The following is a 112,910-nucleotide window of genomic DNA, read 5'->3' as shown; positions in this document are numbered from 1 at the left end:
ACCGACCGTTACGGCGGGCGCGTGGTCTTCAGCCTGACCATGCTTGCAGCAGCCCTCGCTACCTTCCTCCTGACCTACGCCACCACCTATCCGCAATTCCTCCTCGCCGCCCTCGGCGTTGGCATTGCCGGCGGTTCGTTCGCGGTGGGCGTCGCCTATGTCTCGCGCTGGTACCCGCCGCAGAAGCAGGGCACGGCCCTGGGCATCTTCGGCGCCGGCAACGTGGGCGCTGCCGTCACCAAGTTCCTCGCCCCCTTCGTCCTCGTCGCCTATGGCTGGCAGATGGTAGCTCAGGTGTGGGCGGCGGCGCTGGTGGTGATGGCCATCGTGTTCTTCTTCACCACCAAGGACGATCCCGTGCTGGTGGAGCGTCGCCGCCTCGGCGTCCGGCCGAAGAGCGCGTGGCTGGAGCTTGAGCCGCTCAAGAATATCCAGGTCTGGCGCTTTGCCCTTTATTATTTCTTCGTGTTCGGCGCCTTCGTCGCGCTGGCCCTGTGGCTGCCCCAGTATCTGGTGAAGGTCTACGGCCTCAGCATCACGAGCGCCGGCATGATCGCCGCCGCCTTCTCGGTGCCGGCCAGCATCTTTCGCGCCTATGGCGGGCATCTCTCGGACGTCTACGGCGCCCGGCGGGTGATGTACTGGACCTTCCTGGTCTCGGTGGTGGCCACCTTCATCCTGTCCTATCCGCCCACCGATTATGTGGTGCAGGGCATCCATGGCCCCATCGCCTTCCACATGGAAATGGGCGTGGTGGGGTTCACCGTCGCGGTGTTCGTGCTCGGCTTCTTCATGGCCCTGGGCAAGGCGGCCGTCTACAAGCATATTCCGGTCTACTACCCCAACAACGTGGGCGCCGTGGGCGGCCTCGTGGGCATGATCGGCGGGCTCGGCGGCTTCATCCTGCCGCTCATGTTCGGCGTGCTCAACGATTTGACCGGTCTGTGGACCAGTTGCTTCATGCTGCTGTTCGTGCTCGCCGCCGGTTCGCTGGCATGGATGCACCTTGCCATCCGCCAGATGGAGAAGGAGGCCACCGGCGAGACGCTGGATAAGCTGCCCGAGCTGCCGGAAATGCAGGGCATGCAGCCTGCGGCCGCCGCGGTCCCCGCCGCCGTGCGCGGCGCCATCCTCACCGACTGGCGGCCGGAAGACCCCACCTTCTGGCAGAAGACCGGCCGGGCGATCGCGCGGCGCAACCTGTGGCTCTCCATCCCGGCGCTGCTGTTGTCCTTCGCGGTGTGGCAGGTGTGGTCGGTGGTGGTGGCCAAGCTGCCGCTGGTGGGCTTCCGCTTCACCACCGACCAATTGTTCTGGCTCGCCGCTTTGCCGGGGCTGACCGGAGCGACGCTGCGCATCTTCTATTCCTTCATGGTGCCCATCTTCGGCGGGCGCCTGTGGACGACGCTCACCACCTGGTCGCTGATCATCCCGGCGCTGGGCATCGGCTATGCGGTGCAGAATCCGGATACGCCCTATGTGGTTCTGCTGATCCTGGCGCTGTTGTGCGGCTTCGGCGGCGGCAACTTCGCCTCCTCCATGGCCAACATCTCCTTCTTCTTCCCGAAGGCGGAGAAGGGCAATGCGCTGGCGCTCAATGCCGGCCTCGGCAATCTCGGGGTCAGCGTGGTGCAGTTCGTGGTGCCCCTCGTCATCACCATGGGCATCTTCGGCGGCCTCGGCGGCGAACCGGCCATGGTGAAGGCGGCGGGCGGCACGGCCCCCATGTGGCTGCAGAATGCCGGCTTCATCTTCGTGCCGTTCATCATCTTGTCCGCCCTCGGGGCGTGGTTCGGCATGAACGACATCGCCTCCGCCAAGGCCTCGTTCCGCGAGCAGGCGGTGATCTTCCAGCGCAAGCACAACTGGATCATGTGCTGGCTCTACACCGGCACGTTCGGCTCCTTCATCGGCTATTCGGCGGGCTTTCCGCTGCTCACCAACATCCTTTTCCCGGAGGTAAACGCCCTCAAGTTCGCCTTCCTCGGCCCCCTGGTCGGTGCGCTGGCGCGCTCCGGCACGGGCTGGCTTGCGGACCGCTACGGCGGCGGGCGCGTCACCATCTATGTGTTCGTGCTGATGATGGCGGGCGTATCCGGCGTGCTGTGGTCCATCGGCATGCGCTCCGAGCCCTGGGCGTTCTGGGCCTTCTTCGGCTCCTTCCTGGTGCTGTTCTTCGCCACCGGGGTGGGCAACGCTTCCACCTTCCAGATGATCCCGGCCATCATGGCGAAGGAAATGGACCGGCTGATGCCGGGAGCCGACGCCGAGACGCGGCGCCGGCAGGCGGAGAAGGAGGCGGCGGCCATCACCGGCTTCACCTCCGCCATTGCCGCCTTCGGGGCCTTCTTCATCCCCAAGGGCTACGGCTCCTCCATCGCCCTTACCGGCTCGCCCGAGGCGGCGCTGTGGGCCTTCCTCATCTTCTACGTGAGCTGCCTCGTGCTCACATGGGCCGTCTACACCCGCAAGGGCGGTCTGCTCCATGACGTCGAGCGCGGGATCACCCCGCGCCCCACCCACCGTCCGGCCACGGCCGCGTAACGGGAGGCAGGAAGAACATGTCCCATTTCCTTGACCGTCTCACCTTCTTCCGCCGCGAAACGGAGACCTTCTCCGACGGCCACGGCATCGTCACCCACGAGGACCGCTCGTGGGAGGACGGCTACCGGAAGCGCTGGCAGCACGACAAGATCGTGCGCTCCACCCATGGCGTAAACTGCACCGGCTCCTGCTCGTGGAAGATCTACGTCAAGGGCGGCATCGTCACCTGGGAAACCCAGCAGACGGACTATCCCCGTACGCGGCCTGATCTGCCCAATCACGAGCCGCGCGGCTGCGCCCGCGGCGCCTCCTACAGCTGGTATCTCTATTCCGGCGCGCGGGTGAAGTATCCGATGATCCGCGGCCGGCTTCTGAAGCTGTGGCGCGCCGCGCGGGCAAAGCTTTCGCCTGTGGCGGCCTGGGCCTCCATCGTGGAGGATCCGCAGGCACGCGCCTCCTACACCTCCATCCGCGGCCATGGCGGCCTGGTGCGCGCCACCTGGGACGAGGTGAACGAGATCATCGCCGCCGCCAACGCCTATACCGTGCGCACCCACGGGCCGGACCGGGTGGTGGGCTTCTCGCCCATCCCGGCCATGTCCATGGTCTCCTATGCGGCGGGGGCACGCTATCTTTCGCTCATCGGCGGCGTGTGCCTGTCGTTCTACGACTGGTATTGCGACCTGCCGCCCGCCTCCCCCCAGACCTGGGGCGAGCAGACCGACGTGCCGGAAAGCGCCGACTGGTACAATGCCGGGTTCATCATCGTGTGGGGCTCCAACGTACCGCAGACCCGCACGCCGGACGCCCATTTCTACACCGAGGTGCGCTACAAGGGCACCAAGAGCGCCGTGGTCTCGCCCGATTATGCCGAAGCCACCAAGTTCGCCGACATCTGGCTGAACCCAAAGCAGGGCACGGACGCGGCGCTGGCTCTCGCCATGGGCCATGTGATCCTCAAGGAATATCACGTCGACCGGCAGGTGCCCTATTTCGACGACTACCTGCGGCGCTACTCGGATATGCCGTTCCTGGTCCGCCTAGTGGAGCAGAACGGGCATCTGGTGGCCGAGCGGATGCTGCGCGCGTCCGACCTGCCGGGAGCGCTGGGCGAGGCCAACAATCCTGAATGGAAGACGGTGGCGCTGGACGAGGCATCCGGCGATCTTGTCGCGCCGCTCGGCTCGATCGGCCACCGCTGGGGCGAGCAGGCGAAGTGGAACCTGGAGGAGAAGGACGGGAACGGCCGCGCCATTCGCCTGAAGCTGACGCTGGCCGACTGCGCCGACGAGATCGCGGCGGTGGACTTCCCCTATTTCGGCGGGCGCGCCACCGAGCATTTCGTCGCCACCCAGCACGGCGAGATCCTCACCCGCAACGTGCCGGTGCGTACTCTGGCGGCCGCGGACGGAAGCGAAATGAAGGTCGCCACCGTCTACGACCTGATGATGGCGAACTACGGCCTCGACCGCGGCTTCGGCGGCGATCACATCGCCACCTCCTATGACGACGATGTGCCCTTCACCCCCGCCTGGGCGGAGCGCATCACCGGGGTGAAGCGCGGGGCCATCGTCACCGTGGCGCGCGAGTTCGCCACCAATGCGGAAAAGACCAACGGCCGCTCCATGGTGATCATCGGCGCCGCCATGAACCATTGGTACCACATGGACATGAGCTACCGGGGGGTGATCAACCTCCTGGTGTTCTGCGGTTGCGTCGGCCAGTCCGGCGGCGGCTGGTCGCATTATGTGGGGCAGGAGAAGCTGCGCCCGCAGACCGGCTGGCAGCCCTTGGCCTTCGGCCTCGACTGGAGCCGCCCGCCACGCCAGCAGAACGCCACCTCCTTCTGGTACGCCCACACCGACCAGTGGCGCTACGAGACCCTGACCGCCGGCGAGATCCTCTCCCCCACCGCACCGGAGGGGGACTGGAACCAGACCTTCATCGACTACAATGTGAAGGCCGAGCGCATGGGCTGGCTGCCCTCCGCGCCCCAGCTCAAGCAGAACCCGCTGGACATCGCCCGCCAGGCGAAGGCGGCGGGCCGCGAGGTGAAGGATTATGTGGCCTCCGCGCTGAAGTCGGGCGAGCTGGAACTCTCCTGCCACGACCCGGACCATGAGGCGAACTGGCCGCGCAACCTGTTCATCTGGCGCTCCAACCTGCTCGGCTCCTCCGGCAAGGGGCACGAATACTTCCTGAAGCACCTGCTCGGTACCGAAAACGGCGTCATGGGCAAGGACCTCGGCGCGGAAGGCGCCGTGCGCACCAAGGAAGTCGTCTGGCATGAAGAGGCGCCGAAAGGAAAGCTCGATCTCCTGGTGACGCTGGACTTCCGCATGTCCACCACCTGCGTCTACTCGGACATCGTGCTGCCCACCGCCACCTGGTACGAGAAGAACGACCTCAACACCTCGGACATGCATCCCTTCATCCATCCGTTGTCCGCGGCGGTGGACCCGGCGTGGGAAGCCCGCTCCGACTGGGACATCTACAAGGGCATCGCGAAAGCCTTCTCGCAAGTCGCCCCCGAGGTGCTGGGCGTGGAGGAGGACACGGTCCTCACCCCCATCCTGCACGATACGGCGGGCGAGTTGGCGCAGGCCATGGACGTGAAGGACTGGAAGAAGGGCGAAGTGGAGCCCATTCCCGGCAAGACCATGCCGCAGGTCACCGTGGTGACGCGCGACTATCCTGCCACCTATGCCCGCTTCACCGCCCTCGGCCCGCTGATGGAGAGCATCGGCAACGGCGGCAAGGGTATCGGCTGGAAGACCGGACACGAGGTGGATGCGTTGCGCGCCCTCAACGGCGTGCATCGCGACGGCCCAGCTAAAGGCCTGCCGAAGATAGAGACTGACATCGACGCCACCGAGGTCATCCTCATGCTGGCGCCGGAGACCAATGGCGAGGTGGCGGTGAAGGCGTGGGATGCCCTCTCCAAGGCCACCGGGCGCGAGCATGCCCACCTGGCGCGGGCGAAGGAGGACGAGAAGATCCGCTTCCGCGATGTGCAGGCCCAGCCGCGCAAGATCATCTCCTCGCCCACCTGGTCGGGCATCGAGAGCGAGACGGTCTGTTACAGCGCCGGCTACACCAACGTGCACGAGCTGATCCCGTGGCGCACCCTCTCCGGCCGCCAGCAGCTCTACCAGGATCATCTCTGGATGCGCGCGTTCGGCGAGGGCCTCGTTACGTGGAAGCCGCCGGTGGACCTGAAGACCATCGTGGGTCACCGCGACGCGCGGCCCAACGGGCACAAGGAAATCGTGCTCAACTTCATCACCCCGCACCAGAAGTGGGGCATCCACTCCACCTACACCGACAACCTCCTGATGCTGACGCTGAACCGCGGCGGCCCGGTGGTGTGGGTGTCGGAGGATGACGCGCGCAGTGCCGGCATCGTGGACAACGACTGGGTGGAGGTGTTCAACGCCAATGGCGCGCTCACCGCCCGCGCGGTGGTCTCCCAGCGTGTCATGCCGGGCATGATGATGATGTACCACGCCCAGGAAAAGATCGTGAACACGCCCGGCTCCGAGCTCACCGGCAACCGCGGCGGCATCCACAACTCGGTGACCCGCACGGTGCTGAAGCCGACCCACATGATCGGCGGCTATGCCCAGCTGGCCTACGGCTTCAACTATTACGGCACCGTGGGATCAAACCGCGACGAGTTTGTCGTCATCCGCAAGATGAACAAGGTCGACTGGCTGGAAGAGCCCCTTTCGACCACCCCGGCGAAGGAGATGGCCCAATGAAGATCCGTGCCCAGATCGCCATGGTTCTCAACCTCGACAAGTGCATCGGGTGTCACACCTGCTCGGTCACCTGCAAGAATGTGTGGACCAGCCGCCAGGGCGTCGAATACGCCTGGTTCAACAATGTGGAGACCAAGCCCGGCGTCGGCTATCCCCGCGAGTGGGAGAACCAGAAGAAGTGGAACGGCGGCTGGCGCCGCAAGCAAAACGGCAAGATCGAGCCGAGGATGGGCGCGAAATGGCGCATCCTCGCCAACATCTTCGCCAATCCCGACCTGCCCGAGATCGATGACTACTACGAGCCCTTCACCTTCGATTATGAACACCTGCAGACGGCGAAGGAATCCAAGGCCTTCCCCACCGCCCGCCCGCGCTCGCTGATTTCAGGCGAGCGGATGGAAAAAATCGAATGGGGCCCGAACTGGGAGGAGATCCTCGGCGGCGAGTTCGAGAAGCGCAGGAAGGACGCGAATTTCGAGGGTATTCAGGCCGACATCTACGGCCAGTTCGAAAATACCTTCATGATGTACCTGCCGCGCCTGTGCGAGCATTGTCTCAATCCCACCTGCGCGGCGGCCTGCCCCTCCGGCGCCATCTACAAGAGGGAGGAGGACGGCATCGTCCTCATCGACCAGGATAAGTGTCGGGGCTGGCGCATGTGCGTGTCGGGCTGCCCCTACAAGAAGATCTATTACAACTGGTCTTCGGGAAAGTCGGAGAAGTGCATCTTCTGCTATCCGCGTATCGAGGCGGGCCAGCCTACCGTCTGCTCGGAGACCTGTGTCGGGCGCATCCGCTATCTCGGCGTGCTGCTCTATGATGCCGACCGCATCGAAGAAGCTGCCAGCGTCGAGGACGAGAAGAAGCTCTACCAGGCCCAACTCGACCTCTTCCTCGATCCCAAGGACCCCGCCGTGATCGTCCAGGCCCGCGCCGACGGCGTGCCCGACGCGTGGATCGAGGCGGCACGCCATTCGCCGATCTGGAAGATGGCCATGGAGTGGAAGGTGGCCTTCCCGCTCCATCCCGAATACCGCACTCTGCCCATGGTGTGGTACGTGCCGCCGCTCTCGCCCATCCAGAATGCCGCCGCGTCCGGCAAGATGGGGCTCGACGGCGAGATGCCGGACGTGCGCTCCCTGCGCATCCCGTTGAAGTATCTTGCGAACCTGCTCACGGCCGGCAATGAGGAGCCGGTCGCCCTGGCGCTGGAGCGCATGCTGGCCATGAGGGCCTATATGCGCGCCAAGACCGTGGACGGGCGCATCGACGAGGCCATTGCCACCAAGGTCGGCCTCACGGGTGCGGCCATCGACGACATGTACCAGGTGATGGCCATCGCCAATTACGAGGACCGCTTCGTCATCCCCACCGCGCACCGCGAATGGAGCGAGGACGCCTACGATCTGCGCGGGTCCTGCGGCTTCTCCTTCGGCAACGGCTGCTCCGGCGGCGACAGTGATCTCAACCTGTTCGGCAGTCCTTCCGCGAAGAAGGCCCGCACCCCGATGGAGGTGGAGTGATGGCGAGCGCGTCCCCGAACCTGAGCTTCAAGGCGCTGTCCGCCCTCCTCGCCTATCCCAGCGAGGACCTGGCGGCCGCCGCGCCGGCCATCGCCGACGTGCTCGCGCTGGAAGGCCTTGTGGCAGCGCCGGAGCGCGCTGCCCTTGCCCCCCTCATCGCGGAACTGGCGCAGGAGGACCTGTTCGCTCTGCAGGAAACCTATGTCGGTCTGTTTGACCGTACCCGGCGCCTGTCGCTGCATTTGTTCGAGCACGTGCACGGAGAAAGCCGCGATCGCGGGCAGGCCATGGTGGACCTCGCCGGCATCTATGAGAAGGGCGGGCTCGTGCTCATCGCCAACGAACTGCCGGACTATCTGCCCCTGTTCCTGGAGTTTCTCTCCACCCGGCCCCTGACCGAGGCGCGGGGGCTGATGGCCGACATCGCCCACATCCTCGCGAGCCTCGAGGAGCGGCTCACGTCGCGCGGCTCCGCCTATGCGGCCGTATTCGCCGCGCTGCGGACACTGGCGGCCGACGGGATGGTGGCCGCCCCATCCCCAGCACCTGCGGTGGATGAACCGGTGGACGACTTTGCCGCCCTCGACGCTGCCTGGGAGGAGACTGCGGTCACCTTTGGGCCCGGCGAGGGCATGGGCGCCTGCTCCGTGGATCGCTTCAGAACCCAGTTGCGTGCCGCCCAGCGCGACGCGCGCCACACCGTCGCTTGAGGGAGGGCGATCATGTCCGAGGCCATCAACGCCGCTCTGTTCGGCTGGTATCCTTATCTTTGCCTCACCGTGTTCCTGCTCGGCAGCCTGATCCGCTTCGACCGCGAGCAATACACCTGGAAGACCGGCTCGTCCCAATTGCTGCGCAAGCGGCAATTGCGCTGGGGCTCCAACCTGTTCCACGTGGGCATCCTGGTCATCTTCATCGGCCATGCTGGCGGCCTGCTCACCCCGATTTGGGTGTTCGATGCGCTGGGTGTGTCTCACAGCTTCAAGCAGGGGCTCGCCATCACAGCGGGCGGCATCGCCGGGGTGATGTGCTTTGTCGGCATCGCGCTTCTGGCTCACCGCCGGCTGTTCGATCCGCGCATCCGGGCGAATTCCAGCTTCGGCGACACCGCCATCCTGCTCCTTTTGTGGGTACAGCTGACGCTGGGGCTCTCCACGATCTTCATCTCGCTCCAGCACATGGACGGGCACGAGATGGTGAAGTTCATGAATTGGGCGCAGGGCATCCTCACCCTCCAGCCCTCGGCCGCCGCTTACGTGGCGGACGTCAGCCCCGTGTTCAAGGCGCATCTGGTGCTGGGCATGACCATCTTCCTGGTATTCCCCTTCACCCGCCTCGTGCACGTGTGGAGCGCGCCGGTCTGGTATCTCGGCCGCACCGGTTATCAGGTGGTGCGCACCCGCCTGCCGCGCCGCGCCGGGGTTCCCATGGCCGCGCGTGCGCCCATCGCCGCGGTGCGGCCGGCGGCCGCCCTTCCCGCCCGCAGCCCGGCGGAGTGAGCGCCATGACACAGGTTGCCGCCACCCGCGCCACGCGACCCGACGAAGTTTCGGTCAATGGCGTCATCATCTCCCGCGCCGAGATCGCGCGGGAGATCCAGAACCACCATGCCACCACGCCGGCGCAGGCCTGGCACGCCGCCGCCCGCGCTCTGGTGGTGCGCGAGCTGCTGCTGGCCGAGGCCGACCGCCTCGACATCGCCGCCCTGCCCGCCGCCCACCCGGACGGGTCGCGCGAGACCGACGAGGAGGCCACCATCCGTGCCCTGCTGGAGCAGGAAGTGAAGGTGCCGACGGCGGACACGACCACCTGCCGCCGCCATTTCGAGCGCCACCGCGCCAGCTTCCGCACCGACGACCTATTCGAGGTGGCGCACATCCTCATTCCCGCCGCCCCGGACGATGCCGGGGGCAGGGCCGAGGCGCGCGCGACGGCGCAGGCGCTGCTCGCGCAGATCCTTTCGGGCGAAGCCGCGTTCGAGGCGATGGCTCGCGCGCATTCCGCCTGCCCCTCCCGCGAGGTGGGCGGCAGCCTCGGCCAGATCGGTCGGGGGCAGACGGTGGCCGAGTTCGAGGCGGCGCTCGCGGCGCTGGCGCCCGGCATGGTGCATCCCGAGCCGGTGGAGACGCGCTACGGCTTCCACATCGTGCACCTCGCCCACCGCATCGACGGGCGCGATCTGCCGTTCGAGGCGGTCGAGCCGGTCATCGCCGGGCACCTGGAGCTGACCGCCTGGCACATCGCCGTGCGCCAGTACCTGAGCCTCCTGGTCGGGCGCGCGCAGATCCGCGGCGTCGCCATGGACGGGGCGGCCTCGCCCCTGGTGCAATAGGAGGCGCAGATGCTGCTCGGCACCCTCCTTAAGCAACTCCAGGACGGGCGGTTTGCCGAGGAGATCCTGTTCTCCCTCGGCGACGTGACCCTCGCGGCGCGGGCCGAGGCGGCCGGCGCCCCATTCGGTGAGGGCGCGGCGGACTATGCCGCCGCTGCCTGCGCCCGCTTCAGCAATGGGGCTTCGGACGAGGACTGGCTCGCCCTCATGACCGCGCTGGAAAAGGGCACGGACCCCGCTGCCACCTGTCTGAGGGCCATGATGGAGTGGGCCCTGAAGGCCGATGCGTCCGCCGCCGCGTCGCAGGAGGGCGGCTGCGGGTGCAGCGGCACCGGCGGGTGCGGCGACCACGCGAATGAGGCGCACCCGGGAGGCGCCGATGGAGCGCCCTGATCCCGCAAGCCGGGCGCGCAGCTTGTCCGGCGCCGTGCTCGACGAGTTGTTCGACAACAATCTCGCCTGGGCCCATGCCAAGAGCGCGCAGGACCCCACCTTCTTCCGTCGCCTCGCCGAGCAGCAGGCACCCCGATTCCTCTGGGTCGGCTGCTCCGACAGCCGGGTGCCGGCCAACGACGTGGTGGGCCTCGACCCGGGCGAGATCTTTGTTCACCGCAACATCGCCAACGTGATCCATTCCAGCGACATGAACATGCTGGCGGTGCTGGAATATGCAGTGGAAGTGCTGCGGGTGCGCCATGTCATCGTCTGCGGCCATTACGGCTGCGGCGGCGTGCGGCGCGCCCTTGAACATGCGGACGGCGCGGTGGACGGCGGCCTGGTGGACCACTGGCTTGCGCCCATCGTGGAACTTCACGCGCGCCACCGCCGGGCGCTCGATGCGCCGGGCCTCGCGGAAAGGCGGCTCGACCGCATGTGCGAGCTGAACGTGGAACTGCAGATCCGCCGCCTCGCCGCCACTCCCGTGCTGAAATCGGCCTGGACGCGCGGCCTGGACGTGACCGTCCACGGCTGGATCTACGGCATCGGCGACGGGCTGCTGCGCGACCTCGGCACCACCCTTTCGTCCTGCGCCGAGCTTGCCGCCTTGCGCCCCCTGGACACCCTGCTTGCGGCCCCGCAGGAACCCATGTCCGCCGCACGGCTCCACGCCATCGCCGCCTTCCTGGAGCTGGACGTGGCCGACCTGAACGCTGCTGAACTGCCGGCCTGCGGCGATGCCTGCACCTGCGGCGCCTTCCCCGCTGTCCCGGCGGTTCCGGCCGTCGCGCCGCGGCGCGCCCACGCGGCCTTTGGCGCGCCGGCGGGCATGGAGGAGATCTGAACATGCGTCCGTCCCCGGCTCCTTGCGCCATGGTCGACCTGCTCGGCCGCCGCATCACCTATCTGCGTCTGTCGGTGACCGACCGCTGCGACCTGCGTTGCGTCTATTGCATGGCGGAGGACATGACCTTCCTGCCGCGCGACCAGGTGCTCTCCATCGAGGAACTGGACCGCCTCGCCAGCGCCTTCATCGCCATGGGCGTCACCAAGCTGCGCATCACCGGCGGCGAACCGCTGGTCCGCAAGGGCATCATGGACCTGTTCCGCGCCCTGTCGCGCCATCTCTCCTGCGGCGCGCTGAAGGAGCTGACGCTCACCACCAACGGCACCCAGCTCTCCCGCCACGCCGACGCGCTCGCCCGCTGCGGCGTGAAGCGCCTCAACGTCTCCCTCGACACCCTCGATCCCGCCCGCTTCCGCGCCCTCACCCGCCGCGGCACGCTGGGGCAGGTGATGGACGGCATCCGCGCGGCGCGGGAGGCCGGACTGAAGGTGAAGCTCAATGCCGTCGCACTGGCCGCTCTCACCGAGCACGAGGTGTTCGACCTCATCGACTTCGCCCATGGCAACGGCATGGACCTCACCTTCATAGAGACCATGCCGCTGGGCGACGTGGGCGCCGACCGCATCGACCAGTATCTGCCGCTCGACCGGCTGCGGGCGCTGATCGAGACCCGCCTCGAACTCACGGACACGGCGGAGCGCACCGGCGGCCCGGCGCGCTACGCCCGGGTCGGGAGCACCGGTGGGCGCATCGGCTTCATCACGCCCATGAGCCATTCCTTCTGCGAGAGCTGCAACCGCGTGCGGGTGAGCGCCATGGGCGTGCTCTACACCTGCCTGGGGCAGGAGGATGCCTGCGACCTGAAGACACCGCTGCGCGCAAGCCCGGACGACGGCCCGCTGCACGCGGCCATAGCCGGGGCCATCCGCGCCAAGCCGCGGGGGCACGATTTCGTCATCGATCGCGGCGGCGCGCCCGCGCTCGCCCGCCACATGTCGGCATTGGGCGGTTGAGGCGGTCCCTCCATGGATGACACTATCCTTGTCCGGGCGCTGCACCTGCTGGCCATCGTCCACTGGATCGGCGGCGTGTCGTTCGTGACGCTTGTCATCCTGCCCCTGGCCCGCCGGGCGGGCACGGCCGGCGTGGACCTGTTCGAGCGCATCGAGCACCGCTTTGCCGCGCAGGTGCGCATCTCCATCCCAATGGCCGGCGCCACCGGCTTCTGGATGACCCATCGCCTCAACCTGTGGGACCGCTTCGCCGACCCCGCCTTCTGGTGGATGACCGCCATGGTGGCGGTCTGGACCCTCTTCATGGCGGTGGTGTTCGTGGTGGAGCCGCTCCTGGGCCGGCGCATCGCCGCCGCCGCCCACGCGGCGCCGGAAGTGCTGCTCGGGCGCGCGCTGAAGCTCCATCTGATCCTGCTGCTCGTGTCCGCGCTGACAATCCTCGGCGCAGGTGCCGGCGGGCATGGGTTGCTCTTCTTCTGATGTCAGAATCCGCGCACGGATGGACGACAGAGGGACGGGCTGGATGCTCTGACTTTGGACCGGCAGCCGTTCCTTGCCGTAAACGGGATACAAACGCTCTCGCACGGCGTGCAAGTCTATTGCCCGGACCGCGCTGAGGCGAGTGCTGTTGGAATCAGGTGGCTGCGGCTGTCACCGCACGCAATCGACATGGTCGCGGTAGGAGAGATTTTCCAGGATCGCCTCCAGGGCCGGGCAAGCGCAACCGACGCCATCGCGGCTCTTCAGGCCACGGCGTTGCCGGGTCCCCTCATCGACGGATATATACACGCAACGGCAGGGGCGGCGCCGATCCGAGCGCAGTGATGTCAGCGGATCGCCCCACACCGCGCCGACCTCACGCCCCGCTTGCTTCCAGTTCCGCGACCTTCTTCTTGAGCGCCTTCGTCTCTTCAAACCGGGCGCTCACATCGCGGATGGTGGCGGCCATGCCGATCACCTTCGCGCTCTGGTCCTTGATTAGGGCGATGGTGAACTCGATGGAGATGCGCCGGCCGTCGCGCCTCAGCCCGGGCACCGCAAGAAGATCGCCGGCTCCGTAGCGGCTCTGCCCGGAGGCCACGGTTTCCCGATATCCGTCCCAATGGCGCGCACGGAACGGCTCGGGAATGATGATGTCGAGCGACTGGCCGAGGGTCTCCTGCTCGGAGAAGCCAAAAATACGTTCCGCTCCGGGGTTCCAGAGCACGATTGCGCCCTGGGCGTCGGAAACGACCACGGCATCCGCTGCGCTGTCGATGAGCGTGTCACCGATTTGGGCGCGGGTGAAGCCGGCGGCGATCTGCGACATTCGACCGAGCGGCGCCTTAGCGGGGCTTGGCGGGGCGCCTTGTTCGCCACTGTCCTCCTCGAAGAGATCGTCCACCGGACCGAAGAACTCATAATGCAGCCGGTCCGGCGACACGCCGAGACGCGCAAGGCCGCCGACGAAGGTCTTCAGGAACGAGAGCGGCCCGCAGATGAAATAGTCGGCATCGCGCACCGGGGTGTGCGCCGCGACCCAGTTGATCGAGACCCGGCCCTCGATGTCGAAACGACCCTGTGCCGCGTCGTCAGGCCCCGGTTGGGTATAGAAGAAGGTCGCCACGATTGCGCCTGCCGCGGCGGTCTCGCGAACATGGGCGCCGAATGCGTGCTCCCCGCCGTTGCGGGCGCAATGGATGAAGTGCACCGGGACCTTGCATCCAGTGGCGGCCACCGCTTCGATCATCGCCACCATCGGAGTCTGTCCCACACCGGCGCTGAGCAGGACCATCGGACGCTTGGTTTCGGAGCCGAAAACAAAGCTCCCGCCCGGCGCGCCGACCTCGACTCGCGTTCCCGGCTCGGCATGGTCGTGCAGCCATCGGGAGACCATGCCTCCCGGCTCCCGCTTCACCGAGATGCGGTAGGAGCGGCCGTTCGGGGCGGACGAAATGGTGTAGTTGCGCTTCTGCCGTCCCACCGCAGGGATATCCACGAACAGCGAGAGGTGCTGTCCGGCCTCGTGCGGCAGGGGCGGGCCGCCGTCGAGCGGCCGGAGAACGAACGACGTGATGAGATCGCTCTCTCGGATACGGCGCTCGACCAAGAAGGCCCGCATCGTCGACGCCTCGCCGACGCTTGCGGAAGAAGCAGATTGTTCGGCCATGGAAGGGTCTCCAGAAATCGAGTATTTGATATACTGGATTTATGTGTCCGCATAGCGCCGATTGGACAACCCATGCGACTGACCCTTTATTCCGACTATGCGATGCGCGTGCTGCTGCACCTCGCGGCGTACCCCGACAGATCATGCTCGATCGCGGACATCGCGCAGCGCTACGCTATTTCCCACAACCATCTCATGAAGGTCCTCGCCGCCCTCGCAAAGGCGGGGTACGTGACGAGCGCTCGGGGGCGGCAGGGCGGCTACCGCCTCGCGCGAGATCCGTCGCTCATCAATGTGGGTGCGGTCGTTCGCCACACGGAAAGCGGAACCGAAGTCGTCGATTGCCGGAACTGCGTGCTGTGTGGCGCGTGCGGCCTGTCGTCGGCGTTGCACGAGGCCATGTCGGCGTTCTTTGCCGTGCTGGATCAATACAGCCTTTCCGACGTCGCAAACCGGAGCGGCGCCCTGAGCCGGCTGATCGCGCCGCTCGAACCGGGAGGCTCTCCGACTTCAGGCGAATAAGCCGCCGACGGCAGACGGCTCATTCAGCGATGGTTCTTCCCGCAGCACCGCAAACCGTCCGACTGCTTGAGATTTCGCAAATTGGAGGCCTGCAGGCGGGCTAGCCTGACAGGGCCTCTCCAGCAGACATTCGAGCCCGTCATGCAACTCCTGCTTCCCGACCCCATCGACGTTCGCGAGATTCCCGCCAGAATTCGGCATGTGACGATCCTGTCGATCCTGGACCAGCTGAAGCCGGGGGAGGCGGTGCGCATCGTCAACGGCCACGATCCACTGCCCCTGCGGCTCCAGATGGAGGCGGTCCATGGCGCAGCTTTCTCCTGGACCTATGTCGAGCAGGGACCAGACATCTGGCAGATCGAGATCGGCCGCGTGGGCGCTGCCAGCTCCGGCTCGGCCCCCGGGGACGCAGACGACCTGCCGCCCGGACCGTCCTGCACCTGCGGCAGCCATTGAGGCGGTCTTCGGGATCTTCGGGAGAAGGGCGCCATGCCGCTCGCCGCGCATTCCCACTGGACCATGACTTTCTTCGCTGTCGCGCTGGCTCTGCTGGCGCTCGCCGAAGGCCTGATGGTTGCGGGCATCGGCTATCCTGCCACGGATCTCGCGGCACCCGAGAGCCTGGCGGTGGTTCATCTTGTCGTCATCGGCTGGCTCAGCCTCGCCATGGCGGGCGCCTTGCTCCAGTTCGTGCCGGTGCTGGTCTCGCGGCCTCTCGCTTTTGCTCCCCTCGCGCTGCCGGTCCTCGTGAGCGTCGTCGTCGGCCTCGCTACTCTGGTTGCCGGCTTTTCCGTCCTGGCCGGCTGGACCGACTGGACGCTTGACCTGATGCCGGTGGCCGGGCTTCTCATCACCGCCGGCTTCACGGTGCTGGCCCTGATGCTGGCCGGGACCATGGGCGGGGCGGGGTTCGTGCAGCCCTTCGGCCGGTTCGTCGCGGTCGGGCTCGCGTCCCTGGTGGCGGCGCTCGCGAGCGGAACCGCCTTCGCAGCGATCTTCGCGGGGCGCGCCGAATGGCTCGCGGCCGCCGGCCTTCTGCCCGAAGGCACGCGATTCCATGCGCTGCTCGGGCTCGGCGGCTGGCTCGGGCTGACGGCCTTCGGCGTCGGCTATCGCCTGTTCGCCATGTTCCTGCTGTCGCCGGACCCGCCGCGCCGGCGCATGGCGGCCGTGCTGGCCTGCGGGGTCATCGCCTTGCTTGCCGCCGGCGCCGGCCTCGCCGCCCTCGGCGCCGGCCTCGATCCCGGCGACCTGGTGGAGGCAGCGGCCGTCGGCGCCCTGGCGCTGGCCGCCCTGCTGCACTGCGGCGACGTCGCCTTGCTCTACCGCGTGCGCCACCGCAAGGGACTGGAGATCAACATGCGCGCGAGCATCGGCGCCGTGGCGGCGCTGGGGATCGGCGCGGCGCTGCTGCCGCCGGCCGTGATCTTCGGCGCGAGCGAGCGCCTGGTGGCTGCGTTGGTCTTCCTGCTGGTGTTCGGCTGGCTTTCCGGCCTGACCCTGGCTCAATTGGTGAAGATCGCCTCGTTCATGACCTGGCTCGAGGCCTATGGCGGGCAGATCGGCCGGCGCAAGGTGCCGCAGGTGGGGACCCTCGTCGCCATGCCGCGAACCGGCATCTGGCTCGCCTTCCATTTCGCCGGGGTCGCAGCCGGCGCGCTCGCGCTCGCCTTCGGCGCTGCGGCCTGGTTCCGGCTCGCCATCCTGGCCTGTCTTGCCGGCACCGCGGGGCTCGCGGTCGAGTTCGTGCGCATCCGGCGCCTTTGTGAAATCGAGCCTTCGCTCCGGCCCCCGGACGATGCCCGTCCCCGCATCCTGCTTCCGCCGCGCCCTCCAGGGAGAACCGACAATGCCCCCCTCACAGCCCCCCGCCGGATCGACGGACAACCTTGAGCCGGAGGCGCGCGAACTGGACGTGCGGCCTTTGCTGAGGGCAGGCCAGGAGCCGTTCGAGATCATCATGGCCGCCGTGGATGCGCTGGCGCCGGGCCAGAGCCTGCGCCTCCTCGCCCCCTTCCGGCCGGTGCCGCTGTTCTCGGTCATGGCCCGGCTGGGATATGCGGCCGCCGACCGCGCGCTCGGCGACGGGGACTGGGAGGTGCTGTTCTCGCCCCATGCCGAAATCAGGACAGACGAGGCACTGGCCGCGGGCTCCAGCCCCGCCGCTGCCGCGTGGGCCGACCCGATCGAGGCGCTGGACCTGCGGGAACTCGATCCGCCAGAGCCGATGATCCGGATCCTGGAGGCCCTGGAGGACTTGCAGCCCGGCGACGTCCTGTTCGCGCTGCTGCCGCGCGAGCCGGTCTTTCTGTTCCCCGAACTGGCCAAGCGTGCCCATGAATGGGCTGGAAACTTCGAACCCCAGGGCGGGTCTTACCGCCTGCTGGTGCGCCGGGGCGGGAGCCCGCGGGCATGACCGCGCTCCTCGAGACGCGGGTGCGCGCGGCGCTGACGACGGTGATCGACCCCGAGATGGGCCTCAGTTTGATGGAGCTGGGCCTGATCTACGCCCTGGAGGTCTCGCCTGCCGGTTCCGTCCACGTCGTCATGACCACCACCACCCGCGGCTGCCCGCTCGCCGGCATATTGCGGGAAATGGTCGATGCGGCCGTCGCCGGGGTGGACGGTGTCACCGCTGTGGCGGTCAAACTCACCTACGAACCGGCCTGGACACCGGACATGATCCGCAGCGCGTGACCGGCCGGTTTCGCGGCGCGCGCCCTGCTCCGCGGGGCGCGCGCCGCCTGGGCGTTCGCCGCGCCTGTGCGGGGTTAAGCCGGCTTCGGCCGGGAGGGACAGAGCGGCGCGCCGCCTTGAATGCGCACGCAGATTGCGGTCTTATCCGCCAGCGCCTTCCGGCGTCCTGCTTCTTCCCGTGCGCAAGGATCACCAACGACGTGGGAATCGATCGCAGCATCCTGCGCGGCGTCCCGCTCTTTGCCGCCATGACCGACACGCAGCTCGACCGGCTGACCCAGCAGGCGAGCGTCCGGCGCGTCCCTCAGGGAGACGCCGTGTTCGAGCAGGGCGAGGCCGCACGATCCTTCTACCTGCTGCTGCACGGCCGCCTCAAGGTCACGCAGGTGACCCGCGACGGCCAGCAGATCATCGTCCGCGTGGTACATCCTGGCGATCTCTTCGGCTTCGCACGCGCCTTGAGCCGGCCGGATTACCCCGGCACGGCGAGCGCGGCGGTGGACAGTCTCGTCGCCGCCTGGCCGACGGAGTCCTGGGACCGCTTCGTGGAGGACAATCCGCATCTTGCTATGAACGCGATCCGCACCATCGGCCAGCGGCTGGACGAGGCGCACACCCGCATCCGCGAGATGTCCACCGAAGAGGTGGAGCGGCGCGTCGCCCATGCGGTGCTGCGCCTCGCCCAGCAGGCCGGTACGCGCGAGGTGGACGGCCTGCGGATCGACTTCCCCATCTCCCGCCGGGACATTGCGGAAATGACCGGGACCACGCTCCACACCGTCTCTCGCATCCTGAGCGCCTGGGAGGCGAAAGGCCTCGTGGAAGGCGGGAGGCAGAAGCTGCTGGTCCGCGACATGGCCGGCCTGGCACAACTTGCAGAAGGCCGGGAGGACTGAGCAGGCCGCGGGCGTGTCCGGCGCATCAGGCGCGGCGGGCCGTGCTTGGCGCCTTCTGGGCGACCTTGGGGCCCGTGAAGACGCCCCAATAGGCGATCGCGAAGCCGATGAAGCCGAACGACCAGCACAGGCCGGCCGCGTCCAGCAGCAGAGGTGGCCCGGCGTCGAAGGCGGATGCGATGCGTGCGAGGCTGCCGACGACGACGAGCAGGTAGCAGGCCTGCGTCGCCGGGCTCGCGATCAGCGGTCGCCCCGTATGGCCGAGGCTCGCCCGGGACATGACGGCGAGCGTCAGGGTGCCGAAGGCGCCCGCGGTCCAGGCATGGAGCCCGGCCCCCGCCGGCGCGAGTCCGAAGCTGGCCGCGGCGGAAAGCGCGAACCCCAGCGGCACGAAGAGGTAGGCGATGTGCAGGATTACCAGGAGGGGATTGCGCCAGGTTCGCTCGCCCGCCCAGCGCGAGAGGCGCAGCAGGTGCAGCACCGCGCAGCCGGCGAGCGCCAATCCGCTTGCGCGTGTATCCGGACGCACGACCCACAGCGTCAGCGCAAGGCCGGTCATCACCAGCACCGCCTTGTCGTAGGCGCCGAACGGAACGGGCAGGCGCCCGCCACGCTGGGCGAGCCAGTTGTTGGTGAAGCTCGGAATGACGCGGCCGCCGATCAACGCCACGAGCATGAGGATTGTGCCGATCGCGAGCCGCCGCGCATAGACCGCCTCGCCGGCCAGATGCGCCTCCACATGGAAGGCGATATTCGTCGCGCAGAGCAGGCAGAGAATGGTCACGACCTTGAGGTTGCGCCAGTTCCGGCTGGCGACGATCTCACGGATGGCCGCGCCCGCGAGCATGAGGAGGAAGAGTGCATCCGCCGCCATGGCCAGGTCCCATCCGATCCAGGCGGAGACTGAAACGGCGGCGCGCCCGAAAAGCCATGCCAGGACCAGCACGAGAAGCGGCGTGCCGAGGACGGGCAGCCGGCCGGTCCAGTTCGGAATGGCCGTGAGGAGGAATCCGCCGATGGCGGCGGCTTGGTAGCCGAACAGCATTTCATGGACGTGCCAGTCCACTGGAGCGAAAGCCGTGGGCACGCTGATTATGCCGGCGACGAAGGGAAGCCAGACCAGGATGGCCAGCCCCGCCTGGAGCGCGGCAAGCAGGAAGAAAGGACGAAATCCATAAGACAGGAACGGATGGCCTTGATAGGTCTTGAGACCGGGACGGGGCGCCATTTGCTTTCAGTCTCCGTGAAAGCGCGTCGTTCCGCGCCAGCCAGTCTCGCCAAGCAATCCGGCATGCTCTCCGCCGCTCGGGCTCGGCGGCGCGTGCCGTCTTCGCTGGTCTCATTGAAAGCCTAACGGGGCAGCGGCGCGTCCTGCGTGACAAAACGCAAGCTCGCTGAAGATTGAGGGTTTGCCCCGCACTGCATCTGTTTGCGTTGAAACAACGAACGCGACTGAAGATGGCGCTTTCATGAGCAAGCGATCAGCCACATGTCAACGACCGTCGTTGCGGTGCAATTCTTGAAGACAGGTTTCCGGGATGGACACGAAGGCGGGCTGAAGTGCGTTCAGAAGACTCTGGCTCGTCATGGTCTTCGGCCCAAGGTCGAGTACGAACTGACCCGGCTTGGCGTGAAGAAGCGCTTCCATGCGGATTTTGAGCAGGCCGAAGCTGAGGATCTCCTTGGGGGGATCATTCACGAGATCGGGGGGCATGGGGCCGGATGCTCGAGGCCCAATCGACTCCCGACCGATCAATGAGCGATTGATGAATGGTTTATATCTGTCACCTTTGTTCTGGGTCTTGAGGGAACGCAGATGGAACTTCTCGTTACATCACTGATTTTTTTGCTCGCGCACGCGATTTTGTCGTCGGCACGGGTGAGGCGGGCGCTTGTGGGGCAGATTGGCCTTGAGACCTACGAAATCTGTGCTTCGAGCATCTCCTTCGCTCTGTTCGCCGCCTTGATCGTCTCTCTGCAAGGTTCTCCTTTCGATGCACTGTGGTGATGAGCGTCGGCGTGTGGCAGAAGTTCTGATTCATCATTACACGTGGCCAACATCACCAGGATGGACCATGGTTACACCCAGGAATTTTACCAGCTTCAGGCCAGGTGGTATCGCGTGCGCCCCGGTGGGTGGCGCACGCGACGACGTGCCCTCCGCTTTTTCATCTGGCTCTGACTGAGATTTTCTAGCGCCTGCGGCTCCGACAAGGGGGCACATTGCCGGCAGCATCGAATGATACGCGGCGCGTGTCGGATGAAGCACGTGGGAGGCCAACCGGCTCGCGCCAGCGGTGGCTCCCCAGCTTCGAGAGGACGGACCCGCGGGCACTGCGGAAGTGTATGTTCGGCGATCTCCAGGCCTCTGGACGGCGGATCCTTGCGGAACGTTCAGGTCCGGCGTCGAAATCGGCGGTTGGAATGTAGCTGAACGTGAGCCGGTTTGCCGCGATTTGTCTCAGACGTCAGGCCTATGTGATCTGGAAATGACGCACTGCACCTAGCCCCGCCGCTCGCGCCAGCCGAGCCAGGCGAGGGCGAGGACCGCGAGGGCGAGCCATGGTAGCAGCACCGCGTTCATGATCTGCCAGCCCAGAAAGTGCAGCATGGCGCCGGCGCCGAGCGAGGTCGCCACCCCGACGATGAAGATCACGAGGTCGTTGGCCGCCTGCGCCCGCGCGCGCTCTTCCGGCGCGTAGCATCGCGTGAGCAGCGTGGTGCCGCCGATGAACAGGAAGTTCCAGCCCACGCCTAGCAGAACCAGCGCGGAGGCGAAGGCGAGGAATTGCGTGCCCGACAGGGCGATGAGAACATGACCCGCCAGCAGGAACGCCCCGGCCAGCATCACCTTGAGCACCCCGAAGCGGGAGATCAGCGCGCCGGTGAAGAAGGACGGCAGGAACATGCCCAGCACATGCAGCTGGATCACCGTCGCGGCGGCCGAAAGGTCGTGGTCATGGTGCAGCATGGCGAGCGGGGTCGCCGTCATGGCGAGGATCATCACGCCATAGCCCGTGGCCGCGCCGAACAGGGCCACGAGATAGCCGGGCTGCCGGATGATCACGCCCAGCGGTCGCCCGCCGCCCGATGCGCTCTGCGCGGGCCGCGGCACGTCCACGGCCTGCAGGAGACCCGCTGCCAGCAGCGAAACGACCGCGAGGATCAGGAACGAGCCGGCATATTCCGCCGACAGCAAGGGGCCGCCGAAGCGCCCGAGGATCGGTCCGGCGATGGCGGCCACCACCCCGCCCGCAAGAACGAAGGAGATGGCGCGGGGGCGAAAGGCGTCGGTGGCCACCTCCGCCGCGGCAAAGCGATAGAATTGCGCGAAGGCCTGGTAGGTGCCGACGAGGCCGGTCCCGAGGCAAAGCAGCGGCAGCGACGCATAGAAGATCCCGAGCGCCCCCAGGAGGCCCCCGAGGGTTCCCAGCACGGCGCCCGCCACGAAGCCGATCCTTCGCCCCACGCGGGCCATCCACAGGGATGCCGGGGCGATGCCGATCGCCGTTCCGAGGAACATGGCCGCGACCGGCAGCGTGGCGAGTTCCGGCGCGGGGGTGATGGCGGCGCCGGCAAGGCCCGCGACCGTCATCACCATGACCGATGCCGTCTGGAACAGCGCCTGGGCGGCGGAGAGCAGCGCGACCTGCCGGATCATACGGCTTCGCGGCATCGCCTGCGCAATGGCGGGTGCGGTCATCAGAACACCAAGACTTTGTCGGCCGAAACGGTGATGGCCGAGAGTTCATCCATGGTGCTGCGCCGGGTGCCGGGCGCCACATCGGTATCGGTGAGGCCCCGGGCGTCCATGCAGGTGCCGCACAGAAGCACCTCGCCCTTGCCGGCGAGGACCCGCTTCAGCATGCGCTCCGCATTGTAATAGCCGTCCGGCGTCTTCTGGCCCGCCTTCGCGGCGGCGACCGCATCCGCCATGAGGAACACGGTGACCCGGTTTCCCGCATCCTGCTTGAGGATGCCGGCGGCGACGCGCAGGCCGTTATAGACGCGCTCCGTGCCGTAGGGCGGATCGTTGAGAATGAACAGCGCATGCATGTCCGACTCCGCCGGTACCCCACGATGCCCTCGCGGCATGGGCAGGATAATTATACGTTCAAGTTATCGCTTGAATGATGTATCGTTACCATCATGTGCAAGTCAACGGATCCCAAACGCGCTCTGTTCGCCGAGCTGGCCACGGTGGCGCGCGCCCTCGGCCACGAGCACCGCGTGGAGTTGCTGGAGCACCTCGCCCAGGGCGAACGCAGCGTGGAGGCGCTGGCACGGCTGACCGGGCTCTCCATGGCCAATGCCTCGCAGCACCTGCAGCAGCTGCGTCGCGCGGGCCTGCTGGAGGCCCGCCGCGACGGCAAGTTCGTCCTCTACCGGCTGGCGGACGACGGGATCGTCCAGCTCATGTCGGTGCTGCGGCAGACTGCGGAACGCAACATCGCGACGGTCGGCGCTTTGCTTGCGCGTTATTTCGACGGGCGGGACGGGCTTGAGCCCATCGGCCGCGCCGACCTTGTGGAACGCGCGCAGGCGGGCCTCGTCACGGTGATCGACGTGCGACCTCGCGAGGAGTTCGACCTCGGCCACGTGCCCGGAGCCGTCAGCATTCCACTTGAGGAGCTGGACGCGCGTCTCGAGGAACTCGATCCGGCGGCAGAGATCATCGCCTACTGCCGCGGCGCCTATTGCCTGCTCGCAGTGGAGGCGGTCGTACGCCTGCGCGCCAAAGGCTTCTCGGCCCGCCGCATGGAAGACGGCATGCCGGAATGGCGCGCCGCGGGACTGCCGGTCGTGGCGGGCTGACGCGACGCCATCCCCCGAAGTCCAAACCAAAAAATGGGAGAAACGCCAATGTTCAAAATGCTATCGGGCGTGCTTGCCTCGGGGCTCCTCGCGGTCCTGCTCGCGACACCAGTAGCCGCCTTGGACCTTCCCGGCCCGCTGGTGTCGAGCGAATGGCTCGCAGCCCACCAGGACGAGGTCCTCGTCCTCGACGTGCGCAATGACGACACCAGCTACAAGGAAGGCGGCCACCTCATCGGCGCGGTGCCTCTCGACTTCCGCAAGGCCCGTGGCACCACCACCGAACGCGGCGTGGAAATCGCCGACATGAACCTGCCGCCCGAGGCGTTCTCGGCGCTCATGCGATCGGCCGGGGTGAACGACGATACGCCGCTCGTGCTCACCCACCGGGGGCGGGGACCGGACGATGCGGGTTATGCCGCCTACGTCTATTGGCAGCTCAAATATTATGGCCACGACAAGGTGGCCATCCTCGACGGCGGCACGACGAAATGGGTGGCCGAGAACCGCGAAGTGTGGGGCGAGGACGAGGCGGCGCAGACGGGGAATTTCAAGGCCCGGCCCGCGCGGCGTGAATTCCTCGCCGACACGGCCCAGATGGAGGCGCTCCAGACGCACAAGGATGCGGGCATCCTCGACGCCCGGTTCTTCAGCTTCTATGTGGGCCTGGAGAAGCGCCCGAACATCGCGAAGGCGGGCCACATTCCCGGCGCGACCCTCTTTCCCTTCGATGCGAACTTTGCCGCCAACGGCACCTATCGCCCGAAGGAGGAACTTGCCCGCGCCTATGCCGCCGTCGGCCTTGGCCCGCAGCAGGCGGTGGCGGCCTATTGCAACACGGCCCATGTCTCCGCCATCTCGTGGTTCGTGATGCACGAACTGCTCGGCTACCGGGACGTCATGCTCTATGACGGCTCCATGCTGGCCTGGAGCAAGCACGGCCTGCCGGTCGAGACGCAGCTCAGATAGACAGCCGGAAGAACAGCCCGCATGGGGGCGGAACTGCTTCAGGATTTCGACTCTGAATTGTTTGACATGGCAACGGGGGAGCGGCGGGATCTAGCATGGGCCTGCCGCCCTGGCTCAATCGCGGGTCCTGACGCGCGAGGCTGCGAAGGCAGTCAGTACAGTTCCAGCAAACTTTCCCGCGAGCGGAACTTGTCCGTGCGCTCGTCGCGCAGGGTCCTGCGAACAAGGCTACGGCAGTGCCCGGTGCGGCGCACGATCTCCTTGATCGCGATCCCGCCCTTCGCCAAGCGGAGGATGGTCCCGTTTGCATCTGCCCGACGAAGAAATCCCTCATAGTAACCTCTCGGCGGCCGTGAGCAGATCGGGGTCTATGGTTGCGGCTCCGATCGCGGCTCGCACCTGACGCTTGAACTGCGTACCGTCAGGTCTTGCGGCCGAGGGCGATGCCGCGCAGAGCGCGCTCCGTGGCCTCATAGGTGAGGCGGTCGCATCCATCACCGAGGAAGCGGGTGAAAAACTCCTAGCGGCGCAGCGTGGATTGTCGGTGAGCCGGGGTGATTGCTTACAACTTTAACGGTGCCGTATGCTCGTCGGACGTAGCATGGCTTGGTTGCACGTCGAAATCGCCTCGCGCTCGGCGAATTCGTCCGCAGCGCGACAGATTGCGTTCCTCGCGGCTCCCAGACCGAGCCAGGCAATGAGGTTCTCGTCCTCGGCGACCGCATTCCCGAGCGCGTTGAAGATCGTTGAGCTGATCGCCTGCTGCTGGGAGCGCAGGTGGTCCTCCAGGAGCTTGTGCCGGGTGATGTAGCCCGCGTTCACTCCTGGAATGGAGTGGTTCATCAGCATGCGGGCATCCAATTCGGAAACGCCCGCTGGGTTGGCGATCGTGCGAAATGTCTGACGCAGCTCGTTGCCCCACTTCGACAATGTGCTCCGCTCTTCCTTCTGCTCGGCAAGGTGCCCATCCGCACTATCTGCGGGGAAGATCCACTCCCGCGCCTCGAACGGATACATCAAGCGACCGAAGCGCATTGCCCGCAGCAGGCACCTGATCATTTGCCGCGATAGCGGGATATCGAAGGCGCGGTCAGCGCCTCCCTTGGGCCTGGGGACGTGCAGCACCCGCCGCCGCAGATCAAGGTGCGAGGGCTTGGCCTCCTTCAGCGCGGCAGGCCGGCATGCAGAGAGCAAAGTGAACAAGTGGAATTCTCGCCGGATGGGGTTGTCGATCGCGGCCAATTCGAGAAACCAGCCCTTCAGGTCCGCGAGGCCCATGCCGGTATCGCGGCGCTTCTCGCCATTCCAGTCGATGCTTCCAACTGGATTGTCGGGAGGCAACTCGCGGTTGGTTTTGCGGGCGTGATTATACACGGCCCGAAGCGTCCGCATGCTGCCATTGGCAATGTAAGGGCCGTTCTCCTCGGTGATCGCATCATGCTTCGCTGCCACCTTCGCCGGGTCATTGCCGAGCTCAATCAGCGGCGTTTCCAGCCACCCTGCGAAGATCCGCTCAATGTGATCGCGATAGCTCTCGATGGTGCGTTCGCTTCGGTTCTTGCGAACCATGGAGATCTTGTAGCGCTCCCAGGCCGCTCGAAGCGTAATGCCGACGATCTTGGGAGCCTCTGGAGTCTCGAGCGCGGCAGCTGTCGTTGCCTTGGCAATCCGACACTCGCCTCTGGGATGCTGCCCCCGGCTGATTTGCGCAAGATATTCCTTCGCCACCGCCCGCGCGGCTCGCGTCGACATCTCCGACGTGTCGCCGATTGCGACCCGGATGGTTGCCGCGCGCTTTCCCTCCTCCCTGAGGTCGCCCTGGATGGTGAAGGTCTTCTTGCGGGTACCAACGACGAGAAAGAACCCCTTCAGCTCGGTGTCTCGGACAATGTAGCGTCCATTCTCGGGCGGAGGGAGGCGCTCGATGGCCTTATCGTTGATCTGGAAACGCAGTTCGGCCATGGCGTAACCCTGAAGTTCTGAAACGGTTTTTGAAACGGTTTTGGCGGAGCGAAAGGTTTAGTGGCGCAGCCCCTCCAGAACACGCCAAGATGCGATTCTTGAATAATAATCAATATGTTAAATGATTGCAAGGAAAGTTAGAAGTGCAGGGGGATGCCATGGCGAAGCGTCATTTCTGAACTACGAATCTGGGGGTCGGGAGTTCGAATCTTCCCCGGCGCGCCACCTAAATCAATGATTTAGCCGAAATTCACCGTTTCAGTTTTTGGATCGGAAACGGTTTTGGCTTAAGGCTGCGATTGGGCCACATCGCCCGCGACCCTCACGAGGCGCTTCCCCCACATCCTCGGCTAAGGCTGCAACCGATAGCCTGCGCTTGTCCGAGGGTGGTCGGCGAACGCATCCCCGTGCCGACTTTGGGCGGAGCCAGTGGGGGACCCACAGCCTAGAGCATTTCCCCGTTTCACTGAATCGTGGAAATTCTATAAGTCATTGAATTTACGCGTTTTCTTTACGCGAACCGGTATCCACTTCGCTCGAGAACGCTCTAGCCATGTCTGCAAGCTGTCGGTGACCTCGTCAGGTGCAGTCCCGGCACGGTCCAGCGTAGGCGACCGCATGCTCGGTGATGCCATCGAGGGCCTCGATGTGGTGTGGCGGAAGCTCTCGGAAGATGGAATTCCCCGCCCACAGGATATGCCTGCTCATCCGCTGAGAGTGAGAGGCTGGACCGGATTTCCGTGACGGGTTGATGTCCGGGAGAGAGGCTTCCGGTGCCCGTCATGGAGTTTGGTCCTATGACCGCCAACGAGGTCTATTGCGCCGCCCGCTTGCAGGCCTCCAGGGAGGCGACGAGGTCCGCGAAGCGCTCGCCCTGCACCACCACATGGGCTTTGAGCAGGGCCGAGGCCGCATCGGCGTCGCCCGCCATGATCGCCTTCACGATGGCATCGTGCTCCTCGAACGACTTGCCGATGCGCGAGCGCACGCGCAGCTGCAGGCGGCGATACGGCCGCAGCCGGCGTTGCAGCCCCCGCGCCTGATCGATCAGGAACTGGTTCTGGCTGGCGTTGTAGATGGCGAAGTGGAAATCCTCGTTCAGCCGGAAATAGGCGTCCGGATCCTTGGCCTCGCAGGCCTGCCTGCAGGCTTCGTGGGCCGCGAGGATGGCCTGGTGCTCGGCTTCGGTCCCTCGGCGCGCGGCAAGGCGCGCGCACATGGCCTCAAGCTCGGCCATCACCTCGAACATCTCGCACAGCCGGTTGGCCGAGATCTCCGCGACCACCCATCCCTTGCGCTGGCGCTTCTCGATGAAGCCCGCCGCCCCGAGCTGGATCAGCGCCTCGCGCGCCGGCGTGCGTGAGACGTTGAAGGCGGCGGCAAGCTCAACCTCATCGAGCCGCGCACCGGGCCCGTAGGCGCCGGTGACGATCTGCTCCTCGACATCTTCCCGCAGCTGCTCCGAAAGGCTGCTGGGGTGCACCTGTCCGCTGTCCACGTGCGTCGAATCCCAAAAAAACGGCTTCTGCATAGATACACCTTGACACCAAATTCTCAATGACGTTCTCTGTATACAGAAATCGCATCATAAGAATGCGTAATAGAGTCATCGGCGTACCATAACTGCCCCGACAGGATTCGTGGGCCGGCGCCGAGACGCGGCAGGCTGTGATCGCCTGGCCGCAATGAAGGCAGAGGGAGGAACATCAATGGTCATTTTTGGAACCGCCTTGCTGGCGGCGTGCTACCTCGCGGGCATATGGGTAGGCGAGGCGATCGCGGTGCTCATCGGCGTCAAGGCCAATGTGGGCGGCGTCGGCATCGCCATGATCTTTCTCATCGCCGCCCAGCACCTTCTCAAGAAGAAGGGACTGTTCCCGGCCGAGACCGAGAAGGGCGTGACCTTCTGGGCGATGATGTACATCCCCGTGGTGGTGGCCATGGCCGCCACCCAGAACGTGGTCGTCGCCGTCAAGGGCGGCCCCATCGCCCTCCTCAGCGCGGTGGGTTCCTTCGTGCTGTGCTTCGGCGTGGTGGCGCTGATCAACCGCTCCATGCAGCGCCAAGCGCCGCAGGAAGAGGCCGACGCCGACGCCGGACTCTTCCCCGCCCCCGACGCCCTCAAGTCCCGGTAGGAGCGAGCCATGCTGCACATGCTGGAAAAGACCATCGCCGATAATCCGCTCATCACCGCCTTCGCCTTCGTCGGCGTGGTGATCTGGGTGTCGAACCAGCTCGGCCGCCACCTGACCGGCGGGCGCGTGGCGGGCTCCGCCATCGCGGTGCTCGGCGGGCTGGCGCTCGCCTATTGGGGCGGCGCCGTGACCGGCAAGGCCAAGGGCCTTGCGGACATCGCCACCTTCAGCGGCCTCGCCCTCATGGGCGGCGCCATGATGCGGGACTTCACCATCGTCGCCACCGCCAGCGAAGTGCATGTGGACGAGGCGAAGAAGGCCGGCTGGCTCGGCGTCGTCGCGTTGCTGCTCGGCACCCTGCTGCCCTTTGTCGTCGGCGTGCTGGTGGCCTGGTCGTTCGGCTACACCGACCCCATCGCGCTCACCACCATCGGCGCCGGGGCGGTCACCTACATCGTCGGGCCCGTCACCGGGGCGGCCATCGGCGCCTCGTCGGATGTCATGGCGCTGAGCATCGCCACCGGGGTGGTGAAAGCCATCATGGTGATGGTGTTCACCCCCGTGTTCGCCCGCTTCATGGGGCTGAAGACGCCGCAGTCAGCCATGGTGTTCGGCGGGCTCGCCGGCACGGTGAGCGGGGTCAGCGCCGGCCTTGCCGCCACCGACCGCAAGCTGGTGCCCTATGGCGCGCTGGTGGCCACCTTCCACACCGGCCTCGGCTGCCTCCTCGGCCCCTCCGTCCTCTACCTCGCCGTCAAGGCCATCACCTGGTGACCGGAATGCTGCAACAGACCGCGCCCGCACCCGCCCCGTCTTCCGCCCCCGCCGCGCGGGACTGGAACACGCAGGCCCGAAACCGGAAGGCGCGCCTCGAGCGTGCCGCCGCCCTCGCCCGCGGCAAGGTGGTCAAGAGCGCCGATGCGGCGGCGCTGCTGGAGGCCATCCTTGAGACCGGCGACCGCGTCTGCCTGGAGGGCAACAACCAGAAGCAGGCGGATTTCCTCGCCAAGGTGCTGGCGGGGCTCGACCCCGCCCGGGTGAACGGCCTGCACATGGTGCAGTCGGTGCTCGCCCTGCCGGAGCATCTCGACGTGTTCGAGAGCGGGGTCGCGTCCCGGCTGGACTTCTCCTTCTCCGGGCCGCAGGGCGCGCGGCTCGCCCGGCTGGTGTCGGGCGGGCAGATCGCCATCGGCGCGATCCACACCTATCTCGAACTGTTCAGCCGCTATTTCGTGGACCTTACCCCGCGCGTCAGCCTGGTCTGCGCCCAGGCGGCGGACCGCAACGGCAATCTCTATACCGGGCCCAACACCGAGGACACGCCGGTCATCGTGGAGGCCACCGCCTTCAAGCGCGGCATCGTCATCGCCCAGGTGAACGAGCTGGTGGACACCCTGCCGCGGGTGGACATTCCCGCCGACTGGGTCGATTTCGTCATCGCGAGCCCGAAGCCCCACTACATCGAGCCGCTGTTCACCCGCGATCCGGCGCAGATCTCCGACATCCAGGTGCTGATGGCCATGATGGCCATCAAGGGCATCTATGCGCCCTACGAGGTCAACCGGCTCAACCACGGCATCGGCTTCGACACCGCCGCCATCGAGCTGATCCTGCCCACCTATGCCGAAAGCCTCGGCCTCAAGGGCAAGATTTGCCGGCATTGGGCGCTGAACCCGCATCCGGCGCTGATCCCGGCCATCGAGGCGGGCTTCGTGCAATCGGTGCATTCGTTCGGCTCCGAGCTGGGCATGGAGGCCTATATCCGCGCCCGGCCCGACGTGTTCTTCACCGGCCCGGACGGCTCCATGCGCTCCAACCGGGCCATGTGCCAGGCGGCGGGCCATTATGCCTGCGATCTCTTCATCGGCTCGACCCTGCAGATCGACCTCGCCGGCAACAGCTCCACGGCGACGCTCGGGCGCATCGCCGGCTTCGGCGGCGCGCCCAACATGGGGGCGGATGCCCGCGGCCGGCGCCACGCCAGCCCCACCTGGCTCAAGGCGGGACGCGAGGCGCGGGCGGGGCGCAACCTGGTCCCGCGCGGGCAGAAGCTGGTGGTGCAGATGGTGGAGACCTATCGCGAGCACATGCAGCCGGCCTTCGTCGAGACGCTGGACGCTTTCGCCCTCGCCGAGAGCGCCGGCATGGACCTGCCGCCGGTGATGATCTACGGCGAGGATGTCACCCACATCCTCACCGAGGAGGGCATCGCCAACCTCCTGCTCTGCCGCACCGACGAGGAGCGCGAGCAGGCGATCCGCGGCGTGGCGGGCTACACCCCGGTGGGGCTCGGCCGCGACAGGCGCGCAGTGGAGAACCTGCGCGACCGCGGCATCATCCTCAGGCCCGAGGACCTCGGCATCGACAAGCGCAGCGCGACGCGCGACCTGCTCGCCGCACGCTCCATCAAGGACCTCGTGCGGGCGTCAGGCGGGCTCTACGACCCGCCCAAGCGCTTCCGCAACTGGTGAGGAGACACCCATGGAACGGCTGACCTTCACCTATGCCGGCGGACGGCCGGCAACGCGCAACGCAAAGGCCACGCTGGCCGGCGTCGTCGGCTCCGGCAATCTGGAAGTGCTGGTGGAACCGGTGGCGCAGGATGGCGCCATGACCATCGAGGTCACCACCGCCGCGGTGGGCTTCGGCCGCATCTGGCAGGCGGTGATGGACGATTTCTTCGCCCGGCACGGCCTTGGCGACCTGCGCATTTCCATCAATGACGTGGGCGCGACGCCGGCGGTGGTGTCGCTGCGGCTCGACCAGGCGATCGAGAGCTATCTGGGAGGCGGGCAATGACCAGCTATTACGAGGCGAGCGCCCGCGAGCGCGTCGCCGGCCTTCTGGACGCGGGCACGTTCGTCGAGATCCTGCCGCCGCAGGAGCGGGTCATGAGCCCCCATCTCCTGCAACTCGACACCCCCGCGGCCTTCGACGACGGCATCGTGGTGGGCGAGGGCCGTCTTGGTGGACGCCCCATTCTCGTGGCGGCCCAGGAGGGCGGCTTCATGGGCGGGGCGGTGGGGGAGGTGCATGGCGCCAAGCTCACCGGCCTGCTGGAGCGGGCGCTGGACACGCGGCCGGCCGGCGTGATCCTGCTGGTGGAATCCGGCGGCGTGCGCCTGCACGAGGCCAATGCCGGCCTCATCGCCGTGTCGGAGATCATGCGCGCGGTGCTCGCCTTGCGCGGCGCTGGCGTGCCGGTGATCCTGCTTGATGGTGGGCAGTTCGGCTGCTTCGGCGGCATGGGCATCGTCGCCCGGCTGTGCGACGCCGTCATCATGAGCGAGGAAGGCCGGCTCGGCCTGTCCGGCCCCGAGGTGATCGAGACCACCTGCGGGGTGGAGGAATTTGATTCCCGCGACCGCGCCTTGGTCTGGCGCACGGTGGGCGGCAAGCACCGCTACCTGCTGGGCGAGGCAGCCGGGATCGTCGCCGACGACATGGCCGCCTTCCGCGCCGCCGCCATCGCCGCGCTGGAGCACGCAAGGCCCGACCTGTCGCTGGCCGCGCTGGAGGCCGAGCATACCGGCCTCGGCGCCCGCATCACCCGCTTCGGCGCCTGCCGCGACGCGCTCGACATCTGGCGCGACCTCGGCTTCGAGGCGCCGGACCGCCTGCCTTTGCTCGAAGCCGACGCGTTCCGGGCGCTCGCCGCCGGACGGAGGGCCTGACATGGACACCGAAACCCTGGAAACCGAAGCCCTGGACATCGAATCCCTGGACGCGCAAACCCTGTTCGACCGCCTCTTTCCCGAAGGCCATGCCATCACCCGTGACGGCCTGTTCTTCTCCGGCACCGGCACCAGCGCGAACCAGGCCGTTGCTGTGATCGGCACCGTGGATGCCGCGCCCATCGGCATCGAGCTCGCCTTCCGCATGGCGGGTGAGGTGCTCGCCATCGTGCGCGATCATCCCGGCCGGCCCATCCTGCTGCTGGTGGACACCCAGGGCCAGCGCCTCAGCCATCGCGATGAGCTTTTGGGCATCAACGGCTACATGGCGCACCTCGCCAAGTGCCTGGCCCTTGCCCGCAACAACGGCCATCCCATCCTCGGTCTCGTCTGGTCGCAGGCGGTGAGCGGCGGCTTCCTCGCGAGCAGCCTGTTCGCCGACCGCTGCTTTGCGCTGAAGGAGGCGGAGGTGCGGGTGATGAACCTGCCCGCCATGTCGCGCATCACCAAGATCCCGCTGGAGCGGCTCCAGGACTTGAGCAAGACCTCGCCGGTGTTCGCCCCCGGGGTGGAGAACTACTGGTGCATGGGCGCCATCGAGGCCCTGTGGAGCGGCGACCTTGCCCGGGAACTGGCAGCAGCCCTCGCCACCCACGAGACGGCCGACCGGCGCCGCGCCCGTGGGGCGGAGCGGGGCGGCCGCAGGCTCGCCCTCGACGTGGCCGAGCGGGTGCGCCATGGCGCCCCGTGATCCGGCGCCCGCCCATCCGCTGGTGCGGCGCCACGACCGGGTCTGGCTCGCCGCACACTGGCGGGAGGCCCTCGTCTTCCCGGTGCCCGCGGCCGAGGCCCCGGTGGTCGCCGACTGGATCGCGGCCGGCCGGCCGCTGGTCGCCGCCCGGCCGGTCTCCAGCGATCCCGAAGACGGCATTCGCCTCGGCCTCGCCTTGCCCGGCCGGCGCCGGGTCGGGCTGGTGGTCGAGGCCAACGCCATCCGCCGTGTCGCCCCGCCCCTGACGCTCGACGCGGCAGCGGCGCTCGCGCCGGCGTCCTGGCGCGGCCCGCTTCTGGACCTCGCCACCCACCTCAACGCGGCGGGCCTCGCCCCCCGCGTGTTCGGCTCCCTCGCCTGGCACGCCCTGGCGTGCGACGGCATGGAGGGGAGGGATACGGGCTATCTCACCGCATCGTCGGACGTGGACCTGCTCCTGTTCCCCGCCGCCGCCGCCGCCTGCATGGCGGCCGGCCGGATTCTCGAGGACTTCGCGGCAGCCCATCCGGCCCCGCGGCTGGATGGCGAGTTCGTGCTGCCGGACGGCGGCGCGGCGGCGTGGCGAGAGGTCCTCGCCGGACCGCAACGCGTCCTCGTCAAGCACCTGCGCAGTCTCGCGCTGCGTCCCACGGCGGACCTGTTCGGCATCAGCGGACGGGAGGCGACATGAGGCATGTGCGCGAGATCGGCGCGGCATCGCGCCTGTCGCTCTCCATCGGCCGGCGCGCCGTCACGGCGCTGCACCGGGAACTGGTGCTTTATCCCAAGCCGGGGCTTGTGAGCCTCGTGGACAATGGCGCCCATCACGACATGGACGCCGTCACCTTCCTGCGCAGCCTGTTCGCCTTGCGCCGCTATTTCCAGAACATCGCGGACGCGGGCATGGGCGCTGCGCCGTTCAGCGAACTGCAGCGCCTCGGCATCGCCGCCGAAGCCCGCATGCTGAAGGCGACGGGAGGCATCAACACCCATCGCGGCGCCATCTTCTGCATCGGCCTGCTCGCCGCCGCCGCCGGCTTCCGGGTGGCGCGCGGCCTGAGCCTGGCCCCCGACGCCCTCGTCGGCACCGTGCTGGAGCAATGGGGCGATGCCATCGCGGCCGCCGCCGGAGCCGCGCCCGCGAGCCACGGCCGGCGGATGGTCGCCCGCTTCCGGGCGCGCGGGGCGCGGGAAGAGGTGCTCGCGGGCTTTCCCACCCTCATGGCGGTGGCCCTGCCGGCGCTGAAGGACACGCTCGCCCGCCTGGGCTGTGCCGAACGGGCCCGGGTCCAGACCCTCTTCGCCGTCATGGCGCGGCTCGACGACACCAACCTCCTCCATCGCGGCGGCGCGGACGGGCTCGCCTTCGTGCGCATGCAGGCCACAGCCTTTCTGGAGGCCGGCGGCGTTGCGGCCCCGGACTGGCGCGCGCGGGCGCTCGCCCTGCACCACGCCTGCATCGCGCGGCACGTGTCGCCGGGCGGCAGCGCCGACATCCTCGCGGCGGCGATCTTCGTCCAGTCGCTGGACCCGTGAGGCGGCAGGATGACACTCGCCATCCTCTGTCCCGGCCAAGGCGACCAGACCCCCGGAATGCTCGACCTGCTGCGCGGATCGGCAGCGGCGAGGCCCCTGCTCCATGTCCTCGCCGAGGTGATCGGACACGATCCCCTGACCCTCCCGCCTGACCTCTGCCACGCCAACGCCATCGCCCAGCCGCTGGTGTGCACCATCGCCATCGCCACCTTCGCCCTGTTGCGGGACCATATTCCCGAGCCTGCGGTGTTCGCGGGCTACAGCGTGGGCGAGCTTGCGGCTTACGGCTGCGCCGGGGCCCTGGCGCCTGAAGAGGTGGTGCGGCTGGCACGGCAGCGCGCAGAACTCATGGACGCGGCCGGTGCCGAACCCGGCGGCCTGTGCGCGGTGCGCGGGCTCGACCGGGCGGTGCTCGCGGCCCTGTGCGGGCAGACCGGCTGCTTCATCGCCATCGTCAACGGCGAGGACCGCTTCATCGCCGGCGGACGCGCGGCGGACCTCGCCGCCCTGGACCCCGCGGTCGAGGTGGCGGGCGGCAAGGTCACGCCCCTGTCCATCGCCATCGCCTCCCACACGCCCCTCATGGCACCGGCGCGCGAGCCATTCCGCGCACGGCTGCTGGAGGCCGCCTGGCAGGCCCCCTCCGCCCCGGTGCTGGCTGGCGTGTCAGGCATCGCCGTTCGCAACCGGGCCAAGGCCATCGAGGCGCTGGCCACCCAGATCGACCACCCCCTCGACTGGGCCGCCTGCCTCGACGCCCTCGACGAACGCCGCTGCACGGTCCTGCTGGAGCTGGGACCGGGCAGCGGCCTGTCGCGCATGGCCCGCGAGCGCCTGCCGCACCTTCAGGCGCGCGCCGTCTGCGAGTTCGCCAGCATCGCCGGCGTGGCATCCTGGGTCTGCCAGCATTTGGAAGCTACAGATTAGGTGTTAGAGCAATTCCAGCAAAAGTGCGAAGCGGTTTTGCGTCCGGAATTGCGATGAAACAAGAGTATAGAGCCACCAGCCTGCACAATGTGGACGAGTTCAGGAACCTCATCGTCAAGGAGGCGAACGGCGCCATCGTGCGCCTGAAGGACGTGGCCAACGTCACCCTCGGTGCGGACGATTATGATTCCGCCACCATGTTCAATGGCCGGGAGTCGGTCTACATCGGCATCCAGATCGCGCCGGCCGCCGCCTTCGTGAATTCCTCCATCGAGGAGGTGATCCACACGCTGGTGGAGGCGCTCGCCATCGTCACCCTCATGGTGTTCGCCTTCCTCGGCTCCTGGCGGTCGGTGCTCATCCCTGTCTTCGCCATCCCGCTGATCTTCCTGTCCCTTGCCGCTTTGTTCAACAGCTTCCGCGATCCGGTGGTGATCCTGCTGTCAGTGCCCATGTCGCTTGCCGGAGCGCTCCTGTCCATCAGCGTGGGCATCCACGCGGATCGGCCGGGAGACGGCTTTGGCGCGCCGGCTCAAGCGATTGGGCATGGATGCCCGGGACAAGCCCGGGCATGACAGGGGTGCTCGCCGCTGCGTCTTCGGAGTTTTCAAACAGGCTCTTAGGATTCCATCATAAATCGACGCTCAGGACCGGCCCTTTCGATCGTGAACAGCATGCGGTGAAGAGGTCGTTGCGGGCGTGCTCGGCGTCCGTGAGGAACGTGTCCCTATGATCCGGCTCCCCTTCCACGACAGGGATCAGGCAAGTCCCACACATGCCCTGCTCGCAGGAGAGAGGAATTGCGATGCCGTTTTCGTTCAGGACCGATGCAACAGATCTGTCGGGTGGAACGATGAACTCCAGCCCGCTGCGCACCAGTCTCAGCGTGAACGCCTCACCATGTGAGTTCGTGACTACGCCGCCGGAGCCAAAGCTTTCACAGTGTAGTCTGTCGTCTGTCCAGCCAAGGCGACGACCGGTGCTGATCAAATTCTCCATGAAGCCATTCGGGCCGCATACATACAGATGGCTCCCATCCGGCGCGCCGGCAATCACTGCATCTGGATTGAACGACTGCTCCAGAGGTCCGTCATCTGTGTGCAGTGCCACGCGCCCGGCAAACGGCGCCTGCTGCAACAGTTCGCGGAACGCCATGCCCGCTGCAGTCCGAGCGCAGTAGTGAACCGCAAAATTCTTTCCGCGGCGGTTCAGGTGGGATGCCATGGACAGGATGGGGGTAATGCCGATCCCACCCGCGACGAGCAAATAAAAATCGCCCCCATCCTGCAGCGGAAACATGTTCCGCGGCGGGCTGATTCTCAGCCTGTCTCCCTGCTGGACGACTTCAGCCATATAGCGCGAACCACCGCGTGAGGCGGGCGCATTCAAAACCGCGATGCAATAGTTTCTGTTTTCAGCAATATTATTATATAATGAATATTGTCTCGTTATCCCATTTTCCAAATAGACATCGATGTGAGATCCTGCCGAAAAAGGGGGTAGACCATGGCCCTCCATCGCAGAGAGCTCGAACGAATATATGTCGTCCGTTTCTTTGTGTTTTTTCGTCACGCGCACGTCGATCATATGAACAACTCCAAGAAAGGTGCGTATCTCCGATGGAGACAGCAGCATTCCTGCTCGATCAATTGGATTGTGACGGCTGGAGCCGCCGGGGCTGAGAATCGGCGCAGCCCAGCAACGACATCGGCGCACAGCTTTTTGGGCTGCCAGATTACCAGCCGCCTCATAGGGGTATTCAGCGAGGGCATCTTTTCGCCCCTGCGCATGCCGATCTTGGACGGCGTGCCTTTCTCCGACACGCTCGGCATGGCGCTTGACCGCGAAGATCACGGAGCCAGGCCCGAAGCGGGACCCGGCTCCATGATCGTCAGATTGCACCCGCGGTGAGGAGAAGCGGGAGATGATGATACGCGCGCAGTGCGCTGTTGGTGACCGCCCGCTTTGGCTCCCCATCAAACGCGACGCGCTGAATCCGGAGGCGGAGCGCGTTGAAGAGGCAGTTCATCTCCAGCTTGGCCAGGTGCATCCCCATGCAGGAATGGAGACCATGGCCGAACCCCAGATGCTTGGAACTATCGCGTGTCACGTCGAAGCGTTCGGGATCTTCCCATGCGCGCTCGTCGCGATTGGCCGAAGCATAGCCAAGCAGGACGCGAGATCCGGCCGGGATGGAGATCCCGTCAATCTGGGCGTCTACAGTACTCACGCGCGTAAAATAGGGTAGCGGTGGATCGAGGCGAATGGCTTCGTTCACGGCCTTGGCCACCAGAGACGCATCGCTCCGCACGCTGTCCCACTGGTCGGGATGCTGAGCAAAGAGCGCCAGGAGAGTCCCCGTGGCACTGATAGTGGTCTCGAGCGCCGGACCGATATAGTCGAGCAGAAGTATCGGAACAATGGCGAGCGGAATTTTGCCCTGGTCTGCCGCCTCGTACAGGCGCGCCGCCCAGCTTCCAGGCGCGACCTGCTCTCGCACGGCCGCCCCCCCGCCCAGGAATTGGAACAGGCCCTGAATGGCCTCGGCAGCCCGAGACGCGCGTCCCGCATAGGCCGGCGATGGCTGGGGGCGCACCGGACCGGCGAGATTGCTCGCCGCTTCGCTCCAAACCAGCATCTGCATGCGGGCGGATTCGGGCAATCCGACGAAACGCGAAACGATCGTCAGCGGCAGATGCCAGGCGAGATCGCGCACCCCATCGATATGGCCTCGCTCGAGCACGGCATCGACAATATGGTCAGCCTCCGCTTGAATCTGATCCGTCAATGCGGCGACAGATGCCATGGTGACCGGTGCCCCGACGATCGCCCGCATGTGGTCGTGCTCAGGCGGATCCGTCTGCAACATGTTCCGGGTTTCGTTGAAGGCAGGATTGAGACCCACGCCTTGCGCCGAACTAAACGTTTTCCAGTCACGCAGGGCAGACTTCACATCATCGTAACGCATGATTGCGTAGACGCCGAGCGTGTCTAACCATACTACCGGAGCATGGTCCCTCAACCGGCGATACAACGGATAGGGATCAAGTAGCGCCGCATCCGAAAACAGATCAAGATCGGCAGCGGGACAGGACGAAGGTGACACATAAGCGTTCGTCAAGGGGCGTTCCTCTTTGTTTCATTGGAGTAGCGCTCATGCGCGATCGGTTGGGATCATATTGATCCGCAGGGTCGACCGGGAAGTCGAAAGAGGATACGTCCGCCGTCCAAAAAGCTGACCGCCACGTGCAGATGGCAGCGGCAAGGGGAGCCCATGACAAGCCAGCGGAATTTCTCGTTGCGCGCCGTGAACCTGAATTTGCTGCCGGTGCTTCAGGCGCTGCTCAGGGAGCGACATCTGGCGCGCGCTGCCGATGCGCTGCATCTCAGCCGTCCGGCGGTCAGCGCGGCGCTCGCGCACCTGCGGGAGGTGCTCGACGACCCGCTTCTGGTCCGGGTCGGCCAACGCATGTCGCTGACGCCGCACGCCGAATCTCTGATCGCCCCGGTCAACGACCTCTGCGCCGGACTGACTCGGCTGTTTGAAGGGGCGGGAAGCGATCTCTGGGATGCCCGCAGATGTTTCGTGATGGCAACTTCCGACTACGGTGCGGCCCTCTTCGGTCCGGCGCTGCACGATGCTCTGCGCGCGCAGGCACCCGGTTTGAGCGTTCATTTTGTCAATCATTCAGCCCATTCGATGGACGCGCTGAGCGAGGGGTCTGTCGATTTCGTCGTCATTCCACGCGGCGCGCTCGTTGCCCTGCAATGGCCGCCGGATCAGTCTGCGCTGTTGTGGAAGGAGGAGCATGTGCACGTGGTGCGGCGCGATCACCCGCTGGCTGCGCGCGATGAGGTCAGCGAAGACGACATCGCCCCATGGGGGCAGGTGTCGTTCGAGCCTCAATGGTATCCCGACCCAGGTGGTCGCGGAGACTTTGTACCCGAGACCGGCAAGCGGAGCGCCGCGTCTTCAACGATCATGGTGGAGCAATTCTGTGTGCCCGCGCTTGTGGCGCTGGAGACCGGTGCGGTGGCGACGATGCCGGCTCGCCTGCTGGCGCGCCTCCAGCGCCACCTGCCGCTGCAGCAGCTCGGCAATGCCCGCAGCAGCTTCGAAATGATGCTGGCCTGGGGCGCCATCACCCATGACGATGCACGACATTTCTGGTTTCGGGAGCTTCTGCTGCGCCTCGCCACACCCGTCGGCGGATCGTGACCTCTGCCAGGCGGGCAGGGGCACGACCGCGCCGGCTGCGGATCAAACGTCTAACCTTGGACCCTGTGGGTGACGATGGTCTGGATGCTGGTATATTCCGCGAGACCTTCGATCGCATTCTCGACGCCGAGCCCCGATTGTTTGCGGCCACCGAAGGCCACGTGGGGGGAGAAGGTGTGGATCTCGTTGATCCAGACCGTTCCCGCCTCAAGGCGCGCTGCGATCTCTTCGCCGCGCGCGATGTCCGCCGTCCAGACCGAGGCGGCAAGGCCGTATTCGGTTGCGTTCGCACGCGCGATCACATCCTCGACCTCCCGGAAGCGCAGCAGCGGAAGGACCGGCCCGAATGCCTCCTCCGTCACCACGCGGGAGGTTTCGGGCGGGTTGTCGATGAGCGTGACGGGCACGAAATAGCCCCGCCCCTCGGGAATGTCGCCGCCGCACAGGAAGGTCAGCCCGGTCGCGCGGGCGTCTGAAATCAGGTCCTTCAGCTTGGCGAACTGCATGGCATTCTGGATCGGGCCAAGGTCCGTTCCCTGAGCCAGCCCGTCGCCGATCCGGATGCCGGCGGCGTAGTCCACCAGCGCTGCCGACAGGTCGTCATAGATATCATCATGGATATAGAGCCGCTTGGCGGCGACGCAGAATTGGGCGCTGTTCTGGAAGGCGGCCCAGAACAGCTTCTCGGCCGTAGCCTTCACGTCCACGTCCGGCAGCACGATGGCGGGGTCGTTGCCTCCGAGTTCCAGGGTGAGGCGCTTCAGGTTGCCGGATGCGGCCTGCATGATGCGGCGCCCCGTTGCGGTCGAGCCGGTGAAGCTGATCTTGCTGATACCGGGGTGTGCGGTTATGGCCGCGCCGAGGTCGTTGCCGCCGGAGACGGTGTTGAGCACGCCAGCGGGCAGCACATCCCGCAGCAATTCGCCCAGCTTGAGCGTGCACAGGGGCGTGAAGGGCGAAGGCTTCAGTACCATGGTATTGCCGGCAAGCAGCGCTGGCGCGATCTTCCAGACGGCAAGCAGCAGAGGGAAATTCCAAGGCGTGATTGCGCCCACCACGCCGTGGGGAACGCGGCGCGTCTTAACCGTGCGCCCCCCGCTCTCCTGCCGGTGCAGCGGCAGGACCTGGATCGCGATCTCCCGGCACCATACGATCGATCCGCCGATCTCCCATTCGGCGCCCGCGCGGGCCTTGCCCTGTTCGAGTGTCAGCAGACGCTTGAAATCCTCGGCATGGGCCTCGATCACGTCGCCGATGCGGGCAACGAGGGCCGCCCGCTCGCTCCAGGACCGGCTGGCCCAGGTCGGGAAGGCACGCCGTGCCGCGGCGACGGCCGCGTCCAGCAGCGCCGGCCCGGCGTCGGGCACCGTCGCAATGACGGTTTCCGTCGCCGGATTGATGACGCCGGAGAGCGTTTCGGTAACGGCCGCCGCGCCGTCGATGGTCATGCTGTAGTCGTTGAACAGATCTGTCATCGCCTTCTCCCGTCTGTCGTGTGTTCTGCGAGCATCGGCGGCTACGCTGGCACTGCGGTTCGCCTTGCCACCACAGATTGGACGGAAGGCCGGCTGCCGACCCGCGCGAGGTAGGCGGAAATGTTCGGCCAGGAGGACAGGTCGATGTCCTGACGCCCGGCCCAGCCGAGGGTTACGAAGGCGTAGGCGTCGGCGATGGTGAAGTCATCGCCGGCCAGATACGCGCTCTCCCCCAGCCTGCGGTCGAGCACGCCGAACACCCGCGGCAGCAGGGCCGTCTTCGTCAGGTCGCGAAAATCCGGGGGCGTATTCGGGCGATTGAGGGGTGAAAAGGTCTTGTGAAGTTCGGTGGCGATGTAGTTCAGCCACTCCAGGACGCGATAGCGGCGCAGGTCGGTGTGGGGAGGCAGAAGGCCCGTCTGCGGGGCCTGGTCAGCCAGATACTGAAGGATGACGGCGCCTTCCGTCAGCACGTCGCCGGTATCCAGAACGAGGGCCGGAACCTGTCCCTTGGGATTGACCGCCAGAAAGCTGGACCCGTCCGCGAGCGTCTTCTCCCTGAGATCGACGGTCAGCAGATCGACGAGAATTCCCGCCTCGGCCAGAACGATGGCCGAGGCGTCGGAGCATGAACCGGGAAGCTGGTAAAGTTTCATGGGCAGGGTTTCCTGCAGGACATGGGGAGGGAAGACAGACATCAGCCCGTGGCGCACCGTGGGCCGACGGACGTGCGCCAAGGCGGGGCTCCGGACGCCGAAGCACCGGATGAGTTCTGGTCATGATTTGCGCTTGGGCAGCTTTTCCTTCCTGCTCGCGACGCCGAGCAGCAGGCAGAGCAGATGAAGCGCCGGTGCGCCGGCGGTCGAGAAGGCGATCTTCTGCAGCGTCGGCCACCATTTCGCGATGGGAAGCTCGTTGATCCCCACATGAACCGTGGAATCCGCAAGCCCCGGCGGATCAAGTCGTCTCTTGATGCGCCGCATCCAGGTGGCGACATCGCCGTAGCGCGGCCCGAACAGCTCGATGAGCGGCCCCGCCATGAACCCCATCAGGCCGAGGCGCGGGTTGTGATCGACCATATTCAGGTGCCTCAGGAAACCCTTCCAGCCGGCGGCGACGCCGCGCACCGTGCCCGCCTGGGAGGCGAGGATGTTCTCGGTCCAGAGCTGGCGGCTCTCGGTGGGCCAGACCCAGCATCCTTCGTCGCCGTCGGCTGCGAAGTTGTGGCCGGGTTTCTTCTCCTCCACCATCAGCTGCTCGCTGGCACGGATCACGTCCGGCAGCAGATTGAAGGAGTCCATGACGCCGAAGCTGGTGCCGCCCGAGCCTGCACCGCGGAAGACGCGGCTGACATAAAGGGAAGTCACTAGGGTGCGAACCAGCATCTCGGCGTCGTTCTGCGCGATGGGCAGCATCCGTCCGCCGGTGTCAGAGACGATGTGCCGGACCGTCTTTTCCTGGTAGGCCGTCTCCCCCGGCGAATGCCCGATGGTGAGGACCTGCCAGCCGAAGCGGTGTTCGGGCCGTGCGCATTCCGGCAGCAGGCCGGCCTCGCGCCGGCGGGCATATTCGCCGTTGCTTGCCGTCAGGGTCCAGCCGATGTGGTTCGGCGGCATGCGCAGCAGGGCGAAGGCGACGCCGGCCCGGTTCAGCCGGAAGCTGGCGTCACGCATCTGCTCCACCGTGTCCCAGACCGGCAGGAACAGGCGCATGTTGGGCTCCAGCGCCATGCCCTTCATGGGACTGGTCCCGGTGATGGCGATGCGCGGCGGGCCGGCCCACGGATAGAGCTTGTAGCCGATGCGCGTGAAGACGCCGAGACCGCCATTGGCGCCGATCAGCCCGCGGATCATGCCACGCAGGCCCGGCCCCGGTCCCTCTTCGCTGAACCAGTCGTCATCCCCGCCCAGCGCGCCGATGCGGACGATGTCACCGGTCGGCGTCACCCACTCGATGCCCAGGATGTTCCGGGCATTGGCACCGGTGCTTGCGCCGGTGATGCCGATCCCGAGAAAGGAGGTGGCCGAGGCCAGCGGCGAGTGGGACGGCCCCGCCCCGACGATATGGCAGGTGAGGCCGGCCTTCATGGCCTCCGCCTGTAGCCGTCCCGCCGTCACATAGGGCTCGATCACCGCCATCTGGTTGGCGGCATCCAGCTTCACGAGGCGGTTCATGCGGCACAGGTCGAGCACCACCACGTCCGCGCTGGCGCTGAGATAGGTTCCCCCGTTGCCGGAGCTCAACGGGCGGAACGACAGCCCGCGCGCCACGCAGCACTTGATGATGGCGGCCACGTCCTCGGTGGTCCCCGGCATCACCACTGCGATAGGCCAGTTCTTGAGAAACTTCGGGCCGGGCATGGAGCCGACGCCGGCATTCCATGCATAGCTGCAGATGACGCTCGGATCGTTCGTGGCATTGGCCTCGCCGACGATCGATTGAAGCGCCTGAAGGACTTCGTTGCGGTCGTGCGGCATCGTCATTCTCCGGCGGACAAGGCGGCGAGCGCCGGCGCGGCCTGTCGGGCGTGGAGATATTCCACCAGCCCCAGAACCTTGATGGAGGAGCGCTCAGCGTCCGCCACCTCCTTCATGTGGCGGCTGCACGCGGTGCAACTGGTCACGAGGATCTGCGCGCCCGTGCTCTCCGCCTCCTTGAGACGGTGGCGGGCCGCGGCGCGGGCGAACTCGGGGTTCGCCTGCTTGCCGCCGCCGCCCGCGCCGCAGCAAAAGGCGAATTCCCGGATGCGCTCCATCTCCACGATCTGCGCACCCGCCGCCGCCAGCACCTGGCGGGGCGGCTCGTAGACGCCGTGGACGCCGAGATGAAGCTCCCCTTCCGGAGAGCGGGCGGGCAGCGAATTGTATACCATCACCGTCTCGCCCTCCCAGGGCTGGCGCTCCTCGCCGAGCCGTCCGAGGCGACAGGAATCGTGATAGGTCACGATGTCGCCCGTCCCCCCGGCCGCCGCCGCGGAGTGCTCCGCCAGCCATTGGGAGACATGGACGATCCGGACCTCTCCGAGAGAGAGCCGGAGGCGGGGATAGATGTTCAGGAACGCGGAAAAGGCGTCATCGCCATAGGTGATGAGCGTGCGGGCGCCGCTCTTTTCCACCCACGCGCGGGTCTGCCGCGCCAGCTTCGCCGCGAGGTCCTGATCCCCGATGTCATAGGCGAGGCCGCCGGTGTCGGGCTCGTCCGCGCCGCCCACGGCGAAGTCCACGCCGTGGCGGGCAAGCGCGGATGCGACGTGGCGGATGAACGGCCACTCCTCCTCATCGAAGGCCGCCTCCCCGATGTGGAAGAGAACCGTCGCCCGGCCGGCGGCGGTCTGCTTCAGGCCCATGCCGGCGAACCAGTCCCCGCGGCGCTCCGCCGGCAGACCCCGGGCGTTACCTGTCTTGCCCAGATGATCCAGCATTTCGCGCAGCGGCGCGGGGGCGTGGCCGTCCTCTGTCACCTTCCGACGCAGCGCATAGAGCGAGTCGAGCGGCTCGACGAACTCCGCGAACAACGTCTTGCAGCTGGTGTCGCAGCCGCCGCACATGGAGCAGGAATAGACGTTGCGGATGAAGTCCGCCGTATAGTCGATGCGTCCGTGAAGCAGCGCATAGGCCGCGATCAGCTTTCCGCCGGCCGTGTGTGAGAAGAACTTGCCGTGCTGGACGCTGGGACAGATCTCCGCGAACCTCTCGTTGCGGACTTCCGGCACCCATTTGCAGAAGGTGCAGCGGGTGCAGCTTGCGACCTTGTCGTGAAGGGCTTCGAGGGTGGGGCTGGCGTCGGTCATTGGAAGCAGAGCCTTCCGGGATTGAGAATGTGGTCCGGATCGAAGATGGATTTCGTCTCGCGCAGCAGCGGCTTGATGGTCGGGTTGCGGGCGAGGGCCATGTCCGCCCATGCCCCGTAGGGCCGGCTGAAGAAGCCGCCCCGGGCGCAACAGGCCTGCGCCAGATCCCCCGCGAGGGCATCTGCGGCGGCCGCCTGCGACGCCGAGGCCGGGTCATACGGCAGCACCAGCTCCACATGGCAGTTGCGGCCGTGCAGGCGCGGCTGGACATGGATGGCGACCCGCGCGCCCGGCTGCATGCCGGCCCGCTCCTGCGCCAGCGCGACGAAGCGGTCAGCCCCATCCATCTGGGTCAGGAAGAACACGCTGCGATGCGCCCCAGCGGCGCGATCCTTGTAGCAATCCTCCGGCGGACGGGACTGCGACGCTGCGATGGTGCGGGCGGAATGTCCGGCAAGCTCGCCGGTCGCGCTCAGGCCCGCATCCGCCGCGAGCCGCCCAAGATCGTCCAGCTGGTAGGCGATCTTGTCCTCGGGGAATTCCGAGGCCGCGGTGAGCTGCACATAAAGCACGAAGGCGGGCAGCCGCGCGGCCAGTTCCGCAATGCGGGAGGGCTCTGTCTCCAGCACCGAAGCAAGGTGCAGATTGCTGGCGATGAAGGTCGCCATGCCGATGCGCCGGCGGTGCAATTCGGCCGACAGGCGGGCCAGCGGGGCGAGGCTATCGGCGCCGATGAAGCGCGCCTCTTCCAGGTGCGGCACGCGTTCGCACAGGATGGCGGCCCAGGCGAGAATGGCCAGCGTGCCCTGCGATCCCTGGACGACGCGCATGAAATCCGTGCCGCCGGGGCCGATGGCGGTGAGATAGCGCAGCCCGGCCGTCCAATTGTCGTCGAGGGACCCGCTGATGGCGGCGCCGCCGGTGCGGAACGTGTCCCCGGTTCCGAACACCAGCTGGGCGCCGCCGAAGGGATCGAGCACGTCCCACTGCTCGGACGACTGGAGATTGGGCTCGCGCTCCAGATAGCTTGCCAGGACCGACTTGCCGGCGCGCGGCAGCAGCGGCTTGAAGGCGCGCAGGCCGTGGGGGGCGAGAAGGGAATCGATGCGGCCGAAGGTGACGCCGGGCTCCAGGACGGCCACGGCATCCTGCGGATCCACCTTGAGGAGGCGGTCCATGCCGCTCAGGTCCACCACCACGGTGGGCCGCTCGGCGGTCGCCCCGCGGCACCGCGCCCCGGGTCCGGAACTGACGGTGGTGAGGGGCACGCCATGTTCCCGCGCCCAGCGGACCACGGCCACGATGTCATCGGTGTCGCGCGGGCGGACGCGGGCCAGCGGCGCAGCCTCCCGGCCGGTGGGCCGTGTGGAGAGATAGGGCGCGAGGCTGGCATCCTCCACGGGAAGCCCCGTGGCGCTGAGGCTCCCGATATCGGGCGTTCGGGCGGCGTGTGGCCGCGGCTCGGCGCGGCTTGCGGTTGCTGGCATTGAGATGTCCCTTTTCGACGGGATTGATGTGGCGTCCGCGCCCCTCACGCCGGGCGGAGGGCGGGCGAGCCGGGTCACGGAGGCCGGGCCGCACGTCGACGCACGGCCGTGCAGTTGCCGCGGGCCTGTGGGTCCGATGTCGGCCGATGACGTCTTGAAAGCGCGAGCGAGCGGCTCCGCCAGCGATGTGACATCGCTGCGCGTTCGTCCTCCCCTATTGGCCGACAGGCGGCTCTTCTTTGTCATTGTGGCAGGTTGGATCATGTCCACGGAACAGGAATATAGTCAATCAAATTGACTATATATTTTTCGCGAACCACCCCTTGGCGCACTAGGTCTTTGCTGCCAATGGCTGGGCGGGGCTCTTCGGCGGTGGCCTTGGGGAGGATTGGGCGACGAACGCCCAGCTTGGCCCGGCGGCCCCTTACCCTCCCCATCGGAGCTTTGGAGTGCGGGGCCGGGCCGGCCCGGTCCAACCGGATCGGCGCCGCCTCAAGGTGCGCGCGCCGGTGGCCCACAGGTGCCGTCACGCCCCACGTGCAGGTCGCATCCAGAGCCTGAGTGCGCGGCGCGCATTCTGTTCAGGTCCTTGTCTTTATTTCGAAGCGGATGCACGCTTGGCTCGGCGCAGGGTCGGCCGGCGCGTCCGGCCTGTTTCTTCGCCCGGCCCCCCCACCCCTCCCCATCTATCCAGCCATCGATCTATAATATATTTTTCAAGTTGACATAGATTTTCATGCGTGCGACGAAAGTTGCAATCAAAAAATGTCAATGGGAGGGTTCCTTGCCTCGCTTTTCCTGCCCCAACCGGCACACCCTGGCGTGCCGACAGCTTTCCGACAGCGCATGTGAGGGGGGCTCGGACGCCGGCTTGTGCCGCGATCCTCGCCGTCGCTCGTCCGCATACGTCGCCGCCAAACGCCCGAGCGGCGTGCGGCCGCTCAGCGCCCTCGCCTGAGGGCGCCTGAAGTCGGGGAGAAGAACATGACGCAGATCGACACAGTATCCACGCGTATCGCGCTCGTCGTCGGCCATGCAGCCGGCATGATCGACATGGTTTCGCTGCCCATTTGGGTGGGCGCGCTGGTGGTTGGATACAAATATGCGCCCGCCGAGGCGGGCGGGCTCGTCACCGCCTTCCTCATCGGCGTGGTCGCTGCCAGCAGCTGCCTCGCGCCGCTTTTTCATCGCCTCTCCATGCGGTGGATCCCGGCGCTGGGATTTGCCGGGGCGAGCCTTGCTTTTGCAGGTCTCTGGTTTACTTCAGGATTCGTGGCTTTTCTCGTCCTGCACCTGTGTGCGGGCATTTGCGTCGGCATCGCCCTGTCCGCCACGCACGGGACCATCGGCCGTACGCGCAATCCCCACCGCACCTTCGCCTATGCCACCATCGGCTTCGGCGTCTTCAGCGTGATGTTCGTCACCTTCACCGTGCAGGTCATCGCCAGCACCGAGCCGAGCAGCCTGTTTCTGATCTTCGCAGCGGTCATGGCCATTGCGGCCGCCGTCAATCTCGTGCTGTTCCCGCCAAGCGACGGCGCGGCGCGGGTCCTTGCGGCCGAGCCGGGCGCGCCGGCCCGAGCTCCACGCTTCAAGCCGGTGGTGTGGCTGCTCATCGCCGGCCTTCTCGGCCTGAACTTCAACCAGTCGATGAATTTCAGCTTCGTGGAGCGCATCGGAAGCGACAGCGGCTGGCCGGCCTCCTCGGTCAACATGGTGCTCGTGGCTGTCGCCTTCATCAGCCTTCTGTCGGCCCCGCTGGCGGTGCTGTTCGAGCGGAAGCTCAATCCTGTCCACGTGGGCATGGCCGGCGCCCTGCTTCAGGCCGCGCTCTCGTTCGGCCTCACCGGTTCCGCCACCTGGGCCGGCTATGCGGCTTCGGCCTGCTTCATCCCGTTCGTGATGATCTTCTCCCACACCTTCCTGTTCGGCCTCATGTCGCGTGTGGAGCCGACAGGTCGGGCTGTCGCGGCCAATCCGGCCATCACCATGGGCGGCGGTGCGCTCGGACCGCTTGTGGGCGGCATTCTGGCCCAGACCCTGGGTTATGGCGGCGTGAGTATTGCCACTGCGGTCGTTTCGACGGCGGTGATCGCGGCCCTGCTGCTCGCGGCGGGGCGCCTCCTGCCGGGCCGCCGAACCGTAGGGGCGACCGTCACCGAGGGCAACGCCTGAGGGGCGGTCGCCTCTGGCACAGGCGGCTCGCCAGGTCCTAGAGCATTTTCGAGCGAAGTGGATACCGGTTCGCGTGAAGAAAATGCGTCAAAATAATACTCCAGAGCGATTTCCGTGAGCCAATGCGAACGGAAAACGCTCTAGCCGGTGCTCCGGCCGGTCCGGGTTCCGCTCATCGCAGCAAGGCTGCTCCATCAGGGTTGCCCGACACAGATCGGGTGCCGGACGCCTATCGCGCGCCAACGCCGTGTGGCGACGAAAATCAAAATAAATCAGGGGGTAAGGAAATGCAGATCGATACCTTCAAGGCGGTGATGCTGGGGGCCGCCTGGGCCGGGCTTGCGGCGAACGTTCCGGCTCTCGCTCAGGATGTGACGGTCAATTTCGACCCTTACGCCGTGAGCCAATCCCCACCGCCTTCGGGCGCATTGACAGAGGTGGGCGACACGCTGCGCAAGGCCGGTGTCGATCTCCGGCTGGATTTCGTCAACCTGTACTCGAACGCTCCCAACTTCGGCTTCACGCAGGGGGAGGCCGGGAATTACGGCTTCCTTATCTTTGACACCACATTCAACCTGTCCGACACGATCAAGATCAAGTGGCAGGAGACGTTGAACGTTCCCATGTACAATGGGGATGAATATCTTTTCAATTTATCGAACAGCTTTTTTGCGACCGTTCCGGTCATCGACACGTTTACGGACCTGACACGACTGACCATTTTGGGCGTGTTCTTCGATGGAAAGCTGGAGCTTGAGGCGGGGCGGCTCAACATGTGGCCGGAATTCTTCCGGTCTGAATTTTGCGGCGGCCTCGGCTGCATATCGCAGATCCGACCATTGGTGCTGAATGCCCCCGGCAACACGCTTTCGGTCTGGGGCGGTCGTATCGGATATAACATCTCGCCCACCACGACCATCGGCGCCGTCATTACCGAGGATAATCCAGACAACTGGCAGAGCGGCAGCGGCTGGGATTGGGCGCAAGGTAATTCCCAAGGCTATACTGCCGTCTTCCATGTGGCCCAGCGCGAGAACTTCATGCAGAGCTCGCTGCCGTTGAGCTATGAAGTGGGGGCCTATCGCGCCTCCGCCCCGTACATGGACGCCCTGTACAATTCGGGCTGGGGCAACCCCACCTTCGGCCCGAACCCGATCGTCATCGAGCATGACGGCGGCTCCAACGGCCTGTTCGCCCAGGCGCGCAAGGTCGTCTGGAGTGTGCCCGACGGCTCTCCTTTCCCGCAGAACGTGGCCGTCTATGGCGGCGCGTTCTACACCTTCGGCGAAGGCCAGTCCTATCCTCTCGAGGTCTATGGCGGCATGGAATATGGCGGCTTCTGGGCCGAAAACCCGATGACGTCCATCGGCGCGACGCTGCATTATATCGGCCTCAGCCAAAAGCGGGCCGAGTACGAAACCAATGCGCGCCTGTTCTTTTCCGGCAATTATGAGCCGCAGCCGCAGGACACCTTCCAGGTGGACGTCCACGCCCGCTTCGGCGTCTCGAAATTCGGGATTTTCGAGGTGGGAGCGGCCTATATGATCAACCCAAACACAACGGTTCTTGCCGATTACTCGACCAGCCGGATGCAGGATGGCTTCGTCGTTTACGCTGGCCTCTTCATGGACATCGGCACCATGCTCGGCCTGTCGCCGCCGATGAGGCGATGATGTCCGCTGTGCCGCGCATCCGCCGTGCGGGTCTTAAAAATATTGTTATTGACGAAAATATATTTTTTGTTCACTAGAGCCGACACAAGGCCAAAGACGGGAGGCACTCTTGACGTATTTGATCCGCCAGATGGGGCATGTGGTCGTTTCCACGCCGGACCCCCTGGCCGCGGCGCAGGACCTTGCGGAGGTGGTCGGCCTGCGCATCACCGAGCAGGCGGGCGATGCTGTCTATCTCTCCAGTAACGAGCGTCACCATGAGGTGACCTACGTGCGCGGCGCGCCGAGCATCGTCGCCATCGGCCTGGAGGCCGAGAGCCCGGAAGCGGTCGACGAGGTGCATCGTCGGGCCCTGTCGGATGGGCTGACGGTGCTGAGCGACCGGCCGATCGGCCCCCATTACGAAAAGGCCGTGCGGATCATCGCCCCGGGCAAGGCCATCTTTGAAATCCATACGCCCATCGCCCGCAACCAGCGGCGTCATTACAATTACGGCGGCGGGCCGCGCCCCCGGCGCATCGAGCATATCAATGCCTTCGCGCCCGACACCCTGGCGTTCGGCGAGTTCTGCGAGAAGACCCTGGGCCTGAAGCTCTCCGACAAGACTGCGGACGAGGGCCTTCGCTGGTACCGGGCCGCGGATGGCTATCACCACACCATCGCCATGGGTCCGGGCGAGAGTGGCCTGCATCATTATGCCTTCGACCTCCATGCCATGGAGGATCTGATGGGCATTGCCGACAACCTTGCCCGCAAGGATCGGGCACTGGTGTGGGGTCCCGGCCGCCACGGGGCCGGCGGCAATATCTTCACCTATTACGCAGACCCCAATGGCTGCCTGGTCGAGAACTCGATCGAACTCGACCGCATCGACAACGACGCCACCTACGAGCCGCGCGCCTGGGACATCACCGAAGGGCTTGCCGGCCGCTGGCTCAACCTGTGGGGCACCCCGCCCACGCCGGCCTTCCTGAGGCCCGGTCTCGCCTTCGCCGGCTGAGATCGCCGGAAATGCCGGCGCCATGCACGCCGGCGTCCGGTTCACACGTTGGGGAGGACAAGGTGAACTACGACGTCATCATCATTGGGTTCGGTCCCACCGGAAAAGTCCTTGCGCGCAAGCTCTCGGATGGCGGCCATCGCGTGGCCATCGTCGAGCGGTGGCCTGCGGCCTATCCGCTGCCGCGCGCCGTCGGCTTTGATCATGAGATCATGCGCATGTTCCATGCGTTGGGGGTGAGCGCACAGGTCGAGGCGATCTCGCGGCCGATGGAGCATTACGTCTGGTACAATGCCGACTGGAAGGTTCTGTTGGATCTCGATTACACGGATGACTCCATTTCCGGTGGTCCTGACGGATTTCTGTTCAACCAGCCCGATCTGGAGCGGGTCCTGGAGGCGGACCTTGTCGGGCGCCCCGGCATCACCCTCTACACCGGCCACGAGGCACTCGCAGTTCGCGACACGGGCGAGCGTGCCGAGGTGGACCTCGCGCCGTTCGACGAAGCGGCAGAGGCAAAGCCGGCCCCCGCGCTTACGCTCTCGGCGCGCTACGTGGTCGGGTGCGACGGCGCCAACAGCCTGGTGCGCGAGACCATGGGCGCCGCCGTGCGGGATCTTGGCTTTGACGAATCCTGGCTGGTGGTCGACGTCCTCCCGCACGACATCGACACCCTCGCCCTGCCGCTCGCGGCGCAATGGTGCAACCCGGCGCGGCCGACCACCATCATCAGCGGCGGGCGCACCAACCGGCGCTGGGAGTTCATGCTGTTGCCCGGCGAGACGCCGGAGGACTTCGCCCGCGACGAGAGCGTCTGGGCGCTACTTGCCCAATGGGTCACGCCGGAGAATTCCACCCTCATCCGCAAGGCCACCTACCGCTTCCGCTCCCTTGTCGTGGACGGCTGGCGCAAAGGGCGCCTGCTGGTCGCCGGCGACGCGGCCCACCGCATGCCCCCCTTCATGGGGCAGGGCATGTGCGCGGGCCTGAGGGATTCCTGGAATCTCGGCTGGAAGCTCGACCGTGTGCTGCGCGGCGCCTCGCCCGAGGATCTGCTGGACAGCTACGAGGCGGAACGCGCGCCGCACGTCGAAGCCGTCATCCGCATATCGGTGGGCCTCGGCAAGGTCGTCTGCATTCCCGATCCGGACGCGGCGCGGCAGCGGGACGAAGCCTTCTTCGCCGGGCAGGTTCCGCCGCCGCACCCGTTTCCGCCTCTCGTCTCCGGGGTCATCGATGCGGCGCCGCAAGCGCCCGGCGCCGGCGAGTTGTCACCACACGACGATCTGCTGCAGGACGCCGCGCGCGTGCGGCTCGACACGGCGGCGGCAGGCGGGTTTGTGCTGCTCTCCCGCACCCCGGTGGACGATCCCCGGCTCCATCGTCTCGGCATCGCCACGGTGATCCTGAACGGCGCGGATGTGCGCGATGCCGGCGGCCGTCTCTCCGCGCTTCTGGACCGGCTCGGCGCAGCCGCCGTGCTGATAAGGCCGGATTTCTACGTCTTCGGGTCCGCGCCGTCGCCGCAGGACATTCCCGACCTCCTGGGGCGCCTCGAAGGCAGGCTCTGCGCGCCATCCGCCAGCGAAAGGGCGGCCTAGAGTCTGCTCCACAACAATTCCCGCGGACGGATGCATCGCCAATCCGTCCGCCCCGCTCCCCTGAAGGACAAGCCCATGACATTCAAGATGCAGAGCGGCTTCCGCTATCGGATGCCCGTCGTGTTCGGTCCCGCGCCGGGACCGCGCCAGAAGCCCGGCGGCGGCATGTGGTTGCCGGAGGAAACCGGCCGGATGAATTCCGAATGGATGGCCATCACCTACCGGACCTCCCGCGAAAAGCTCGAAGCCCTGCTGCCCCCCGGCTTCGAGCTGCGCGGCGAGCCCGTGGCCTGCGTCTCGTGTGCCTGGTTCAAGAACCTCTACTGGCTTGCGGGGCGCGGCTATGGGATCCTCACCGTCGATATCCCCGTCACCTATCATGGCCGCGACGAAACGCTCGATGGCTCATTCTGCGCGGTGATCTGGGAAGGCAGCCCCGACGCGGTGCAGACCGGGCGCGATGAGCTCGGCTTCTCCAAGATCTATGCCGACATCGCCGAGATCAGCTATGGACAGGATGGCAAGACCGCATCCTGCTCCGCCTCCTGGCTCGGCTTCACCTTCTTCGACATCACGCTGACTGACCTCACCGAAGTGGAAGCGGCTCCGAGCCTGCCCGGCGTCGGCGGCGGCGCGGCCATGTATTACAAGTACGTTCCACGGACCAGCATCGGCGGCAGCGAAGGCGCGGACATCGCGTATGTGACCACGCCGGCACCGCCGAAGGCTGCGGGCGGCAAGCCGGACAACATCAAGTTCGAGGGCTTCGACTTCAAGCGCTGGTCGGCCAAGGGCAGCTTCCGCTGGCATCGCGCCACCTTCGAGCAGTTGCCCCTGCAGGCGCACATTGTGAACACGCTCGCCGATCTTGAGGTGATCGAGATCACCAAGGTCGAGATGGTCGCCTTTTCGGGGCCCGGCATCGCCGTCGCCATGGACACCATGCGCGCAGTGGAACCGCCCGTCGCCGATCCCGCCTTGACCCTTGCCCGGAGTGCCCGCTCATGAAGTTGGTTCGTTTCACCGTCGATGGCCGGACCCGGCTCGGCAAGGTTGCGGGCGACACGGTCGTCGACCTCACCGCTGCGGCCGAGGGCTGTGGGGCTTCCATGCGCCTGCTCATCGCCGCGCTGCCGCGCCTGCGTGCCGCGCTGGAAGCCGCCGCTGCGCCCGTCCACGCGCTGGCCCATGTGGTGCTTGAAGCGCCCATCGACGACCCGCAGAAGTTTCTTGCCATCGGCATGAACTACAAGGCCCATGCGGAAGAGGCCGAGCGTGGCGGCATTCCGGTGCCCAAGACCCAGCTCTGGTTCAACAAGCAGGTGAGTTGCATCACCGGCCCGTTCAGCCCGGTGGTGCTGCCACGCGCTTCGGACAAGGTGGATTACGAGGCGGAGATGGGCGTCGTCATCGGCACCCGCTGCCGTCACGTCTCCCGGCAGGATGCGCCCGGCGTGATCGCGGGCTATTTCGTCGGAAACGACGTGTCCGCCCGCGACTGGCAGTTCCGCTCCCCGACCTTCACGCTGGGCAAGTCCTTCGACACCCATGGACCCATCGGGCCATGGATCACCACGGCGGACGAAGTGCCGGACCCGCACGACCTGACACTCACCCTGTCGCTGAACGGCGAGGAGCGCCAGCGCACCTCCACCGGCGACATGATCTACGACATCTACGAGCAGGTCGCGTACCTCTCCACTGTTATGACGCTCGAGCCGGGCGACATCATCCTTACCGGCACCCCGGCCAATGTGGGCATCGCCACCGACACCTTCATGCGGCCCGGCGACGTGGTGCGCGTGGAAGTAACCAGCCTCGGCGCGATCGAGAATACATTCGTTCCGGAGACCTCCACCTGACGCCGGAGGCTGAAGCCCCATGAAGACGCAATTGTTCATAGGCGGTGACCTGCGGGACGCCGCGAGCGGTGCAACATTCGACCGCATCGATCCGGTGACCGGTGCGGTCGCCTCCAGCGCTGCCGCCGCCGGCGTGGAGGACGCGCTTGCGGCGGTTGCCGCCGCGGCAGCCGCGTTCGCGGACTGGAGCAAAACAGGTCCCGGCAGACGCCGGGGCCTGCTGCTGCGCGCCGCCGACCTCCTGGAGGCGAAGGAGGCGGAATTCCGCGCGGTCTGCATGGCCGAGACCGGCTGCACGGCGCCGTGGGTCAGCTTCAACGTGCATACGGCCGCCGGCATCCTGCGCGAGGTCGCTTCGCTCACCACCGAGGCGACCGGGGAGGTCATTCCCTCCGACAAGCCGGGCACTCTGAGCCTCGCCCTGCGTCGCCCCGCCGGGGTGTGCCTGGGGATCGCGCCGTGGAATGCCGCCATCATCCTCGGCGTGCGGGCCATCGCCATGCCGCTGGCCTGCGGCAATACTGTCATTCTCAAAGCCTCCGAGGCGTGCCCCGGCACGCATGGCCTTATCGGCAGCGTCTTCCGCGATGCGGGCTTCCCGGCGGGCGTGGTGAACGTGATCTCCAATGCCCCGAAGGACGCGGCCGCCGTGGTGGAGGCCCTGATAGCCGCCCCGGCGGTGCGGCGGGTGAACTTCACCGGCTCCACCGGCGTCGGGCGGCGCATTGCAGAGCTGTGCGCGAGCCAGCTCAAGCCTGCCCTCCTGGAACTGGGCGGCAAGGCGCCGCTGGTGGTGCTGGACGATGCCGATATCGACGCGGCGGTGCGGGCGGCGGCGTTCGGGGCCTTCGTGAACCAGGGCCAGATCTGCATGTCCACGGAGCGGCTGGTCGTTCACGAGGCCGTCGCCGATGCGTTCGTCGAGAAGCTCGCGGCAAAGGCCCGCAGCCTGCCTGCCGGCGATCCGCGCGGCCATGTGGTGCTCGGGGCGCTGGTCAGCCCGGAGGCGGCCGAGCGGATGGAAGCGCTGATCGCCGATGCCGTGGCGAAGGGCGCGGTGCTGGTGGCCGGCGGCGGGCGAAGCGGCGCTGTCGTGGAGGCGACCGTCCTGGATCATGTCCGACCCGGGATGCGCCTCTATGGGGAGGAATCCTTCGGCCCCGTGAAGCCCGTGATCCGCGTGGCGGACGAAGACGAGGCGGTCCGGGTGGCCAATGACAGCGACTATGGCCTCTCTGCCGCCGTGTTCAGCGGCGATCTGCGGCGGGCCATGCGGGTGGCGGAGCGCATCGACAGCGGCATCTGCCACATCAACGGTCCCACCGTACACGACGAGCCCCAGATGCCGTTCGGCGGGGTGAAGGGCAGCGGCTACGGACGCTTCGGCGGACGCGCGGCCATCCCTGAATTCACCGATCTGCGCTGGATCACCATCGAGGATCCGCAGCAGTCGTACCCGTTCTGATCTTCGGAACGGTGGCCTGTCCCTCTCGCCATTCGGGGCTCCGAGAGAGAGGCAGGCACCCACGGCTGGCGGGCCGGCAGGGAAACCGGGCGGGGGCGCCGGGTTCCCTGCCGATGCGGGCCGTGGACCGTGGCATGGCGGGCCGGCGCAATCGCCCCCGTATCAATCCTCCGGAGGCTCCCATTGCAGGCCGGTGCCTTCGGGGGGGCGTCTGGCGAGCAATGCGGTGGCCGTCTTCTGCAGGTGCTCGGCCAGCAGCCGGCAGGCGATCGCCGTGTCGTGGGCGAGCGCGGCCTGCATGATGCGGTCATGCTCGAAATCCACGTCGCGCTCTCCCACCTTCTCGTTGCCGGCGAGCAGCCGCCGATAGCGTTCGGCCTGGAGGAAAAGCTGGCCGCGCAGCTTGAGCCACCATGTGTTCGAGCAGGTGGCGACAAGCGCCGTATGGAACTGGGCGTGAAGGTCGGACCATGCGTCGTTCATCCGCCTGGCGCGACCGGTGCCGATACTCTTGGGGGTCTTTGTCAATTGGTGGTGGGCCGCAAGCAGGTCCGCTTCCCAGCGCAGGGTGCGGTGCTCGATGGCGCTCGCCAGGCACCGGATCTCGACCTCCACCCGCACCTCGGTCAGGTCGCGCAGGTCGGCGGCGGAAACCGGCGCAGCGAAGAAGCCCCTCTGCGCCTCCGCCACCACGAGCCCGTCCGACGTCAGGCGCGACAGTGCTTCCCGCACAGCGCCGGGACTGACCTCGCCACCTTCGCTCAGGCGATCGATCGCGAGCCGCTCATTGGGCAGATAGCACCCATCGAGAATGTCCTTCTTGATGCGCTCGTAGGTTTCAGCGGTCCGGCTCTTGCTCGACATTCCTCTCCCCCAAATCAAACATTTGGCTAGCATAAAAATCGTGAATTACCAATAAAATATATTTAACTGGACCTTCGAGACCGGGGCGGGACAGTCTCCGGCGCTGCTTCGGGGGCGCGGGAACGCGGGAGCGCGGGAGCGCGGGAGCGCGGGAGCCAGACGGGAGCCAGACGGGGGAAGGCCTTCTTTATGGGAAGCGACGAATCTACCCCTTGGCGCCTGTTGCGCTCGGCCCCGCGCATGTCCCGTCGTGCGCACGTCCCGTCACGCGCATGTCCCGTCACGCGCATGTCCCGTCAAACGGCGTTGGAAGTGGAGGTGGATGTCCGGTCGGTCCTACCCGAAGAGGGCTTGAAAGCAGCAGCATGAACTGATGGCTTTTGTAGCCAGCTTTCAGCTGAGGGAGCACCGCCATCGCAGGCCTGCTTCCGACTTCAGACTTCCGAGGAAAACGACGATACCTGCATGGTGGGCCAGCTCTGTTCGGAGCGCATGCCACTGATCGCGGTCTGCCGTCCTTCCGGGACGAGGCTGGGGAAAGGGCCGTGCGATCAATCGCCGGTCGATGTCCCAACCGCCGCCGGTCCGCAGCGCATCCATGAACCCAGACACCGTCGCCGGCCCCACCAGCATCAATAGGCCTGCAGCGCCAGCACCCCCCCGGGGCCAATCATCAGTCCCCAGGTTTCGTCGGAGCGTACCTCCACGTCGTCGGCCTGAACCCTTCCGCCTGTTCTGATGGAATATTTGTACTTTCCGGGGGCGAGGTCCAAGGTTGGCCCGTCAGGCGCCTTGGTTCCAGCGTTACCTGCGACCTTGATCACCCGATTATTGAAGGTGAGTGACGATTCGTCTGGCATGATATTGCCGAACATCACGCGGGCCTTTCCGGCTTCCGGCAAAATGCCCGCTTTCCGGGCCGCCTCCGGATTTTTCAGGCTAAGGTTGACCGTTGTTTCATTGCCCTTTCGACCGAGCTTCAACACGGCGGGGCCTTCGGGGGACGTGAAGCGGACCGTCGCACGGTCGGCCGCGACCACCTGGCCCTTGGCCTCTTCCTTCCAGTTTCGATTGCCAAGCTCGCGACGGTAGAAATCCAGGACCACGGCGAGGTCGAGCGGCACATTGGCGTTGAGCTCGCGCCGGAACGGTGTCTGGGACCCTTCCGACATGGTGTGGCGCTTGGGAACCGGCAGCCCCGCGCTCTCCTCGACGATGAGATCGTCGGCCGACGGCGCTGGCGCACCACCCGTACGGCTCTCGTTCTTTTGGGTGGGCTCATCGGGCTTTGTGCCCGCAATCTGCAGGCCCGAGCCGCGCGCATTCACATTGGTGCTGGAGCCCATCTTCATGACCGTGATGGAGATATCCTTGTTCCCCTTGGCGAATTGGAGCTCCGCCATATTCGCGTTGTTGATCACGCTCGGCTTCGCGCGCCATCCGGACTGCTTCAGGGCCGACCGGAAAAACTCAGCGATCGACTTGACGTTGGACGCGCTCGTGAATTGGAGCGTTCCGTCCTCGCCGACGAAATCGACGTCCTGCGCCGTCTCCGGGAGCGGGATAGGCGCGCTGCCGCCGGCGAGCGGCCGCAGCGGTTCGACGGCATCGCCGGCCCCGCGCGCGGGGGCCTGCGGCATCGCGGCACCGCCGGGCATCGATTCGGCCGCGCGCATCATCTGCTGGGCCTGCTGCAGCATGTCATTGACCGAGCCGCCGCCCGTCACGCTATTGGTCTTGGGCTTGGTGATTTTCTCAATGAGGTTGACGGTCGTCAGCCCGTACTGGCGAGCGAGCTTCAGAGTCGCCGTGCCTTCGGGAAAGGTGAAATGCACCACCGCCTCGTCCGGATCGATCGTACTGCGCGGCGCATCCTCGTTCCACCCGCGCGCCGAAAGCGCGCCCCTGTAGAACGACAGCACCGCGTCGAGGCTCGCCTGGACCTGGACGTGGATCTCTCTCCCAGTCCCGCCATTCGTGCCACCCGCATTCCTACGCGGCTTGGGGACCGGCAGGCCGAAGATGTCGCCATCGGCCTCGACCGATTGCAGTTCGGCGAAGAAGGGTGTTTTCAGCTCCACCAACGTCCTGCCGTGGTCGCTTGCCCGCAACACGAGCACGAGCGGCCGGGTATTGCCGCGCGTGAAATAGGCGATGTCGCCATTCGCGGGTTTTGGATCGAGCTTCGCATTCGGCCATTTCGCCGCGATGTCCGCATCCGGGAGCAACTCCCAATCGCTTTCGGCGAGCTTGCGGGCATAGAATTCACGCAGGCTCTGCGGCGTGCCGCCCGAGGTCAGGCTGAGATAAGGCCGATGCTCGTCGAACACCACGTCGAGGGCGTCGTCCGTAACCGGCGGAGCGAATTGCAACCGATCGGCCACATACTCGACCGTGGTCTGGTCCGTGGTGTCCTCGTTCCTGCCGGGTGTGATGGTGAAACGAACCGAAAGGCCCTGCTGCCCCTTGATGAATGTCAGCCAGGTCGAATGCCGGTCATCCAGCGGAGCCACGTAGAAGCGCCAACCCTGGGCGGCCAGCAATGCCTTGATCGCGGTGGTCGTGGCAGGAACATTCCCGGGAACTGAGTAAGACACGCGCTCGGCGGTTGATTTTCCGGTGTCAAGCGCGCCGGGGAGGCGTGGCAGATCGGAGACGGCGACCAGAGGCGCGACATTGTCGCGGCTGAGATAGACTTGGCGGGCGTTCGCGAGAATGCTGATCGGCTGAGGCTTGATCTCGACCTTGACCTTTCCGGCGTCTGTTTTTTGCAGCACGAGCGCCAAGGTCGCCTTCGGGTCCTGGTCGTTGACGAAATAGGCGTAGCCACCGCCGTCATGGAGCGTTCCCGCAGGGCCTCCCGCCGCCTGCTTGCCATTGGACTTTGCCGACCACAGGAACCAGCCGCGGCCGGCGAGTTCCCGGCGGTAGAAGTCGACGAGCCTTTCGACCGGCTCGCCGCTTATCAGGCTCAACGATGGCCTGTCCGGCGAATATTCGATATTGGCGGCATCCGCCGTGAAAGGCAGGTCCACTTTCAGTGGCACAGCGGAATATTGCACGCTGATGGCGTTGTTCTGGGCTGGCGCGACCGTGATGAAGACGTTAAGGGCCTGCGATCCCTTCTTTAAGGTCATGGTCTTCATCGTCGGGTTTTCAGCAGAGGCCGCGTTTGGCGCGGCATATTTTTGCCAGCCGAGGGCGGTGAGCGCCTTTTCAACCGCGTCAGCCGTCGGGCCGATCGCCTGGGGTGAGACGAAGATCGTCGTAAATGGGCTGGCGAAAACGTCCTTGGCACCGGGAACCCGAGGGAGCTTGCTGGCGTCAAAGTCGCCAACGCTCGCGCGATCCGGCACCTGGGCCCTGGAAGGCAGGCACTGTGCAGCGGAAACCGCGATGATCGCGCAAAATGCCAAAAGATAACGGCGGTGGCCGCCTCGCCGCACGCCGAAGCTCGCCATTTCGCCGATCATTATAGTCTCCAGAGGAAGCGCCACGGGCCGAAAGGCAAAACGACTTTCGATCCAAATGCTTCCCACGATCGGCGCAAATTGTGAAGGCTCCGCTTTGGGAAAACGGTTCTGACCGACTGGCGTTGCACGTGATTATGTCGGGCTCAGTTCTCTGCGGCGGTAGGATTTAGCCTTATCGGTCCGCAAGAGCACGCGCCGATCGGATTGCATCGCAATCCGATCGGCGCGTGCTCTTTCCTTAAGTTTATTCGATGGAGCAGCATCGCGGCCGGATCGGCAGCGTCGATACGCATCATGGCAGCGAGCTGTGCCGACAAAACGTCGTAGCGCCCTTTGTCCGCGTGCGGGTTGGCCAGCTTCAGGTCGGCACGCGCAAAAACCACGCAGGATTGGTATTGGTTGAACCGAACCTTCGCCTTCAAAATGGTCTCAAATAAAATCGCATCGTTTGGGGGGCGGTGGCAGATCAGGACCTCCGCAATGTTTGCCTTATTCCCCGTCAACGAGCGGATTATGTTGAGTCCAACGGCCATGGCGAAGTCGTAGGCTTGCCGGGTTCCGGGTTGATGGCGGGCGTAGATGCCGTATCCGAGGATGACATCCTCCCCGACCGGATACGAATAGACGGTCGCGCCGCGGGAAAGCCCGATCTGGACCTGGGTATAGCTGCGGATGGCTTCACCCAGGGTTGGGCTGGCCTGCATCAGCGGGCCGATCGGACCGAGAGACAGATGATCGTACCGTGCGCCCAGCATCAGCCCGAAATGCTCCTGGCCGCTCACGCGCTGGCAATTTGCGAGGAGTTGAAGTGCCTCTCCAAAGGGAATGACGGCGTCGGGCAAGAGGTCTTCGGGCCGGAAGGAAAGCCCCGCGCAGGCCTCGTCGGGATCGGCACCGAGTTCGCGCAACAGGACCGGCACTCCCGAGAGCCCGGCCACCCGCTGCAACGGCGCGCGATTCATTTGTATCCCCACCCGTGCCTTGTCGTGAGAAGATAAACAAATCCCTTCCGGCTTCTATAACATCCGCGCGCGCCGCACGAAGGGTCACTTGCCCAAGCATCAAAACGTCGGCGATCGGGGGGAATGCGATGAAGGTTTCACGTCGTGCGGTCTCGCTGGGGCTTGGAATTCTCGGGGCCAGTCCTGCACTCGCGTCAGCGGCCGCTGAGGGCCTCGTCCACGAACTGGCGGCTGGCGTCGAGGATCTGCGTGCCGCTTCGGAAGCCTATATCTACGGCTACTCGCTGGTGACCATGGAGATCACCCGGCGGGTGATGACCAATGTCGCCACCTCGGAAGCCAGCCGCGCGCCCATGGGGCAGTTCGTGCGCATGCGCTCCTATCCCGACGCGAGCTTCCGCGACGTGACGGCTCCCAACGCCGACACCCTCTATACCACGGCGTGGATCGACGTGGGCAAGGAGCCGTGGATCCTCAGCCTGCCCGACATGAAGGGACGTTATTTCCTGTTCCCCATGCTCGACGGCTGGACCGATGTGTTCCAGGTTCCCGGATCGCGCACCACCGGCACCGGCCCGCAGACCTACGCGATTACGGGGCCTGGCTGGAAGGGCAAGTTGCCGGCCGGCGTGGTTGAATACAAGTCGCCGACGGCCCTGGTCTGGCTGCTGGGCCGAATCTATTGCACCGGCACGCCGGAGGATTACGCAGCGGTGCATGCCCTTCAGGATGCCTGCCAAGTCTATCCGCTCAGCTCCTGGGGGAAGGACTATACGCCCCCCGCGGGGACGGTGAGCCCTGCCATCGACATGAAGACCGCGGTGCGCGATCAGGTCAACGCGCTGAGCGGCGTGGAGTATTTCACGCTGCTGGCGGAACTGCTCAAGACCAATCCGCCCGCCGCCGCAGACGCGCCCATCCTGCCCCATCTGGCGCAGATCGGCGTGGTTCCCGGCAAGGATTTCGACCCCAAGGCCGCCGACCCGGGGATCCTCAACCGGGTGCCGAAATTCAGCTTCGACCGCATCATGCTGCATTTCGTCACCGGGCCGGAGATCAAGAACGTCAACGGCTGGCGCTTTACCGCCGCGACCGGCCTGTACGGCACGAACTATATCCAGCGCGCGCTGATCGCGGCCGTCGGCCTCGGCGCCAACCGGCCGGAAGATGCAGTCTATCCCACCTCGCTGAAGTCGGGCAGTGGCCTTCTGGCCCGCAAGTACGACGGCTCCCACAAGTATGTGATGCACTTTTCCAAGGGCCAGCTTCCGCCGGTGAAGGGGTTTTGGTCGCTGACCATGTATGACGAAAACTATTTCTTCGTCGCCAACCCGATCAACCGCTACTCGATCAGCCAACGTCAGAATTTGAAGACGAACGCGGACGGCTCCATCGACCTTTACATCCAGCACGATTCGCCGGGACCGGATAAGGAATCGAACTGGCTTCCGGCACCGGCCGGCGTGTTCATCCTCATGCTGCGCATGTATTGGCCGAACCCCAAGAAGCCGTCGATACTCGACGGAAGCTGGAAGATCCCGCCGGTCACCTACGTTTCGTGATCTCAAATCCCCACGTCATGCTCTTGGTCTCAGGGGGCGGCGAGGCCTCGATGCGCGGCACGGCCAAGAGCCTGCGCGCAGCCGGATCGCCTCCTGCTCCCGAACTGCCCCCGGCAGCGTCGCCGACCTCGTTTAAGAAAGATGACGATCATGACCGTTCGTAAGACTTATGTGGCCATCGTCGCGGCCTGCCTCGCGGCCGCGGTGCCAGCAGCGGCCCAATCCTTGCCCAAGCCCGCTTCGGTTGAGGTGGTCACTGTGGCCGGGCTCGGCAGCGCCACGATCCTGACCTACAAGGTTCAGTTCGTATCGGCAGACCCGGCCACCCGACGCGTGGTGCTGGAAGTCCCGTCGGGAGAGCGCTGGGCCGTGGTCGCGCCGCCCCTGGTCGGCGACCTCAGCTATTTCCGCGTCGGACAAAGCCTGTTGATCCGCAAGCTGCCCGGCGTGGTCACGGCCATCGGCAAGGTCGGCAAGGGCCAGCCCACCGAGGTGCTGAACGAGGTCGTGGTCAATGCCGGCCTTCCCGGCCTTCCCGAGGGCTTCGGCCTGCGCGAGATCACCATCGCCGCTCCGGTCGTGTCGGTCGATCCGGCCGCCGGCACCGTGAGCTTCCCCGGGCCGGACGGCTATCTGCGGACGCTGAAGGCGGCCAACGCCACGGTCCTGGCTGACTTGCAGACGCTGCAGCCCGGGGCGACTGTCAAGTTCACCTATGTGGAAGGCCTCGCCATCAACGCGGTGCAATGACGTGAACGCGCCGACGAACGCTTCGTCGGCGCGTTCACCTGGGACGATCAGGACCCGTAGGCCGCGCGAAGGCCACGGCAGCCCGGAGGCCGGGGAGAAGGGGGGCTAACCCAGCTCAATGGGCCTGTTGGCACTGTCGAGGAATTCGACCGTCGTAAAGACCAGCTCGGTGTCGCCGATATTCGTCAGGTCATGCATCATGAATTCGCCGGCGCCGAAATGGTGGTGCTTGGTGTCGCCGGGATCATAGGTGACCTCGGCCACGCGCCCGTCGGCATAATGGGAGCGCGCGCGCCCACCGGTCACCGCCGTCCAGAAATAATCGAGCACATGGGTGTGGAAGCCGATCCGCTCTCCGGGCTTGAGGCTAAGGTGCCACACCCGCACCCGGTCGCTCTGGGAAACGAGCCGGCTGCCGACGCGGCCGTTGCCGCGGCTGGCATGCAGGTCGGCCCGCAGAACATCGGGCCAGTCCAGCGGTGCTTCGACGGAGGCATAGGTCGTCAGGGTCATTTGCATCTCCTAGGATTGTTGGCGCCTCAGTCGAGGGCGAAGCCCGTCTGGGCCTTCACATGCTGCGCGGGGAAGGCGGCCCGCACCCGCTGCGCCGCCGCGCTGCGGTCGGCCAGCGACACGCAGATCGAGACCAGAAAGGCGAGCGGCACGGAGAATAGTGCCGGATTGTCATAGGGGAACGGCGCCGGCCCCAGTTTCAGCGTCTGCGTCCACACGCTCGGGCTCAGGGCCACGAGCACCAGGGCAACCACCAGCCCCGTCACCGATCCGGCCACCGCTCCCCGGGTGGAAAGGCCGGGCCACGACACCGACAGCACGATCACGGGGAAGTTCGCGCTCGCCGCGACGGCGAAGACGAGGCCCACCATGAAGGCGATGTTCTGGTTCTCGAACAGGAGGCCGAACCCCATGGCGAGGAGGCTGATGAGCACCGCCGCCGCCTTCGAGACCCGCACCTCCTCCTGCTCCGACGCGGCGCCGCGGCGGATGACGCGGGCGTAGAGATCGTGGCTCGCCGCCGATGCTCCGGCGATGGTGAGGCCTGAAACCACCGCGAGGATGGTGGCGAAGGCGACTGCCGAGATGAAGCCGAGCAGCACCGAGCCGCCGAGGGCGTTGGCCAGATGCAGCGCCACCATGTTGGTGCCGCCGATCACCGCGCCCGACGCATCCTTGAAGGCAGGGTCTGCCAGCACCACCGCGATGGCTCCGAAGCCCAGGACGAACAGCAGGGTGTAGAAGACGCTGATGAAGCCGGTGGCCACCAGCACCGATGCCCGCGCCTGGCGTGCGTCGGCGACGGTGAAGAAGCGCATCAGGATGTGCGGCAGGCCGGCCGTTCCGAACACCAGGGCGACGCCCAGGGAGATGGCCGAGACAGGATCCTTCACCAGCCCGCCCGGCGCCATGATGGCGACGCCCTTGGGGTGAAGCGCCACGGCGTGGGCGAACAGCGTCTCCACGCTGAAGCCGAAGCGGGAGAGAATCAGAACCGACATCACCACCGAGCCGGTGAGCAGCAGCACCGCCTTGATGATCTGCACCCAGGTGGTGGCGAGCATGCCGCCGAAGGTGACATAGGCCATCATCAGCAGGCCCACGAGGCCCACCGCCACCCAATAGGGCAGCCCGAACAGCAGCTCGATGAGCTTCCCGGCCCCCACCATCTGGGCGATGAGGTAGAGCAGCACGATGACCAGAGTGTTGGTGGCCGCCACCACCCGCACCGGCACTTCCGAGAGCCGGTAGGCGACGACGTCGGCGAAGGTGTAGCGCCCGAGATTGCGCAGCGGCTCCGCGATGAGGAACAATATCATCGGGAAGCCCACCAGGAACCCGACGGCATAGATCATGCCGTCATAGCCGGAGGTGTAGACCAGCGCGGTCACGCCGAGGAACGTCGCCGCCGAGGTGTAGTCTCCGGCGATGGCCAGGCCATTCTTGAAGCCACTGAGGCCGCCGCCGGCTGCATAATAGTCTTGCGCGCCGCCTGTCCCCTTGCGGGCGGCCCACCAGGTGACGCCGAGGCTGACCACCACGAACAGCAGGAACAGGCCGATGGCAACCGGGTTCAGCGGCTGACGGCTCCCACCTTCCGCGATCGCACCCGCGGCTGCCGCGGGTGCGGCCCCGGCGAGGAGAATGACGCAGGCCGAGAGGCCTGGACACAGAAGTCCTGCGGTCCTCATTGCACTTCCTCCTCGAGGCTCTTGGTCAGATGGTCGAAATGACGGTTGGCGACGGCGACATAGATCGCCGTCAGCACGAAGCCGAGGCTCAGCAGCCCGACCCCGGCGACGATGCCCCAGGTGGAGACCGCACCGGGCAGGACCGGCGTGCCGAGCGCGCGGGGCGCCAGGGCCACGGTCAGGATGTAGGCGAAGTAAAGCGTGGCCATGATCGCGGCCAATGAGAGACCCAGGCGGGTCCGGGCAGAGGCGAGGCGCCGGAAGTTGGGGTTCCGGCGGATGGCTTCGATGCGGGCCGCGACATCCTGCGGCGCAGCCGCGGGCCGTGTGGGGCAGACGTTGGCGTGTTTCATGCTGCGATCCCCGTCGCGACGGCGGTTTCGCTCATGACGGCCTCGGGACGACGATGCTGCTCGGCACGTGCCCGCTCTTCGTCGTCGAGGATCTGGGCCTGCATGTAGGCGCCAAGGTGCCGCGCCCGCTGCACCACGGCCCGGCCGAAGGCGAGCCGGCGCGCCTCGAAGGCGGCGAGGGCGGCCTCCACATCGCCGCTGTCGCCGAGGGCTGCGACGAGGGCGGCGGCGTCCGCGGCCGCCTTGGTCACGCCCATGCCCACATGGGGCCGGGCGACAAAGGCGGCATCGCCGAGGATCACCACATGGGGCCCGAGCCGCATGCGCGGCGTCTCCAGATCCTGGATCGCCTGCAGGAAGGGCTGCGGTGTCCGCTCCACCACCTCGGCGAATTGCGGCGCCAGCAGGCGGAGCGCGTCGGACCGCATGGTGGCGACCACTTCGGGCCGGATGAGGTGGGGAGGGATGGAAAGCGGGTGCCTTTTCCCCTCCACATCGGTGAGGAGATCGGCGAGCTGCCGGTCGCCGGCAGCGGGCCGGTACCAGACGAAATTGTAGCGCCGCTGGCCTTCCTCCAGCTGCTCGTCCACGCCCGCGACGGGATAGCCGAGCATCTGCTCGCCGGGGGGCAGGCTGAAGGAGAAGTGGCCGCAGAGGGCGGCACGCGTCTCCGCCGAGAGCGTGGCTTCATCCACCAGGCCGCGCCAGGCGACATAGCCCGCGTAGGTCGGCTGGATCTCCGGCAGGAAGCCCGTCCTCACCGTCGAGAACAGGCCGTCCGTGCCCACGAGGAGGTCCGCCTTCTCGATGGAGCCGTCGGCGAAGTGCGCGCGTACGGCGTCCACGCCGTCCTCGACCGACACGAGGTTGCACCCGTGGTGATAGGCGTCGTCCGGCAAGGCCGAGCGCAGCAGGCGATAAAGATGGCCCCAGGAGGTGAGCACCTGCGGCAGGTCGAGCTCGCCTGCGAGCCGCCCGTCGCGGTCGAACACCCGCCGGCCGCTGACGCCCACGCCGACCCGCGCCTCGGTCACGTCGAGGCCGGTACGGGCGATGACATCGAACATCTCGGGATGGGTGACGATGCCTGCGCCGCGGCCGGCAAGCTCGCTGCCGATGCGCTCGAAGACCGCGACGTCCCAGCCTGCCTTGCGCAGCAGGAGCGCGGTGAAAAGTCCGCAGATGGAGCCGCCGATGATGATGGCGCGTTTGCGCTTCGGCGCGCGGTCCAGCCCGCCGCCGGTCATGTGTCCTGGCATGGGTGTTCTCCCTCGGCTCCGCCGACGCCGGGTGACGCGCTCGCACGACGTTCCGGTGCGGACCTGCCGTTTTGTTTTGATGTCGTTCAGCCACCTTCGGCCGGCTCTGCCGGTCCTGAGGCGCTCCCCCGATATTTATCGGACGATAGATAGTGCCGTGCGGCTTCGCCGGCGTCAATATAATTTATCGATCGATTATTTCTTGCGCGCGACCCGGCTGCGGGCCTGTGCGGGTTTGGGCAGCAGCGTGGCGAAAGCGGCCGGGGCGCCGTTCAGGAAGGCGTTGATCTTGAAGTCGATGTCAGCGCCAAGATCGGTGGGAATGGGCATGCCGTAGATGAATTTGCGCACGCCGATGTAGAAGATGCCCGCGTGCAGCGACCAGATGAGCTCGATCTCTTCCTCGCTCACCGGGGCGGTCTCGTCGAGGCCGTTGGCGACGCGGATCTCGATGACCATCCGCTCGAACAGCCGGGCGCGCAGGAAGGCGAGATAGCGGCTGTTGAAGTCGAGCCCCTTGAGGCCGGCGAACATGAACAGCCGTACCCACTCATAGGTCTGGATGACGGCCGCATACGCCCGGTAGAAGCGCTTCAGCCGCTCCTCGATGGGGATGGAGCGGTCGGCGATGGCGGTTTCCCACTCGCTCTGCCAGCGGCTCTGGTAGACCTCCTGGTAGACCCGGTCGAGCAGGGCCTCCTTGCCGGGAAAGTAGCGGTAGAGCAACGGCTGCGTAATGCCGAGCCGCTGCGCGAGATCCCGCGTCGCGCCGTCGAAGCCGTGCTCGGCAAAGAAGGCGACGGCGCCGGCGACGATGTCCCGCTCCCGATCCGCGGGCGAGAGGCGACGGCGCGGCGGCGACGGGACTTTGGGTGCAGGCAAGGCGGTCATCCGGTCTTTATCAAGCGATCAATTCTAGCACGGGTTCCGGGCGAATGATCATCCTGAAACGAGATGCCGGCCTCACAAGGAGCCGGCGCGCGCGAAGGCGATGCGGCCGGTCTCGGCCGCATCCACAAGGAAGGTGGCGAACATGCCTTCGATCAGGGCGGTCACCTCCGCCGGCGCGCGCTGCGGCGTCCCGGCGTCGAAGGGCGGCTCCGGCGCGTATTCGGCCAGCAGCTCCGGGGATGTTGCCATTCCGTCACTCGGCTCATTCATCCGCCTAAGTCACCCCTAAGTCACCCGGCGCTTGGCCAGCTTGCGCGCCAGGGTGCGGCGGTGCATTCCGAGCCGGCGGGCCGCCTCGGAGACATTGAAGTCCGCCTCCAAAAGCGTCTCGTGGATGTGCTCCCACTCCAGCGTCTTGAGGGAGCTCGGGCGCACGCCGAGGGCGACACCCGCGTCGCCATCCAGCCGGCCGAAGGCCGCCTCGATGTCGTCCGTGGTGGACGGTTTGGCGAGGTAGTGGCAGGCGCCGAGCTTGATGGCCTCCACCGCGGTGGCGATGCTGGCGTAGCCGGTGAGCACCACGATCCGCATGGCGGGATCATGCGCGTGCAGCCGCCTGACGCACTCCAGCCCCGATGCGCCGGAGAGCTTGAGGTCCACGACGGCGCAGGTCGGGTCGGTCTGCGCAAGCAGCGCGTCCAGGCTCTCGGCGCGCGGGCAGAGCGCCACCTTGTAGCCGCGGCGCTCGAACGAGCGCTGGAGGGCGCGGGCGAAGGGGGCGTCGTCCTCCACCAGCAGCAGGTGCTTGTCAGGCTCCATCGTGCGCTCCCACCGCCAGCGCGGAGAGGGGAAGCCGCACTTCCACCCGTGCTCCGCCCTCCGGGCGGTTCTTCGCGCCGATGGCGCCGTCCAGCTTGCGCAGCACGTTGACGGCGAGGAACAGGCCGAGGCCCCGGCCCGGCTCGCTCTTGGTCGTCTGGTAGGGCTTGCCGAACTGGTTGAGCGCGCCCTCGGAGAAGCCCGGCCCGGCATCACTCACGCGCACGACCAGCTCGGAGCCGCTCTGCTCGGCGGCGATCGCGACCCAGTCCGGCGAGGCTTCCAGCGCATTGTCGAGGATATTGAACAGCACCTGCTCGATCACGCTGTCGCAGACGATCGTCACATCGTGACAGGTCTCGTTGCGGTATTCCAATGCGGCCGGCCGGCGGCTGTCGCGCCAGCGCCGGACCATGTCGTCGAGGAACGCGGCGAGCGGGGCGCGGCGGGCATCCTCGCCGCGGGCCTCGCCCGAGGCGATGAGGATGTGGGAGACGATGCTCTTGCAGCGCCCCAGCGCGGCCTGCATCTCCTCGATCTCCCCGCCCAGCTCGGGATCGTCGCGGAACCGCGGCATGTGCTGCCAGTCATTGAGGATGACGGCGAGGGTCGAAAGCGGCGTGCCGAGTTCATGGGCGGCGCCCGAGGCCAGCAGGCCCATGCGCACGATGTGCGCTTCCTCCGCCGCGCGCTGGCGCAGTTCGGCCAGATGGGCATCCCGGCTGCGCAGGTTGGCGTTGATGCGCGTCACGAACAGCGCCACCAGCACCGACGCCAGCAGGAAGCACAGGAACATGCCCTGCAGGTGCAGGTCGAAGAAGGAGCCTGCGCCATGGCCGCCTTCGTGCGCGCCATCAAGGCCAAGGCCGTGCCCACGGAAGTCGATGGGCCGGAAGAAGCGCGTCAGCCAGATGAAGCAGCCGGTGGTCACCGCGACGATGATCCAGGTGGCGAGCGGCGCCAGCAGCACGGCGGCGAGGATCACCTGCAGTAGATAGAGCGAGATGAAGGGGTTCGTGGCGCCGCCGCTGAGATAGAGCTGGATGGTGAGCGCCGCCACGTCCAGCAGGAGTTCCACACACAGTTCGGTGTCGCTGATGGCGGCCTGGCCGATGATCCGGTAGAGGCCGATGAGGTTGAGCCCCACCAGGAACAGGATCACGAGGCCCATCTCGGCGAGCGGCAGGGCGACGCCCAGCCAGACATGCACCACCGCGATGGCACCGACCTGCCCGGCCACCGCAAGCCAGCGCAGCGCGATCAGCAACAGCAGGTTCCTGCGATTGGCGTCGCTCTCGATCGTGCTCTCGCCCATGACCAGGCCCATCACTTCGCGACCTCACCTTCGCGCACCTCGTTCCGGACGGTCAGGTACCAAACATCCGCTTTCGCGCATTTTCCGTTCGCATTGGCTCACGGTCGTCGCTCTAAGGCGCCGTCGGACCTTCCGCCCGCTCGCGCGCAAGATCGTCCATCAGCTCGTACCACATGGCGTTGAGCACCGCGAAGGCGGCGGCCAGCGGCAGGCCGAGCAGCCAGGCGAAGTACCACATGTTCCGTCTCCTTCTTTCAGTAGGCGTGGCCGTTGCCGTCGGCGATGGAGCGCGCGTCCACCTTGCCCCACAGCACATGGTAGACCCAGGTGGTGTAGGCGATGATGATCGGCACGAAGATCACAGTGGCCACCAGCATCACGAACAAGGTGAGATGGCTGGACGAGGCATCCCACACGGTGAGGCTCGACCGCGGGTCGAGGGACGACGGCAGGATGAAGGGGAACATGGACAGCCCCACCGTCGAGATGATGCCGAAGATGGACAGGGCGCTCGACAGCAACGCGCCGATCTCCACCCGGCCCCTCAGGAAGGCGAGGCTGGCAAGCGCCCCCAGGAGGCCGAGCGCCGGCCCCGCCAGCATCCAGGGATGGGCGGCATAATTGGCGAACCAGGCGCGCGGGGCCATCTCCACCGCCTTGGCCAGCGGGTTGGAGGGACCGTCCGTCGCGATGGTGCCGACGATGCGGTAGCCGTCGATGCCGAGGAAGAGCCAGACCCCGCCCAGCACGAACAGGGCGATGGTGGCGAGGGCCGCCACGCTGCCGATGGTCCGGGCCCGCGCCGCGACGGCGCCCTCGGTCTTCAGCAGCAGCCAGCCGGCGCCGTGCATGGTGAGCATCGCCACCGAGAGCAGTCCGCACAGCAGTCCGAACGGATTGAGCAGTTCGAACAGCGTGGTGCCATCGTAGAAGATGCGCAGGTCGTCGTTGAGATGGAAGGGCACGCCCTGGAGCACGTTGCCCACGGCCACCCCCATCACCAGCGCCGGCACGAGGCCGCCCACGAACAGGGCCCAGTCCCACGCCGACCGCCACGCTGCGCCCTCGCGCTTGGAGCGATACTTGAACCCCACCGGCCGCAGGATGAGCGCGAACAGGATCGCGAACATGGCGAGGTAGAAGCCCGAGAAGGACACCGCATACAGCTGTGGCCAGGCGGCGAAGATGGCGCCGCCGCCGAGGATGAGCCACACCTGGTTACCCTCCCAGACCGGCCCCACCGCATTGATGACCACCCGGCGCTCCAGGTCGGTCTTCGCCACGAAGGGCAGGAGGATGCCGGAGCCGAGGTCGAACCCGTCCATGACGGCGAAGCCGATGAGCAGCACCCCCAGCAGCAGCCACCAGATGACCCGCAGGGTGTCGTAGTCGATGAGCGTGTTCAGGATCATGGCTCTACTCCGCTGCCACGAGGGAGGAGGGGACGAGGTTGGTCTCCGGCGCGTCGTCCGGCTCCGGCCCCTTGCGGATGGCGCGCAGCATCAGCGTCATCTCGATCACCAGCAGGACGGTGTAGAGGGCGACGAAGCCGGCGAGGGTGGTGAGCACCGTCGCCGCGCCGAGGCTGGAGACGGCCGCCGCCGTGGGCAGCACGCCCTCGATGCTCCAGGGCTGGCGCCCGACCTCGGCGACGACCCAGCCGAGTTCCGCCGCCATCCAGGGCAGCGGGATGGCGAACACCGCCAGCCACAGCAGCGGGCGGTAGCGATCCAGCAGCCGCCGCGCCGACAGCAGGAAGAAGGTGGCGGTGAAGGCGATGAAGAAGAAGCCCAGCCCCACCATGACGCGGAACGACCAGAACAGGGTGGGCACGCTCGGCACCGTGTCGCGGGCGGCGCGGCGGATGTCGTCCTCGCTGGCCTTGCGCGGGTCGTCCAGGTAGCGCTTCAGCAGCAGCGCGTAACCGAGGTCACGGCCATTGTCCTCGAAGGCCTGGCGTGCCGCCGGCGGGATCCTGGCGTCGCTGCCGGCGGCGCGGATCTGCTGGAGCGCGTCGAAGGCGACGATGCCGTTGCGGATGCGTCCCTCCGTCTGGGTCACCAGTTCGTTGATGCCGGGGATCTGCGTGGTCAGGGAGCGGGTGGCGATGAGGCCGAGCATCCACGGCACGCGCACCGCGAAATGGGTCTCGCGGTCCTTCTCGCTCGGGAAGCCGAACAGGGTGAAGGCGGCGGGAGCCGGCTCGGTCTCCCACATGGCCTCCATGGCGGCGATTTTCATCTTCTGGTGCTCGGTGGTCAGGTAGCCGCTCTCGTCGCCGAGGACGACCACCGACAGCGAGGCGGCAAGCCCGAACGAGGCGGCCACCGTCATGGAGCGCTTGGCCAGCTCCGTGTGGCGGCCCTTCAGCAGGTACCAGGCCGAGACGCCGAGCACGAAGATGGAGGCGGTGACGTAGCCCGCCGAAACCGTGTGGACGAACTTCGCCTGCGCCACCGGATTGGTCACCACGGCGAAGAAATCGGTGATTTCCATGCGCATGGTCTGCGGGTTGAAGGCGGAGCCCACCGGGTTCTGCATCCAGCCGTTGGCGACGAGAATCCACAGCGCCGAGAAGTTGGAGCCGATGGCCACCGCCCAGGTGGTGATGAGGTGCCCGACCTTGGAGAGCTTGTCCCAGCCGAAGAAGAACAGGCCGACAAACGTGCCTTCGAGGAAAAAGGCCATCAGCCCTTCGATGGCCAGCGGGGCGCCGAAGATGTCGCCCACATAGTGGCTGTAATAGCTCCAGTTCATGCCGAACTGGAATTCCATGACGAGGCCGGTGGCGACGCCGACGACAAAATTGATGCCGAACAATGTGCCCCAGAACTTGGTCATCTGCCGCCAGATGAGGCGGCCGGTCATGACATAGACCGTCTCCATCACCGCGAGCAGGACGGACAGGCCCAGCGTCAGGGGCACGAAGAGGAAGTGGTAGAGCGCCGTGACTGCGAATTGCAGTCTCGATAGGTCAAGGGTGTCGAGGTCCATGAGGTCTGCCGGAGCGATCCGGCCTCCTGTCGGAACACGCCGCGGTCGGCGGCTGGGCTGGGAAGACGCGCGCGGGCTGTGCGGGGCCGCGGTGTCGCGTGAAGGGGGAAGGGGCGATCACGGGGCAGATCTCGGAAAAACCTGTTGGCAAAGGCTGTTGCATCACCGGTCGAGCAACGGTTCGTAGCGGCGATCGGTGAGGGTCTTGAGGAAGGCGACGAGGGCGTCGATGCGCCGGTCGTCGAGGGCCGGGCCGAATTCCAGCTCGGTCCGCGAGAGCGTGTCCGGCACCTCGGGCGGGTCCCACGCACGGCCGGTCCCAGGGTCGACCTGGCGGTCTGGGGATGAGGAATTATACTTGTTGTAGAAGAGGATGACGGTGCGCAGGTCGGTGAACACGCCGTTGTGCATGTAAGGACCCGTCACCGCCACGTTGCGCAGGGTCGGCACCTTGAAGCGGCCGTCGAGGCGCTTGTCCTTCAGCCCACGCGTGGCGAGCAGGCCGTGGTCCACCGGGGCATCGAGCGCCGGGTTTCGCGGCACGCCGATGTTGTGGAACTGGAAGTTGGAGAAGGTTTCGCCCGCCCCGTCCGCCGGCGAGATCTGGTGGCAGAGGTGGCAATTGGTGAACTGGTTGGAGAAGAACAGCACGCGGCCGAGTTCTTCCCGGTCGGTGAGCTTGATTTCCCCGCGCAGGAACCGGTCGTATCTGGAATCGAACGGCGAGACCTCCGGGCTGCGCTCATAGGCGGCGAGGGCCTGGGTGAGGGCCGAAAACGCGCGGTCATCGCTCTTGAACACGTCGGCGCCGAACAGCCGGCGAAACGCCTCCCCATAGGCCGGCTTCTCCTTCAGGCGGGCGACGACGCTCGCCTTGTCCGGCATGGCCATCTCCACCGGATTGAGCAGCGGCCCGCCGGCCTGCGCCTCCAGCGTGTCGGCGCGGCCGTCGAGGAATTGGCCGCCCACCAGACGGCCCTTGGCATCCTTGTGGAAGCGGGGCGTGGCGGCCGCATAGCTGACGGTGGGGACATTGCGCACGCCGTGCGATGTCCCGTCGCTGCCGAGCGAGACCGCGCCCGAAGCCACGTCGGTCCGCGGATCGGCAAAGCCGTGGGCGGGATCATGACAGGTGGCGCAGGACTGGTTGCGCTCCCGCGACAGGTCCGGATCGGAGAACAGCGTTGCCCCGAGCGCCGCCCGCTCGGCCTGCGGCGCCGATTGGGATCGTGCAGGCCCCGCGCAGGTGAGGCACGCGAGGCAGACGAGCGCACACAGCGCCTCGCCCGCACCGCGGGCGGGAGCGGATAGGGGCTGCATCTGTCGTGCTGCGTATGCGAGAAAGGCGTTCACACTCGCGTTGTGGCGCCGCGATTGCAGCGGACGCGAGTGGACATGTTGTCCAAGGACAGGTCGTCGCTGAGACACTGCATGCACGCGACTGAGGCGGTACCGGAAAGCCGGACCGGCGGCTCAGGCCGGTCAGCGGGCCGGGACCTCATAGACCGCAGGCGCTCCGTCCTTCGCGCCGTCCATGAGCAGCAGCACCTCATAGGGTCTGCCGGCGACGCTGTCGGTGATGACCAGCAGGGCCTCCGGCTTGCCATCGGCAGAGGTGATCTGCGCCAGGGGCATGGCGGTCTCCGACTGCCCGTCCCAGAAGTGGATCACGCTGCGCCGCGTCGTGAGCTGGTCGTCGGATCGGCCGAGGCCGGCGAGAATGAGGAAGCCGCCGGCCACGGGCGCAAGGTCGCGCACGCCGTTGCCGGCATCCAGCTGCACCCGCAGCACTTCGGCCTTTGGCGCCGGCCCGGCGAACAGGACGCCGGCCGGCACCTTGAGGATGGTCGCCCCCGCCGTGGTGGGGTTGCGCAGGCCGAAATAGAGCGCGCCGTCGCGGGCAGCGATCCCTTCGATATTGAGACCTTCCGCGTCGAGGCGCTCGCAGGTCATGCCCTCCCGGCATGCCAGCCGGGCAAGATTGGGGAGGGCGGCGATGACGCTTTCCAAAGTCCGCGTGGCGGTGATGCCGCTGGGGATGATGGCGCCGGTGGCCGGATCGGTCGGGATGCGGAACACAAGGAAGCGCCCGGCCTCGTACTTGCCTTCGGTGCGCGAGGCCCCGTGCGAGCCGGTGATGTAATAGGCACCGCCCTCCGGCGCGGCGGCGAAGGTGGCGCCTTCCAGATCAAGCTCGGCTGCACCCGCCTGCGCCGCATGGATGCGCGCATCGAGGCGGATGGCTTTGCCCGCAAGCGTCGCGCTCCACATGAGGTCGTTCTCGTCGCCCACCAGGATGCAGGCGCGCGGACCGGGGCCGGGGGGCGTCGCGCAGGCGATGCCGCTGAGGCTGCGCTTCTCCTTGCCGGTGCCGAGATCGCCCTTGAGGTTGAGATCGCGGATGACGCGGGCTTCCGGCGCCGGCGCCGCGCCCTGCTCGCCGAGGGCGGGTGCCGCCGTGCCGAGAAGAACGGCCAGCACCGAGGCCACGGCCTGCGCCCGGCCCGGCCTGCGGGCGTGCATGAGGACGGCGATCATCTCAGACCTGGCCAACGGCGCCTCCCTGCATGTCCATGCCTGTCCCGGCCAAGTCTGCGCCGGCCCGGCGCCACTGGCAATCGCACCGCATCTCACGCCGGCCGGCCTTTACAATGTGCTCGCACAGCTCAGGGCCGGTCAGCGTGAGGTGCGAGCGAGCAAGCACTGAATGGCGCAGCCGGCCGCCGTGGCGCTCATTCCCGGCTGAGCGCGCCGGCCCGTGCCGGCCTATGCCCCCGAGGGCGGGTGAATGGACAGGCACGGCACCAGCCCTTCCGGAATGGGAACGCTGGCCGCGTGGGTGCGCCCGTGGGCGATGAGTTTCGGCAGCACATGGGTGTGCGGACCATCGGGGCTGACGCCTCCGGGCGGCGGGATTGGCTGGAACACCTCGATGCGACCGAGCGCGGAGGCGAACACGCGGTGCGGGCCGTGCTCCACCATCGCCGCTATGAGGCCGGGCGCGGCAAGGGCAGGCATCCCTTCGGCGGCGCGCAGGGCAGCAATCAGGGCCGGGGCGCGGGTGCGCACGCAGGTCTCGACGCTCGTAAGGCCGATGCCGAGATCGAACAGCAGGGCGCCGCGATCCTCCTCCCGCAGGGCGGCCATGTCGGGGCCGACCTCGGTCACCACCGCGCGGCCGGCGCGGGCGGCGTCGCGCTCCGGCAGGCAGGCCGCCAGCGCGCGGACCCGCCGCTCGGCATGGCGGGACGGCATCTCGTAATCCACGACGACCGTGGCGGGATGGCGCCGGACCACAAGGCCGCCGCGCGCGGTGACGACCTTCAGGATATCCGCCCCGGTCTCGATGGCGGTTGCCTCGCCGGGATCGCGCATGAACTCGGCGATGGCGCCGAAGATGCCGAGGCTCCAGCCGGTGCGTGGGTCGAGCGCATGGCGCGTCAGGGCGTCGAAGGAATCTTCGGTGATGGCGCTCTGGGTCATGCCTCGGGTTCCTTGCGGTCCGGCGCCCGGCCGCGGCGACGCCAGGGGAGAATGAAGGGCTCGCCGCCGATCTCCCCGCCCTCCACCGTGACGCCATAGGCCTCGGCCGCCCGATCCGCCGTCAGCACCGCGGCGGGCGGGCCCTCGGCCATGAGGGCGCCGTCCTTCATCAGGGCGAGGCGGTCGCAGAAGCGGGCGGCAAGGGTGAGGTCGTGCAGCACCGCCACCACGGCGGTTCCGGCGCGGGCGGTGGCGCGCAGCACGTCCATCACCTGGAGCTGGTGGTAGGGGTCGAGGGCCGCCACCGGCTCGTCGGCCAGCAGCACCGGGGCTTCCACCGCCAGCGCGCGGGCGAGCAGCAGGCGGGCACGCTCCCCGCCGGAGAGGGAGCCGGCGGAGCGCCGCCGCAGGGGCGCCAGCTCCACCGCATCCATGGCGCGTTCGACGGCGGCATCCACGCTGGCGACGCCGTGGGGCAGCCGGCCCAGCGCCACCACCTCCTCCACCGGCAGGGGCCAGTGGATGCGCCCGTTCTGCGGCAAATAGGCGAGGGCGCGGCCGAGCCCCCGGCGCCCCATATCGTCCGCCGTGCGCCCGCCATAGGTGATTGTGCCGGAGGCGAGCGGATCGAGGCCCGCGAGGGCGCGCAGCACGCTGGTCTTGCCCGCGCCGTTGGGGCCGATGAGGCCGAGCATCTCGCCCGGCCGCGCGGCGAGGGAGAAGTCCCGCACCACCAGTGTGCCGCCCCGGCTCACGCCGATGTCGCGTGCTTCCACGATCATTCGCCGTCCACCCTGAGGTTCCGCAGCAAGGCGAGGAAGAAGGGCGCGCCGATGAGGGCCGTGACCACACCGAGCTTCAGCTCCGGCCGGGTCGGGATGAGCCGCACCGCGATGTCGGCGCCAAGGGTCAGCGCCGCCCCGGCGAGCCCGCTTACGAGCAGCAGCCGCCCCGGCCGATGGCCCACGAAGGGGCGCATGAGGTGGGGCACCACGAGGCCCACGAAGCCGATGGCGCCCGCCACCGCCACGCTTGCCCCCACCGCCGCCGCCGTGCCGCCGATGACGAGGAGGCGCACCCGGCGCAGGGGGAAGCCGAGGCTTGCCGCCGCATCCTCGCCCAGGGTCAGGGCATCGAGGGCGCGGCCGGTGGACAGCACCAGCCCCCAGCCCACCGCCATGAAGGGCAGGGCCAGCGCCACATGGGCGAGGCTGCGGTCGGACAGGGAGCCCATGAGCCAGAACACCACCTCCAGCGCCGCATAGGGGCTGGGGGCGAGGTTCAGCGCCAGCGCGGTGAGGGCGCCGGACAGGCTGCTCAGCGCCACGCCGGCGAGGATGAGCGTGGCGGTTCCGGCGCCCCGTCCCGCCAGCGTCAGCAGGACGGCGGTCGACAGCCCCGCTCCGATGAGGCCGCCCAGGGGCAACGCCAGGGCGAAGGCGGAGGAGAAGCCGAAATAGAAGGCCACCACCGCCCCCAGCGCCGCCGCGCCCGAGACGCCCACCACGCCGGGATCGGCCAGCGGGTTGCGCATGAGCCCTTGCAGCGCCGCGCCGGTGATGCCGAGGCTGAAGCCCACCGCCGCCCCCAGGATGGCGCGGGGCAGCCGCAGCTCGGCGAGCACGAGGGCGGGCAAGGTCTGCCGCCCGGCGGCGAGGTCGGCCATCGCCGCGCCGAGGTCGAGGGGTGCATAGCCCACCGCCACGGAGGCGACGAGCAGCGCGGCCACACCGGCGCAGAGGGTGGCGATCAGCAGAGTGTGGGACATCGTGTGGGACATGGGGGGAATGGTCATCGGGCCGCCGCCGGCACGGCGGCTTGGAGAGCCGGTCGGGTGAAGGCTGGCGCCGATTGGGGCGCACCCCGTGGGGCATCGGGTGCCGTCGCCCGTGTGGCGTCTTGGATCGCTCCTTCGGTTGCCCTTTGCGCCGCCCCTGCCAGCCGGGCCGCCGCCTCCGCGAGCTCCGGACCCGCGCAGGTCCACAGGCGGATGGGCAGGGAGACCGACCGCCCCGGGCTGCGGAAGGATGCGAGGGCGGGGTGGGTGAGCAGGTCGTCGGCCAGCGAAGGCGGCGCGTCGGGCGCGCCGTTCACCACCAGCACGTCGGGCTGGGCCCAGACCACCTCTTCCAGCGCCAGCTGGCCGAGGCGGTCGGTGGCGAGCCGCGCCGCCAGGTTGTCGAGGCCGGCCCGGGCCATCACCTCCCCGGGCAGGGAGCCGCGGCCGGCGGTGAAGCCGTTGGGCCGCAGCACGATGGCGGAGGGCGGCCGCGCCGCCGGCGGCGGCAGGCGGGCGAAGGCCGCCTCCATCCGCCCCACCAGGGCCTCGCCGCGCTCCGGCGTGCCGAGGCGCGCGGCGACGAGGCGGATCTGGGCATAGGCCTCGTCCAGGGTCTGCGGCACGCCCAGTTCCAGCACCTCAAGCCCCAGCCGGCGCAGCAGGGCGGTGGTGGTGCGGGTGGTGAAGGCGCCGACGATGACGAGATCCGGCGCCAGCGGCACAATCTCTTCCGCGAGGCCCCGATTCATCGGCACCTCCCGCGCCAGGGCCGCCACGTTGGAGCTGCGGGGATCGCGGGCGAGGAAGGTGACGGAGGCCACCTGTCCCGGGTCCGCGAGGCGCAGCACCAGTTCGTCCGCGCACAGGTTGAGCGAGGCGACACGCGCGGGCTTCGCCTGCGTGGCGCCGATGCACAACAGGAGGACGACCAGCGCCCCCGCCAGCTGTTTCATGGCGTCCTCAATAGGTGAGCCTGAGCCCGCCAAAGGCGCCGAAGCCCGGAGCGAGGAAGCCGTTGGGGTTCTCGTAGGTCTGGTCGAACAAATTGTCGATGCGCGCGAACACCGTGGCATGGGTGTTCAGCCTGTAGTTGGCGGCAACATTGACCACCGAATAGCCCGGCTGGTCGATGTAGTCCGACGTGAGCCGCACGATGTCCCACCACGACGAGGCATAGACGAGGCTCGCCGAGAGGTCGAGTTCGTCGGTGGGCCGCCAGCCCAGCGTCACGCTCACCTTGGTGTTGGGGCGGCGCAGCGGGGTGCAGGAGGTGGCGTCGATGGGCGCGCAGGCGGCACCGAACGGCTGGCCCACCGGCATGTAGCCGATCACATAAGTGTAAGTATAGTCCACCCGCACATCGAGCCGGTCGGTCACCGCCACTGCGACGAAGGTCTCCGCGCCCTTCGTGGTGGCGCTGGAGATATTGACGTTCTGGTAGGTGGCCGGATCGTAGCTGATGAGGTTGGTGATATCGTTGTGGAAGTAGGTGGCGCCGAAGGTCACGCGCCCGCCCCACAGCTCCTGCTCGAAGCCGGCATCGTAGCCGGTGCTTTCCTCGGGCTTCAGCTCCGCATTGCCGTAATAGGGCGCGTAGAGCTGGTAGAGCGAGGGCGCCTTGAAGCCGGTGCCGTAGCTCGCCTTCAGCTTGGTCCCGGTCTCCGGGAACAGGATGGCCGGGGCGAGGCGGAAGGTGGTGTGGTCGCCGAAGGTGTCGTCGCTGTCGTAGCGGATGTTGGCGGCGCCGAAGAAGCGCTCGCCGATGGAGCCCTGAAACTCGCCATAGGCCCCGGTGTCGCCGGTGGAGGCGTCCACCTCGCTGTAGGCGGTCTCGGAGGTCATGGCCTCGTTGCGCCGTTCCAGGCCCACGAGCAGGTTCTGGCCCGGCGCGAGGGCAAGGTTCGAGCGCAGGTAATAGATCTGCCGGTCGCCCTCATACTGCCCGTTCACCGCGGTGTTGGGGCCGTAGGTGGGGTTCGACGTGGTCATGGCGCTGACGCCGAAGGTGGTGACGAGACGGTCGTCGAACGCGTTCCACACCCCCTCGCCCTTGGTGAAGAACATGCTGGCGAGGCTGGTGGAGGTTTCCGCCGCCGGGATGCCTTCATAGGTGGGCGGCGGATAGGTGTCCGGCGAGAAGGCGAGGCGGCTGTCGATGGAGCGGGCGATGAAATTGACCGCGAGCGCATCCGTCGCCTGATAGTCGAGGCGGGTGGAATAGGTCCAGTTGTCATAGGCGTTGGAATTGACGGGGTAGCCGTAGGGCGCCAGGTTTTGCGGCGTCACCGGGATGTCGGTGGACGCGAAATGGGTGACGTTGAAGGAATAGGCCAGCTTCTCCGTGGACCCCGAGAGCGCCGCCGCCTGGTTGAAGGTGCCCAGCGCGCCGCCCTCCACATAGCCCATGACCTTGGCCGGCCCGTCGCCTTTCTTGGTGGTGACCGAGATGACGCCGCCGATGGCGTCCGAACCGTAGAGGCCGCTCTGCGGCCCGCGCAGCACCTCCACGCGGGCCAGGTCGGTGGCCAGCAACTGCCCGAAATCGAAGGCGCCGTTGGGCGTGGAGGGATTGCCGGCGTCGATGCCGTCGATCAGCACCTTCACATGGTTGGAATTGGTGCCGCGGATGAACACCGAGGTTTGCCCGCCCGGCCCGCCGGTCTGCACCACGTTGAGCCCCGGCAGGGACTGGAGCACGTCCGGCAGGGTGCGCTGCTGGCGGCGCTCGATATCCTCGGCGGTGACGATGCTGACCGAGCTTGCGACCTCCTTCTCCGGGGTCGGGATGCCGGTGGCGCTCACCACCAGCTCCGGCAGGTCGATGGTGTTCTGGTCGTCGGTGGACTGGGCCAGGGCGGGAGCGCTGGCGCAGGCGAGCACCAGAAGGGTGGGAGCGAGGCGCAACTTGGCGCGGTGCGACTTGGCGAGGCGCAACGGCGGGCGCACGGCGCGCGGGGCGCCGGCAATGGGGCAGGGGACGGCGGCAGGCATGAGGCCTCGGCGGGACGAGTGGTCCGTCACCGCGAACGAGGCATCCTTGCGGCCCGAAAGCCTCAAGGATCAACCACCATCAGGACACCCCGCCCAATGTGCTCGCGCGTGACCACGGCTGACGGCAGGTCTCCTGGCTCGCGGGTCACTGTCCTTGCTGCCGCCTTCCCAGACCCGAAGGCCCAGTGGCTGATGGCAGAGGACTCGCCGCTTACAGTTGCGGGGGCAGCCGCGGCATCGCCGGTTGCCCGGTTCACCGCGTTCCCTTTTGATCCCTTGCGGGAACCGTCGCCGATGACGCTAGCGTGGGCGGTCCGGGGGCGTCAACCGGTAACTTGTGAGGGGGGCAGGGCAGGCTTCAGCGGCGATCTGAATTCCTCTCTCCGCCATCTGGTCCCCGCCCGCCGGATGCGCGCCGGTGTCACTGCTCGGCGTCGCTGGTGGTCGTGGTGAGCAGCACGTCCTTATCGCCCTGGATCTCGTACAGGGCGAAATCGCGGCTCTTCAGCATGCCGTTGGGCAGGAAGTCGGCCGAGGAGCTGGCGCCGTCGTAATTGATGGCCTTGCCATCCGCCAGCAGCTTGGCGCCCTGCGCGAAGGTGGTCACGCGCGCACCGGGGCCGTTCGCCACCTTCATGATGTGCTCGGCGATCCTTGGGCCTTCCGTGGACCTGGCGCTGGCGATGCCGAGCAGCAGCAGGTTCATTTCATCATAGGCGGCGCAACCATACGGATTCTGCACCTGCCCGTTGGGCTTGAGGCCCACAAGGTCGAGGTAGGCGTCGTAGGTGTCCTTGCCCACCGGCGGCACCGGCGAGCCGTGCAGGATGCCGTTGGCGGCGGTCCCCACCGCCTGCTTGAACTGCGGACCGACGGCGAAGGACAGGGCGAAAACCTTGCCCTGGTAGCCGCCGCGCACCAATTCGCGATACACCGGCGTCAGGTCGGTGACATAGCCGGCGAGGAACAGGGCCGGCGCCCCGGATTGGATCAGTCGTTCCGCCTCGGCGCGGTAGGAGACCTGGTTCGGATTGTAGTAGAGCGGCTCGCCGACGATCTTGCCCCGCACCTTCTCCAAAGCCTTGCTGAAGCTTTCGCCCATGGAGGCCGCGAAATCGTTCTTCGGGCCGGCGAAGGCGATCTTCAACTCGCCGCGCTTGGCGGCGAGATCGGCCAGCGCCACGCACCAGGCCTTGTTGAGCGGCTGCAGGTTGAAGCACAGGCCCTTCCTGTCGCCGTTCGGCAGGGTGTCGGATGAGCCGGTGAAGATCTGGACGACATTGGCTTCCTGGCACAGGGGCATGATGCCGAGCGTCACCGACGAGGCCCAGGTGCCGAGGATGGCGCTGACCCGGTCGGCGTCGATCATCTTGCGCGCGGCGCGCACCGCAGCCTCGGGGTTGGTCTCGGAATTCTCGGAGATGAGCACCACCTGGCGGCCGAGCACGCCGCCCTGCTTGTTCACCAGTTCCACCACCGCCTTGTGCGCCTGCGCCTTCTCCGGCCCGTAAGGTCCGCCGCCGCCGGACAGCGGCACGAGGCTGCCGACCTTGATGGGCTCGGACTGGGCGAGGCCGTGGCGCAGCAGCGCCGGCGCGGCGACGGCGAGGGTCGATCCGGTGAGGAAGAGCCTGCGTGTGACGTCCATGACCATTATCCTTTCAGTGCGGGGCGGCGGGTGGCGGGCATGACGGGGGTGTGCCGGGGCTCGGGCAGCAGCCCCTCGGGGCGGAAGCGGATGACGAGGATCAGCACCGTGCCGATGACGATGAAGCGCAGCGCCGACACCTGCTCGGCATCCAGGAAGCCGAGCCATGGGGTCAGGAACCGGCTGCCCTCGTAGAGGGTCACCACGGCCAGCGCCCCGACCACGGCGCCGCGCATGTTGCCCGGCCCGCCGACGATGACCGACATCCACACCAGGATCGCCACCGGAGTGGTGAAATTGTCGGGGGTGATGGTCTGCACGTAGTGCGCATAGAGCGAGCCGGCGGCCGCCATGAGCATGCTTCCGATCACGAAGGACTGGAGGCGATAGACAAAGACGTTCTTGCCCAGGGTGGCCGGCACCAGTTCGTCTTCGCGGATGGCGCGCAGCACCCGGCCAAAGGGCGTTCCGGCCAGGCGCAGCATCAGTGCGAGGGTGACGGCCACCCCGGCCAGAACGACGCCGAGCACCATCCATGCATTGGCCGTGCGCCCGAAATCGGCGAGGACGGGGCGCGTCATGATCAGCAGCCCCTTGGGGCCGCCGGTCAGCCAGTCCTCGTTGTTGAAGATGAGCCGGACGGTTTCGGCAAAGCCCAGGGTGACGATGGCGAGGAAATCGCCGGACAGGCGCAGGCAGAGCAGCGCCAGCAGCCCCCCGGCGACCGCCCCGGTCGCCATGGCCACGGCGAGGCCGCCGACGAAGGGGGCGTGGAAGGTCTCGGTGGCGATGCCGCTCGCATAGGCGCCGAGGCCGAAGAAGCCCACCACGCCGAAATTGACGAGGCCGGTGAGCCCGAACTGCAGGTTCAGGGCAAGCGCCAGGATGATGTAGATCCCGGCAATGGTGAGGATGGCGACGAGATAGGCATCCATGGCGCTTACTTTCGATCCACCGTGATGCCCAGCAGGCCCTGCGGGCGCAGCAGCAGCACGAGGGCGATCACCACGAAGCCCACGGCGCCCTTGTAGGTGGGCGTGAAGTGGGCGGCGGTGAGTTCCTCCGCGAGGCCGATGACGACGGCGCCGATGGCCGCTCCCAGCGGCGAACCGAGCCCGCCGACGATGGCCGCGGCGATCACCGGAATGGCGATGGCCCAATTGAGGTTGGGATCGATGGCAAGGTCCACGCCCACCAGCGTGCCCGACAGGCCGAACAGGGCGCCGGCGACGATCACCCCGAAGGCTTCCACCCCGGGCACCGGCAGGCCGCGCACATTGGCGAGGGAGGGATTGTCCGCCACTGCCCGCAAGGCCCGGCCGATGGGCGTGAAGGTGAGCAGCGCGCCCACCGCCAGGGTGGCCACCAGCGAAATGGCAATGACCGCAAGGGTCTCTTTCGGCACCCGGAGGCCGGCGAACATCAGCGGGCCGGTGAGCGGCAGGTCGAAGCCCTTCACCTGCGCACCGAAGCAGAAGCGGATGATGTTCTCGATCACGAAGGACAAGGCGATGGACACGAGAAGCAGCGTGCCACCGCTCCGCCCGCGCAACGGCCGGAAGACCACCCGGTCGCTGAGCGCCACCGCGCCGGCGCACACGCCCATGGCACCCACACCCCCGGCCCAGAGCGGCAGGCCGAGGGGCGCGTTCAGCGTCCAGGCGGCGAAGGCGCCCATGGTGACAAAGCCGCCGGCCGCGAAATTGGCGTAGCGGAACAGGGTGAAGATCAGCGTGAAGCCGACTGCAGCCGGCGCCAGGATGGCCGCGGTGGCAAGCGCATTGATGAACATCTGCATCAGGCAGCCTCGCCGAAGAAGAGAGCGCCGAAATCGGGCTCCTGGGCCAGAATTGCGGCGCTGCCGGCCCGGACCACCCGGCCGTCCACGAGGACGAGGGCCCGGTCCGCCCGCTCAAGGGCTGCGCGGGCATTCTGCTCGACGATGAGGATGCCGAGGGCGGCCGCGGCGGCGAGCTGGCGCAGCACGTCCAGCATCTCGCCGACCAGCAGGGGCGAAAGACCGGCGGTGGGCTCGTCCACCAGCAGCACGCGGGGGCGGGCCATCAGCGCCATGGCGAGGGCCACCATCTGCCGCTGCCCGCCGGACAGGCCGCCGGCCCGCTTGTGCATGTAGGGGCCCATGGTGGGCAAAAGCGTCGTCACCTCCGCGCGGCGCTGCGCGATGTCCTTGCAGCCCCAGGCACTGACCGACAGGTTCTCGCTGACCGAGAGGGTGCGGAAGACGTTGCGGTCCTGCGGCATGAACACTGCGCCGGCCTGGGCGCGGGCCGCGGGCGAAAGCGGGGCCAGGTCCCGGCCGTCCAGCGTGAGCGTGCCGCCGGTCACCTTCGCCACCCCTGCGATGGACTTGAGCAGGGTCGACTTGCCGGCTCCGTTCGGCCCCACGAGGGCGACCATCTCGCCGGGGGCGACCTCAAGGTCGACGCCGTGGACGATGTCGCCACCGCCATAGCCGGCGCGCAGGTTCTGAAGGCGCAGCAGGGTCATGCGGCCTGTCCCAGATAGGATTCGATGACGGCGGGATTGGCGGAGACGTGGGCGAAGCTGCCCTCCGCGAGCACGCGGCCGGTGGCCATCACCACCACCCGCGAGGCCAGGGCGCGGATGAACCCGATATTGTGCTCGATGATCACGAAGGTCTTGCCGTGTTCGCGATTGAGACGCTGGATGAGCAGCGCGATTTCTTCCACCAGATGCGGTGCCACGCCGGCGGCGATCTCGTCGAGGAGGATGGTGTCCGCCTCCGCCATCAGGCAGCGCGCCAGCTCCAGCAGCTTCTTCTGCCCGCCCGAGAGATTGGCTGCGGGCTTGGCCTCGTGGTCCGAGAGCGAGACCAGGGCCAGCACCTCGCGCGCCCGTTCGGTGGCGGCGCGCTCGTCGCGGCGCACGGCGGCGGGGCGGAAGAGCGCGCCGGTCAGCCGCTCGCCGGCATTGGCGCGGGCGGCGAGGAGCACGTTCTCCAGCACCGTGAGCTTGTCCAGCTCGCGGGCAAGCTGGAACGTGCGCACCAGGCCCAGCCGGGCGAGGCGGTGGGGCGGCAGGCCGGTGGCTTCCACGCCGTTCACCACGAGACGGCCGGCATCGGGCCTGAGCACGCCGGACATGAGGTTGAACAGGGTCGTCTTGCCGGCGCCGTTGGGGCCGATGAGGCCGAGGATCTGTCCCGGTTCCACGAGGAAGGAGACGCTGTCCACGACGGTGACGCCGCTGAAGCGCTTGGTGAGCCCGTTGGCTTCGATGCGGGGCGGGGCGTCGGCGGGGGTCCCGGTCATGGCCGCCGCCGTGCGGAGCTTGTCCGAGGCTTGGCCGCGGCGCCGCTTTCCCGTGCGAGAATGGTCTCAACCGCATCCACCAGCATGGCGAGGACGTCGCGCACGCGGGCCTCGTCGCGATGGATGTTGTCCTGGATGCGCAGCCCGCGCAGGGTGGAGACGATGAGGGTGATGACCACGTGGATGCGCTCGGGCGGCAGCCCGGACACGGTGAACGCCTTGACGCCCAGGTCTTCGTAGGAGCGGAACAGGTCCGTGAGGATCTGCTCCACCGCCTCGCCGACCCGGGTGTCGCGGCCGGTGACCATGAGGTCGAGCATGGTGACGAGGGCATTGGCCCGGAACACATCCTCGTAAAGGCGCTCGACGAAGGCCGTGACATCCGTGCGACCCGCGCTCATGTCGTCGGCGAGTGCGGCGACGATGTTCTGCGCGCGGCGCCAGAAATGGGCGGCGGTGTCGATGATGAGTTCGTCCCGCGTGGGGTAATGATGCAGCATCGCGCCGCGGGAGACGCCACATCGCTGTGCGATGGCGGCGGCGGATGCGGCATTCACACCCACTTCGGCGATGAGTTCCTCGGTCGCGGTGCGCAGCCGGGCGCGCATGGCGGCGCCTTTCAGCTCGCGGCCGTCGGCAGTCTCGCCTTCGTTTCTGAGGAGGATCGTTTCCATGGTGAAAGCCTGACACGCGGCGGTTCCGGTCGCGCGCAAAAAAGACAGTCATGACTGCTTGTTTTATGCGCAGCCGTTTTCGGCCATCGGTTCGTATCTCACCGGAGGCGGATGCAGGGGACTCTTTGCTGTCTTGAGTGCCGATCCGAGGAAATAATCGTGATGAAAATTTATTCATGTTAGACAAATTTGAAAACAGATTCCCGATAATTCATGATTTAGTTTAGCAAAAATATGAATGTCAGTTGCAAAAAAGCTTAATAAGTTGAAATGTATAAGTATTTATTTGATTTAATCCTGTTTGATGCCGCGCCGCGCGCCGTGTACATCGGGTCATCGCTTCGGCCCATGTTCAGTCCTGGCAGGTGTCGCGCCTCAGGCATGGAGAGAAAAGTTGCTCGCTCGGGAGACGCCGATAAGGGACATGCCCCCCATCGGGGCGGTGGCCGCCGACCTCGTGATTGTCGGCGCCGCGCAGGTGGTGCTGTGCGATCCGCGCCAGCCCGACGGGATCGGGGTGGTGGAAGGCGGGGCCGTCGCCGTTCGGGGTGAGCAGATTGCGGCCGTGGGACCGCAGGCCGCGATCATGCCGTTGATCGGGGCGCAAACGCGCATCGTCGACGCCAGGGGCGGCGTCTTGGCCCCGGGGCTCGTGGATTGCCATACCCATCTCATCTTCGAAGGCGACCGCTCCAGCGAATATTTCCACCGGACCCGGGGGCTGGACGATGCCGGCCTCACCGCCGCCGGCCTGCCCTGGGGCGTCCCTGCCTCCCGCGCCGCCAATGCCGGGCTACCCGCCGGGCGCCTCGCCGAAGCCGCCCTGCGCCGGGCCCGCAGCATGCTCGCCTGCGGCACCACCACCATCGAGACCAAGTCCGGCTACGGGCTGGACCATGACAGCGATATTGCCTCGCTGGAGGCCGCCCGGCTGGTGGCGGAGGTCACCGGCGTCGAGGTCGTCGGCACCTATCTGGGCGCCCATGCGCGGCCGACGGAGGGGGCGGCGCGCTATCTGGACCGGATGATCGCCGACACCATCCCGGCGATCGCCGAGCGCGGGCTGGCGGAATTCTGCGACGTCTATGTGGACCCGGACGTTTTCACCATCGACGAGTGCCGGCGCGTGCTCGCCGCCGCTGCCAACGTGGGGCTTGCCGCCAAGCTGCACACCGACGCGCGCGTCAACATCGGCGGTGCGCGGCTGGCGGCGGAAATGCGGGCGGCTTCGGTCGACCACGGCAACATGCTGAGTGACGACGACCTGCGCGTGCTGGCCGATGCCGGCACCAGCGTCGCCGTCTTCCCCGGCTTCGACTGGGCCGTGGGCCATCCCCGGCCGGTGGATGCGCGCCGCTTCGCCTGCTCGGGCGTCAACGTGGCCCTCGCCACCGACCTGTGCCCGGTGTGCTGGCATCTCTCCCAGCAGGTGACCATGGGCTTCGCCTGCCGCCTCTCGGGCCTGTCGCCGGAGGCGGCGCTGCTGGGGGTCACGCTCAATGCGGCGAAGGCGATCCGGCGCGACGCCCGGATCGGCTCGATCGCGCCCGGCAAGCAGGCGGACCTGGTGGTGTTCGACGTGCCGGACTTCCGCCAGCTGGCATTCCGCTTCGGCGCCAACGCGGCGGCGGTCGTGATCAAGAAGGGCCGCGTCCTGCTGGACGCGACCGCGCTCAACCCGAGGGACGATCGATGAAGGACAGGAGCAACGAGGGCCTGTGGGCGTGGCGGCAGCCGGAGAACCACAACCACATGATCGCGCTTCAGGAGACCGGGCCGGCGGCGTCCGGTGACGGATCCATCGAGCTGGCCTTCTTCGGCGGCTCGGCCTTCCGCATCACGACCCCCGGCGGCCTGACGCTGATGCTCGATCCCTGGCGCAACCCGCCCTGGGGGACGTGGGACTGGTACCTCTACGATTTCCCGAAGACGCAGGTGGACGTGGCCCTCTCCACCCATGCCCATTTCGACCATGACGGCCTGCATCAGCTCAGCGCCAACGTCATCCTGGACCGGCTGATCGGAACCTACAGCTTCGCCGATGTGACGATCACCGGCATCGCCGACAAGCACGTGAGCGACAGCCGGCACAATGCCTATGACTGGGCGGAGATGACCCGCCGCCTGACCCATGTGGGCACGACGCCGCCCGACAACTGGCGCTCGTTCGACAATTGCCTGCTGATCGTTGAGGTTGCCGGCCTCAGGATCCTGCATTGGGGCGACAACCGGCCGAACCCGCCGGACAGCGTGTGGGAGAAACTCGGCGAAATCGACATCCTGCTGCTCCCCGTGGACGGCTCGCAGCACGTCCTGAGCTATGCGCAGGCGGATGCGGTGGCGGAACGGCTGAAGGCGCGCCTCATCGTGCCCCATCACTACGGCATCTGGGACGTGACCACGCGGGGCTCCACACTGCTTCCCCCCGATCCGTGGGTGAAGGCGCGCCCGGATGCCATCTGGGCGGAAGCGGGCGCGGTGCGGCTCGCCCCCGCGTTCGTCAAGGCTCAGGCCCGCCGCGTCTTCTGCTTCGGGGAGAAGGTCGCCTTCGACAAGCCGGACATGAAGGCCATGCCGAAGGGGGCGTGAGGCGACGCGGGCCGCCGCTCAGCGGGGAATGGCCCGTTCGGCGGCCATGCGCCAGACGATTTCGGCCGCGTGGGAGGCGAAGCTCCCCGCGCGCCGGGCCAGGCAGAGGGTGCGGGGAAAGCTCGGCTCAAGCGGCGTCACCGTCACCCCGGCATGGGTCTCCGGCACCGCCGTCTCGGCGATGATCGACACCCCCATGCCGGCCCGCACCAGGGCCAGGATGGAGGTGATCTGCTGGATCGAATGGCGGATCATGGGCTCGTGGCCGCCGCGGGCGAACCAGGCGCGCACCAGCGGCTCGCTGCCGCCCTTGGTCATGATGAAGGGAGCCGCGGCCAGCGTCTGCGCGTCGAGCGTCCGGCGCCGGGCGAGCGGATCGCCGGTCCGCACCAGAGCCATCAGGTGATCCTGCTTGAGGGGCAGCAGGTCAAGGTCCGGATCCTCGGTTTCCACGATGGTGGCGAAGTCGACCCGGCCGTCATGGAGCGCCTGCAGGGTCGGCTGGTCGGTGTTTTCGGTGATCTCGATCTGGAGCCGGGAGAAGCGCCGGCCCACCGCGGCGACGAGCTGCGGCAGGATGTGGGTGGAGGCGGACGCCCCGAAGGAGGCGATGCGCACGAGGCCGTCCCCCTGTGCCCTGCAATCGTCCAGGCGGCGCGCCGTCAGGCGGGCGAGTTCATCCTGCCGTTCGGCATGTTCTGCCAGGATGCGGCCTTCCGCCGTGAGCGCCATGGGCCGGCGCCCGCGCATGACGAGGGCGAGGCCGCAGATCTCCTCGGCGCGGACGATGGCCTTGCTCGCCGCCGGCTGGCTGACATTAAGGGCCCGGGCCGCCTCGGTCAGATTGCCGAGCCGTTCCACCAGGGGCAGCAGGCGCAGGGCGAGCAGGGGAACGGCATCGAAGGGGACAGCGGCCATCTGAATAACCAGAGGTTATTGGATTATGCCACTTCATTCTGCCCAAGAATAAGCCTGTCGTCACCCGAAACGTCCGGTCCGCCCCGTGAGCATCGCCCTCAATCCCTTCATCGCCGGTATTCCCGCCAATCCCCTGCGCGCCCTTTTCCCGTTCGCGGCGCGGCCGGGCATGCTCAATCTGGCCAGCGGGCATCCCTCCCGCGATGCCTACGACCATGAGGGCCTTGCGGAGGCGCTGGCGAAGGCGGGTGCCGACTTCCCGGCATGGACCTATGGGCCGAGCGCCGGGGATCCGCTGCTCCTGGAAGCACTTCAGGACCACATGGCCGAGGTCCCCGCCGGCCATCGCCTGCTGGTCACCTCCGGCGCGCAGCAGGGCATCGACCTTGCCATCCGCACCCTGGCGCCGCCCGGCGCCGCGGTGCTGGTGCCGGAGCCGGTCTATCCGGCGGTTCTCTCCGCCTGCGCAGCGGTAGGTGTGCGCGCCGTGGGGTATCGCACCGATGCGGCGGACACCGCCATGGCGGGGCTCGCCGAAGCCCTGGCCGCGACCCCGGACGTGCGCGCCCTCTACGCCCTGCCGACCTTCGGCAATCCCACCGGCGAGACGCTCGCCGAGACGCAGCGGCTGGCGATGCTCGCCCTCTGCGCGCAGCGCGGGGTTCCCGTCATCGAGGACGATCCGTACCGTGCCCTGTGGTTCCGCGCCCCGCCGCCACCCAGCCTGATGGCGTTGGCGCCGCAGGTGCCCGGCGCGGCGGTCATCCATCTCGGCAGCCTGTCCAAGATCATCTCGCCCGGGCTGCGCCTCGGCTGGGCCGTTGCGCCGGATGCCGTCGCCGGACCGATGCAGGAGGCGCGCCAGGCGAGCGACCTCCAGCCCAATTCGCTGGCCCAGCGCGTGGCGCTGCATTACCTGCGCCTCGGGCGGCTCGACACCCATGTGATGCGTGTGCGCGGCCTCTATGCGGCGCGCCACGATGCCCTCGCCGGACGCCTTGGGGGGGCCGGCTTCCTCATGCCTGCGGTCGAGGGCGGAATGTTCGTGTTCGCGCGGATGCCTGCCGATGCTGCCCCAGACGGTCTGTTCGAGCGCGCGGTGGCCAACGGCGTGATGTACGCACCGGGACCGGCCTTTTCGCTCCGCCCCGGAGAGGGGGCGTATGCGGAGCGGATGCGCCTGTGCTTCGTCGGGCTTTCCGATGGCCAGGTGCTGGACGCCGCGGATCGCCTCATTGCGGTGGTGAGGGGCTGACCATGTTCCAGATCCTGCTCGCCCTGCTGCCCGACTTCAGCCTGATCGCGCTCGGCGGCGCCCTGCGCCTGAGCTTGTCCCCGGATGCCTGGAAGGGCATCGACAAGCTGAATTTCCAGGTGCTTTTCCCGGCGCTGATCTTCACCGCGGCGCTCAGCAAGGCGCCGGATGCGGGCGACGTGCTGGTGATCGGCGTCGGGGTCTGGTTGATCATTGGCCTGGGCTTCTGCCTCGCCTGGCCGTTACGGCGGCTCGGTCCCGAGCGCTTCCTCGACTTTGCCGGCCTGTGGCAGACGGCCTGGCGCTTCAACACGGCGCTGGCCTTCGTGGCCGTGCAGACGCTGCCCGAGACGCACCGCGCCCTCATGTCCATCGCCATCGGCATGGCGGTGCCGCTCGCCAACGTGCTCGCCATCGGCGCGTTGTCGCGCGGGCATGCCCTGTCGCTGCCGCAGATGATCCGCCAGATCGTGACGAACCCCTTCTTCGTCGCCAGTGTCGCGGGGATGGCGCTCTCCATGCTGCGCGTGGACCTGCCCCCGCTCCTGCTGAAGCCGGTCCGGATGCTGGCCACGGCGGCGGTGCCCATTGCGCTCCTGTCCATCGGCGCGTCGCTGAACTGGCGCGCGCTCGCCAGGGTCAACCGCTTCTCCGCCGCCCTCAACGCCATCAAGCTGCTGATCCTGCCGGCCGCCACCTGGGCGCTGGCCACGGCCGTCGGGCTCGATCCGGTGCGGACCAGCGTGCTGACCCTGTTCGCCGCCCTGCCGACGGCCTCCGCGGCCCATGTGCTGGCGTCCGTGTTCGGTGCCGACAGGGAAGCGGTCGCCACCCTCATCGCTCAGTCCACGCTGATCGGCTGCGTCAGCCTGCCCCTGTGGCTGGTGTTCCTGAACACAGCCGCGTGACGTGTCCCCAATCTTCAGGGTCGTTCCATCCGGCCTTCGATGCCATGGCGTGCCGGTCAACCGCGCCGCGTGAGCCTTCCGCCTGCCGGACATTTCCGCGATATTTCAACCCTGTCCGGCGCGGACAAGATCGATGGACCTTCAGTCGTCGTCATCGTGGTCCCGGTCATGGCGGATGCGCTCAAGGCTGGCGGGGTCGTACTTGGCCTTCAGGCGCGCGCCCTGGACATTTGTGGCGCGGACCTTGTAGCAGCCGTCGTCGGAGCGGATGGATTGCACGCTCCAGCCCTCGGCTTCCAGCTTCTTCTGGAGGGCTTCGCGCGGCTGCCAGTCGGCGAGGGGCACGGTGCAGTCGCGGTCCGCGGCCGCCGGTCCCGCGGCGAGGCAGGCGGCGAGCAGGCAGCCCGCAAACCAAGTGCTTTTCACCTTGCGCTCTCCTCCGCATGCCCTGCGCTCAGGTGAAGCATGCGCAGCTGACGCCCACCTGAACACCGGGATGCATTCTGCCGCCCCATCATCACCCGGCTGCGCTAGGTTGGCACGCCGCGGGCCGAGGTGACAGATGCGTATCCTTTTGGTCGAAGACGATCCCGTGCTGGGCATGGCCGTGCGTGACCAGCTGGGCGCGGACGGGCACTCCGCCGATTGGGTGACGCGCCTCGACGAGGCCGGCATCGCCCTCCATGCCGCCGCCTTCGAGCTCGTGCTGCTCGACCTCATGCTGCCGGACGGCCGCGGCACCGACTTCCTGAAACAGCTGCGCAGCGCCGGCGACGTGACGCCGGTCATGGTGCTGACCGCGCGCGACCAGATCTCCGACCGCATCGCCGCCCTCGACGCCGGGGCCGACGATTATCTGGTGAAGCCGTTCGACCTGTTCGAGCTGAGCGCCCGCATCCGCGCCGTGGGCCGGCGCTATGCCGGCAATCCCAACCCGCTTGTCACCCTCGGCGATATCGAGGTCGATCTCGCCGCCCGCTCGGTGCGGCGGGCCGGGCGGCCGGTGGCGCTCACCGCCCGGGAATGGTCCCTGTTCGAAGCCTTCGTGCAGCGGCCGCACCAGCTCATGTCGAAGCCGCAGCTGGAGGAACGGCTCTATTCCTTCGACGCGGAGGTGGAGAGCAACACCATCGAGGTCTACATCGGCCGCCTGCGCAAGAAGCTCGGTGCCGACATGATCGAGACGGTGCGCGGCATGGGTTATCGCCTCGGCACGCCGGGAGCGGGCGCGTGAGCGGGCCCGTGAGCGGCGTGCGCCAGTCCCGCCGGTGGAGCCTGCGCCGGCGGCTCGGGCTGTGGCTCGCGGCCTCGGTTGCCGCGCTGTGGCTCGCCGCGGCCACGGTGGCGGGGCTGGTGCTGCAGCACGAGATCGGCGAAGTGTTCGACAGCGCGCTGCAGGAGGTGGCGCAGCGGGTGCTGCCGCTGGCTTATTCGGAGCTGCTGTCCCGCGAGGCCGGGGACGCTCCCCAGCACATGGCGCCTATCGGGCCGCATCGGGAATACATCACCTATGTGGTGCGTGACGGTGACGGGCGGGTGCTGCTCCAGTCCAGTGACGCGGAGCTGATGGCGATTCCGCCAAGCCTCGCCCCGGGCTTCCGCACCACCGATCGGCTGCGCACCTACACCGAGGCGGCGGTGCGGGGCACCATCGTGGTCACTACGGCAGAGGACCTCGGCCACCGCGCCGCCGCGGTGCGGCGGGCCGTGATGGCGCTGATCTGGCCGCTTGTCGCTCTGGTGCCCATCGCGCTGGCCGGCGTCTGGCTTGCGGTCCGGCTGTCGCTCAAGCCGGTGCTGGCGTTCCGCCGGGCCATCGCGGCGCGCGGCCGCGGCAATCTCACGCCGGTTGCGGCGGATGGCCTGCCGGAGGAGATGGCCCCCGTCGCCACCGCGGTCAATGCGCTGATGGAGCGCCTGCGCGGGGCGCTGGAGGCGGAACGGGGCTTCACCGCCAACAGCGCCCACGAGCTGAGAACCCCCATCGCCGCGGCGCTGGCCCAGACCCAGCGCCTGCTGGCCGAACTGCCGGAGGGTGCCGAGCGCCAGCGGGCGCGGGACGTGGCCGGCGCGCTCCGGCGCCTGTCCCGCCTCTCCGAGAAGCTGCTGCAGCTGGCGAAGGCCGAAGGCGGCGGCCTTCTGGCCGAGCATCCGGCGCCGCTCGGCCCGGTGCTGCGCCATGTGATCGCCGAGCTCGACCACCAGACCGACCGCCAGACCGACCGCCAGACCGACCTGGGCGCCGACCTTGTGGTGACGATCCCCCCGGACGGCGGCCCGGTCAGCGATCTCGACCCGGACGCCTTCGCGGTGCTCGCCCGCAATCTCATCGAGAACGCCCTGAAGCACGGCGCGCCTGATCGCCCCATTGATGTGCGGCTGCGCGAGGATGGCTTCGAGGTCGCCAATCGCTGCCCCGTGGTGCCGGCCGACCGGCTGGCGGCGCTGCTGCGCCCGTTCGAGCGCGGGCCGACCCAGGCGGAGGGCTCCGGCCTCGGCCTCGCCATCGCCGCCGCCGTGTGCCGCGGTGCCGGGCTGAGGCTCGATCTTGCCTCGCCGATCCCGGGGGAGGCGGACGGCTTCCAGGTCACGGTGCGCTTTCCCGCCCCGATCCTGACGGGACGCTGAACGCCATTCCACGCGCCCTTCAGGTCGGCGTCAGGTGCGTCAACGAGGGTGAACCCGGTCAACACCAGCCGGGAGGCACCCATGAAAACGCGCACCCTGATCGGGGCGGCACTTCTCTTGTCCACCACGGGCATCGGCATCGCCCTGGCGGCGGCGGACCTCCATTCCCTGTCGCCCTTCGGTCCCGAGCGGCACGAGCGCCGGGCGGCTTCCGGTCCGGACGGCTCCGTGCGCCTTGCGGACTCGAAGTCCGGGCACAGGCGCGATGGCGATCACGATCGCCGTCACCCCGAAGATGATGATGATGACGACGACGACGACGACGATGACGATGATGGCGGCCGCCGCGGCCGCAGTGACGGCCGCAGTTTCTTGCCCCAGGCCGGCCCCGCCGATCCCGACGCGCCGGTGCCCGACAACGGCCTCTTCAACGGCAAGGCCCGGCCCAAGGTCGAGGTGCAGTGAGCCTGTCCCCCGTCCCATCCCCGTCCCCGTCCCCGTCCTGCCCACCCAGGAGCCGACCGATGAAATTCGTTCTCCCCGCCGTGGCCGCCACCGCCGCGCTGATGGCCCCCGCCCTTGCCGAAGCCAGGCCGGTCACGTTCGAGACCACGCTGAAGGCCTACGGCGGCAATGGCGCCTATGTGGTGCTCTACGTCACCGACGCCGCCGGGGCCTACAAGGGTACCTTGTGGATGGCCGGCGGCAAGGCGAAATACCATCGCCACCTGTCCGGCTGGCAGCGCGCCTCCGGTGGTCGCCCGGCGGAGATCGACGGCATAACCGGCGCCAGCATCGGCTCCGGCAAGACGCTGAAGATCAGCCTGGACCTTGCCGACGCCATGATCGATGCCGGCTACAAGGTGCATGTGGACACCGCCGTCGAGGACGGCATGGACAACCCCTCCGAGGTGGTGGTGCCGCTCGCGGCCGCCGCATCCGGCAAGCCGGTTGCCGGCAAGGGCTACATCAAGTCCCTCACCATCACCTTCTGACCGAAGCGGATCTCCTCATGCTGCGCGCTCTTCATGGGCTGCCGGGCGTCGTGCTGGCGCTCGGCCTCACCCTGGTCGCCGTCACCGGTGCCGCGCTTTCGCTCCAGCCGGCGCTGGACCGCGCGGCGGTTCCCGTGGTGCCTGCGGGCATCAGCGTCGCGCGCCTCGCGGCGCAAGTCGCCGCGCGCCACTCGGGCATCACCGCCATCCGCCAGCGGCCGGACGGCGGCATCACGGTGACATTCGACGACGGGGACGCGCACGGCGTGGAGCGGGTCGATCCCGCCACCGGCGCGGGGCTCGGCCCCTATCAGGTGTCCGAGGCGACGCGCTTCATCACCAATCTCCATCGCTCCTTCCTCGCCGGCGACGCGGGCCGGGCCGCGGCTGGGCTGGGCGCTTTGGCCATGCTGGCGCTGAGCGTGACCGGCGCGCTGCTGCTCGCCCGCCGGCTCGGCGGCGCGGGGGCATTGCTGCGGCCGATCCGCGGCACGCCGGCCCAGCGCTGGCATGGCGAATTGGGGCGGCTGGCCGTCGCCGGCCTCGTGCTGTCGTCGCTCACCGGCCTGTGGATGTCCGCCGGCACCTTCGGCCTCATCCCCGAGGCGCAGGGGATCATGCCCGCCGTCACTGCGAGCGGCGGCGCGCCGGCATCGGTGGGCACGCTCGCGGCGCTGCAGTCCGCGCCGTTGGCGGAGCTGCGCGAACTGAGCTTCCCCGATCCCTCCGACCCCACCGAGGTCTTCACCTTGCGCACCGCCGCCGGCGAAATGCAGATCGACGCCGCCACCGGCGCGGCCCTGGCCTTCGCCCCGGCCACGACGCTGGAGCGGATCAATGAGCTTGTCCGCACCCTTCACACCGGGCGCGGCGCCATTCTGCTCAGCCTGCTGCTGGGGCTGACCTCGGCCGCGGTGCCGGTGCTGGGGGCCACCGGTATCGCCCTGTGGGCGCGTCGGCGGGCGGCCCGTCCGCGCGTCGCGGCGAATGCGCCGGCGCGCGGCGCCGATACGGTGATCCTCGTGGGCAGCGAAGGCCATTCCACCTGGGGGTTTGCCGGCACCCTGCATGCGGCCCTGACCGCGGCGGGGCACCGGGTGCACATCGCCGCCATGAACGAGGTCGGCGCGGCGCATCTTGCCGCCGACCGGCTCCTGATCCTCACCGCCACCTATGGCGACGGCGATGCGCCGGCCTCGGCCAAGGGCTTCCTGTCCCGGCTCGCGCGCTTGCCGGGGTGTCCGCCGGTGGCGGTGCTGGGCTTCGGCGATCGCAACTTCCCGCATTTCTGCCGGTTCGCCCAGGAGGTCGCCGACGCGCTGGAGGCGAAAGGGTGCCCGCGCCTTCTGCCCCTGAAGCGGGTGGATAGGCGCTCGGCCCAGGAATTCGCCCAATGGGGGCAGGACCTCGGCGTCGTGCTGGGCCACGATCTCACGCTCTCCCATGTGGCCGAGCCGCCGAAGACCCTGTCGTTGATGCTCGCCGGGCGTGAGCTTTATGGCGAGGCGGTGGGCACGCCGGTGGCGATCCTGCGCTTTCACGCCGGGCCTGAGCCGCGCACCGCCGCGCCCGGTCGCCTGCCATCCTTCGCGGCGGGGGATCTGGTGGGGATCGTGCCGCCGGGGGATGGGATGCCGCGCTTCTACTCGCTCGCCTCGTCCACCCGCGACGGGGTGCTGGAGATCTGCGTGCGGCTGCGCGAGGGCGGGCTGTGCTCCGGCTTCCTGCACCGGCTGGCGCCTGGCGGCACCATCAACGCCTTCATCCGCGCCAATCCGGCGTTCCGCCCGGCGGCAGGGCGCGCGCCGCTGATCCTCATCGGCGCCGGGGCCGGCATCGGGCCGCTCGCCGGCTTCGTGCGCGCCAATGCGGCGGAACGGCCCATGCACCTTTATTGGGGCGGACGCAGCGCCGCTTCCGATTTCCTCTACGAGCACGAACTGGCCCAGCATCTGGCGGAACGGCGCCTGACCTCCCTCAAGACCGCCTTCTCGCGGGATGGCGAAGGCGGCGCCTATGTCCAGGACCGCATTGCCGCCGATGCGCCGCGCCTGCGGGAATTGCTGAAGCAGGGCGCGCAGATCCTGGTGTGCGGCGGCCGCGACATGGCCGAGGCGGTGACCCGCGCCTTCGAGCCGGTGGTGCGCCCCCTCGGCCTCGACCTTGCCGCCCTCAAATCGTGTGGCCGCTATGTCGAAGATGTCTATTGAGGCCCCGTATCGCCACGCCCTGAGCGGCCCTGCCATGGGGTCGCGCTGGTCGGCGCTGTTCCACGCTGCCGCAGATGTGGACGAGGCCGCGTTGACAAGCCGCCTCCAGGGCGTCGTCGAGCGGGTGGAGCAGCAGATGTCCACCTGGCGTCCGGGTTCCGACCTGGAGCAGCTCAACGCCGCGCCGGTGGGCACCTGGGTGAAGATCCCCCCCGCGCTGGCGCATGTTCTGGCCACGGCATTGGAGATCGGCCGCCTGTCGCAGGGGGCGTTCCACATCGGCGTGGGCGATCTGGTCAAGGCGTGGGGCTTCGGCAGCGGCTCGCGCGTGCCCGACGCCCGGCGCATCGCGGCGCTCGCCGGCCGCCCGGCGTTCGAGCCGCCGAAGACGCTGCAGCTCGATCCGGCAGGCGGTCGCGCGCGCCGGCTGGCGCCGCTGCGGCTCGACCTCTCCGGCATCGCCAAGGGCTTCGGCGTGGACGAGCTGGGGCGGGAGATGACGGCGGCGGGCCTCGCTTCCTGGCTGGTGGGCATCGACGGCGAGATGCGGGCCGAAGGCACCAAGCCCGATGGCCGGCCCTGGACCGTCGCCCATGAGAAGCCCACGCCGGGTGCGCGGGAGATCCTCGGGGTGCTGGAGCTGTCCGGCGCCGCCGTCGCCACCTCCGGCAGCTATCGCCACCAAAGGGAGGTCGAGGGGCGCATGCTCTCGCACACCATGGACCCGTTTCGCGGCGCGCCGCTGGAGAACGACCTGGTCGCCGTCACCGTGCTCGCCGAGACCTGCATGGCGGCGGATGCCTGGGCCACCGCCCTGATGGTGCGCGGGGCGATCGAGGGCCCGGCGCTCGCACGCCGCCTGGGCCTCGCTGCGCTGTTCGTGCGGACCGATGGGGAGGTGGTGGCGACATGGCCATGAATGGCCCGCCGGGTCCATATCTGGCGATGCGCGACGCCGGTTCAGGCGTGCGACAGGGCGACGTGCTTCAGCGCGACGTGCTTCAGGGCGACGTGCGACGTGCTTCAGCGCGACGTGCGGCGTGCGACTTGGGTCATGCCGCTCCGCCGTCCGTCCGGTCGGCCGCGGCCATGTAGGGCATCATCTCGGCTGGCGTGCCGCGGGCGAGGATGCGCCCGGCCGCCATGAGCACGATCTCGTCCATGGCTTCGAGCCGCGCCGGGCGATGGGTGACAAGGAGCAAAGCGCGCGCCCTTGTGGCCTCCAGCACGGTGTCGAGCACGCGCCGCTCGGTCTCGGCGTCGAGGCCCTCCGTGGGCTCGTCGAGAATGACGATGGGCGCATCCTTCAGCAGCGTGCGGGCAAGGCCCAGGCGGCGGGCCTCCCCGCCGGAGACTTTTGCCCCGTGGGCGCCGACGAAGGTCTCAAGGCCCTCGGGTTGGGCCTTGATGAACGACAGGATGCCGGCGCGGGCGCAGGCTGCCTCGATCTCGGCGGAGGACGCCTGCGGCGACGCGATCAGCAGGTTATCGCGGATGGTGGCGGAGAACAGGTGGTCCCGCTGGGCCAGCACCGTCATGCGTTGGCGCAGGGCGTCGGCCTCATACTCCTCCACCGGCGCCCCGGCGAAGGCGAGGGCCCCCGGGTCCGCCGCGCGGAAGCGCAGCGCCAGGGCAATCAGGCTGGACTTGCCCGAGCCGCTCGGCCCGATGACGGCGATGCGCCGCCCCGGCGCGAGGGTGAGGTCGACGCCTTCCACCGCCGGCGCCGACGCGCCGGGATAGGTGAGCCCGGCCCGCGCGAAGACAAGCACGCCTTCGGCTGGCACGGGCCTGGGTGCCGCCGGATCGGGCACCGGAACCGGCCGGTCCACCAGCGCGAAGATGCGGCGGGCCGAGGCGAGCGTTCCCGGCAGGGTCTGGAATGCCAGCGGCAACGGCGCCACGGCATCGAACAGGGCCAGCACCAGCAGCGCCAGCATGGGCAGGTCGGCGCCGGGCAGGCTGCCGTCGAGCACGCGCGGGGCGCCGATCACCATCACCAGAAGCAGCGTCGTCTGCGCGGCGAGGCCGACCCCCGCACCGGCAAATCCGGCGATGCCGGCGAGCCGGCTCTCGTCGGCGATGAGGCTGTCGCTGGCGGCATCCAGCGCGGCGCGATGGCGCCGGCCCGGATCGTAGATGTCGAGTTCGGCCCGGCCTTCCAGATGGTCCACCAGCAACGTGTTCAACTCCGCCGTGCGGGCGGTGACCCGCCGGGACGCCGCCGCGCCCAGCCGATGCACCAGCAGCGGCAGGCCGAGCCCGCCCATGAGCGCCGTGACCAGCAGGACAGCGGCCATGGTGCCGTCATGGGCGGCCACCACGAAGAGCCCGGCGGCCAGCACCAGCAGCGCGGCCAGGGCCGGTGACAGGATGCGCAGGAAGGCGAATTCCAGCCGGTCGATATCACCCTTGAGGTGGGTCAGCAGGTCGCCGCTGCGCTTGTCCTCCAGCGCTGCCGGGGCGAGGGGCGTGAGGCGCACGAACACCCACGGGCGCAGGTTGGCCACGAATTTCAGCGTCGCCTCATGGCCGACGATGCGCTCCGCATAGCGCCCCGCCGTGCGGATGATGGCGAAGGCGCGGATATAAGCCGCCGGGGTGAAATAATTCATGCTGGCGCCGGCGGCTCCGGCCAGCGCCATGGCGGTGATGAACCAGCCGGAGGTCGCCATCAGCGCCACATGCGCGAGGCTGGCGAGGGCGGACAGCAGGACGGCGAGGGCCATCCAGCCCGCCTGCGGCCGCATGAGGGCGAGGAGGCGCAGCGCGTCCTTCACTGGGCAGCCTCCGGGGTCGCGGCTTCGCCGGTGCGCAGCAGGCCGGCATAGAGCCCGCCGCGGGCGAGCAGCGTCGCGTGGTCGCCGTCTTCCGCGATCCGTCCGTCCTTCAGGACCACGATGCGGTCCGCCCCCTGGATGCCGGCGAGGCGATGGGCGGCGACAAGGCCGGTGCGGCCGGGCAGCAGCCGGGCGAGCGCCTCCTGCACCTTGGCCTCGCTCTCGCCGTCGAGATGGGCGGTGGGTTCGTCGAGCACGATCATGGGCGCGCCGCGGTAGAAGGCGCGAGCCACCGCGAGGCGATGGGCCTCGCCGCCCGAAAGCCCGGCGCCGCCTTCCCCGATCCGTCCGGCAAGGCCGCCGGGAATGGCCGCGACCACATCGGCGAGCCCGGCATCGGCGATGGCGCGCTCCAGACGCGCGGGGTCGGGGGCCGCCTCGCCGGGGGCGATGTTGGCGGCCAGCGTGCCGGCGAACAGGCGCGGGTGCTGCGGCACGTAGCCGATGCGGCGGCGCCAGGCGGCAAGGTCCAGGTCCGCGAGCGGCACGCCGTTCACCAGAACCCGGCCCGCGGTGGGTTTCACAAAGCCGAGCAGGAGGTTCAAAAGCGATGTCTTGCCGGCGCCCGAGGGACCCACCAGCGCCACCGTCTGCCCCGGCGCGACGGTGAAGCTTACCCCGCAGAGCGCCCGCCGCCCCCCGGCAAAGTCGAGATGAACGTCCTCGAACCGGATCTCGATGGCGTCGGGCGAGGGCAGGGGGGTCGCGCCGCCGGTCTCCGCGAGCTGCGGCAGGTCCTCCAGCGCCACCATGCGTTCGGCTGCGCCGAGGGCTTCCATGCGCGCGTGATAGGCGGTGCCCATGGCCCGGAGCGGGGCATAGAATTCCGGTGCCAGCAGCAGGATGAAAAGGCCTTCGAAGAAGCCCATGCCGCCCCACAGGAGGCGGAAACCGATGAGGATGGCCACCAGCGCGATGGAGACCGTGGCGAAGAATTCCAGCACCAGGGACGAGAGGAAGGCGACGCGCAGCACCGCCATGGTGTCGCGGCGATAATCGTCCGCCACTTCCGCCACCTGCCGCGCCATGCGCCCGGCGGCATTGAAGGCCTTCAGCGTGGCGAGGCCCTGCACCGCGTCGAGCAGGTGGCCGGACATGCGGGCGAGGCGGCGCCACTGCTTCTGGTTGAGCGCTTCCGCCCCCTTGCCGATGAGGATCATGAACACCGGGATGAGCGGGGCGGTGACGAGGAAGATCAGCGCCGACATCCAGTCGAGGGGGAACACCACGACGACGATGGCGAGGGGCAGCACCACCGCCAGCACCGAGGCGGGGATATAGCGCGCATAATAGGGCTCCACCGCGCGGACGCCCTCGGCCAGTGCGGCCACCATCTCGCCGGTTCGGGTCTCGGCGAGGCCGACGGGGCCGATCTTCTCCACCCGGTCGACGAGTTCGGCCCGCAGCGCGCGCATCACCTTGGCGGCGGCGGCGAAGCCGAAGCGCTCGGTGGCCCAGACCGTGCCGAAGCGCAGGACCATGGCGGCCAGGAGCCCGGCGATCTCCACCGGAAAGGCACCGATGGGCTGGTGCCGGAACAGCACGCCATCGAGGATCCGCGCCACCAGGAAGGCCTGGGCGATGATGAGAAGGCCCGTCACCACCGAACAGGTCAGGGTGAGGCGCAGATCACCCTTCGCCGATCCCCTGAAGCGGGAGATGAAGGCCGACGCGCGCTTGCGGCCGGCCTTCTCGTCGGGCGCACGCTCGGTGGGGATGGCGACACCTCCGTGTGATCAGGGCGCGGTCACTGGGTCGAGCGGTTTCGTTGGGCCCATTGAGCGCGTTCTGGATTTCGAGCCACATGACATGGTTGCGCCCATGGTCAATGCGACCGTGACGCCCAGATCCCATGGTTCAGGACCCATGCGAGATACCACATGTTTCCGGCTCCTTCACTGCGATGAAAAGCGCGATTGCAGGGCGGGCGCGATGCGAAGGGGTGATGAGCCGGCCCTCGCGCGGGACCAAAGGACGGTCGTGCCTCGGTTGAAATTGAGCCCCGTTGCCACTCCCTCTGGCGCCCGGACCCGGCTGTTACCTCGTGCGGTTCCCAAAAGCCGAAGCCGGAGCCATCCGGCTTCGGCGGGGAGGGCTCCACGGTGCGGCCGGCGCCAGCGGGAGCCGCAGACTTTCAGACTGAGACCCCCTGGCATGCGCACGAGATTCGACCGGGGCTCAACGGGCCCAGATGGACCGTCTCAGGCCACTCATCATCTCATTTTGATATGTTTTTGACGTTAGAAGACGTCCCGCAAGAGGCAAAAGGTGCGGCGAAGCGGAGCAAACCCCGCGCGATGGGTTGGCCGGCGGCATCGCGCCAACACGAATGGTGCCGCGCGATGGGTTGGCCGGCGGCATCGCGCCAACACAGATGGTGCCGCGCGATGGGTTGGCCGGCGGCATCGCGCCAACACAGATGGTGCCGCGGAGAGGATTCGAACCTCCGACCCACGCATTACGAATGGCTTCAGGCCGATTTTCCCCGTGATGGGCCGAGAGTGCCTGACGATGATTTTATGCGATAAATCAGTATGTTGTCGAGTGCGCGACGTTTCCGGCCATTCCGTGAATTTGCCCCGACTTGCTTACATATGCTTACATGGTGCTTACACGGAGGAGCCATGTCAGCGAGATTGACGAAGCGGATTGTCGATGCCGCGGCGCCGTCAAAGGCGCAGGTCTTCATATGGGATTCGGAGGTGAAGGGCTTCGGGCTTCGGGTCACTCCATCCGGCGGCAAGGCCTATATCCTGCAATATCGCACGGCTGAGGGCCAAACCAGGCGCTTGACCATCGGCAAGCACGGCTCGCCCTGGACCACCGATGACGCCCGGGAGAAGGCGAAGGAAGCGCTGCGCAGCCTCGCGCTTCATGGCGTCGATCCGCTGGCCGCGAAGGAAGCGGCGCGCTCGGCGGCCTCCGTGGCGGACCTGGCCGACCTCTACCTGAAGGAGGGGCCGTCCGAACGGCCGAACAAGAAGCAGCGGAGTTGGGATACGGACGCGGCCATCTTGCGCGCCCACGTGAAGCCGCTCCTGGGCACGCGGCCGGTGAAAAGCCTCACCCGTGCGGACATCGCCAAGTTCCAGTCCGACGTTGCCGAGGGGAAGTCGGCGCGCACCACGAAGACAAAGCCGCGTGGCGCGGCCCGGGTCACGGGCGGGAAGGGGATTGCCGCGCGGGCGACGGCCACCCTGCGGGCCATGCTCTCCTTTGCGGCGGGGCGAGGCATCATTCCGGCGAATCCTGCGTCCGGCGTCCGCCTGTTCAAGCAGGAGAAGGTGGAGCGCTTCCTGTCCGAGGCTGAGGTGGCGAAGCTCGCCGAAACCATCGCAGGCATGGAAGACGGCATGAAGCTTCATGCCTCCTTCGCGGCCTGCATCCGCCTGCTCATGCTCACCGGGTGCCGGCGCGGCGAGATCGAAGGCCTCCAGTGGGATTGGATCGACTTCGGGCGCGGCATGATCCGCTTTCCGGACTCGAAGACGGGTGCGAAGGTCACCCCCTTGCCGGCGCCGGCGGTGGATATCCTCAAGGGCCTCGAGCGCAAGAAGGACAACCCCTATGTCTTCCCGGCGACCCGTGGTGCAGAGGGGCACGTCGTCGGATTGTCGAAGGCCTGGGGCGACGTGAGGACCGCGGCGGACATGCCCGAGCTGCGGCTGCACGACCTGAGGCATTCCTTTGCGTCGTTCGCGGTGGCGGGCGGCGCAGCGCTGTACCTGGTGGGCAAGGTGCTGGGCCACAAGCAGGCGAGGACGACCGAGATCTACGCTCACCTGCGGGACGATCCGCTGAAGAAGGTGGCGGACAGCACCGCCCGCAAGATCGCCGGGGCCATGAAGAAGGGCGAGGCGCGGGGTGCCAACGGCCCGGCGCCGGAGAAGGCGCGAATCACGAAAAAGACTGATCGGTCTGCAAAATGAAGAATTCAATGGGCGGTTGACTTCCGACAGGAACTTGACTTACGGTTTCGCCACGGATCAAAGGAAACCCCGGCACGACAGCGTGACCGGGGTTTTTCATTCTCTGCTTCTGCCCTGCGCGGCGGCGCGGCCGGTGATTCGCCTCACGCCTGTTCGGTGCCGGGAATCGGAAATCGAGGCGGCAGTTGACTTGCGGCAGTTGCTTGACTTACGGTCTCGCCACGGATCGAAAGAAACCCCGGCACGGAAACGTGGCCGGGGTTTTTCGTGTCTGGTGGCGGCGGAGCGCCCAGCCGTCGGCTTTGCCGACCTCATCATTCTTGCATGCTGAAGTCCGCCGATGCCGCCGAGCGGCGTTCCTGCAGCGTGGGGCCGGCGGAGCGGCGCCCGTGGTTGCAGAGAAAGCAAGAGCACACAGCAAGGTAGTCAGCCCACTTCGCCGCGTGGAGCGCGTCGGGGTAGACGCGGCAGGCTTTCGCCTTCATGCGGGCGAGGTCACGGCGACGGCGGGCGCGTTGAGATTCGGGTAGCATTGATGTCACTATTCGTCCTCGGCGTCGTGGTCGTCGTGATGAACCCTTCTTTTTTCGAAGTCGCCTCTATTTAGCTTAAGCATCGATGTGTAATGCTTTTGATATCTATCTAAATCTGAGATTGTTCTTGATATTAGAGCAAGTATCTCCGCTGGATCACTGGTTGATTTCAGATTTGGCGCTGGAATTGGCAGCGTTTCATTGAATGACATTTCTAGGCGGGTCACGATCTCGGCATTCATCGAACGATTGTTGGCAGCGGCTGCGGCCTCAATCCTCGCCTTGATGTCGGGCGGTAACCGGATCTTCATTTGGGGGTCGGTCTGCTTCATGTCGCCAAATAAACCAAATAGGTCCTTGACAGGCAATGAACCTATTTGGTTTATATAAACCTAATAGGTTCATGGAGCGCTCATGGCACCAAGCGAATCGCAGCTCAAGATCAGGCTCCCGTGCGATATCAAGGCGTGGCTTGATCGTCAGTCCAAATACAACAGTTCGTCCCTCACCTCAGAAATCATCCGCGCGCTGCGCGAACGCATGGAGCGGGTGACCGCTCAGCCCCCGGCCCCCAAGGCCGAATAGTTCCACCCCCAACCTCTACCCAAGGATCATCCCATGCCGAAGCGCACCGCCGCGGCAAACGCCGCCGCTTTGCCTGAACCGGAAGAGACGCGAAATATCCTAAACAAAGTGTTCTGCGAAGTCAGGAGGCTCAAGAGCATCATTCATCTGCTCGAAGCGGATCATGCCTTCGGCTTCAATCTCAATAGAGGTGAAAGATACAGCGAACAGTCCGTGCGGCTCATCTTTACAGAGGATTCGATAGACGCGACGATGTTCTTGTTGGATGAGGCGGTTGGTTCGATCGGGTCGCTTGAGGCGTGTGTGAACGTCCTCGAGCAGCGGGAGGTGTGAGCCATGGGCAACGAGAATGTCCCCGCCGCCGCAAACGATGATAGCGAACTCCCCGCCTTCTTCCGCCGGCGGCTCCTGACGCCACCACACGCGTCGGCGTATCTCAGCCACCACCTGGGCTGCAACGTCGCCGTCGCGACGCTGGCGAAGTGGCGGTGCCTGACCAGCTTCGGGCCGCCGTTCCACAAGGTGATGCGCAAGGTGGTCTATGCCCGCGATGACCTCGACGCCTGGATCGCCGCGCGCCTTGGCAAGGCGCAGCGATCCACGAGCGAGACCGGCGATGCGGCGTAAGGGGGGGGCATTGACCTCGAAAAAGGCCGCGAAGGCGGCGGACGTGATCGTGGGCCCCGAGGCGGCGCGTCGCATTGCCGATCTGGTGGCTGGTCAGGCGGCAAACGACAGCGTGGCGCCAGTGGCAGGCGCCGCGCCGACAGGCGGGGGCATGAATGGGCGAGATGAAAACGGCCCGGCTCCGCCGAGAGAAGGCGGCTTCAGTGTCGATAGGATGAACCGGGAATGGGGCCTCGTGCTCATGGGGTCCAAGGCGGTGATCGTGCGAGAGCAGATCGCCGGACCGATGGAGGATCGCCTTCGCCTGATCGCGGTAGACGCGTTCAAAACCTGGTTCGCGAATACGTACACCGAGGTTGTGGGCTCGGACGGCAAGGTCAAAGGAATGACCTGGGCACTTCGGTGGATTCAAAGTTACAGGCGCCGCCAGTTCGCCGGCATCGAGTTCTTTCCGAACCCGGACGGGGTGCCAGGCACGGAGGGATACCTCAACCTCTGGCGCGGCTTTGCCGTGGAGCCCCGGCAAAAGAAGGATGGCTGGGATATCCTGCATGACCACCTTCTCAACAACGTGTGCGATGGTGATGCAGCGCTGTACGGGTGGGTGCTGGGCTGGTTCGCCCACATGGTGCAGCGGCCAAGGGAGCGGATCGGCACGGCCTTGGTCATGCGTGGGAAGATGGGCACGGGCAAGACCAAGGTCGGCGAGGTGATGGGCTCACTCTTTCCTGCCCACTATTTCGCGGTGGACGATCCACGCTATGTGACAGGCCAGTTCAATGCGCATATGGCCAGTTGCATCCTGCTGCAGGCGGAGGAGGCCGTTTGGGCCGGCGACAAGGCGGCAGAGGGACGGCTTAAGGGTCTCGTCACCTCGAAGTTCCAGATGATCGAGGCCAAAGGCATCGACCCTATCCGCCTGGACAATCTCGTGCGGTTGATGATGACCTCAAACGAAGATTGGGTGGTGCCGGCTGGCAAAGATGAACGGCGCTTCTGTGTGCTCGACATAAACCCACGCTGCGCTCAGAACACCGATTACTTCCGGGAGATGGACGAGGAGCTTGCAAATGGAGGGCTCGAGGCGCTGCTGTACGACCTCATGCACTACGACTTGTCATGTGTGGATCTGCGCAAGATCCCACGGACAGGTGCATTGCTCGAGCAGAAGGTTCGAAGCCTCGACAGTGTCGAGAGTTGGTGGTTTGAGCGACTGTCCACCGGCGTGACGACAGCTGGCGTTGACCAATGGTTGATCCAGGTGCCGCGAGAGGCACTCTATAAAGATTACCTCGGCCATTGCGATGCCGTTGGCGTCAAACGTCGCTGCACGAATGAAGAGTTAGCAATTAAACTTCGTAAGCTGGTGCCACGGCTCGATAGTGTACGTCCGCGCGGTGGCAGTGATGGCGAGCAGAAGCGTGTGAGGTGTTACATCCTCCCGTCTCTGGAGGACTGTCGCGAAGCATTCGACGAGGAGCTGGGGCAATCCGTACGTTGGCCAGAGTCTGGCGAGGGTTAGACGGTCCACGGTGGGCCAAGCCCGGTCCAAGCGGTTGCCGTCCTGAGAATTGAGCATTCACCGGCCTTGGTCCATGCGGTCCACGTGGTCCATGCGTTTTCACGTCGGTTGCTTCAGTAGGTATAGCTTATATCTCTTATTGCTTTTTGCTTGGACCACTTGGACCACTTGGACCGGACATTGAAAAATAAGGGATTTTGACCCTTGCCTTGCTTGGACCATCCTTGGACCAGCTGGGACCGGATGCCGCGATGGTGGTGGCGGAGCTTCATCAGCGGGGGAGGGCCGGCGGAGTCCGGAGGCGCAGGCGGGGCGCAGGTGCCTGGCGGCTCGGGCGGCAGGGGAGGGGGGTGGTTTCCGACTTCCCGTCGTCACCTCCGGACCGGCGGGGAAGGATCGCGCGCGAAGGGGGGTGTATGGTGCTTTCAGGGTAATGTTGAGCGATAAATGGCAATCACCGGCAATAAATATCCATGGTAAAGTGATGTAATATATTGTAAAATCTTGAGATAATGCGCGAGTCTCATATATATTTCGTGCATGCTCAAGCTGATCCGCCGTGCCTTTTCTGTTGCTGAACGCAAGTCGCTCGCCTCCCCGGACAGCGACCTCATGGCGCTCTTCGGCGTTTCAGCCCCCACCGCCGCCGGTGTGAACGTCGGGCCGAACACGGCCCTCTCGGTTCCGGCGGTGAGCTGCGCCGTCCGCGCGATCAGCGAAGCCGTGGCCACCCTCGACGTAAAGGTGATGCGCCGCGCGGGCGAGACCGAGGTGGAGGCGTCCGACCATCCGGTGGCCGGCCTCCTGCGGGACCGTGTGAACGACTGGACACCTGGCTTCGAGTTCGTCCGTGACATCGTGGCGGCGGCCCTGATTTACGACAACGGCGGCCTCGCATGGGTGAACCGCGTGTCCGGCCGGCCGGTAGAGCTGATCGCCTACGACCCCGCGCACCTGACGGCGCAGCGACATGAGGACGGCACCGGCGCCTATCAATACTTCCTCAACGGCCGCGAGCTACCGGCTGCGGACATCATCCACCTCCGCAGCCCCTTCGGCCGCTCGCCTGTGTCGCTGGCGCGGGAGAGCATTGGGCTATCGGTCACCCTGGAGCGGCATGCCGGGAAGCTCTTCAGCAACGGCTCGCGCCCGGCAGGCATGGTGAGCTTCAAGGAGCGCATGACCCCGCTCGCGATCCAGAACGCTGCCCTCGCATTCAAAATGATGCTCGCCAGCCAGAACACGGGGAACACCGCATTCCTCGACGCTGGCGCCGACTACAAGCAGCTCGTGCTTTCCTCGGTGGACAGCCAGTTCATCGAGCTGACCGGCTTCCAGATCCTCCAGATCGCCCGCGCCTTCCGCGTGCCGCCGCAGATGCTCTACGACCTGGAGCGAGCCACCTGGTCCAATAGTGAACAGATGGGCCGTGAGTTCCTCACCTACACGCTGGAGCCATGGCTTCGCGCCCTCGAAGGAGCCCTGCGCATCGCCCTGTTCAGTGCCGAGGAATACCCCACCCACCGGGTGCACTTCGAGCGCGACGACCTGACGCGCGCCGACCTCGGCGCGCGCGCCACCGCCTATTCCAGCCTCATCGCCTCCCGTGTCGTGAACCCGAACGAGGTCCGCGAATGGGAAGGCCTGCCCAGCTACGAGGGCGGCGACGCCTTCGCCAATCCCAACACCGGCAACAGCCAGCCGGGCGCCGCAGCGCCGCAGGACGGGGGCGCTTGATGGAACGGCTCTTCCTCGAAACCAAGATCCTGGTGGACGAGGCCGGCGCCATCGAAGGCCTCGCCTGGCCCTTTGGCACCCCGGATCGCGTGGGCGACGTGATCGAAAAGGGCGCCTTCGCCGGCGCCCGCCTGCCGCTGCCCATGCTGTTCGGCCACGACCCGAATGACCCCGTGGGCGTGTGGACCGCCGCCACCGAAGGCTCGGACGGCCTCCGGCTGAAGGGCAATCTCCTGGTGGATGAGGTGGCCCGCGCCCGCGAGGTCCGCGCCCTGGTGCTCTCCGGCGCCGTGGGCGGCCTCTCCATCGGCTTCGTTACCCGGAAGGCCGCGCCGCGCAAGGGTGGCGGCCGGACCATCACGGCGCTCGAACTGGTCGAGTGCTCGCTGGTCTCCATTCCCATGCATCCCGGCGCGCGGGTGACCAGCGCCAAAACTGCCACGGCGGCGCTCGCCATCGCCGGGGTTCTCCATCGCGCCGCTTCGGCGATCAGCAAGAGGTGAACATGCTCAACCACACCGCGGCGCCCGCTGGCGCCATCGAATACAAGGGCGAGGGCGACGATCCGGTGACCGTCGTCACCGCCGCCATCGACGCCTTCAAGGGCGAGGTTATCGGCCGCCTGGAGAAGGTCGAAGCGGCGCAGGCCGGCGCCAAGCCGGAGCCCGAGACCAAGGGCGCCGACAAGCTGGTGGAGCGCCTGGACAAGATCGAGGCGAAGCTCAACCGCCCGGGCTCCGGCGAGAAGAAGACCGATGAGCCCAGCGTCGAGCGCAAGGCCTTCGGCACTTACCTGCGCCTCGGAAACGCCGCGCCGGCGGACGAGCTGAAGACGCTCACCGTCTCCAGCGACCCGCAGGGCGGCTATCTGGCCCCCACCGAGCTGAGCGCCGAGTTCATGCGCGACCTGGTGGAGTTCTCGCCGATCCGCACCATCGCGGGCGTCCGCACCACGGGGGCGGCGAGCGTCACCTATCCCACCCGCACCAACGTGACGAACGCGAAGTGGAAAGGCGAGACGCAGACCTCCGAAGCCTCCGAGCCCAACTTCGGACAGGTCGAAGTGCAGGTGCGCGAGCTGAACACCTTTGTGGACATCTCGAACCAGCTTCTCGCCGACAGCGGCGGCCGCGCCGAAGCCGAGGTGCGGCTCGCACTCGCCGAGGACTTCGGCAAGAAGGAGGGCTCCGCCTTCTTGACCGGTGATGGCGTGCTGGAGCCGCACGGCTTCTTGCGCGACACTCGGATTGGTTCGGTTCCCTCCGGCCACGCCGTCAACGTGACCGGCGATGGCCTGATCACCCTCATGCACTCGCTGCCGCAGTTCTACCGGCAGCGCGGCGTGTGGGTGATGAACAGCGGCACCCTGAACAAGGTCCGGCTGCTGAAGGACTCGAACGGCAATTACCTCTGGCAGAACGCCTTCTCCGCCGGTTTGCCCGAGACCATTCTCGGCCGCCCCGTGGTCGAAGCCGTGGACATGCCCGACACCGAGGCCGGCGCATTCCCCGTGATCTTCGGCGACTTCGACAGCGGTTACCGGATCGTGGACCGCGTGGACTTCTCGGTTCTCGTGAACCCCTACATCCGCGCGACCGAGGGCATCACGCGCATCCACGCCACCCGCCGTGTCGGCGGCGCCGTCGTGCGCCCCGACGCGCTCAAGAAGCTGCTGATCAGCGCGAGCTGAGGAGGTTGAACCATGCGTGACCTGAAGAACAACCTCGGCGTGGTGCTGGCGATCAGCCCCGCCGTTCTCGCCGCGACCACCACCGGCGCGGCCCTCGACCTCTTCGGCTTCAACAGCGCCATGCTGGTGGTGAGCACCGGAGCCATCGTCGGCGCCGGCGACTTCACCGCGAAGCTCCAGGAGAGCGACACGACCACGTCCGGCGACTTCACCGACGTGGCGGCGGCGGATCTGCACGGCACCTTCCCGGCGAGCCTTGCGGCCGACAGCGTGGTGAATATCGGCTATCGCGGCTTCAAGCGCTACCTGCGCGCCGTCATCACGAAGAACGGCGGCACCTCCATTGCGGCGGGCGCCGTCCTGTTGAAGGGCGAAGCGGTGGCAAAGCCGG

Annotated in this window: 104 protein-coding genes, 1 pseudogene and 1 riboswitch (2 of these 106 only partly in view); of the genes and pseudogenes, 58 read left to right on the top strand and 47 right to left on the bottom strand. The window is 67.3% G+C overall.

Going from position 1 to position 112,910, the window contains the following annotated elements:
• From V5F48_RS03450 to V5F48_RS03405, 10 genes and pseudogenes are all read left to right on the top strand, one after another.
• Positions 1-2,544: the 3' portion of a nitrate/nitrite transporter gene (locus V5F48_RS03450; protein WP_394040096.1), read on the top strand. Its footprint begins 216 nt before the window's first position; the window shows 2,544 of its 2,760 coding nt (coding positions 217-2,760); its start codon lies beyond the left edge, outside the window; its stop codon occupies positions 2,542-2,544.
• Positions 2,545-2,561: 17 nt separating this feature from the next.
• Entirely contained in the window at positions 2,562-6,305 is a 3,744-nt protein-coding gene (locus tag V5F48_RS03445; RefSeq protein ID WP_394040094.1) for a nitrate reductase subunit alpha, read from the top strand.
• On the top strand, positions 6,302-7,828 hold the full coding sequence (gene narH / locus V5F48_RS03440; RefSeq protein ID WP_394040092.1) for a nitrate reductase subunit beta: 1,527 nt from the start codon (positions 6,302-6,304) through the stop codon (positions 7,826-7,828). The genes V5F48_RS03445 and narH overlap by 4 nt, the downstream gene beginning before the upstream one ends.
• Positions 7,828-8,538, top strand: a complete 711-nt coding sequence (gene narJ, locus V5F48_RS03435; RefSeq protein ID WP_394040090.1) for a nitrate reductase molybdenum cofactor assembly chaperone — start codon at positions 7,828-7,830, stop codon at positions 8,536-8,538. Before narH ends, narJ begins: the two co-directional genes overlap by 1 nt.
• 12 nt (positions 8,539-8,550) lie before the next feature.
• Positions 8,551-9,327 carry a respiratory nitrate reductase subunit gamma gene (gene narI / locus V5F48_RS03430; protein WP_394040088.1) on the top strand — a complete coding sequence of 259 codons (777 nt, stop codon included), beginning with the start codon at positions 8,551-8,553 and terminating at the stop codon, positions 9,325-9,327.
• A 5-nt stretch (positions 9,328-9,332) separates the two neighbouring features.
• Positions 9,333-10,160, top strand: coding sequence for a peptidylprolyl isomerase (locus V5F48_RS03425; RefSeq protein WP_394040086.1), 828 nt, complete (start codon positions 9,333-9,335; stop codon positions 10,158-10,160).
• 9 nt (positions 10,161-10,169) lie between these two features.
• Complete coding sequence (locus tag V5F48_RS03420; RefSeq protein WP_394040084.1) at positions 10,170-10,553, top strand: hypothetical protein; 384 nt, start codon at positions 10,170-10,172, stop codon at positions 10,551-10,553.
• Positions 10,540-11,220 (top strand): annotated as a pseudogene (locus tag V5F48_RS03415) (carbonic anhydrase); the annotation flags it as partial. The gene V5F48_RS03420 and the pseudogene V5F48_RS03415, both read left to right, overlap by 14 nt.
• A 224-nt stretch (positions 11,221-11,444) precedes the next feature.
• On the top strand, positions 11,445-12,458 hold the full coding sequence (gene moaA / locus V5F48_RS03410) for a GTP 3',8-cyclase MoaA (protein ID WP_394040082.1): 1,014 nt from the start codon (positions 11,445-11,447) through the stop codon (positions 12,456-12,458).
• Positions 12,459-12,470: 12 nt separating this feature from the next.
• Entirely contained in the window at positions 12,471-12,938 is a 468-nt protein-coding gene (locus V5F48_RS03405; protein ID WP_394040080.1) for a hypothetical protein, read from the top strand.
• 376 nt (positions 12,939-13,314) lie between these two features.
• On the opposite strand, the gene V5F48_RS03400 is transcribed toward V5F48_RS03405, so the two are convergent.
• Complete coding sequence (locus V5F48_RS03400; RefSeq protein ID WP_394040078.1) at positions 13,315-14,607, bottom strand: PAS domain S-box protein; 1,293 nt, start codon at positions 14,605-14,607, stop codon at positions 13,315-13,317.
• Between the two features lie 72 nt (positions 14,608-14,679).
• Here V5F48_RS03400 and V5F48_RS03395 point away from each other — a divergent pair, with 72 nt between their 5' ends.
• The 6 genes from V5F48_RS03395 to V5F48_RS03370 all read left to right on the top strand — a co-directional run bounded on the left by V5F48_RS03395 (position 14,680) and on the right by V5F48_RS03370 (position 18,722).
• Positions 14,680-15,129 (top strand): RrF2 family transcriptional regulator, encoded by a 450-nt coding sequence (locus V5F48_RS03395; protein WP_209488243.1) that lies wholly within the window; start codon positions 14,680-14,682, stop codon positions 15,127-15,129.
• 141 nt (positions 15,130-15,270) lie between these two features.
• Positions 15,271-15,585, top strand: a complete 315-nt coding sequence (locus V5F48_RS03390) for a DUF2249 domain-containing protein (protein WP_394040076.1) — start codon at positions 15,271-15,273, stop codon at positions 15,583-15,585.
• Between the two features lie 33 nt (positions 15,586-15,618).
• Positions 15,619-17,022 (top strand): hypothetical protein, encoded by a 1,404-nt coding sequence (locus tag V5F48_RS03385; RefSeq protein WP_394040074.1) that lies wholly within the window; start codon positions 15,619-15,621, stop codon positions 17,020-17,022.
• Entirely contained in the window at positions 16,979-17,545 is a 567-nt protein-coding gene (locus tag V5F48_RS03380; RefSeq protein ID WP_394040072.1) for a DUF2249 domain-containing protein, read from the top strand. Before V5F48_RS03385 ends, V5F48_RS03380 begins: the two co-directional genes overlap by 44 nt.
• Positions 17,542-17,826, top strand: a complete 285-nt coding sequence (locus tag V5F48_RS03375; protein WP_394040070.1) for a metal-sulfur cluster assembly factor — start codon at positions 17,542-17,544, stop codon at positions 17,824-17,826. The genes V5F48_RS03380 and V5F48_RS03375 overlap by 4 nt, the downstream gene beginning before the upstream one ends.
• 200 nt (positions 17,827-18,026) lie before the next feature.
• A complete protein-coding gene (locus V5F48_RS03370) occupies positions 18,027-18,722 on the top strand; it encodes a Crp/Fnr family transcriptional regulator (protein ID WP_394040068.1) in 696 nt (231 codons plus the stop codon).
• A 25-nt stretch (positions 18,723-18,747) separates the two neighbouring features.
• On the opposite strand, the gene V5F48_RS03365 is transcribed toward V5F48_RS03370, so the two are convergent.
• Together V5F48_RS03365 and V5F48_RS03360 are read right to left on the bottom strand one after the other, a co-directional pair.
• Positions 18,748-19,950 (bottom strand): NnrS family protein, encoded by a 1,203-nt coding sequence (locus tag V5F48_RS03365; protein ID WP_394040066.1) that lies wholly within the window; start codon positions 19,948-19,950, stop codon positions 18,748-18,750.
• 264 nt (positions 19,951-20,214) lie between these two features.
• Entirely contained in the window at positions 20,215-20,436 is a 222-nt protein-coding gene (locus V5F48_RS03360; protein ID WP_394040064.1) for a hypothetical protein, read from the bottom strand.
• Between the two features lie 102 nt (positions 20,437-20,538).
• Here V5F48_RS03360 and V5F48_RS03355 point away from each other — a divergent pair, with 102 nt between their 5' ends.
• Positions 20,539-20,730: an NnrU family protein gene (locus V5F48_RS03355; RefSeq protein ID WP_394040062.1), complete on the top strand. Its 192-nt coding sequence runs from the start codon at positions 20,539-20,541 to the stop codon at positions 20,728-20,730.
• Positions 20,731-21,225: 495 nt separating this feature from the next.
• Here the strand turns inward: V5F48_RS03355 and V5F48_RS03350 are convergent, their stop codons facing one another.
• Positions 21,226-22,383, bottom strand: coding sequence for an MFS transporter (locus V5F48_RS03350; protein ID WP_394040060.1), 1,158 nt, complete (start codon positions 22,381-22,383; stop codon positions 21,226-21,228).
• A gap of 41 nt (positions 22,384-22,424) precedes the next feature.
• Positions 22,425-22,778: a DsrE/DsrF/TusD sulfur relay family protein gene (locus tag V5F48_RS03345; protein ID WP_394040058.1), complete on the bottom strand. Its 354-nt coding sequence runs from the start codon at positions 22,776-22,778 to the stop codon at positions 22,425-22,427.
• Between the two features lie 93 nt (positions 22,779-22,871).
• Between V5F48_RS03345 and V5F48_RS03340 the strand changes: the two genes are divergently transcribed.
• A complete protein-coding gene (locus V5F48_RS03340) occupies positions 22,872-23,537 on the top strand; it encodes an ArsR/SmtB family transcription factor (RefSeq protein WP_394040056.1) in 666 nt (221 codons plus the stop codon).
• A gap of 48 nt (positions 23,538-23,585) precedes the next feature.
• Positions 23,586-24,506 carry a sulfurtransferase gene (locus V5F48_RS03335; RefSeq protein ID WP_394040054.1) on the top strand — a complete coding sequence of 307 codons (921 nt, stop codon included), beginning with the start codon at positions 23,586-23,588 and terminating at the stop codon, positions 24,504-24,506.
• A 570-nt stretch (positions 24,507-25,076) separates the two neighbouring features.
• Here V5F48_RS03335 and V5F48_RS03330 read toward each other — a convergent pair.
• Positions 25,077-26,468 (bottom strand): tyrosine-type recombinase/integrase, encoded by a 1,392-nt coding sequence (locus tag V5F48_RS03330; RefSeq protein WP_394040052.1) that lies wholly within the window; start codon positions 26,466-26,468, stop codon positions 25,077-25,079.
• Positions 26,469-27,282: 814 nt separating this feature from the next.
• Positions 27,283-27,966 carry a GntR family transcriptional regulator gene (locus tag V5F48_RS03325; protein ID WP_394040050.1) on the bottom strand — a complete coding sequence of 228 codons (684 nt, stop codon included), beginning with the start codon at positions 27,964-27,966 and terminating at the stop codon, positions 27,283-27,285.
• Positions 27,967-28,177: 211 nt separating this feature from the next.
• On the opposite strand from V5F48_RS03325, the gene madL reads away from it, so the two are divergent.
• The 10 genes from madL to V5F48_RS03275 are packed head-to-tail and all read left to right on the top strand — an operon-like array spanning position 28,178 to position 36,066.
• The gene (gene madL, locus V5F48_RS03320) at positions 28,178-28,603 is read left to right on the top strand and encodes a malonate transporter subunit MadL (RefSeq protein ID WP_394040048.1); all 426 of its coding nucleotides are present in this window, start codon (positions 28,178-28,180) and stop codon (positions 28,601-28,603) included.
• Between the two features lie 9 nt (positions 28,604-28,612).
• Positions 28,613-29,377 carry a malonate transporter subunit MadM gene (gene madM, locus V5F48_RS03315; RefSeq protein WP_394040046.1) on the top strand — a complete coding sequence of 255 codons (765 nt, stop codon included), beginning with the start codon at positions 28,613-28,615 and terminating at the stop codon, positions 29,375-29,377.
• 5 nt (positions 29,378-29,382) lie between these two features.
• Complete coding sequence (gene mdcA, locus V5F48_RS03310) at positions 29,383-31,074, top strand: malonate decarboxylase subunit alpha (RefSeq protein WP_394040044.1); 1,692 nt, start codon at positions 29,383-29,385, stop codon at positions 31,072-31,074.
• Between the two features lie 10 nt (positions 31,075-31,084).
• The gene (mdcC, locus tag V5F48_RS03305; protein ID WP_394040042.1) at positions 31,085-31,402 is read left to right on the top strand and encodes a malonate decarboxylase acyl carrier protein; all 318 of its coding nucleotides are present in this window, start codon (positions 31,085-31,087) and stop codon (positions 31,400-31,402) included.
• Positions 31,399-32,277, top strand: a complete 879-nt coding sequence (locus V5F48_RS03300) for a biotin-independent malonate decarboxylase subunit beta (RefSeq protein WP_394040040.1) — start codon at positions 31,399-31,401, stop codon at positions 32,275-32,277. Before mdcC ends, V5F48_RS03300 begins: the two co-directional genes overlap by 4 nt.
• Before the next feature lies 1 nt (position 32,278).
• On the top strand, positions 32,279-33,028 hold the full coding sequence (mdcE, locus tag V5F48_RS03295; protein WP_394040038.1) for a biotin-independent malonate decarboxylase subunit gamma: 750 nt from the start codon (positions 32,279-32,281) through the stop codon (positions 33,026-33,028).
• On the top strand, positions 33,015-33,719 hold the full coding sequence (gene mdcG, locus V5F48_RS03290) for a malonate decarboxylase holo-[acyl-carrier-protein] synthase (protein ID WP_394040036.1): 705 nt from the start codon (positions 33,015-33,017) through the stop codon (positions 33,717-33,719). The genes mdcE and mdcG overlap by 14 nt, the downstream gene beginning before the upstream one ends.
• Positions 33,716-34,564 (top strand): triphosphoribosyl-dephospho-CoA synthase MdcB, encoded by an 849-nt coding sequence (mdcB, locus tag V5F48_RS03285; RefSeq protein WP_394040034.1) that lies wholly within the window; start codon positions 33,716-33,718, stop codon positions 34,562-34,564. The genes mdcG and mdcB overlap by 4 nt, the downstream gene beginning before the upstream one ends.
• 9 nt (positions 34,565-34,573) lie before the next feature.
• A complete protein-coding gene (locus V5F48_RS03280; RefSeq protein ID WP_394040032.1) occupies positions 34,574-35,491 on the top strand; it encodes an ACP S-malonyltransferase in 918 nt (305 codons plus the stop codon).
• 53 nt (positions 35,492-35,544) lie between these two features.
• Positions 35,545-36,066 (top strand): efflux RND transporter permease subunit, encoded by a 522-nt coding sequence (locus tag V5F48_RS03275; RefSeq protein WP_394040030.1) that lies wholly within the window; start codon positions 35,545-35,547, stop codon positions 36,064-36,066.
• A gap of 55 nt (positions 36,067-36,121) precedes the next feature.
• On the opposite strand, the gene V5F48_RS03270 is transcribed toward V5F48_RS03275, so the two are convergent.
• Complete coding sequence (locus V5F48_RS03270) at positions 36,122-37,345, bottom strand: PDR/VanB family oxidoreductase (RefSeq protein ID WP_394040028.1); 1,224 nt, start codon at positions 37,343-37,345, stop codon at positions 36,122-36,124.
• A 37-nt stretch (positions 37,346-37,382) separates the two neighbouring features.
• Entirely contained in the window at positions 37,383-38,612 is a 1,230-nt protein-coding gene (locus V5F48_RS03265; RefSeq protein WP_394040026.1) for a cytochrome P450, read from the bottom strand.
• A 153-nt stretch (positions 38,613-38,765) separates the two neighbouring features.
• Here V5F48_RS03265 and V5F48_RS03260 point away from each other — a divergent pair, with 153 nt between their 5' ends.
• A complete protein-coding gene (locus tag V5F48_RS03260) occupies positions 38,766-39,710 on the top strand; it encodes a LysR family transcriptional regulator (protein WP_394040024.1) in 945 nt (314 codons plus the stop codon).
• 50 nt (positions 39,711-39,760) lie between these two features.
• On the opposite strand, the gene V5F48_RS03255 is transcribed toward V5F48_RS03260, so the two are convergent.
• From V5F48_RS03255 to V5F48_RS03235, 5 genes are all read right to left on the bottom strand, one after another.
• Positions 39,761-41,185 (bottom strand): aldehyde dehydrogenase family protein, encoded by a 1,425-nt coding sequence (locus tag V5F48_RS03255; RefSeq protein WP_394040022.1) that lies wholly within the window; start codon positions 41,183-41,185, stop codon positions 39,761-39,763.
• Positions 41,186-41,226: 41 nt separating this feature from the next.
• Positions 41,227-41,841, bottom strand: coding sequence for a glutathione transferase GstA (gene gstA / locus V5F48_RS03250; protein WP_394040020.1), 615 nt, complete (start codon positions 41,839-41,841; stop codon positions 41,227-41,229).
• A gap of 120 nt (positions 41,842-41,961) precedes the next feature.
• Positions 41,962-43,662, bottom strand: a complete 1,701-nt coding sequence (locus V5F48_RS03245) for an FAD-binding oxidoreductase (RefSeq protein WP_394040018.1) — start codon at positions 43,660-43,662, stop codon at positions 41,962-41,964.
• Positions 43,663-43,664: 2 nt separating this feature from the next.
• The gene (locus V5F48_RS03240; RefSeq protein ID WP_394040016.1) at positions 43,665-44,975 is read right to left on the bottom strand and encodes a (Fe-S)-binding protein; all 1,311 of its coding nucleotides are present in this window, start codon (positions 44,973-44,975) and stop codon (positions 43,665-43,667) included.
• A complete protein-coding gene (locus V5F48_RS03235) occupies positions 44,972-46,462 on the bottom strand; it encodes an FAD-binding oxidoreductase (RefSeq protein ID WP_394040014.1) in 1,491 nt (496 codons plus the stop codon). The genes V5F48_RS03240 and V5F48_RS03235 overlap by 4 nt, the downstream gene beginning before the upstream one ends.
• Positions 46,463-47,446: 984 nt before the next feature.
• On the opposite strand from V5F48_RS03235, the gene V5F48_RS03230 reads away from it, so the two are divergent.
• The 7 genes from V5F48_RS03230 to V5F48_RS03200 all read left to right on the top strand — a co-directional run bounded on the left by V5F48_RS03230 (position 47,447) and on the right by V5F48_RS03200 (position 56,238).
• Positions 47,447-48,637: an MFS transporter gene (locus V5F48_RS03230; protein WP_394040012.1), complete on the top strand. Its 1,191-nt coding sequence runs from the start codon at positions 47,447-47,449 to the stop codon at positions 48,635-48,637.
• A 287-nt stretch (positions 48,638-48,924) separates the two neighbouring features.
• Positions 48,925-50,310: a carbohydrate porin gene (locus tag V5F48_RS03225; RefSeq protein WP_394040010.1), complete on the top strand. Its 1,386-nt coding sequence runs from the start codon at positions 48,925-48,927 to the stop codon at positions 50,308-50,310.
• Positions 50,311-50,419: 109 nt separating this feature from the next.
• Positions 50,420-51,310 (top strand): VOC family protein, encoded by an 891-nt coding sequence (locus V5F48_RS03220; RefSeq protein WP_394040008.1) that lies wholly within the window; start codon positions 50,420-50,422, stop codon positions 51,308-51,310.
• A gap of 62 nt (positions 51,311-51,372) precedes the next feature.
• Positions 51,373-52,911 carry a bifunctional 3-(3-hydroxy-phenyl)propionate/3-hydroxycinnamic acid hydroxylase MhpA gene (gene mhpA, locus V5F48_RS03215; RefSeq protein ID WP_394040006.1) on the top strand — a complete coding sequence of 513 codons (1,539 nt, stop codon included), beginning with the start codon at positions 51,373-51,375 and terminating at the stop codon, positions 52,909-52,911.
• A 75-nt stretch (positions 52,912-52,986) separates the two neighbouring features.
• A complete protein-coding gene (locus V5F48_RS03210) occupies positions 52,987-53,919 on the top strand; it encodes an acetoacetate decarboxylase family protein (RefSeq protein ID WP_394040004.1) in 933 nt (310 codons plus the stop codon).
• On the top strand, positions 53,916-54,773 hold the full coding sequence (locus tag V5F48_RS03205; protein ID WP_394040002.1) for a fumarylacetoacetate hydrolase family protein: 858 nt from the start codon (positions 53,916-53,918) through the stop codon (positions 54,771-54,773). The genes V5F48_RS03210 and V5F48_RS03205 overlap by 4 nt, the downstream gene beginning before the upstream one ends.
• 19 nt (positions 54,774-54,792) lie before the next feature.
• Positions 54,793-56,238: an aldehyde dehydrogenase gene (locus V5F48_RS03200; protein WP_394040000.1), complete on the top strand. Its 1,446-nt coding sequence runs from the start codon at positions 54,793-54,795 to the stop codon at positions 56,236-56,238.
• Between the two features lie 162 nt (positions 56,239-56,400).
• On the opposite strand, the gene V5F48_RS03195 is transcribed toward V5F48_RS03200, so the two are convergent.
• The 4 genes from V5F48_RS03195 to V5F48_RS03180 form a co-directional block, all read right to left on the bottom strand.
• Positions 56,401-57,102 (bottom strand): GntR family transcriptional regulator, encoded by a 702-nt coding sequence (locus tag V5F48_RS03195; protein ID WP_394039998.1) that lies wholly within the window; start codon positions 57,100-57,102, stop codon positions 56,401-56,403.
• Between the two features lie 393 nt (positions 57,103-57,495).
• The gene (locus tag V5F48_RS03190; RefSeq protein WP_394039996.1) at positions 57,496-57,702 is read right to left on the bottom strand and encodes a hypothetical protein; all 207 of its coding nucleotides are present in this window, start codon (positions 57,700-57,702) and stop codon (positions 57,496-57,498) included.
• A gap of 32 nt (positions 57,703-57,734) precedes the next feature.
• Complete coding sequence (locus tag V5F48_RS03185; protein ID WP_394039994.1) at positions 57,735-60,575, bottom strand: hypothetical protein; 2,841 nt, start codon at positions 60,573-60,575, stop codon at positions 57,735-57,737.
• A gap of 143 nt (positions 60,576-60,718) precedes the next feature.
• Entirely contained in the window at positions 60,719-61,537 is an 819-nt protein-coding gene (locus tag V5F48_RS03180) for an AraC family transcriptional regulator ligand-binding domain-containing protein (RefSeq protein ID WP_394039992.1), read from the bottom strand.
• Between the two features lie 128 nt (positions 61,538-61,665).
• Between V5F48_RS03180 and V5F48_RS03175 the strand changes: the two genes are divergently transcribed.
• Positions 61,666-63,099, top strand: a complete 1,434-nt coding sequence (locus V5F48_RS03175) for a DUF1254 domain-containing protein (protein WP_394039990.1) — start codon at positions 61,666-61,668, stop codon at positions 63,097-63,099.
• A 150-nt stretch (positions 63,100-63,249) separates the two neighbouring features.
• Positions 63,250-63,849 (top strand): hypothetical protein, encoded by a 600-nt coding sequence (locus V5F48_RS03170; protein ID WP_394039988.1) that lies wholly within the window; start codon positions 63,250-63,252, stop codon positions 63,847-63,849.
• A 105-nt stretch (positions 63,850-63,954) separates the two neighbouring features.
• Here the strand turns inward: V5F48_RS03170 and V5F48_RS03165 are convergent, their stop codons facing one another.
• From V5F48_RS03165 to V5F48_RS03050, 24 genes are all read right to left on the bottom strand, one after another.
• Positions 63,955-64,362, bottom strand: coding sequence for a cupin domain-containing protein (locus V5F48_RS03165; protein ID WP_394039986.1), 408 nt, complete (start codon positions 64,360-64,362; stop codon positions 63,955-63,957).
• Positions 64,363-64,388: 26 nt separating this feature from the next.
• Complete coding sequence (actP, locus tag V5F48_RS03160) at positions 64,389-66,053, bottom strand: cation/acetate symporter ActP (protein WP_394039984.1); 1,665 nt, start codon at positions 66,051-66,053, stop codon at positions 64,389-64,391.
• Positions 66,050-66,406: a DUF485 domain-containing protein gene (locus V5F48_RS03155; protein ID WP_394039982.1), complete on the bottom strand. Its 357-nt coding sequence runs from the start codon at positions 66,404-66,406 to the stop codon at positions 66,050-66,052. Before V5F48_RS03155 ends, actP begins: the two co-directional genes overlap by 4 nt.
• Positions 66,403-67,665, bottom strand: coding sequence for an FAD binding domain-containing protein (locus V5F48_RS03150; RefSeq protein WP_394039980.1), 1,263 nt, complete (start codon positions 67,663-67,665; stop codon positions 66,403-66,405). The genes V5F48_RS03155 and V5F48_RS03150 overlap by 4 nt, the downstream gene beginning before the upstream one ends.
• A gap of 195 nt (positions 67,666-67,860) precedes the next feature.
• The gene (locus V5F48_RS03145) at positions 67,861-68,547 is read right to left on the bottom strand and encodes a TetR/AcrR family transcriptional regulator (protein WP_394039978.1); all 687 of its coding nucleotides are present in this window, start codon (positions 68,545-68,547) and stop codon (positions 67,861-67,863) included.
• An 81-nt stretch (positions 68,548-68,628) separates the two neighbouring features.
• Positions 68,629-68,805, bottom strand: coding sequence for a hypothetical protein (locus V5F48_RS03140; RefSeq protein ID WP_394039976.1), 177 nt, complete (start codon positions 68,803-68,805; stop codon positions 68,629-68,631).
• 36 nt (positions 68,806-68,841) lie between these two features.
• Entirely contained in the window at positions 68,842-69,375 is a 534-nt protein-coding gene (locus tag V5F48_RS03135; protein ID WP_394039974.1) for a response regulator transcription factor, read from the bottom strand.
• The gene (locus V5F48_RS03130; protein WP_394040163.1) at positions 69,365-70,702 is read right to left on the bottom strand and encodes an ATP-binding protein; all 1,338 of its coding nucleotides are present in this window, start codon (positions 70,700-70,702) and stop codon (positions 69,365-69,367) included. The genes V5F48_RS03135 and V5F48_RS03130 overlap by 11 nt, the downstream gene beginning before the upstream one ends.
• Positions 70,703-70,802: 100 nt before the next feature.
• Positions 70,803-70,928 carry a cytochrome bd-I oxidase subunit CydX gene (cydX, locus tag V5F48_RS03125; RefSeq protein WP_394039972.1) on the bottom strand — a complete coding sequence of 42 codons (126 nt, stop codon included), beginning with the start codon at positions 70,926-70,928 and terminating at the stop codon, positions 70,803-70,805.
• A gap of 16 nt (positions 70,929-70,944) precedes the next feature.
• A complete protein-coding gene (cydB, locus tag V5F48_RS03120; RefSeq protein WP_394039970.1) occupies positions 70,945-72,102 on the bottom strand; it encodes a cytochrome d ubiquinol oxidase subunit II in 1,158 nt (385 codons plus the stop codon).
• Between the two features lie 4 nt (positions 72,103-72,106).
• Positions 72,107-73,684: a cytochrome ubiquinol oxidase subunit I gene (locus V5F48_RS03115; RefSeq protein WP_394039968.1), complete on the bottom strand. Its 1,578-nt coding sequence runs from the start codon at positions 73,682-73,684 to the stop codon at positions 72,107-72,109.
• Between the two features lie 162 nt (positions 73,685-73,846).
• Entirely contained in the window at positions 73,847-75,004 is a 1,158-nt protein-coding gene (locus V5F48_RS03110; protein ID WP_394039966.1) for a cytochrome-c peroxidase, read from the bottom strand.
• 162 nt (positions 75,005-75,166) lie between these two features.
• Positions 75,167-76,237: a hypothetical protein gene (locus V5F48_RS03105; RefSeq protein ID WP_394039964.1), complete on the bottom strand. Its 1,071-nt coding sequence runs from the start codon at positions 76,235-76,237 to the stop codon at positions 75,167-75,169.
• A 213-nt stretch (positions 76,238-76,450) separates the two neighbouring features.
• Positions 76,451-77,167 carry a DUF6925 family protein gene (locus tag V5F48_RS03100; RefSeq protein WP_394039962.1) on the bottom strand — a complete coding sequence of 239 codons (717 nt, stop codon included), beginning with the start codon at positions 77,165-77,167 and terminating at the stop codon, positions 76,451-76,453.
• Positions 77,164-77,949, bottom strand: coding sequence for an ABC transporter ATP-binding protein (locus tag V5F48_RS03095; RefSeq protein WP_394039960.1), 786 nt, complete (start codon positions 77,947-77,949; stop codon positions 77,164-77,166). The genes V5F48_RS03100 and V5F48_RS03095 overlap by 4 nt, the downstream gene beginning before the upstream one ends.
• Positions 77,946-78,947, bottom strand: a complete 1,002-nt coding sequence (locus tag V5F48_RS03090) for a FecCD family ABC transporter permease (RefSeq protein ID WP_394039958.1) — start codon at positions 78,945-78,947, stop codon at positions 77,946-77,948. Before V5F48_RS03090 ends, V5F48_RS03095 begins: the two co-directional genes overlap by 4 nt.
• Before the next feature lie 11 nt (positions 78,948-78,958).
• Complete coding sequence (locus V5F48_RS03085) at positions 78,959-79,900, bottom strand: ABC transporter substrate-binding protein (protein ID WP_394039956.1); 942 nt, start codon at positions 79,898-79,900, stop codon at positions 78,959-78,961.
• Positions 79,901-79,907: 7 nt separating this feature from the next.
• A complete protein-coding gene (locus V5F48_RS03080; protein ID WP_394039954.1) occupies positions 79,908-81,938 on the bottom strand; it encodes a TonB-dependent receptor plug domain-containing protein in 2,031 nt (676 codons plus the stop codon).
• Positions 81,939-82,044: 106 nt separating this feature from the next.
• A riboswitch (cobalamin riboswitch) is annotated at positions 82,045-82,243 on the bottom strand.
• A gap of 116 nt (positions 82,244-82,359) precedes the next feature.
• A complete protein-coding gene (locus tag V5F48_RS03075; protein ID WP_394039952.1) occupies positions 82,360-83,586 on the bottom strand; it encodes an ABC transporter substrate-binding protein in 1,227 nt (408 codons plus the stop codon).
• Positions 83,587-83,591: 5 nt separating this feature from the next.
• Positions 83,592-84,521, bottom strand: a complete 930-nt coding sequence (locus V5F48_RS03070) for a branched-chain amino acid ABC transporter permease (protein ID WP_394039951.1) — start codon at positions 84,519-84,521, stop codon at positions 83,592-83,594.
• Between the two features lie 5 nt (positions 84,522-84,526).
• Positions 84,527-85,384 (bottom strand): branched-chain amino acid ABC transporter permease, encoded by an 858-nt coding sequence (locus tag V5F48_RS03065; RefSeq protein ID WP_394039949.1) that lies wholly within the window; start codon positions 85,382-85,384, stop codon positions 84,527-84,529.
• Positions 85,384-86,094 (bottom strand): ABC transporter ATP-binding protein, encoded by a 711-nt coding sequence (locus V5F48_RS03060; RefSeq protein WP_394039947.1) that lies wholly within the window; start codon positions 86,092-86,094, stop codon positions 85,384-85,386. The genes V5F48_RS03065 and V5F48_RS03060 overlap by 1 nt, the downstream gene beginning before the upstream one ends.
• The gene (locus tag V5F48_RS03055; protein WP_394039945.1) at positions 86,091-86,879 is read right to left on the bottom strand and encodes an ABC transporter ATP-binding protein; all 789 of its coding nucleotides are present in this window, start codon (positions 86,877-86,879) and stop codon (positions 86,091-86,093) included. The genes V5F48_RS03060 and V5F48_RS03055 overlap by 4 nt, the downstream gene beginning before the upstream one ends.
• A complete protein-coding gene (locus V5F48_RS03050; protein WP_394039943.1) occupies positions 86,876-87,553 on the bottom strand; it encodes a TetR family transcriptional regulator in 678 nt (225 codons plus the stop codon). Before V5F48_RS03050 ends, V5F48_RS03055 begins: the two co-directional genes overlap by 4 nt.
• A gap of 424 nt (positions 87,554-87,977) precedes the next feature.
• Here V5F48_RS03050 and hutI point away from each other — a divergent pair, with 424 nt between their 5' ends.
• Together hutI and V5F48_RS03040 are read left to right on the top strand one after the other, a co-directional pair.
• A complete protein-coding gene (gene hutI / locus V5F48_RS03045; protein WP_394039941.1) occupies positions 87,978-89,249 on the top strand; it encodes an imidazolonepropionase in 1,272 nt (423 codons plus the stop codon).
• Complete coding sequence (locus tag V5F48_RS03040; RefSeq protein ID WP_394039939.1) at positions 89,246-90,142, top strand: MBL fold metallo-hydrolase; 897 nt, start codon at positions 89,246-89,248, stop codon at positions 90,140-90,142. The genes hutI and V5F48_RS03040 overlap by 4 nt, the downstream gene beginning before the upstream one ends.
• 18 nt (positions 90,143-90,160) lie before the next feature.
• Here the strand turns inward: V5F48_RS03040 and V5F48_RS03035 are convergent, their stop codons facing one another.
• Positions 90,161-91,060, bottom strand: a complete 900-nt coding sequence (locus V5F48_RS03035; protein WP_394039937.1) for a LysR family transcriptional regulator — start codon at positions 91,058-91,060, stop codon at positions 90,161-90,163.
• Between the two features lie 85 nt (positions 91,061-91,145).
• On the opposite strand from V5F48_RS03035, the gene V5F48_RS03030 reads away from it, so the two are divergent.
• Positions 91,146-92,315, top strand: coding sequence for an aminotransferase-like domain-containing protein (locus V5F48_RS03030; protein ID WP_394039935.1), 1,170 nt, complete (start codon positions 91,146-91,148; stop codon positions 92,313-92,315).
• A gap of 2 nt (positions 92,316-92,317) precedes the next feature.
• Entirely contained in the window at positions 92,318-93,223 is a 906-nt protein-coding gene (locus tag V5F48_RS03025; RefSeq protein WP_394039933.1) for an AEC family transporter, read from the top strand.
• Between the two features lie 141 nt (positions 93,224-93,364).
• Here the strand turns inward: V5F48_RS03025 and V5F48_RS03020 are convergent, their stop codons facing one another.
• On the bottom strand, positions 93,365-93,649 hold the full coding sequence (locus tag V5F48_RS03020) for a PepSY domain-containing protein (protein ID WP_394039932.1): 285 nt from the start codon (positions 93,647-93,649) through the stop codon (positions 93,365-93,367).
• Positions 93,650-93,785: 136 nt separating this feature from the next.
• Here V5F48_RS03020 and V5F48_RS03015 point away from each other — a divergent pair, with 136 nt between their 5' ends.
• The 6 genes from V5F48_RS03015 to V5F48_RS02990 all read left to right on the top strand — a co-directional run bounded on the left by V5F48_RS03015 (position 93,786) and on the right by V5F48_RS02990 (position 99,975).
• On the top strand, positions 93,786-94,457 hold the full coding sequence (locus V5F48_RS03015) for a response regulator transcription factor (protein ID WP_394039930.1): 672 nt from the start codon (positions 93,786-93,788) through the stop codon (positions 94,455-94,457).
• Entirely contained in the window at positions 94,454-95,851 is a 1,398-nt protein-coding gene (locus tag V5F48_RS03010) for a sensor histidine kinase (RefSeq protein WP_394039928.1), read from the top strand. The genes V5F48_RS03015 and V5F48_RS03010 overlap by 4 nt, the downstream gene beginning before the upstream one ends.
• A gap of 81 nt (positions 95,852-95,932) precedes the next feature.
• Positions 95,933-96,316, top strand: a complete 384-nt coding sequence (locus V5F48_RS03005; RefSeq protein ID WP_394039926.1) for a hypothetical protein — start codon at positions 95,933-95,935, stop codon at positions 96,314-96,316.
• 59 nt (positions 96,317-96,375) lie between these two features.
• Complete coding sequence (locus V5F48_RS03000; RefSeq protein WP_394039924.1) at positions 96,376-96,846, top strand: DUF2271 domain-containing protein; 471 nt, start codon at positions 96,376-96,378, stop codon at positions 96,844-96,846.
• Positions 96,847-96,863: 17 nt separating this feature from the next.
• Complete coding sequence (locus V5F48_RS02995; RefSeq protein ID WP_394039922.1) at positions 96,864-99,056, top strand: PepSY domain-containing protein; 2,193 nt, start codon at positions 96,864-96,866, stop codon at positions 99,054-99,056.
• A complete protein-coding gene (locus V5F48_RS02990) occupies positions 99,037-99,975 on the top strand; it encodes an FAD:protein FMN transferase (protein ID WP_394039920.1) in 939 nt (312 codons plus the stop codon). The genes V5F48_RS02995 and V5F48_RS02990 overlap by 20 nt, the downstream gene beginning before the upstream one ends.
• Before the next feature lie 133 nt (positions 99,976-100,108).
• Here V5F48_RS02990 and cydC read toward each other — a convergent pair whose 3' ends face one another.
• Positions 100,109-101,836 (bottom strand): thiol reductant ABC exporter subunit CydC, encoded by a 1,728-nt coding sequence (gene cydC, locus V5F48_RS02985; RefSeq protein ID WP_394039918.1) that lies wholly within the window; start codon positions 101,834-101,836, stop codon positions 100,109-100,111.
• Positions 101,833-103,557, bottom strand: a complete 1,725-nt coding sequence (gene cydD / locus V5F48_RS02980; RefSeq protein WP_394040161.1) for a thiol reductant ABC exporter subunit CydD — start codon at positions 103,555-103,557, stop codon at positions 101,833-101,835. Before cydD ends, cydC begins: the two co-directional genes overlap by 4 nt.
• 963 nt (positions 103,558-104,520) lie before the next feature.
• On the opposite strand from cydD, the gene V5F48_RS02975 reads away from it, so the two are divergent.
• Positions 104,521-105,825: a tyrosine-type recombinase/integrase gene (locus V5F48_RS02975; RefSeq protein WP_394039916.1), complete on the top strand. Its 1,305-nt coding sequence runs from the start codon at positions 104,521-104,523 to the stop codon at positions 105,823-105,825.
• A 541-nt stretch (positions 105,826-106,366) separates the two neighbouring features.
• Here V5F48_RS02975 and V5F48_RS02970 read toward each other — a convergent pair.
• Positions 106,367-106,690, bottom strand: a complete 324-nt coding sequence (locus tag V5F48_RS02970; RefSeq protein WP_394039914.1) for an Arc family DNA-binding protein — start codon at positions 106,688-106,690, stop codon at positions 106,367-106,369.
• Positions 106,691-106,772: 82 nt separating this feature from the next.
• Between V5F48_RS02970 and V5F48_RS02965 the strand changes: the two genes are divergently transcribed.
• From V5F48_RS02965 to V5F48_RS02930, 8 genes are all read left to right on the top strand, one after another.
• Positions 106,773-106,943: a DNA-binding protein gene (locus V5F48_RS02965; protein ID WP_394039912.1), complete on the top strand. Its 171-nt coding sequence runs from the start codon at positions 106,773-106,775 to the stop codon at positions 106,941-106,943.
• 33 nt (positions 106,944-106,976) lie between these two features.
• Positions 106,977-107,276, top strand: coding sequence for a hypothetical protein (locus V5F48_RS02960; protein WP_394039910.1), 300 nt, complete (start codon positions 106,977-106,979; stop codon positions 107,274-107,276).
• Between the two features lie 3 nt (positions 107,277-107,279).
• Positions 107,280-107,570, top strand: a complete 291-nt coding sequence (locus V5F48_RS02955; protein ID WP_394039908.1) for a helix-turn-helix transcriptional regulator — start codon at positions 107,280-107,282, stop codon at positions 107,568-107,570.
• Between the two features lie 10 nt (positions 107,571-107,580).
• Positions 107,581-109,092: a primase-helicase family protein gene (locus tag V5F48_RS02950; RefSeq protein WP_394039906.1), complete on the top strand. Its 1,512-nt coding sequence runs from the start codon at positions 107,581-107,583 to the stop codon at positions 109,090-109,092.
• 540 nt (positions 109,093-109,632) lie between these two features.
• Entirely contained in the window at positions 109,633-110,829 is a 1,197-nt protein-coding gene (locus V5F48_RS02945; protein ID WP_394039904.1) for a phage portal protein, read from the top strand.
• Positions 110,829-111,332, top strand: a complete 504-nt coding sequence (locus V5F48_RS02940; RefSeq protein ID WP_394039902.1) for an HK97 family phage prohead protease — start codon at positions 110,829-110,831, stop codon at positions 111,330-111,332. Before V5F48_RS02945 ends, V5F48_RS02940 begins: the two co-directional genes overlap by 1 nt.
• Positions 111,333-111,334: 2 nt before the next feature.
• Complete coding sequence (locus tag V5F48_RS02935) at positions 111,335-112,519, top strand: phage major capsid protein (protein WP_394039900.1); 1,185 nt, start codon at positions 111,335-111,337, stop codon at positions 112,517-112,519.
• 12 nt (positions 112,520-112,531) lie between these two features.
• On the top strand, positions 112,532-112,910 hold the 5' portion of the coding sequence (locus V5F48_RS02930; protein ID WP_394039898.1) for a hypothetical protein. 8 nt of this gene lie beyond the right edge of the window; the window shows 379 of its 387 coding nt (coding positions 1-379); its start codon is at positions 112,532-112,534; its stop codon lies beyond the right edge, outside the window.

Origin of the sequence: Xanthobacter autotrophicus ATCC 700552 (genome assembly GCF_043194565.1) — a bacterium.
In the GTDB taxonomy this organism is placed as follows: domain Bacteria; phylum Pseudomonadota; class Alphaproteobacteria; order Rhizobiales; family Xanthobacteraceae; genus Xanthobacter; species Xanthobacter autotrophicus_F.
This window is presented reverse-complemented; position numbering and strand designations above follow the sequence as displayed.

What these genes read in the sequence shown, in the direction of transcription:
- V5F48_RS03445 (WP_394040094.1), top strand. Translation starts at nt 2,562, where the DNA reads ATGTCCCATTTCCTTGACCGTCTCACCTTCTTCCGCCGCGAAACGGAG.
- narH (WP_394040092.1), top strand. Translation starts at nt 6,302, where the DNA reads ATGAAGATCCGTGCCCAGATCGCCATGGTTCTCAACCTCGACAAGTGC.
- narJ (WP_394040090.1), top strand. Translation starts at nt 7,828, where the DNA reads ATGGCGAGCGCGTCCCCGAACCTGAGCTTCAAGGCGCTGTCCGCCCTC.
- narI (WP_394040088.1), top strand. Translation starts at nt 8,551, where the DNA reads ATGTCCGAGGCCATCAACGCCGCTCTGTTCGGCTGGTATCCTTATCTT.
- V5F48_RS03425 (WP_394040086.1), top strand. Translation starts at nt 9,333, where the DNA reads ATGACACAGGTTGCCGCCACCCGCGCCACGCGACCCGACGAAGTTTCG.
- V5F48_RS03420 (WP_394040084.1), top strand. Translation starts at nt 10,170, where the DNA reads ATGCTGCTCGGCACCCTCCTTAAGCAACTCCAGGACGGGCGGTTTGCC.
- moaA (WP_394040082.1), top strand. Translation starts at nt 11,445, where the DNA reads ATGCGTCCGTCCCCGGCTCCTTGCGCCATGGTCGACCTGCTCGGCCGC.
- V5F48_RS03405 (WP_394040080.1), top strand. Translation starts at nt 12,471, where the DNA reads ATGGATGACACTATCCTTGTCCGGGCGCTGCACCTGCTGGCCATCGTC.
- V5F48_RS03400 (WP_394040078.1), bottom strand. Translation starts at nt 14,607, where the DNA reads ATGGCCGAACAATCTGCTTCTTCCGCAAGCGTCGGCGAGGCGTCGACG.
- V5F48_RS03395 (WP_209488243.1), top strand. Translation starts at nt 14,680, where the DNA reads ATGCGACTGACCCTTTATTCCGACTATGCGATGCGCGTGCTGCTGCAC.
- V5F48_RS03390 (WP_394040076.1), top strand. Translation starts at nt 15,271, where the DNA reads ATGCAACTCCTGCTTCCCGACCCCATCGACGTTCGCGAGATTCCCGCC.
- V5F48_RS03385 (WP_394040074.1), top strand. Translation starts at nt 15,619, where the DNA reads ATGCCGCTCGCCGCGCATTCCCACTGGACCATGACTTTCTTCGCTGTC.
- V5F48_RS03380 (WP_394040072.1), top strand. Translation starts at nt 16,979, where the DNA reads ATGCCCCCCTCACAGCCCCCCGCCGGATCGACGGACAACCTTGAGCCG.
- V5F48_RS03375 (WP_394040070.1), top strand. Translation starts at nt 17,542, where the DNA reads ATGACCGCGCTCCTCGAGACGCGGGTGCGCGCGGCGCTGACGACGGTG.
- V5F48_RS03365 (WP_394040066.1), bottom strand. Translation starts at nt 19,950, where the DNA reads ATGGCGCCCCGTCCCGGTCTCAAGACCTATCAAGGCCATCCGTTCCTG.
- V5F48_RS03360 (WP_394040064.1), bottom strand. Translation starts at nt 20,436, where the DNA reads ATGCCCCCCGATCTCGTGAATGATCCCCCCAAGGAGATCCTCAGCTTC.
- V5F48_RS03355 (WP_394040062.1), top strand. Translation starts at nt 20,539, where the DNA reads ATGGAACTTCTCGTTACATCACTGATTTTTTTGCTCGCGCACGCGATT.
- V5F48_RS03350 (WP_394040060.1), bottom strand. Translation starts at nt 22,383, where the DNA reads ATGATCCGGCAGGTCGCGCTGCTCTCCGCCGCCCAGGCGCTGTTCCAG.
- V5F48_RS03345 (WP_394040058.1), bottom strand. Translation starts at nt 22,778, where the DNA reads ATGCATGCGCTGTTCATTCTCAACGATCCGCCCTACGGCACGGAGCGC.
- V5F48_RS03340 (WP_394040056.1), top strand. Translation starts at nt 22,872, where the DNA reads ATGTGCAAGTCAACGGATCCCAAACGCGCTCTGTTCGCCGAGCTGGCC.
- V5F48_RS03335 (WP_394040054.1), top strand. Translation starts at nt 23,586, where the DNA reads ATGTTCAAAATGCTATCGGGCGTGCTTGCCTCGGGGCTCCTCGCGGTC.
- V5F48_RS03330 (WP_394040052.1), bottom strand. Translation starts at nt 26,468, where the DNA reads ATGGCCGAACTGCGTTTCCAGATCAACGATAAGGCCATCGAGCGCCTC.
- madL (WP_394040048.1), top strand. Translation starts at nt 28,178, where the DNA reads ATGGTCATTTTTGGAACCGCCTTGCTGGCGGCGTGCTACCTCGCGGGC.
- madM (WP_394040046.1), top strand. Translation starts at nt 28,613, where the DNA reads ATGCTGCACATGCTGGAAAAGACCATCGCCGATAATCCGCTCATCACC.
- mdcA (WP_394040044.1), top strand. Translation starts at nt 29,383, where the DNA reads ATGCTGCAACAGACCGCGCCCGCACCCGCCCCGTCTTCCGCCCCCGCC.
- mdcC (WP_394040042.1), top strand. Translation starts at nt 31,085, where the DNA reads ATGGAACGGCTGACCTTCACCTATGCCGGCGGACGGCCGGCAACGCGC.
- V5F48_RS03300 (WP_394040040.1), top strand. Translation starts at nt 31,399, where the DNA reads ATGACCAGCTATTACGAGGCGAGCGCCCGCGAGCGCGTCGCCGGCCTT.
- mdcE (WP_394040038.1), top strand. Translation starts at nt 32,279, where the DNA reads ATGGACACCGAAACCCTGGAAACCGAAGCCCTGGACATCGAATCCCTG.
- mdcG (WP_394040036.1), top strand. Translation starts at nt 33,015, where the DNA reads ATGGCGCCCCGTGATCCGGCGCCCGCCCATCCGCTGGTGCGGCGCCAC.
- mdcB (WP_394040034.1), top strand. Translation starts at nt 33,716, where the DNA reads ATGAGGCATGTGCGCGAGATCGGCGCGGCATCGCGCCTGTCGCTCTCC.
- V5F48_RS03280 (WP_394040032.1), top strand. Translation starts at nt 34,574, where the DNA reads ATGACACTCGCCATCCTCTGTCCCGGCCAAGGCGACCAGACCCCCGGA.
- V5F48_RS03275 (WP_394040030.1), top strand. Translation starts at nt 35,545, where the DNA reads ATGAAACAAGAGTATAGAGCCACCAGCCTGCACAATGTGGACGAGTTC.
- V5F48_RS03260 (WP_394040024.1), top strand. Translation starts at nt 38,766, where the DNA reads ATGACAAGCCAGCGGAATTTCTCGTTGCGCGCCGTGAACCTGAATTTG.
- V5F48_RS03255 (WP_394040022.1), bottom strand. Translation starts at nt 41,185, where the DNA reads ATGACAGATCTGTTCAACGACTACAGCATGACCATCGACGGCGCGGCG.
- gstA (WP_394040020.1), bottom strand. Translation starts at nt 41,841, where the DNA reads ATGAAACTTTACCAGCTTCCCGGTTCATGCTCCGACGCCTCGGCCATC.
- V5F48_RS03245 (WP_394040018.1), bottom strand. Translation starts at nt 43,662, where the DNA reads ATGCCGCACGACCGCAACGAAGTCCTTCAGGCGCTTCAATCGATCGTC.
- V5F48_RS03240 (WP_394040016.1), bottom strand. Translation starts at nt 44,975, where the DNA reads ATGACCGACGCCAGCCCCACCCTCGAAGCCCTTCACGACAAGGTCGCA.
- V5F48_RS03235 (WP_394040014.1), bottom strand. Translation starts at nt 46,462, where the DNA reads ATGCCAGCAACCGCAAGCCGCGCCGAGCCGCGGCCACACGCCGCCCGA.
- V5F48_RS03230 (WP_394040012.1), top strand. Translation starts at nt 47,447, where the DNA reads ATGACGCAGATCGACACAGTATCCACGCGTATCGCGCTCGTCGTCGGC.
- V5F48_RS03225 (WP_394040010.1), top strand. Translation starts at nt 48,925, where the DNA reads ATGCAGATCGATACCTTCAAGGCGGTGATGCTGGGGGCCGCCTGGGCC.
- V5F48_RS03210 (WP_394040004.1), top strand. Translation starts at nt 52,987, where the DNA reads ATGACATTCAAGATGCAGAGCGGCTTCCGCTATCGGATGCCCGTCGTG.
- V5F48_RS03205 (WP_394040002.1), top strand. Translation starts at nt 53,916, where the DNA reads ATGAAGTTGGTTCGTTTCACCGTCGATGGCCGGACCCGGCTCGGCAAG.
- V5F48_RS03200 (WP_394040000.1), top strand. Translation starts at nt 54,793, where the DNA reads ATGAAGACGCAATTGTTCATAGGCGGTGACCTGCGGGACGCCGCGAGC.
- V5F48_RS03195 (WP_394039998.1), bottom strand. Translation starts at nt 57,102, where the DNA reads ATGTCGAGCAAGAGCCGGACCGCTGAAACCTACGAGCGCATCAAGAAG.
- V5F48_RS03190 (WP_394039996.1), bottom strand. Translation starts at nt 57,702, where the DNA reads ATGGATGCGCTGCGGACCGGCGGCGGTTGGGACATCGACCGGCGATTG.
- V5F48_RS03185 (WP_394039994.1), bottom strand. Translation starts at nt 60,575, where the DNA reads ATGATCGGCGAAATGGCGAGCTTCGGCGTGCGGCGAGGCGGCCACCGC.
- V5F48_RS03180 (WP_394039992.1), bottom strand. Translation starts at nt 61,537, where the DNA reads ATGAATCGCGCGCCGTTGCAGCGGGTGGCCGGGCTCTCGGGAGTGCCG.
- V5F48_RS03175 (WP_394039990.1), top strand. Translation starts at nt 61,666, where the DNA reads ATGAAGGTTTCACGTCGTGCGGTCTCGCTGGGGCTTGGAATTCTCGGG.
- V5F48_RS03170 (WP_394039988.1), top strand. Translation starts at nt 63,250, where the DNA reads ATGACCGTTCGTAAGACTTATGTGGCCATCGTCGCGGCCTGCCTCGCG.
- V5F48_RS03165 (WP_394039986.1), bottom strand. Translation starts at nt 64,362, where the DNA reads ATGACCCTGACGACCTATGCCTCCGTCGAAGCACCGCTGGACTGGCCC.
- actP (WP_394039984.1), bottom strand. Translation starts at nt 66,053, where the DNA reads ATGAGGACCGCAGGACTTCTGTGTCCAGGCCTCTCGGCCTGCGTCATT.
- V5F48_RS03155 (WP_394039982.1), bottom strand. Translation starts at nt 66,406, where the DNA reads ATGAAACACGCCAACGTCTGCCCCACACGGCCCGCGGCTGCGCCGCAG.
- V5F48_RS03150 (WP_394039980.1), bottom strand. Translation starts at nt 67,665, where the DNA reads ATGCCAGGACACATGACCGGCGGCGGGCTGGACCGCGCGCCGAAGCGC.
- V5F48_RS03140 (WP_394039976.1), bottom strand. Translation starts at nt 68,805, where the DNA reads ATGGCAACATCCCCGGAGCTGCTGGCCGAATACGCGCCGGAGCCGCCC.
- V5F48_RS03135 (WP_394039974.1), bottom strand. Translation starts at nt 69,375, where the DNA reads ATGGAGCCTGACAAGCACCTGCTGCTGGTGGAGGACGACGCCCCCTTC.
- V5F48_RS03130 (WP_394040163.1), bottom strand. Translation starts at nt 70,702, where the DNA reads ATGGGCCTGGTCATGGGCGAGAGCACGATCGAGAGCGACGCCAATCGC.
- cydX (WP_394039972.1), bottom strand. Translation starts at nt 70,928, where the DNA reads ATGTGGTACTTCGCCTGGCTGCTCGGCCTGCCGCTGGCCGCCGCCTTC.
- cydB (WP_394039970.1), bottom strand. Translation starts at nt 72,102, where the DNA reads ATGATCCTGAACACGCTCATCGACTACGACACCCTGCGGGTCATCTGG.
- V5F48_RS03115 (WP_394039968.1), bottom strand. Translation starts at nt 73,684, where the DNA reads ATGGACCTCGACACCCTTGACCTATCGAGACTGCAATTCGCAGTCACG.
- V5F48_RS03110 (WP_394039966.1), bottom strand. Translation starts at nt 75,004, where the DNA reads ATGCAGCCCCTATCCGCTCCCGCCCGCGGTGCGGGCGAGGCGCTGTGT.
- V5F48_RS03100 (WP_394039962.1), bottom strand. Translation starts at nt 77,167, where the DNA reads ATGACCCAGAGCGCCATCACCGAAGATTCCTTCGACGCCCTGACGCGC.
- V5F48_RS03095 (WP_394039960.1), bottom strand. Translation starts at nt 77,949, where the DNA reads ATGATCGTGGAAGCACGCGACATCGGCGTGAGCCGGGGCGGCACACTG.
- V5F48_RS03090 (WP_394039958.1), bottom strand. Translation starts at nt 78,947, where the DNA reads ATGTCCCACACGATGTCCCACACTCTGCTGATCGCCACCCTCTGCGCC.
- V5F48_RS03085 (WP_394039956.1), bottom strand. Translation starts at nt 79,900, where the DNA reads ATGAAACAGCTGGCGGGGGCGCTGGTCGTCCTCCTGTTGTGCATCGGC.
- V5F48_RS03080 (WP_394039954.1), bottom strand. Translation starts at nt 81,938, where the DNA reads ATGCCTGCCGCCGTCCCCTGCCCCATTGCCGGCGCCCCGCGCGCCGTG.
- V5F48_RS03075 (WP_394039952.1), bottom strand. Translation starts at nt 83,586, where the DNA reads ATGGACGTCACACGCAGGCTCTTCCTCACCGGATCGACCCTCGCCGTC.
- V5F48_RS03070 (WP_394039951.1), bottom strand. Translation starts at nt 84,521, where the DNA reads ATGGATGCCTATCTCGTCGCCATCCTCACCATTGCCGGGATCTACATC.
- V5F48_RS03065 (WP_394039949.1), bottom strand. Translation starts at nt 85,384, where the DNA reads ATGCAGATGTTCATCAATGCGCTTGCCACCGCGGCCATCCTGGCGCCG.
- V5F48_RS03060 (WP_394039947.1), bottom strand. Translation starts at nt 86,094, where the DNA reads ATGACCCTGCTGCGCCTTCAGAACCTGCGCGCCGGCTATGGCGGTGGC.
- V5F48_RS03055 (WP_394039945.1), bottom strand. Translation starts at nt 86,879, where the DNA reads ATGACCGGGACCCCCGCCGACGCCCCGCCCCGCATCGAAGCCAACGGG.
- V5F48_RS03050 (WP_394039943.1), bottom strand. Translation starts at nt 87,553, where the DNA reads ATGGAAACGATCCTCCTCAGAAACGAAGGCGAGACTGCCGACGGCCGC.
- hutI (WP_394039941.1), top strand. Translation starts at nt 87,978, where the DNA reads ATGCCCCCCATCGGGGCGGTGGCCGCCGACCTCGTGATTGTCGGCGCC.
- V5F48_RS03040 (WP_394039939.1), top strand. Translation starts at nt 89,246, where the DNA reads ATGAAGGACAGGAGCAACGAGGGCCTGTGGGCGTGGCGGCAGCCGGAG.
- V5F48_RS03035 (WP_394039937.1), bottom strand. Translation starts at nt 91,060, where the DNA reads ATGGCCGCTGTCCCCTTCGATGCCGTTCCCCTGCTCGCCCTGCGCCTG.
- V5F48_RS03025 (WP_394039933.1), top strand. Translation starts at nt 92,318, where the DNA reads ATGTTCCAGATCCTGCTCGCCCTGCTGCCCGACTTCAGCCTGATCGCG.
- V5F48_RS03015 (WP_394039930.1), top strand. Translation starts at nt 93,786, where the DNA reads ATGCGTATCCTTTTGGTCGAAGACGATCCCGTGCTGGGCATGGCCGTG.
- V5F48_RS03005 (WP_394039926.1), top strand. Translation starts at nt 95,933, where the DNA reads ATGAAAACGCGCACCCTGATCGGGGCGGCACTTCTCTTGTCCACCACG.
- V5F48_RS03000 (WP_394039924.1), top strand. Translation starts at nt 96,376, where the DNA reads ATGAAATTCGTTCTCCCCGCCGTGGCCGCCACCGCCGCGCTGATGGCC.
- V5F48_RS02995 (WP_394039922.1), top strand. Translation starts at nt 96,864, where the DNA reads ATGCTGCGCGCTCTTCATGGGCTGCCGGGCGTCGTGCTGGCGCTCGGC.
- V5F48_RS02990 (WP_394039920.1), top strand. Translation starts at nt 99,037, where the DNA reads ATGTCGAAGATGTCTATTGAGGCCCCGTATCGCCACGCCCTGAGCGGC.
- V5F48_RS02975 (WP_394039916.1), top strand. Translation starts at nt 104,521, where the DNA reads ATGTCAGCGAGATTGACGAAGCGGATTGTCGATGCCGCGGCGCCGTCA.
- V5F48_RS02970 (WP_394039914.1), bottom strand. Translation starts at nt 106,690, where the DNA reads ATGAAGCAGACCGACCCCCAAATGAAGATCCGGTTACCGCCCGACATC.
- V5F48_RS02965 (WP_394039912.1), top strand. Translation starts at nt 106,773, where the DNA reads ATGGCACCAAGCGAATCGCAGCTCAAGATCAGGCTCCCGTGCGATATC.
- V5F48_RS02960 (WP_394039910.1), top strand. Translation starts at nt 106,977, where the DNA reads ATGCCGAAGCGCACCGCCGCGGCAAACGCCGCCGCTTTGCCTGAACCG.
- V5F48_RS02955 (WP_394039908.1), top strand. Translation starts at nt 107,280, where the DNA reads ATGGGCAACGAGAATGTCCCCGCCGCCGCAAACGATGATAGCGAACTC.
- V5F48_RS02945 (WP_394039904.1), top strand. Translation starts at nt 109,633, where the DNA reads ATGCTCAAGCTGATCCGCCGTGCCTTTTCTGTTGCTGAACGCAAGTCG.
- V5F48_RS02940 (WP_394039902.1), top strand. Translation starts at nt 110,829, where the DNA reads ATGGAACGGCTCTTCCTCGAAACCAAGATCCTGGTGGACGAGGCCGGC.
- V5F48_RS02935 (WP_394039900.1), top strand. Translation starts at nt 111,335, where the DNA reads ATGCTCAACCACACCGCGGCGCCCGCTGGCGCCATCGAATACAAGGGC.